Source organism: Thermogemmatispora carboxidivorans (genome assembly GCF_000702505.1).
Lineage (GTDB): Bacteria > Chloroflexota > Ktedonobacteria > Ktedonobacterales > Ktedonobacteraceae > Thermogemmatispora > Thermogemmatispora carboxidivorans.
Map to the genome: position 1 here is coordinate 2,535,730 of NZ_JNIM01000001.1, position 115,343 is coordinate 2,651,072.

97 protein-coding genes, 1 tRNA gene, 1 rRNA gene and 1 pseudogene (2 of these 100 only partly in view) are annotated in these 115,343 nt (G+C 62.3%); 56 read left to right on the top strand and 44 right to left on the bottom strand.

Annotation, left to right across the window (positions count from 1 at the left end):
* Nucleotides 1-325 carry the final stretch of a cation diffusion facilitator family transporter gene (locus N688_RS09805; RefSeq protein ID WP_052889114.1) on the top strand. 1,190 nt of this gene lie to the left of the window's left edge, so the window shows 325 of its 1,515 coding nt (coding positions 1,191-1,515); the start codon falls outside the window, past its left edge; its stop codon occupies nt 323-325.
* A 159-nt stretch (nt 326-484) separates the two neighbouring features.
* On the opposite strand, the gene N688_RS09810 is transcribed toward N688_RS09805, so the two are convergent.
* From N688_RS09810 to N688_RS09825, 4 genes are all read right to left on the bottom strand, one after another.
* Nucleotides 485-1,180: an HAD family hydrolase gene (locus N688_RS09810; protein WP_156025361.1), complete on the bottom strand. Its 696-nt coding sequence runs from the start codon at nt 1,178-1,180 to the stop codon at nt 485-487.
* 283 nt (nt 1,181-1,463) lie between these two features.
* On the bottom strand, nt 1,464-2,348 hold the full coding sequence (locus N688_RS09815; RefSeq protein WP_052889115.1) for an ABC transporter substrate-binding protein: 885 nt from the start codon (nt 2,346-2,348) through the stop codon (nt 1,464-1,466).
* A 249-nt stretch (nt 2,349-2,597) separates the two neighbouring features.
* Nucleotides 2,598-3,491 carry an ABC transporter permease gene (locus N688_RS09820; RefSeq protein ID WP_162179528.1) on the bottom strand — a complete coding sequence of 298 codons (894 nt, stop codon included), beginning with the start codon at nt 3,489-3,491 and terminating at the stop codon, nt 2,598-2,600.
* Between the two features lie 713 nt (nt 3,492-4,204).
* The gene (locus N688_RS09825) at nt 4,205-4,597 is read right to left on the bottom strand and encodes a DoxX family protein (protein ID WP_052889116.1); all 393 of its coding nucleotides are present in this window, start codon (nt 4,595-4,597) and stop codon (nt 4,205-4,207) included.
* A 293-nt stretch (nt 4,598-4,890) separates the two neighbouring features.
* On the opposite strand from N688_RS09825, the gene cofE reads away from it, so the two are divergent.
* From cofE to N688_RS09855, 6 genes are all read left to right on the top strand, one after another.
* The gene (gene cofE, locus N688_RS09830) at nt 4,891-5,685 is read left to right on the top strand and encodes a coenzyme F420-0:L-glutamate ligase (RefSeq protein ID WP_052889117.1); all 795 of its coding nucleotides are present in this window, start codon (nt 4,891-4,893) and stop codon (nt 5,683-5,685) included.
* A 155-nt stretch (nt 5,686-5,840) separates the two neighbouring features.
* Nucleotides 5,841-6,506, top strand: coding sequence for a nitroreductase family protein (locus N688_RS09835; RefSeq protein ID WP_156025363.1), 666 nt, complete (start codon nt 5,841-5,843; stop codon nt 6,504-6,506).
* Nucleotides 6,507-6,615: 109 nt separating this feature from the next.
* Nucleotides 6,616-7,548 (top strand): 2-phospho-L-lactate transferase, encoded by a 933-nt coding sequence (gene cofD / locus N688_RS09840; protein WP_052889118.1) that lies wholly within the window; start codon nt 6,616-6,618, stop codon nt 7,546-7,548.
* Nucleotides 7,549-7,582: 34 nt separating this feature from the next.
* Nucleotides 7,583-8,305, top strand: coding sequence for a 2-phospho-L-lactate guanylyltransferase (gene cofC / locus N688_RS09845; RefSeq protein WP_052889119.1), 723 nt, complete (start codon nt 7,583-7,585; stop codon nt 8,303-8,305).
* Nucleotides 8,275-9,294 carry a TIGR03557 family F420-dependent LLM class oxidoreductase gene (locus tag N688_RS09850; protein WP_052889120.1) on the top strand — a complete coding sequence of 340 codons (1,020 nt, stop codon included), beginning with the start codon at nt 8,275-8,277 and terminating at the stop codon, nt 9,292-9,294. The genes cofC and N688_RS09850 overlap by 31 nt, the downstream gene beginning before the upstream one ends.
* A gap of 50 nt (nt 9,295-9,344) precedes the next feature.
* Entirely contained in the window at nt 9,345-9,746 is a 402-nt protein-coding gene (locus tag N688_RS09855) for a PPOX class F420-dependent oxidoreductase (RefSeq protein ID WP_052889121.1), read from the top strand.
* Between the two features lie 231 nt (nt 9,747-9,977).
* Here the strand turns inward: N688_RS09855 and N688_RS09860 are convergent, their stop codons facing one another.
* Nucleotides 9,978-11,021 (bottom strand): FTR1 family iron permease, encoded by a 1,044-nt coding sequence (locus N688_RS09860; RefSeq protein ID WP_081838698.1) that lies wholly within the window; start codon nt 11,019-11,021, stop codon nt 9,978-9,980.
* Nucleotides 11,022-11,549: 528 nt separating this feature from the next.
* On the opposite strand from N688_RS09860, the gene N688_RS23780 reads away from it, so the two are divergent.
* Nucleotides 11,550-11,684 (top strand): hypothetical protein, encoded by a 135-nt coding sequence (locus tag N688_RS23780; RefSeq protein WP_272945035.1) that lies wholly within the window; start codon nt 11,550-11,552, stop codon nt 11,682-11,684.
* 464 nt (nt 11,685-12,148) lie between these two features.
* Nucleotides 12,149-13,054 carry a class I SAM-dependent methyltransferase gene (locus N688_RS09870; protein ID WP_052889123.1) on the top strand — a complete coding sequence of 302 codons (906 nt, stop codon included), beginning with the start codon at nt 12,149-12,151 and terminating at the stop codon, nt 13,052-13,054.
* 48 nt (nt 13,055-13,102) lie between these two features.
* On the opposite strand, the gene N688_RS09875 is transcribed toward N688_RS09870, so the two are convergent.
* A complete protein-coding gene (locus N688_RS09875; protein WP_052889124.1) occupies nt 13,103-13,969 on the bottom strand; it encodes a hypothetical protein in 867 nt (288 codons plus the stop codon).
* Between the two features lie 426 nt (nt 13,970-14,395).
* Here N688_RS09875 and glnA point away from each other — a divergent pair, with 426 nt between their 5' ends.
* The 3 genes from glnA (at nt 14,396) to thyX (ending at nt 18,299) form a co-directional block, all read left to right on the top strand.
* Nucleotides 14,396-15,826 carry a type I glutamate--ammonia ligase gene (gene glnA / locus N688_RS09880; protein WP_052889125.1) on the top strand — a complete coding sequence of 477 codons (1,431 nt, stop codon included), beginning with the start codon at nt 14,396-14,398 and terminating at the stop codon, nt 15,824-15,826.
* 281 nt (nt 15,827-16,107) lie between these two features.
* On the top strand, nt 16,108-17,100 hold the full coding sequence (moaA, locus tag N688_RS09885) for a GTP 3',8-cyclase MoaA (RefSeq protein ID WP_052889126.1): 993 nt from the start codon (nt 16,108-16,110) through the stop codon (nt 17,098-17,100).
* Nucleotides 17,101-17,378: 278 nt separating this feature from the next.
* On the top strand, nt 17,379-18,299 hold the full coding sequence (gene thyX, locus N688_RS09890; RefSeq protein WP_052889127.1) for an FAD-dependent thymidylate synthase: 921 nt from the start codon (nt 17,379-17,381) through the stop codon (nt 18,297-18,299).
* A gap of 32 nt (nt 18,300-18,331) precedes the next feature.
* Here the strand turns inward: thyX and N688_RS09895 are convergent, their stop codons facing one another.
* Nucleotides 18,332-18,892, bottom strand: a complete 561-nt coding sequence (locus tag N688_RS09895; RefSeq protein ID WP_052889128.1) for a GNAT family N-acetyltransferase — start codon at nt 18,890-18,892, stop codon at nt 18,332-18,334.
* Between the two features lie 345 nt (nt 18,893-19,237).
* On the opposite strand from N688_RS09895, the gene N688_RS09900 reads away from it, so the two are divergent.
* Entirely contained in the window at nt 19,238-20,407 is a 1,170-nt protein-coding gene (locus N688_RS09900) for an aminotransferase class V-fold PLP-dependent enzyme (RefSeq protein WP_162179529.1), read from the top strand.
* 118 nt (nt 20,408-20,525) lie between these two features.
* Here N688_RS09900 and rrf read toward each other — a convergent pair.
* Nucleotides 20,526-20,642: ribosomal RNA gene (rrf, locus tag N688_RS09905) — 5S ribosomal RNA — on the bottom strand.
* A gap of 178 nt (nt 20,643-20,820) precedes the next feature.
* The gene (smc, locus tag N688_RS09910) at nt 20,821-24,711 is read right to left on the bottom strand and encodes a chromosome segregation protein SMC (protein ID WP_052889130.1); all 3,891 of its coding nucleotides are present in this window, start codon (nt 24,709-24,711) and stop codon (nt 20,821-20,823) included.
* A gap of 347 nt (nt 24,712-25,058) precedes the next feature.
* Between smc and N688_RS09915 the strand changes: the two genes are divergently transcribed.
* From N688_RS09915 to N688_RS09930, 4 genes are all read left to right on the top strand, one after another.
* Complete coding sequence (locus tag N688_RS09915; protein ID WP_052889131.1) at nt 25,059-25,742, top strand: hypothetical protein; 684 nt, start codon at nt 25,059-25,061, stop codon at nt 25,740-25,742.
* Between the two features lie 241 nt (nt 25,743-25,983).
* On the top strand, nt 25,984-27,300 hold the full coding sequence (locus N688_RS09920; protein ID WP_052889132.1) for an ArsB/NhaD family transporter: 1,317 nt from the start codon (nt 25,984-25,986) through the stop codon (nt 27,298-27,300).
* Nucleotides 27,301-27,409: 109 nt separating this feature from the next.
* The gene (locus N688_RS09925; RefSeq protein ID WP_052889133.1) at nt 27,410-27,904 is read left to right on the top strand and encodes a universal stress protein; all 495 of its coding nucleotides are present in this window, start codon (nt 27,410-27,412) and stop codon (nt 27,902-27,904) included.
* Between the two features lie 525 nt (nt 27,905-28,429).
* A complete protein-coding gene (locus N688_RS09930; RefSeq protein WP_052889134.1) occupies nt 28,430-28,846 on the top strand; it encodes a response regulator in 417 nt (138 codons plus the stop codon).
* Nucleotides 28,847-28,868: 22 nt separating this feature from the next.
* Here the strand turns inward: N688_RS09930 and N688_RS09935 are convergent, their stop codons facing one another.
* Nucleotides 28,869-29,915 (bottom strand): methionyl-tRNA formyltransferase, encoded by a 1,047-nt coding sequence (locus N688_RS09935; protein ID WP_162179530.1) that lies wholly within the window; start codon nt 29,913-29,915, stop codon nt 28,869-28,871.
* Between the two features lie 64 nt (nt 29,916-29,979).
* On the opposite strand from N688_RS09935, the gene N688_RS09940 reads away from it, so the two are divergent.
* On the top strand, nt 29,980-30,306 hold the full coding sequence (locus tag N688_RS09940) for an oxidative damage protection protein (protein WP_052889136.1): 327 nt from the start codon (nt 29,980-29,982) through the stop codon (nt 30,304-30,306).
* A pseudogene (locus N688_RS09945) lies at nt 30,303-31,718 on the top strand (CUAEP/CCAEP-tail radical SAM (seleno)protein); the annotation flags it as partial. The gene N688_RS09940 and the pseudogene N688_RS09945, both read left to right, overlap by 4 nt.
* Before the next feature lie 194 nt (nt 31,719-31,912).
* On the opposite strand, the gene N688_RS09950 reads toward N688_RS09945, so the two are convergent.
* Nucleotides 31,913-33,196: an ATP-grasp domain-containing protein gene (locus tag N688_RS09950; protein WP_052889137.1), complete on the bottom strand. Its 1,284-nt coding sequence runs from the start codon at nt 33,194-33,196 to the stop codon at nt 31,913-31,915.
* Nucleotides 33,197-33,237: 41 nt separating this feature from the next.
* Here N688_RS09950 and N688_RS22760 point away from each other — a divergent pair, with 41 nt between their 5' ends.
* The 9 genes from N688_RS22760 (at nt 33,238) to N688_RS09995 (ending at nt 41,022) form a co-directional block, all read left to right on the top strand.
* Entirely contained in the window at nt 33,238-33,402 is a 165-nt protein-coding gene (locus tag N688_RS22760; RefSeq protein ID WP_156025366.1) for a hypothetical protein, read from the top strand.
* Nucleotides 33,403-33,617: 215 nt separating this feature from the next.
* The gene (locus N688_RS09955) at nt 33,618-34,307 is read left to right on the top strand and encodes an HAD family hydrolase (protein WP_052889138.1); all 690 of its coding nucleotides are present in this window, start codon (nt 33,618-33,620) and stop codon (nt 34,305-34,307) included.
* A 105-nt stretch (nt 34,308-34,412) separates the two neighbouring features.
* Nucleotides 34,413-35,006: a M67 family metallopeptidase gene (locus N688_RS09960; protein WP_081838701.1), complete on the top strand. Its 594-nt coding sequence runs from the start codon at nt 34,413-34,415 to the stop codon at nt 35,004-35,006.
* 168 nt (nt 35,007-35,174) lie between these two features.
* Nucleotides 35,175-36,518, top strand: a complete 1,344-nt coding sequence (locus N688_RS22765; protein WP_156025367.1) for a zinc-ribbon domain-containing protein — start codon at nt 35,175-35,177, stop codon at nt 36,516-36,518.
* 425 nt (nt 36,519-36,943) lie between these two features.
* The gene (locus N688_RS09975) at nt 36,944-38,230 is read left to right on the top strand and encodes an adenylosuccinate synthase (RefSeq protein ID WP_052889142.1); all 1,287 of its coding nucleotides are present in this window, start codon (nt 36,944-36,946) and stop codon (nt 38,228-38,230) included.
* Nucleotides 38,231-38,306: 76 nt separating this feature from the next.
* A complete protein-coding gene (locus tag N688_RS09980; protein ID WP_052889143.1) occupies nt 38,307-38,807 on the top strand; it encodes a YbaK/EbsC family protein in 501 nt (166 codons plus the stop codon).
* A 64-nt stretch (nt 38,808-38,871) separates the two neighbouring features.
* Nucleotides 38,872-39,348: a flavin reductase family protein gene (locus N688_RS09985; protein WP_052889144.1), complete on the top strand. Its 477-nt coding sequence runs from the start codon at nt 38,872-38,874 to the stop codon at nt 39,346-39,348.
* A gap of 107 nt (nt 39,349-39,455) precedes the next feature.
* On the top strand, nt 39,456-40,157 hold the full coding sequence (locus N688_RS09990; protein ID WP_052889145.1) for an HIT family protein: 702 nt from the start codon (nt 39,456-39,458) through the stop codon (nt 40,155-40,157).
* Nucleotides 40,126-41,022, top strand: a complete 897-nt coding sequence (locus N688_RS09995) for an alpha/beta fold hydrolase (RefSeq protein ID WP_052889146.1) — start codon at nt 40,126-40,128, stop codon at nt 41,020-41,022. The genes N688_RS09990 and N688_RS09995 overlap by 32 nt, the downstream gene beginning before the upstream one ends.
* 250 nt (nt 41,023-41,272) lie before the next feature.
* On the opposite strand, the gene N688_RS10000 is transcribed toward N688_RS09995, so the two are convergent.
* The 5 genes from N688_RS10000 to N688_RS10020 form a co-directional block, all read right to left on the bottom strand.
* A complete protein-coding gene (locus tag N688_RS10000; RefSeq protein WP_081838702.1) occupies nt 41,273-42,649 on the bottom strand; it encodes a cytochrome P450 in 1,377 nt (458 codons plus the stop codon).
* A gap of 104 nt (nt 42,650-42,753) precedes the next feature.
* The gene (locus N688_RS10005) at nt 42,754-43,539 is read right to left on the bottom strand and encodes an alpha/beta fold hydrolase (RefSeq protein WP_052889147.1); all 786 of its coding nucleotides are present in this window, start codon (nt 43,537-43,539) and stop codon (nt 42,754-42,756) included.
* Between the two features lie 112 nt (nt 43,540-43,651).
* Nucleotides 43,652-44,245, bottom strand: coding sequence for a TetR/AcrR family transcriptional regulator (locus N688_RS10010; protein ID WP_052889148.1), 594 nt, complete (start codon nt 44,243-44,245; stop codon nt 43,652-43,654).
* Complete coding sequence (locus N688_RS10015; protein WP_052889149.1) at nt 44,245-45,063, bottom strand: SDR family NAD(P)-dependent oxidoreductase; 819 nt, start codon at nt 45,061-45,063, stop codon at nt 44,245-44,247. Before N688_RS10015 ends, N688_RS10010 begins: the two co-directional genes overlap by 1 nt.
* Nucleotides 45,064-45,096: 33 nt before the next feature.
* Nucleotides 45,097-46,452 (bottom strand): flavin-containing monooxygenase, encoded by a 1,356-nt coding sequence (locus N688_RS10020; protein ID WP_052889150.1) that lies wholly within the window; start codon nt 46,450-46,452, stop codon nt 45,097-45,099.
* Nucleotides 46,453-46,765: 313 nt separating this feature from the next.
* Here N688_RS10020 and N688_RS10025 point away from each other — a divergent pair, with 313 nt between their 5' ends.
* Nucleotides 46,766-47,626 (top strand): 3-hydroxyacyl-CoA dehydrogenase family protein, encoded by an 861-nt coding sequence (locus tag N688_RS10025; protein ID WP_238321076.1) that lies wholly within the window; start codon nt 46,766-46,768, stop codon nt 47,624-47,626.
* Nucleotides 47,627-47,904: 278 nt separating this feature from the next.
* On the opposite strand, the gene N688_RS10030 is transcribed toward N688_RS10025, so the two are convergent.
* Nucleotides 47,905-48,831: a hypothetical protein gene (locus N688_RS10030; RefSeq protein ID WP_052889151.1), complete on the bottom strand. Its 927-nt coding sequence runs from the start codon at nt 48,829-48,831 to the stop codon at nt 47,905-47,907.
* Nucleotides 48,832-49,033: 202 nt separating this feature from the next.
* On the opposite strand from N688_RS10030, the gene N688_RS10035 reads away from it, so the two are divergent.
* Nucleotides 49,034-49,909 (top strand): amidohydrolase family protein, encoded by an 876-nt coding sequence (locus N688_RS10035; RefSeq protein ID WP_052891446.1) that lies wholly within the window; start codon nt 49,034-49,036, stop codon nt 49,907-49,909.
* Between the two features lie 103 nt (nt 49,910-50,012).
* On the top strand, nt 50,013-50,327 hold the full coding sequence (locus N688_RS10040) for a hypothetical protein (protein WP_052889152.1): 315 nt from the start codon (nt 50,013-50,015) through the stop codon (nt 50,325-50,327).
* Nucleotides 50,328-50,369: 42 nt separating this feature from the next.
* Here N688_RS10040 and N688_RS10045 read toward each other — a convergent pair whose 3' ends face one another.
* From N688_RS10045 to N688_RS10055, 3 genes are all read right to left on the bottom strand, one after another.
* Entirely contained in the window at nt 50,370-51,401 is a 1,032-nt protein-coding gene (locus N688_RS10045; RefSeq protein ID WP_052889153.1) for an N-acetylglucosamine kinase, read from the bottom strand.
* A 58-nt stretch (nt 51,402-51,459) separates the two neighbouring features.
* Nucleotides 51,460-52,782 carry a family 4 glycosyl hydrolase gene (locus N688_RS10050; RefSeq protein WP_052889154.1) on the bottom strand — a complete coding sequence of 441 codons (1,323 nt, stop codon included), beginning with the start codon at nt 52,780-52,782 and terminating at the stop codon, nt 51,460-51,462.
* A gap of 91 nt (nt 52,783-52,873) precedes the next feature.
* Nucleotides 52,874-53,701 (bottom strand): SIR2 family NAD-dependent protein deacylase, encoded by an 828-nt coding sequence (locus N688_RS10055; RefSeq protein ID WP_052889155.1) that lies wholly within the window; start codon nt 53,699-53,701, stop codon nt 52,874-52,876.
* A gap of 344 nt (nt 53,702-54,045) precedes the next feature.
* Between N688_RS10055 and N688_RS10060 the strand changes: the two genes are divergently transcribed.
* Nucleotides 54,046-54,939: an NAD(P)-dependent oxidoreductase gene (locus N688_RS10060; RefSeq protein WP_202901886.1), complete on the top strand. Its 894-nt coding sequence runs from the start codon at nt 54,046-54,048 to the stop codon at nt 54,937-54,939.
* 78 nt (nt 54,940-55,017) lie between these two features.
* Here the strand turns inward: N688_RS10060 and N688_RS10065 are convergent, their stop codons facing one another.
* Nucleotides 55,018-56,028, bottom strand: coding sequence for a glycoside hydrolase family 3 protein (locus N688_RS10065; protein ID WP_052889156.1), 1,011 nt, complete (start codon nt 56,026-56,028; stop codon nt 55,018-55,020).
* Nucleotides 56,029-56,705: 677 nt separating this feature from the next.
* Here N688_RS10065 and N688_RS10070 point away from each other — a divergent pair.
* Nucleotides 56,706-58,283: a phytoene desaturase family protein gene (locus N688_RS10070; RefSeq protein ID WP_052889157.1), complete on the top strand. Its 1,578-nt coding sequence runs from the start codon at nt 56,706-56,708 to the stop codon at nt 58,281-58,283.
* Between the two features lie 91 nt (nt 58,284-58,374).
* On the opposite strand, the gene N688_RS10075 is transcribed toward N688_RS10070, so the two are convergent.
* A complete protein-coding gene (locus N688_RS10075; RefSeq protein WP_052889158.1) occupies nt 58,375-59,382 on the bottom strand; it encodes an RluA family pseudouridine synthase in 1,008 nt (335 codons plus the stop codon).
* A 235-nt stretch (nt 59,383-59,617) separates the two neighbouring features.
* On the opposite strand from N688_RS10075, the gene N688_RS10080 reads away from it, so the two are divergent.
* Nucleotides 59,618-60,634: a PAC2 family protein gene (locus tag N688_RS10080; protein WP_052889159.1), complete on the top strand. Its 1,017-nt coding sequence runs from the start codon at nt 59,618-59,620 to the stop codon at nt 60,632-60,634.
* On the top strand, nt 60,635-62,095 hold the full coding sequence (locus N688_RS10085; RefSeq protein ID WP_052889160.1) for an acetate--CoA ligase family protein: 1,461 nt from the start codon (nt 60,635-60,637) through the stop codon (nt 62,093-62,095). It abuts the gene before it with no gap.
* Between the two features lie 132 nt (nt 62,096-62,227).
* On the opposite strand, the gene N688_RS10090 is transcribed toward N688_RS10085, so the two are convergent.
* Nucleotides 62,228-63,223 carry an NAD(P)H-dependent flavin oxidoreductase gene (locus N688_RS10090; RefSeq protein WP_052889161.1) on the bottom strand — a complete coding sequence of 332 codons (996 nt, stop codon included), beginning with the start codon at nt 63,221-63,223 and terminating at the stop codon, nt 62,228-62,230.
* Between the two features lie 419 nt (nt 63,224-63,642).
* On the opposite strand from N688_RS10090, the gene pdxR reads away from it, so the two are divergent.
* The gene (pdxR, locus tag N688_RS10095) at nt 63,643-65,283 is read left to right on the top strand and encodes a MocR-like pyridoxine biosynthesis transcription factor PdxR (RefSeq protein ID WP_052889162.1); all 1,641 of its coding nucleotides are present in this window, start codon (nt 63,643-63,645) and stop codon (nt 65,281-65,283) included.
* A gap of 1,498 nt (nt 65,284-66,781) precedes the next feature.
* On the top strand, nt 66,782-67,693 hold the full coding sequence (locus tag N688_RS10110; RefSeq protein WP_052889165.1) for a class I SAM-dependent methyltransferase: 912 nt from the start codon (nt 66,782-66,784) through the stop codon (nt 67,691-67,693).
* A 7-nt stretch (nt 67,694-67,700) separates the two neighbouring features.
* Here N688_RS10110 and N688_RS10115 read toward each other — a convergent pair whose 3' ends face one another.
* Entirely contained in the window at nt 67,701-68,021 is a 321-nt protein-coding gene (locus N688_RS10115; RefSeq protein ID WP_052889166.1) for a hypothetical protein, read from the bottom strand.
* A 360-nt stretch (nt 68,022-68,381) separates the two neighbouring features.
* Between N688_RS10115 and msrA the strand changes: the two genes are divergently transcribed.
* Nucleotides 68,382-68,945, top strand: coding sequence for a peptide-methionine (S)-S-oxide reductase MsrA (gene msrA, locus N688_RS10120; protein ID WP_052889167.1), 564 nt, complete (start codon nt 68,382-68,384; stop codon nt 68,943-68,945).
* Nucleotides 68,946-69,151: 206 nt separating this feature from the next.
* Here the strand turns inward: msrA and N688_RS10125 are convergent, their stop codons facing one another.
* From N688_RS10125 to N688_RS10150, 6 genes are all read right to left on the bottom strand, one after another.
* Nucleotides 69,152-70,132 (bottom strand): S1C family serine protease, encoded by a 981-nt coding sequence (locus N688_RS10125; RefSeq protein WP_052889168.1) that lies wholly within the window; start codon nt 70,130-70,132, stop codon nt 69,152-69,154.
* 234 nt (nt 70,133-70,366) lie between these two features.
* Nucleotides 70,367-71,356: an LLM class flavin-dependent oxidoreductase gene (locus tag N688_RS10130; RefSeq protein WP_052889169.1), complete on the bottom strand. Its 990-nt coding sequence runs from the start codon at nt 71,354-71,356 to the stop codon at nt 70,367-70,369.
* A 186-nt stretch (nt 71,357-71,542) separates the two neighbouring features.
* The gene (locus N688_RS10135) at nt 71,543-72,334 is read right to left on the bottom strand and encodes an ATP-binding cassette domain-containing protein (RefSeq protein ID WP_052889170.1); all 792 of its coding nucleotides are present in this window, start codon (nt 72,332-72,334) and stop codon (nt 71,543-71,545) included.
* Nucleotides 72,331-73,308 carry an ABC transporter permease gene (locus N688_RS10140; protein WP_052891448.1) on the bottom strand — a complete coding sequence of 326 codons (978 nt, stop codon included), beginning with the start codon at nt 73,306-73,308 and terminating at the stop codon, nt 72,331-72,333. Before N688_RS10140 ends, N688_RS10135 begins: the two co-directional genes overlap by 4 nt.
* A 485-nt stretch (nt 73,309-73,793) precedes the next feature.
* Entirely contained in the window at nt 73,794-74,891 is a 1,098-nt protein-coding gene (locus N688_RS10145; protein ID WP_202901889.1) for a sugar ABC transporter substrate-binding protein, read from the bottom strand.
* 268 nt (nt 74,892-75,159) lie between these two features.
* Nucleotides 75,160-75,957 (bottom strand): FadR/GntR family transcriptional regulator, encoded by a 798-nt coding sequence (locus N688_RS10150; RefSeq protein ID WP_081838709.1) that lies wholly within the window; start codon nt 75,955-75,957, stop codon nt 75,160-75,162.
* A gap of 137 nt (nt 75,958-76,094) precedes the next feature.
* On the opposite strand from N688_RS10150, the gene dgoD reads away from it, so the two are divergent.
* A complete protein-coding gene (gene dgoD / locus N688_RS10155) occupies nt 76,095-77,312 on the top strand; it encodes a galactonate dehydratase (protein ID WP_081838710.1) in 1,218 nt (405 codons plus the stop codon).
* A gap of 59 nt (nt 77,313-77,371) precedes the next feature.
* Here dgoD and N688_RS10160 read toward each other — a convergent pair whose 3' ends face one another.
* Both N688_RS10160 and N688_RS10165 read right to left on the bottom strand, forming a co-directional pair.
* Nucleotides 77,372-78,109, bottom strand: coding sequence for a ZIP family metal transporter (locus tag N688_RS10160; protein WP_052889172.1), 738 nt, complete (start codon nt 78,107-78,109; stop codon nt 77,372-77,374).
* Between the two features lie 411 nt (nt 78,110-78,520).
* On the bottom strand, nt 78,521-78,943 hold the full coding sequence (locus tag N688_RS10165) for a response regulator (protein WP_052889173.1): 423 nt from the start codon (nt 78,941-78,943) through the stop codon (nt 78,521-78,523).
* 443 nt (nt 78,944-79,386) lie between these two features.
* Between N688_RS10165 and N688_RS10170 the strand changes: the two genes are divergently transcribed.
* On the top strand, nt 79,387-79,851 hold the full coding sequence (locus N688_RS10170) for a hypothetical protein (RefSeq protein ID WP_052889174.1): 465 nt from the start codon (nt 79,387-79,389) through the stop codon (nt 79,849-79,851).
* Nucleotides 79,852-79,933: 82 nt separating this feature from the next.
* Here the strand turns inward: N688_RS10170 and N688_RS10175 are convergent, their stop codons facing one another.
* The 6 genes from N688_RS10175 to N688_RS23560 form a co-directional block, all read right to left on the bottom strand.
* On the bottom strand, nt 79,934-81,235 hold the full coding sequence (locus tag N688_RS10175; protein ID WP_156025370.1) for a beta propeller repeat protein: 1,302 nt from the start codon (nt 81,233-81,235) through the stop codon (nt 79,934-79,936).
* Entirely contained in the window at nt 81,207-81,620 is a 414-nt protein-coding gene (locus N688_RS10180) for a zinc ribbon domain-containing protein (RefSeq protein WP_052889176.1), read from the bottom strand. Before N688_RS10180 ends, N688_RS10175 begins: the two co-directional genes overlap by 29 nt.
* Nucleotides 81,621-81,722: 102 nt before the next feature.
* Nucleotides 81,723-82,934: an aminotransferase class V-fold PLP-dependent enzyme gene (locus N688_RS10185; protein WP_052889177.1), complete on the bottom strand. Its 1,212-nt coding sequence runs from the start codon at nt 82,932-82,934 to the stop codon at nt 81,723-81,725.
* Between the two features lie 433 nt (nt 82,935-83,367).
* Nucleotides 83,368-84,552 (bottom strand): cysteine desulfurase family protein, encoded by a 1,185-nt coding sequence (locus tag N688_RS10190; protein ID WP_052889178.1) that lies wholly within the window; start codon nt 84,550-84,552, stop codon nt 83,368-83,370.
* Nucleotides 84,553-84,620: 68 nt separating this feature from the next.
* Entirely contained in the window at nt 84,621-86,120 is a 1,500-nt protein-coding gene (locus N688_RS10195) for a pyridoxal phosphate-dependent decarboxylase family protein (RefSeq protein WP_081838711.1), read from the bottom strand.
* A gap of 408 nt (nt 86,121-86,528) precedes the next feature.
* Entirely contained in the window at nt 86,529-86,804 is a 276-nt protein-coding gene (locus N688_RS23560; protein ID WP_238321077.1) for a mycoredoxin, read from the bottom strand.
* Between the two features lie 468 nt (nt 86,805-87,272).
* On the opposite strand from N688_RS23560, the gene N688_RS10205 reads away from it, so the two are divergent.
* Both N688_RS10205 and N688_RS10210 read left to right on the top strand, forming a co-directional pair.
* Complete coding sequence (locus N688_RS10205; RefSeq protein WP_081838712.1) at nt 87,273-87,896, top strand: RNA polymerase sigma factor; 624 nt, start codon at nt 87,273-87,275, stop codon at nt 87,894-87,896.
* On the top strand, nt 87,889-88,734 hold the full coding sequence (locus N688_RS10210; protein WP_052889180.1) for a methylated-DNA--[protein]-cysteine S-methyltransferase: 846 nt from the start codon (nt 87,889-87,891) through the stop codon (nt 88,732-88,734). The genes N688_RS10205 and N688_RS10210 overlap by 8 nt, the downstream gene beginning before the upstream one ends.
* Before the next feature lie 26 nt (nt 88,735-88,760).
* Here the strand turns inward: N688_RS10210 and N688_RS10215 are convergent, their stop codons facing one another.
* Both N688_RS10215 and N688_RS10220 read right to left on the bottom strand, forming a co-directional pair.
* Complete coding sequence (locus tag N688_RS10215) at nt 88,761-89,999, bottom strand: NAD(P)/FAD-dependent oxidoreductase (protein WP_052889181.1); 1,239 nt, start codon at nt 89,997-89,999, stop codon at nt 88,761-88,763.
* A gap of 72 nt (nt 90,000-90,071) precedes the next feature.
* A complete protein-coding gene (locus N688_RS10220; protein WP_052889182.1) occupies nt 90,072-90,833 on the bottom strand; it encodes a PIG-L deacetylase family protein in 762 nt (253 codons plus the stop codon).
* Between the two features lie 337 nt (nt 90,834-91,170).
* On the opposite strand from N688_RS10220, the gene N688_RS10225 reads away from it, so the two are divergent.
* Both N688_RS10225 and N688_RS10230 read left to right on the top strand, forming a co-directional pair.
* Nucleotides 91,171-94,002 carry a dynamin family protein gene (locus tag N688_RS10225; RefSeq protein WP_081838714.1) on the top strand — a complete coding sequence of 944 codons (2,832 nt, stop codon included), beginning with the start codon at nt 91,171-91,173 and terminating at the stop codon, nt 94,000-94,002.
* A 688-nt stretch (nt 94,003-94,690) separates the two neighbouring features.
* Nucleotides 94,691-95,566, top strand: coding sequence for a heme NO-binding domain-containing protein (locus N688_RS10230; protein WP_052889184.1), 876 nt, complete (start codon nt 94,691-94,693; stop codon nt 95,564-95,566).
* A gap of 84 nt (nt 95,567-95,650) precedes the next feature.
* Here the strand turns inward: N688_RS10230 and N688_RS10235 are convergent, their stop codons facing one another.
* Nucleotides 95,651-96,154 (bottom strand): DinB family protein, encoded by a 504-nt coding sequence (locus N688_RS10235; protein WP_052889185.1) that lies wholly within the window; start codon nt 96,152-96,154, stop codon nt 95,651-95,653.
* Nucleotides 96,155-96,557: 403 nt separating this feature from the next.
* Here N688_RS10235 and N688_RS10240 point away from each other — a divergent pair, with 403 nt between their 5' ends.
* The 7 genes from N688_RS10240 to ndk all read left to right on the top strand — a co-directional run bounded on the left by N688_RS10240 (nt 96,558) and on the right by ndk (nt 105,750).
* Nucleotides 96,558-96,887, top strand: coding sequence for a hypothetical protein (locus tag N688_RS10240; protein ID WP_052889186.1), 330 nt, complete (start codon nt 96,558-96,560; stop codon nt 96,885-96,887).
* A gap of 319 nt (nt 96,888-97,206) precedes the next feature.
* Nucleotides 97,207-98,325: a sigma-70 family RNA polymerase sigma factor gene (locus N688_RS10245; protein ID WP_202901890.1), complete on the top strand. Its 1,119-nt coding sequence runs from the start codon at nt 97,207-97,209 to the stop codon at nt 98,323-98,325.
* A gap of 412 nt (nt 98,326-98,737) precedes the next feature.
* Nucleotides 98,738-99,757 carry a zinc ribbon domain-containing protein gene (locus N688_RS10250; RefSeq protein ID WP_052889187.1) on the top strand — a complete coding sequence of 340 codons (1,020 nt, stop codon included), beginning with the start codon at nt 98,738-98,740 and terminating at the stop codon, nt 99,755-99,757.
* A 319-nt stretch (nt 99,758-100,076) separates the two neighbouring features.
* A complete protein-coding gene (locus N688_RS10255; protein WP_052889188.1) occupies nt 100,077-101,354 on the top strand; it encodes a M16 family metallopeptidase in 1,278 nt (425 codons plus the stop codon).
* Nucleotides 101,355-101,378: 24 nt separating this feature from the next.
* On the top strand, nt 101,379-104,519 hold the full coding sequence (locus N688_RS10260) for a tetratricopeptide repeat protein (RefSeq protein ID WP_052889189.1): 3,141 nt from the start codon (nt 101,379-101,381) through the stop codon (nt 104,517-104,519).
* 338 nt (nt 104,520-104,857) lie between these two features.
* Nucleotides 104,858-105,211: a roadblock/LC7 domain-containing protein gene (locus N688_RS10265; RefSeq protein ID WP_052889190.1), complete on the top strand. Its 354-nt coding sequence runs from the start codon at nt 104,858-104,860 to the stop codon at nt 105,209-105,211.
* A gap of 74 nt (nt 105,212-105,285) precedes the next feature.
* Complete coding sequence (gene ndk, locus N688_RS10270) at nt 105,286-105,750, top strand: nucleoside-diphosphate kinase (protein ID WP_052889191.1); 465 nt, start codon at nt 105,286-105,288, stop codon at nt 105,748-105,750.
* Between the two features lie 426 nt (nt 105,751-106,176).
* Here ndk and N688_RS22775 read toward each other — a convergent pair whose 3' ends face one another.
* A complete protein-coding gene (locus N688_RS22775) occupies nt 106,177-106,455 on the bottom strand; it encodes a hypothetical protein (protein WP_156025372.1) in 279 nt (92 codons plus the stop codon).
* A 533-nt stretch (nt 106,456-106,988) separates the two neighbouring features.
* Here N688_RS22775 and N688_RS10275 point away from each other — a divergent pair.
* Nucleotides 106,989-107,900 (top strand): CPBP family intramembrane glutamic endopeptidase, encoded by a 912-nt coding sequence (locus N688_RS10275; RefSeq protein WP_162179531.1) that lies wholly within the window; start codon nt 106,989-106,991, stop codon nt 107,898-107,900.
* A gap of 178 nt (nt 107,901-108,078) precedes the next feature.
* On the opposite strand, the gene N688_RS10280 is transcribed toward N688_RS10275, so the two are convergent.
* On the bottom strand, nt 108,079-109,434 hold the full coding sequence (locus N688_RS10280; protein WP_156025373.1) for a phenylacetate--CoA ligase family protein: 1,356 nt from the start codon (nt 109,432-109,434) through the stop codon (nt 108,079-108,081).
* Nucleotides 109,435-109,662: 228 nt separating this feature from the next.
* Here N688_RS10280 and N688_RS10285 point away from each other — a divergent pair, with 228 nt between their 5' ends.
* From N688_RS10285 to N688_RS10290, 3 genes are all read left to right on the top strand, one after another.
* Nucleotides 109,663-110,334, top strand: coding sequence for an HAD family hydrolase (locus tag N688_RS10285; RefSeq protein ID WP_052889194.1), 672 nt, complete (start codon nt 109,663-109,665; stop codon nt 110,332-110,334).
* Nucleotides 110,335-110,510: 176 nt separating this feature from the next.
* Nucleotides 110,511-110,606, top strand: a tRNA-Sec gene (locus tag N688_RS22780).
* A gap of 243 nt (nt 110,607-110,849) precedes the next feature.
* Nucleotides 110,850-113,042, top strand: a complete 2,193-nt coding sequence (locus N688_RS10290) for a glycosyltransferase family protein (protein ID WP_052889195.1) — start codon at nt 110,850-110,852, stop codon at nt 113,040-113,042.
* A 127-nt stretch (nt 113,043-113,169) separates the two neighbouring features.
* On the opposite strand, the gene N688_RS10295 is transcribed toward N688_RS10290, so the two are convergent.
* A complete protein-coding gene (locus tag N688_RS10295) occupies nt 113,170-114,024 on the bottom strand; it encodes an SDR family NAD(P)-dependent oxidoreductase (RefSeq protein ID WP_052889196.1) in 855 nt (284 codons plus the stop codon).
* 320 nt (nt 114,025-114,344) lie between these two features.
* On the opposite strand from N688_RS10295, the gene N688_RS10300 reads away from it, so the two are divergent.
* Nucleotides 114,345-115,343, top strand: the 5' portion of a protein-coding gene (locus N688_RS10300; RefSeq protein ID WP_052889197.1) for an MFS transporter. Its footprint extends 360 nt past the window's final position; 999 of the gene's 1,359 nt are visible here — the first part of the coding sequence; the start codon lies at nt 114,345-114,347; its stop codon lies beyond the right edge, outside the window.

Below are 115,343 nucleotides of genomic sequence, written 5' to 3' on the forward strand. Positions count from 1 at the left end.
TGAAATGGTCCAGCACATTCGCCAGCTGGCCGATGCCGTGGCTGGCCTGGGGAGTGCCCATGACATCCATCTCTATCGCTCCTGCCGAGCCGAGGAGCGGGTCGCTGGGGCAGGGCCGCGCAAGGCGGGGAAGCGGCGAGAAGGAGAACGGTTGGCAAGCGCGAACGGGCGCGAGGAGGAGCTAGATCTTGTTCTCCATATTACCTGTGCTCCCGAGATACCCCTGAGCCAGGCCCATCTCAAAGCCGAGGAGGTGCAGCGCGCCCTGCGTCAAGAGTATCCCCGCCTCGGCTCGGTCGCCATCCATACGGAGCCTCCGGAGTGATCGCCGGCTTCGCGCCTCCTTCCTGGCCTGGCCTGGCCAGCCAACCAGCCGCGCTGGCGCGACGCGCTCCGTCTGACTGCGAGCGGGGAGCGAAACGCTGACCGGCCACCGTCTGCGGCAGATCCTGCTCACGCAGGCGAGAAGCAGAGATCGGCGCTGCTAGCTGGCTCGTAAGGCGATGACCCGCTGGAGGAGTTCCTCCAGAGAGAGGGCGCTCAAGGTCTCCAATTGCAGATCGGGCGTGGCGTCTTCGGAAAAGGCCGCCTGGCGTGTGAGCACGCTGGGGACGGCTACGCAGAAGATGCCCGCTCGCCGTGCCGCCCGTACGCCATTGGGCGAATCTTCCAAAGCGATGGCCTCCTCGGCTCTGACGCCCAGGCAGCTCAAGACTGCCAGATAGACTGCCGGGTCTGGCTTGGTTACCTGGACATCGTCGCCGCAGCAGATACACTGGAAACGCGACCGCAGACCAAGGCGTTCTAAATGGCCGACAACCCAGCGCCGCGATGAGGAGGAAGCAACGCCCAGACGCAGACCGAGCCGCTGGGCTGCCTCCAGGTAGTCTAGCACTCCCTCTGCGACCGCCTGTCCCTCTAAGAGCTGGCGACAACGCTCCCGCCGTGCCAACCGCAGTGACTCGCGTTCCTCTAGCGAGAAAGAGCGGCCCAGCCGACGCTCTAGCTCGCGTAAGGGATCGAAGGGGCTAGAGGTGGGGCCAATGCCGATGTAGGGGAGCCAGGCCTCCAGCTCGAAGCGCTGGCCATAGCGCTCGTACAGCTCCTGCCAGGCCAAAAACTCCGGCACCTCTGTTTCGAGAATGAGACCGTCGAAGTCGAAAATCAGGGCGGTAATCATGTCCTCCTTGGGGGCAGTGCCCCCGCTCGGACGCGGCTCTGAGCAGAGCCAGCCGACGCTTCGTCCGTGCGGGGCAACAGGCCCGATCACTGGCAAAATAGGCCGACCTGCCGCCCATCTGAGTTGAGCAGCGCTGGTCGGAAAAGGCTGGTAGCTCTGCCTTAAGCATACCACATCAAGCGGGCGGTCTGCCCGTCAGCGTCAGGTCCTGGCCCAGAGCGAGGCCCCAGAGCCTCTGGCTCTGAGGTCTCGCTCACCACGGCCTGGGTGCGACCCGGCTCGCCTAGGCTACGAACTGGTTCGTGTAGGCAGCACTGACATCGGGCACGGCAGGAATCAGCTTCAGGGCGGTCATAAAGGTGGCCGTCGCCTGCCAGGTGGCGGGATCGTTGTAGCCGAGATGGCCGTTGCCCCGCCAGACGGGAATCGTCGCCTGCAGGACTTCCCTGGCCTTAACCAGATCCAGGCCAGGCACATAGCTCTTGCTGAGCTGCAGGGCCTCCTCGGGATTGGCAATGACCTCGCGTAGTCCCCGCAGGGTCGCCTGCACAAAGGCCCGCACCATCTGCGGCTGCTGACGCAAGGTGGTCTGCAGTGTCACAATGCCATTGGAGATCAGCGGCTGGTAGTCCGAGACCTCAAAGGTGCGCACCGGGAAGCCCTGACGGCGTAGCTGCAGTGGCTCATTGTTCGAATAGCCCATCACGGCATCGACCTTGTGGCCGAGCAGGGCGGCGACCTGGGTGAAGCCGATGGATTGCAGGCGAATGTCGTTGACGCTCAGATGTTCGTGGTAGAGCAGCCCCAGCAGCCCAACGTAGGTCGCCCCGTAGGGACCAGGTACCCCAACGCTGTGCCCCTTCAGGTCGGCCAGCGTGCGAATCGGCGAATCCGCCGGCACGATCAGGCAGACCGGATAGCGCTGAAAAATGGTGGCCACGTTGACGGCCTGCACCCCCTTGCTCCGGGCCGTCAGCTCCTCATCGCCGCTGGCGAAGACAAAGGTATTGCGTCCCGCCACCATCGAACCGACCAGGTCGGTAACGATCCCATGATTGAAGGTCACGTTCAGTCCAGCCTGGCTATAGTAGCCCTTGGCTTGGGCAACATAAAAGGGCGCGAACTGGATGTCCGGAATGTAGCCCAGACCGATGGTGACATCCGTCACCGTCTTTCCCCCATTGGATGCGGGCGAGCCTTGCCCTGCCGACTGGCCGCAGGCGCCGAGCAAGAGGGAAAATACAAGGAGACAACTAACAAACACAAGATGCGTGACTTTCCGCATAAGGCGCACAATTCCCCCATACAGACAACACAACAAAGCTTGCTTGTCGTGAGTGAGCGATAGGGTATAGGAGCGGCACGCTGGCTGGCCAGCGGCGCTGAGCAGTGTGGTAGGGAAGCCGAAGCGGGACCCTCAATAGACAGCTTCAGCCAGTTTGCTCAGCAGCCAGGCAAGACCGTAGTAGACTGCCGCCAGCGCGGCAAGCAACGCCAGTGTTGCGAACATAAACGGTGTATCGTACTGATGCTGTCCTTGCAAGATCAGGCCCCCTAGCCCTTGATTGCCGCCGGCAACGAACTCGCCCACCAGGGCGCCGGTGATCGAGAGCGTCAGCCCGGTGCGCACCGCTGCCAGGATGGCCGGCAGCGCCAGGGGAAACTCGATGGCGGTCAGCATTGACCAGCCGGCGGCCCCGTCGACGCGCGCCGCGTCCACGATGGAGCGATCGATGGTGCGCACACCCAGTGCTGTCGTGATCACCATAGGAAAGAGCACTACCAGCATACACAGAATGACTGTCGGAAGCAAGGTATAGCCCAGCCAGAGCACGAGGAAAGGTGCAATGACAATAGCCGGGATGGCCTGACCGGCAGCCAGGTAGGGCTGAACGGTGGCGGCGATCAGGCGCGACTTGGCCAGGCCATAGCCCAGCGGCAGCCCGATAACAACCGCCAGCAGGAAACCAAGGAGGCTTTCCTCAACAGTAGCCAGGGCATTGATCTCGAAAAGCCCCGAGCTCAAGCCGTCCAGCAGGCGCTGCCAGACGTCGGCAGGCGACGGTAAGAAGAGTGGATTGACGTGCCAGTAGGCGCTGCCGAGATACCACAGGCTCAGCAGCACGACAGCCACCGACAGAGGAGGCAGCACGGTCAAGACAGTCGTCCGCCGACGGTGAGTTCCGTTGACCCTGGTGGCTTGTGTGATCGCGGGACCTATCTGCTCGCCTGCCTCCTTCTGGCGGTCCCGGCGCGGCAGGTCGAGCGAGAGATGCTTTCTGGCGGAGGTGGAAGTGTCGATACCCATCATGGCCCTCGGTGATCTGTTCTCGTGACAGCGCTCGCTGCTGCTGCTCCCGTCTGGCGGCGGCGACAGGCACGGGGTTGCTCCGTCATGTCCAGGCCAGGGAGGCAAGAGCCAGGCCGTCAGTTCAACCGACCCGGGGGGCATGTGAGGGAGATGCAGGAAAGCGCTGACGGAGAGCGTGACCGATTGGCTGCGCTGCTCCAGGCGCCGACTGCTGGTAGCAAGCGGAGGATCACTCGTCCGTTTCGCGAGATACCAAGCCTTCTCCCATCCGGACTGTTACCGTCGGCTTCGGCCTCTCACCGAATCCATCGCTGGGTGCCGTTCACTGGACTGGTTGGAGTGACCCCTCAAGGCTGTCCAGAGCGTCTGGGCGAACGCCGGCCTGTCAGTCGATCGTGACAGCCCGGTCACCCTCAACGGCACGCAACGAGTCGCGGGCTCGGCAGCTCACACATGGCCGTGGCATGGTAGGTAGCGGGTTGCGCTGCTGTCATGCTGACGTGTGGCCGCCATACCGCCGGTCGGGAATTGCACCCTGCCCCGAAGGTCTTGTTTTCGTCTCTGTCGATATTATGACACAGAGCGCAGAAGCAGTGCAAGAGGGCGCGTGTGTGAGGCCAGGAAGCAAGCAGCGCGACCCGCCTGAAGGGCTGCTCTCTTCCTGGCTACGACCAGACGGGCCGCCGGTGCGGCGCGGCGCGCCGCTGCTGTGCCTAGCTTTGGGCGCGGGTCTGCCCCGTCCTCGTCCCGCTTTCTTCGAGCAGCACGAGCAGCAGGCCCCCCATCAGCCCCAGGTTCTTGAAAAACTGCGTCTGCTGAGCCTGACGGGTCTGGGGATCGTGCTCCTGCCAGAACGGGTGGCCGACGATGGTTGTGGGGACCAACGAGGCGAGCAGGACGGCGGCGGCCAGACGTGGCAACCAGCCCAGGGCAAGGGCACTGCCAGCAACCACCATTGTGGCGCCGTTGAGCACGACGGCGCGCTCTGGCTGAGGAATGCCAAAGCGCGCGACCCGCGCCGGGCGCCCTCCCGGATTGAGAAAGGCCTCTGTTCCCCCCTTGATGAAGATCACGGCCAACAGCAAACGTGCCAGTGCTCGGATCATGGGTGCGATATTCGTCTCCTCTCTCTAGCGGTAGCGTGCGCGGTGGGTGTACCCAGGAAGGAGCAGGGGGCGCCAGCGAGGAACTGAGACAGGCTGCTGATCTTCCCTGCCGGTCTCCCTTTCCTCCGCTCACTGGCGCACGCAAGAGATGAGCGAGCCAGTGTCCCACTGGCTCCTCTCTCCTCTTTCATTCTAGTCCGTTGACTCACAGCGCTGCCAGCGCCCGGCAGCCGACAGCGGCGTATTTGCAGGGAGAGCGAGTTGCGAAATATAATACTCACCCAGGAGGATGTATGGGCGCGGAACTACGGATCATCCCCATCACAGGTATTGGCGAAATTACCCCAGGGAGTGACCTGGGGGTTATCATCTCTGCGGCGTTGCAGGCCCAGGGGGTGGCTCTGGCCAACGGCGACATTCTGGTGGTCACCCAAAAGATTGTCTCGAAGGCCGAGGGGCGACTGGTTGACCTGGAGAAGGTCGTGCCTTCGCCTTTCGCCTTGACGATTGCGCGCGAGACTGGCAAGGACCCCCGCCATGTCGAGGTGATTCTGCAGGAGACGCGCCGGCTGGTGCGCATGGACCGCGGCGTCCTGATCTGTGAGACTCATCATGGCTTCGTCTGCGCCAATGCCGGGGTGGATGAATCCAATCTTGCTGATCAGCATCAGGTGAGCCTCTTGCCGCGCGATCCCGACCATTCGGCGCGCCTGCTGCGGGAGCGCTTGCTCTCACTGGCGTCTTCCACGGCCCCTCGCTGGTCGCCGGAATGCGAGCCGCTAGAGGAGCTGGCGGTCATCATCTCCGACACCTGGGGGCGGCCCTGGCGCAATGGCCAGGTCAATATGGCGATTGGCGTGGCCGGGCTGGCCCCCATCAGGGACTATCGTGGCGAGCCTGATGCCTATGGGCGCGAGCTGCGCGTCAGTGCCATTGCTGTAGCCGATGAGCTGGCGGCGGCTGCCGAGCTGGTGATGGAGAAGAGTGCTGGCGTGCCCGTCGCGTTGATCCGTGGCTATGCCTTTCTCCCCGCGGAAGACGGGGTCAGGCCATTACTGCGCGATGCCGTCAGCGATCTGTTTCGTTAGCCATCTGCCGAACCTGGCCGCGAGGGAGACCACTGCCAGATCTGCCAGGCATGACTTGTCCCCTGCTCTTGATGGCGATCGAGCTGTCTGAGATGGACGGGGCCCTGCTGTCGGGTCGGCCTGATGACACCCAGAGAAGGTAGAGCAAACGAGCCGTGACAACTGCCTGCGAACGAGCTGTGACGATCTCCCAACGAACCGGTGACCTGCTGACGCTGCTGCGCAGCCGACGCAGTGTGCGCGCGCTCCAGGAGCGCCCGATTCCCGAGCCTCTGCTAGAGCAGGTCTTAGAGGCTGCTCGCTGGGCGCCCTCACCGCATGGTCGGCAACCCTGGCGCTTTGTCGTCTTCAGCGAGCGGGAGCGCAAGGAGCGGCTGATTGAGCGGATGAGTGCGGCCTGGGAGGCTCAGCTGCGGCTAGACCAGCAGCCAGAGGAGATCATTGCTGTGCGTCTGGAGAAATCGCGCCAGCGCATCCGGCAGGCCCCGGTCCTGATCCTTCCCTGCCTGTACCTGGAGGATCTGGATCGCTATCCCGATGCTGAGCGTCAAGAGAACGAGCGCATTATGGCGATTCAGAGCCTGGGAGCGGCCATACAAAATATGCTCTTGATGGCCTACGAGCTGGGCCTTGATACGGGCTGGATGTGCGCCCCTCTCTTCTGCCCCGCGGTGGTCTGCGAGGCTCTCGATCTGGATCAGCGCCTGCAGCCCCAGGCTCTGATTACGCTGGGCTACGCCGCGGCTGACCCCAAACGGCGGCCACGTCTGCCCCTGGAAGCCCTCGTTATTCGTCTCGATAGTCAGAGCGAGGCCGGGTAGCCAGGACAGTGAGCAAAGCGAGGAGCGTGGAGAGAAGCAGACAACCCGTGCTACAGTGCTCTGTCGGACCAGCCAGAGCAAGAAAAGAGAAGGGAGCAGCAAGAGAGCCATGATCGTTGTGCTCGCCGGTGGCGTAGGGGGAGCACGTTTTCTCCAGGGAGTCGTCCAGGTAGTCTCGCCTGCAGAGGTTACCGCTATCGTCAACACGGGCGACGATCGCGAGTTTTATGGCCTGCACGTCTCGCCCGACATCGACATCGTGATCTATACGTTGGCCGGCATCGTTGACGAGCGCCACGGCTGGGGCATCCGAGACGACACCTATCACGTCATGCAGCAGCTCACCCGCTATGGCCACGAGGACTGGTTTCTCCTGGGGGATCGTGATCTGGCGACGCATATCCATCGTAGCCAGCGCCTGCGCCAGGGACAGAGGCCCAGTGAGGTGACCGATGAACTACGTCGCCTCTTTGGGCTGACGCTGCGTATTCTGCCCATGAGCGATGATCCGGTGGCGACGCATATCCAGACCCCCGTCGGCCTGTTGCACTTCCAAGAATATATGGTGAAGCGCCGCTGTCAGGATGAGGTGCAGGGCGTCGTCTTTGTGGGCGTTGAGCAGGCCAGACCGGCCCCTGGTGTCCTTGAGGCTCTGCATCAGGCCGAGGCTGTGCTGCTTGCTCCAAGCAATCCCATCGTCAGCATCGGCAGCATCCTGGCCCTGCCTGGCGTGCGCGAAGCATTGCAGACGACCGCTGCTACGGTGGCCGCCGTCAGCCCCATTGTGGGCGGCGCCCCGCTCAAGGGGCCAGCAGATAAGCTGATGCGCGGTCTCGGCTACGAGGTCTCTGCCCTGGGCGTGGCCCGCTGCTACGCCGACTTTCTGGATGTCATGGTCATTGACCAGCAGGACGCGGCCCTGGCCCCGGCCATTGAGGCCCTGGGCCCGCATGTGCTGGTCACTGATACCATTATGCGTGATCAGGAGGCCAAAGCCCGCCTGGCGCGCGAGGTGCTGCAGAGCTGTGCACGCGCGGTCTAGTCGGAGAATCTGCAGTTCGGGAGGGGCGACTACTGTGACGGCTCATCCAGAGCACGAGCAAGAGAGCGAGCAGACGGGGGCCTTGCTGTCCAGCTGCAGCGCCCTGATCCCGGTGAAAGCCTTAGCGGCAGCCAAGGGCCGGCTGGCGGGCTATTTGACGCCAGCGGAGCGCGCCCAGCTCGTGCTGACCATGCTCCATCACGTGGTAACGACCCTGCAGGCCACTGGCCGGCTCTCCAGAATCGTGGTGGTGAGCGCCGACGAGCGCGTGCGCGCCTGTGCGGTCAGTTGGGGAGCAGAAGGGTGGCCCGAAGCGCAACCGGGCCACAATGCCGCCCTGGAGGCCGCGGCCCGGCGTCTACAAGCTGAGGGAGTGGCCGCCCTGCTCACTATCTCCGCCGACCTGCCCTGGCTCAAGACTGAGGAGGTCGCAGCCCTGCTGGCGCAAGCCCAGCGCTATCCTGTGGTGTTGGTGCCGGCCCACGACGGCCAGGGCACCAATGCCCTGCTCCTGCGTCCTCCCCTGCTGGTGCCCTATCTGTTCGGAGAGCAGAGCCTGCAGCGCTACTGTGAGGCAGCTCAGCGTCGCCGCCTCGCTTACCGTTGCTATGAGAGTCCGGGGCTGGCTCTCGACATCGATACGCCGGAGGACCTGCAGCGTTCAGGTCTGGCTGAGCGCTGGCTGAGCGCACGGTCCTCCTTGCACTGTCTCAGGGAGAGAACACCATGCCAGTCGTTGGATATTCCGCAGCCTTAGAGCAGTTTCATCCCAGTGACCTCCTGCGCTGGTGCCGGGAGGCCGAGGAAGCTGGTTTTGGCGGCGTCATGGCCGCTGACCACTTTCATCCCTGGACGCCAACCCAGGGGCAGAGTCCCTTTGTCTGGTCCTGGATGGGCGCCCTCGGGTTGGCCACCCAGAAGCTCACCTTTGGCCCGGGCGTCACCTGCGCCTCCTACCGCTACCATCCGGCCATCATAGCCCAGGCCGCAGCCACCCTGGCGGCCATGTACCCAGGGCGCTTCTGGCTGGGGATTGGCACCGGTGAAGCGCTCAACGAACACGTCGTCGGCGGTGAGTGGCCCGAGGCGCCGATTCGCCTGGAGCGCATGATCGAGTCGATCGAGATCATCAAACTGCTCTTCAGCGGCAAGAAGGTCCGCTATAGCGGTAAGCACCTGCGCATGGAGAGCGCCCGCCTCTACACGCGCCCGGAGACACCGCCCCCGATTCTGATAGCGGCCTCCGGCCCCAAGGCGGCGGAGACCGCCGGACGGCTGGGCGATGGGCTGATTACGCCGGCAGCCCCGCCCGAGAAACTCAAGATGCTGCTCGAGCGCTTCGAGAAGGGGGCGCGCGAGGCCGGGAAGGACCCGAGCACGATGCCGCGCCTGCTCCAGCTGCATGTCTCCTGGGCCCCCACCGACGAAGAGGCTGCCAACAACGCCCTCAAGGAGTGGCCCAACGGCGGCATCAAGGCCCCCAAGCAAGATATTCGCTCGCCGGAGGACTTCGAGGCCTTCGCCCAACTGGTGCGCCCCGAGGACTTCCAGGGCCGCGTCTTGATCTCAGCCGATCTAGACGAGCACCGACGCCACATCCAGAGCTTCTTTGATCTCGGTTTCGACGAGGTCCATGTCCATAATGTGGGGCGGGACCAGAGCAGCTTTATCCGGGCTTACGGCGAGGCGGTGATCCCCGCCTTGCATCAGCCGGCGATCCCTTCGTCTCACGCTCCCACCTCCTGAGCAGGTGGGAGCACCTGCCAATACCATCCAGTGAAGGAGGAAGACAACGAATGGCAGCGCTCTCAGAGCGCGCACGCACCTTTCTGCAAGAGCAGCCGCGCTTCGGCGTCCTTGGTACAGTAAACGCCGACGGCTCTCCTCACTTGACCACCATGTGGTTTCTCCTCGACGGGGATGAGATCCTCATGAACACGAAAGTGGGACGAGTCAAGGAATGGAACATGCGCCGTGATCCGCGGGTCTCCCTGTGCGTCGAAGATGGCTATCGCTACATCACCATCAGCGGTCGGGTGCGCTTCATCGAGGACCCGACGGTAGCTCAGGCCGATATCTATCGCCTGGCACGCTACTACGATGGCGAGGAAAAAGCGCGCCAGCAGATGGAGCGCTTCAGCAGGGAGCAACGTGTGACCGTGCGGCTCTCTTGCGAGCAGGTCCTCGAACACTTCTGAGCACCCTGCTCAGGGGCAAGTCTCCAATGAGGCCGCGGCAGTGGCTGGAAGGGAGAGGGAAAGGGATGGCTGCCCGGCGGGGCAGAACGGAGCGGAGACCCAGGAAACAAACGGGGGAAGCCAGAGCAATGGAACGGAACGTGTTCCCACCCTCTGGCCTCCCCCGTGGCATGGTAGGGAGGCTGTGATGTGTGACCTTTCAGACTTCGGTCATCAACGACCCCTTGCGGCTTACGAGGTGACCTCGGTAGCCGGGGCTGACGCCTCGACAGCCGGAGGAGCCTCGGGGCGTATGGCGGGTTGCTCACCGAGCCGGCGCGGACGCCAGACGCGGACATACTCGGCCAGGAAGTAAGACCCGATGACCAGGATCGCCGCCAGAGCCTGGGCCACCAGCCCCTCAACGTTGGGGAAGACCGCGAACCAGAGACCCATCCAGTCAGGAATGGGCAAGGGAAGAGAGGTAGTACTGATCCAGCCAGCAAGCTGCATTTCCTGAACGCTCTCACCCACCATTACGATCAAGACCACCCCCAGCATCACGCCCGTCAGAACCAACATCCTCTTGTAGGGTAGCCGATGGTGAGCCACGAACGTCAGTGCACCAACCGTGGCCGTGAAGGCCAAACCAATCAAGACGCCAATGAGAACGATGCCTGAACCGACCTGCATACGCAGATTCTGCAGGAAGAGCACAACCTCGAAGCCTTCACGATAGACTGAGGTGAAGCCCAGCACAACCATCCCCCAGACAATCCGCGCTTCCTCGTCTTCACCCAGGCTCAGCAGGCTGCGCCGTCGGCGATTATGGAAGGAGATCCACCCGGTCCAGTAGACACGGTGGAAGAACCAGTTCATGATAATGAGGAGAACAATGACCGCCAGCAGACCAGTGGCAGCCTGAATATGCAGCTCAGGAGCGTTCACCTGACTGAGAATGCCAACCACCACGAACCAGGTGATCAGGCTCGCCAGAAGCGCCAACCCGGCCCCAACCGCAATCGGGCGGCGATATTTGTCATGCTTCCCCATCATGCTGGCCGTGATCGCCGCCAGCACGAGGATGGTTTCAAGTCCCTCCCGAAATACCAGTAGACCAGTATCCAAAATAGCTGCGCCCGGACTGAGATGCGGCACAGTGGGGTCGGGATTGCCCTGCGCCGTGACGCCCTGCCAGACAAGCGCTGTGACCACCACTAGCCCTGCCAGCAGGAGTACTGCACGTAAGATGCGCTGTAGAAGACTCCCAGAAAAGTAGGCTTGTAGGTACCTCACTCCAGCAAGTCCTTTCGTCTCTTCCTTCTTCTGTCTACCCGGTGGTGACGTGTCTCGTCATTCCGCTATCCGCTTACTGCCCACCTGCCCCACAATATTAGGGCAGGCTAATATCTTAGTGCTGTACTCGGATATTAGCATGGGCTAATCTACTTTGTCAAGGGGCAGGTTGACTTTCGTGACGCTCCTTCGCACCATTGCCAAAGCGTGCATTAAAAATCCGTTAAAATTGAAGGCCACCCACTATCTCCATATATTCGAATTGACATATCCAGCCCTTCTTTTCTAAACTGAGAAGTGTTGCGGTCCCGAGCCGTCTCTCCCGCAGAGGCACTGGAGGGAGGACCTGGCAGCAGAAACGAGCAAGGGAGGAAAGCATGCCCTGGTGGTTCTTCTTGCTGATCACAGTTTTGGCTTTGTCCATCAGCGGCTGCTGCACTCGGCCTTGCCTCTAGCAGCCTGGCCGGAGGAGATCAAGGAGCTGGTACGGGTGACCGCTCCTGCGATTTCCGCGAAGTGGCTCTGGCCATGTGTGGACCGGTCACTGCTCGCCTGGCACTCCCGCGCGAAGATTATCTAGCGCTGCTTGAGGCTACGATGCAGGAGTGGAACGAGCTGAACGTCTGCCATCACTTCGTTATCGCCTACGGGCGCAAGCCCTGAGTGCCAGGGCAAGAAAGAAAGAAAGAAAGAAGAGGGAAGCGTTGGTAGTTCTCGCAGCAGCGGTCTTGGACCTATCCAACTGCGCTCGCGCAGGGTTTCGTGTCTTCGACTGGCCAGTCGTTGGGCGAGCGATCTGTTTCTCGTAAGAGAGGGCTGTGGATGAGGAGGGTTTTGCCTTCGTGCTAGATGGAGCAGGCAAACGAGCAAGACAGGTCCGCTCTCGTTGGTCTGCCTGCTTTGCGACTTTACAGATCCCAGAGCGCAGTCTATATGCTGGCTGGGGCCGGTCTCTTACCACCGAGGCGGGCCAGAGGTGAGCAGGCCAACGCACTGAACCAGTTGCAGAAGATGTCTCGTCAGAAGGAGGCCCTAGTCATGGCGAACCATCAATCTGGTCCAAGCAACAGACATCAGATGAGACGAATGGTTACGCAAGGCGAGATGCGCGTGAGAAAGGAGGAGCCATGCCCTGGTGGTTCTTCAAGCAGGGAGGAGGGGGCGAACCAGAGCAGCAGAAGGGCGAGTCAACTGCAGGGGCCGGGCAGTTCATGAGCGGTTCCTTCGAATGGGGTTCGACCTACCGGCTGCCCCAGCCCAAAGGTTGGCGCGAGATTGACCGGCTTGATCTCCTGCACTATGCTCTCCAGGCAGTGCTGCGGGCTAACTATGTGGCCCCCATAGGGAGGCCGCGTCACATTCTCGACACTGGGTGCGGGACCGCCCGCTGGGCCTATGAACTGTGTCAGGAATTCCCCCAGGCGACTGTCATTGGCCTCGACCTGGAGCAGGAGCTGATCAGGCCAACCCCCCCCCCACCACCCAACTTCCGCTTTGTGCGGGCCAATCTCCTGGATGGTCTTCCCTTTGCCAGCAACAGTTTTGACTTCGTTCACCAGCGTCTCATGGCTCTCTCCCTACCCATTACCTGCTGGCCGGTCCTGGTCAAAGACCTCGCGCGTGTCACCGCCCCTGGAGGCTGGCTTGAGCTCGTCGAAGGAGGCACACAGATCGCGCCCGCCGGCCCGGCAACTCAAGAGGTCTTCGCTCTCATCGGGCACTATCTGCGGGCCCGCGGCCTGGACGGGGAGGGAAGAGTCGCTCGCACCCTGGCGCGCTACCTCGAAGAGGCGGGCCTGGATGCTATCCAGCAGCGCACGGTTGCCCTGCCGGTAGGCGAGTGGGGAGGCCCAATCGGTCACCTGATCGCCAGGGATTTCCACGAGACATTTCTGGCACTCCGCGAGCGCGTGGCCCAGCGTTTCCAGCTACCCTCTGAGGCCTTCGTCGCCTTGCTCCAGAGTATGCAGCGTGAGTGCCGCGATCTGCAGACCTGCTATTCCTTCACCGTAGCCTATGGGCAGAAACGCTAAAGCAAGCTACCTACCGTCAGGACGGACCGGGCCGGTCCGGCTGGCCTCTCAACCAGAAGGGAGGGAGCGGTGCAGGGCCGTTGGCTGGGCACTATAGCTGATCCAGAGGCCGTTTGGCGTGGTCCAGGTCGCCGTGGCACAGTAGCGAAAACCAGCAGGCAGACCCGTGGGAGCGGGTTGCTGGGCCAGCTGCTGATTCAAGCGCTCTTCGAGCAGGGCCGCCAGCCCGGTCACTGGCAGCCCACCCAGATCGGCACGCAGCACGCGCATCTGCAGATGGCAGGTCTTGATGGTTGGCTGAACCTGCAGGAAGAAGGGGCGCGTCAACGCCATCCCGGCAAGTGTTAGCCTCTCCTCACCCGTGATCTCAATCAGAGCTCCAGCACGGGGCGTAACGCGCACCTTACTCACCTGGCCCGGCAGGCCAGCGCGGGGAAGATTGCGCGTCACGAGGGCCGCCAGATAGGCAGGAGAGAGCTGGAGCACCAGATCGCTTCCGCTGGAGGAAGGGGATGGAGAGGAAAGGGGAGGACGATCCGGGCTCAGGAAGAGCAGCGCCACCAGCCAGAGGGCCAAGGAGCCAGTGAGCAGACCCAGCAAGAACGTTCCCATTGGCAGCCAGCGCCGAAGACGGCGGCGCTCCGGCGCTGAGGGAGGTCGCGGCTCCTGTGCCTCGATGTCGGGCAGCAGGTCGGGGAGATGCCTCGTCGAACGTGTCCCCCGGGCGGCGGACGGCTCTGTCTCAGTCAGTTCCCAGACCGGCGGATCAGCCAACAACTGGCCGGCCTCCACAGGCTCTGCAAAGTCAAGGTCGGAGAGGTCGGCAGTGCTCCCGAAGGCAGGAGAAGGGACGCTCTCAGAGGTTGAGTCAGCCTGATCATCATCGTCAGCGCTGGCCTTGGCAAACCAGGACATGGCTGGTAACACTCCTTTAGTAAGCGAACCTGCACAGTATCATAGCTGTTCGGCCCCAGCTGTGCAAGAGGCTCTCTTTTTGGGCAGATTACACAAAAGAGAGGACCTTGCTTTCAGACAAAGTGCCCGTAGTCTCAGCCGCAAGGGGGACGTATCATAAAAACAAGGAGGGGGGCTGACCTCGATTGAGACTGGGAGGGGAAGGGCAGGCAGGTGAGCAGACAGATAGGCAGGCGGAAGCGAGGGGGCGGAACAGAGAGGCAGCTGCCCTGAGTGGTGTGCTGAGCACCAGCGCGCCAGTTAGCATCAGTTCAGCAGGATAGCGACGAGCAGTCAGCAGTCAAGAGCACGGTGTGGCGACGAGAGCCGAAGGCGTGTCCGGCAAAGAAGCTGGGGAGAGACCAGTAAAGAGGAGAGTTCAACGGCATGACACCTGAAGAAGTTCTGCAATTTGCCAAGGAGCGCGGTGCCAAGATGGTAGACTTCAAATTTGTGGATCTACCAGGCACCTGGCAGCATTTTAGCGTCCCCTTACACGAGCTAGATGAGGAGACGTTTGTCGAGGGGAAGTACTTTGACGGATCAAGCATCCGTGGCTTCCAGACCATCGACGACAGCGACATGCTGGTAATCCCCGATCCAGATACGGCTTTCATGGACCCTTTTACCAGCGTCCCCACCTTGAGCCTCATCTGCACTGTCGCCCACCCAGGGCCGGGCGCGCACAAGCAGCCCTATAGCCGCGACCCGCGCACGATTGCGCGTAAGGCGGAGGAATATCTGCGCTCGTCCGGGATCGCTGATGTGAGCTACTTTGGTCCCGAAGCTGAGTTCTTCGTGTTTGACAACGTGCGCTTCTCCTCGACCCAGAATGTCCAGTACGCCGAGGTCGATTCGGATGAGGCGCACTGGAATAGTGGCCGCAATGGTGGCCCCAATCTGGGCCATCGTCTGCGCCCGAAAGAGGGCTACTTCCCGGTTCCACCCAGCGACACGCTGCAGGATCTGCGCAGCGAGATGGTTCTGACGCTAGAGGAGCTGGGCATTCCGGTCGAGGCCCAGCACCACGAAGTCGGCGGTGCCGGCCAGTGCGAGATCGATATTCGCTATAACACGCTGGTCAAGACCGCCGATAACCTGATGATCTACAAGTATGTGGTGAAGAACACGGCGCGCAGGCATGGGAAGACTGTGACCTTCATGCCAAAGCCGATCTTCGGCGACAACGGCTCTGGTATGCATGTGCACCAGAGCCTGTGGAAGGGTGAGCGTCCGCTCTTCTACGACCCCGAGGGCTACGCTGGCCTCTCCCATACAGCACGCTACTATATCGGCGGCCTGCTGACCCACGCTCGCGCGCTGCTGGCGATCGCTGCCTCGACCACCAATAGTTACAAGCGACTGGTGCCCGGCTTCGAGGCCCCCGTTAACCTGGTCTTCTCGAAGGCTAACCGCAGCGCCGCTGTGCGTATCCCGAATACCGATTGTCCATCGGCCAAGCGCATCGAGTTCCGTCCGCCCGATCCGACGGCCAATCCCTATCTCGCCTTCGCTGCTTTGCTGATGGCTGGCCTCGATGGCATCCGTCGCCAGATCGATCCCAGCGAGCACGGCTTCGGGCCGGTTGACCGCGACCTGTATCACCTCTCCCCGGAGGAGCTGCGCGAGATTGGCTCGGTTCCGGGCTCGCTGGAGGAGGCTCTCAACGCTCTGGAGGATGATCATGCCTTCCTGCTGGAGGGCGGCGTCTTCACGACTGACGTGCTCGAACAGTATGTTGAACTGAAGCGCGCTCAGATCAATGAGGTGCGCATGCGCCCCGTGCCGATTGAATTCGCCCTCTACTACGACGCCTGATCCTTCTGAGCTGATCGTACGCACAAGCGAGCGGACCCCGGGATGCTGCAGCAGAAGCAGGGTCCCGGGGTCCGTTCTTTTTCCCCTTCCTCCTCATCCCATTCCCCTACGGCAAGGCTCCCCCGGTGCTGCCTGCCGGGACGGGCCGGCGGGCATAGGCGCCTGACCAGGTTTGGGTCGCCCGCCCGGCTGACTGGCCTGGCTCTGGCTGTGATATAATTGAGTGTCTACCCTACCCACGCGGTATGATGTCATCCTCGCTCTGTCTGGAGAGGCGCTCTATGGACCCGCTTGTTGATAGCTATGGCCGGCGCATCCGCAATCTGCGCATTTCTATTACCGATAAGTGCAATTTCCGCTGTACGTATTGTATGCCCGCTGAGGGGCTGCCCTGGCTGAAGAAGGCCGAGATTCTCACCTACGAGGAGATTGAGCGGCTGGCCCGCCTGGCGGTCTCTATGGGCATTGAGCAGATTCGCCTGACTGGTGGCGAACCACTGGTGCGCCGTGATGTTCCCGATCTGGTGCGCCGGCTGCGCCAGATCGAGGGCCTGCGCAGCCTCAGCCTGACGACCAACGGGGTGCTCCTCAAGCAACTGGCCCGTCCGTTGGCGGAGGCCGGCCTGACGCGCATCAATGTCAGCCTCGATTCGCTGCTACGCGAGAAGTTCGCCCGTCTGACACGGCGCGATCAGCTCGACCGTGTGCTCGAAGGGCTGGAGGAGCTGGAGAGGTACCCGACGATTCGTCCCATTAAGATTAATGCGGTGGCAATGCGCGGTTTCACTGAGGAGGAGGTGCTCGATTTCGTGCGCCTGGCCCGGCGCAAGGGCTATGTGGTGCGCTGGATCGAGTTTATGCCACTCGATGCCGACCAGATCTGGCGTAAGGAGGATATTCTGACGGGCGCAGAGATTAAGGCGATCATTGAGGCCGAGTACGGCCCGCTGGTACCCCTCCGGGGTGATCCCTCTGAAACCGCCCGCCGCTATACCTTCAGCGATGGCGTCGGCGAGGTAGGCTTTATCAATCCTGTCAGTGAGCCGTTCTGCTCCACCTGCGATCGCATCCGCTTGACCGCCGATGGGCAGCTGCGCACCTGCCTCTTTGCAACCGAGGAAACCGACCTGCGAACGCCGCTGCGCTCGGGTGCTTCCGATGAGGAGCTGATGGCGATTATTCGGAGCGCTGTCTGGCATAAGGAGCTGAAGCACTATATTGGCGATAAGCGTTTCAGGCGCGCGAACCGCACCATGTCTATGATTGGTGGGTAAATCCTTGCTCTGCCTCTGCGCGCCAGTCAGTCGCTGTCTTTGCTCCCTGGTCTGCCCTCGGGGCTGCCCCTGCTTCTTTGGATGTGATAGACTGGTGGCGCAGTGGCGCCTCGTGCCACAGGCGAGCGAAGGAAGGCTGATGGCCTTCCAACGCTGGCACGGGTGGGCGGGCAAAGGCCAAGAGAGGCGCCAGCCAATGGGTGCCACCGAGAGGAAGGCCCAGAGCACAAGGCGACCACCATCCGTCATACATCAGCGAGCAGAGGAGGAGAGAGCACATGGCACAGCGATCCGCCGAAGAGTTATTTCACGAGCTGCAGGGTGAGGAGCACGACGGCTTTGTGGCCATTCATGTTCCGGTCCAGCATTCGCCCGCAGGCGTCCCCTATCTGACCGCCCCAGGGGTAGTGCTGTTGGCTCGTCCGCAGACGAGCCTGCAGGGTCTGGCCACTTTTTTAGAGGGTTTTGAGCCGTCCTATCGCTTTCCGGAGTATGTCACTGATCCGACGGCTTTGCCCGACGGGGCCCAGCTCTGCAAGGTGGCGGGCCAGACCTGCTATCTGAGCTTTGGGCCGAGGCGCACGCCGAACGCCCAGGCTACACAGTATTTCGATCATCTGAAGGCATCGCGCCACGGTTCGGTGCTGGAGCACGCCACCTTTAGCTTTTTTGTCTACGGTATCTCGCGTAGTGTGACCCACGAACTGATCCGCCACCGTGCCGGCTTCAGCTATTCACAGACCAGTCAGCGCTTTGTCGATGGGCGCACGCTCCGCTTTGTTGAGCGCCCCGAGTATCGCCAGGATGAGCATCTGCACCGCCTCTTTGTGCAGCGCATCGAGCGCGCTGCGGCTGAGTATGCCGAGCTGAGCGAGTATCTGCTAGCCCGCCAGCGGGCAGGTGATCCTCTGCTAAGCGCAGAGGCGCGTACGGATCTGCGCAAGCGTGTGCAGCAGTGTTCACGTTCGCTTCTCCCGAATGAGACAGAAGCGCCGTTGGTGGTGACGGCCAATGCTCGGGCCTGGCGCCATGTGATCGAGGAGCGAACCGCCTCGCACGCCGAGATTGAGATCCGCGAGCTGCTGGTCCGCATCTTTGTCTGCCTGGCGCTGGTTGATCCCGTCCTCTTCGGGGACTATGTGCTAGAGCCTCTGCCGGACGGAACCTATAGTGTGCGCACGCCCTACGAGAAGGTGTGAAGGCTCCGCCGAGGCGGTGTGCTGGCTGGAGACTAGAGCAGCGGATGGCGATAGAGACGGAAGCCGTCGTCGGCGGCGCGCTGCCCCGCACAGGTGGCGTCAGCGACGGCCTCCAGCTCACAGCGGGCGGCCAGCCGCTCCGAGGCCGGATCACGGTGTGGGAGCAGGACCTCGAACCAGAGCGGCAGCCCCTGCAGCTGGCTCTCGTCCTCTAGCTCTGTCCCCCAGAGCCGGGCCCGATTGAGGGCGCAAATCAGCAGCGCCCTGCCACCACCGCGGCGGCGATGATCTGGATGGACCGTGCCTTCGCAGCGCAGGTGGTACCCTTCCCCATCGTGCACAAGATGCAGCAGGGTATAGCCAATCAGCTCGCCCTCCACTCCCTCAAGCGTCCCTCCCTGTCCCCACATATTTAGCTCATCGTCGTCGTCAAGCAAGACGAAGAGCGTGGGGCCTGGCTCACTGCCCTCCGTCTTCGCCAGCCAGTCCTCCCAGGCGGCTCGCGAAAAGAGACAGCCGTCGACCATCTGGGCCTCTTGCTGGAGATCTCTGAGCCGCGGCAGGTCGCCTGATCGTGCCTCGCGAACGCGCACGGGCTTTCCCTCCCTTGCTGCCAATGCTGAGTTGGGGTGCGAGGTGTCCGTCTGGCGCAGGCCACGCCCCCTGGGGGCGTCGAGCCGCCAGGCAAGGTCGCCCCTCTCCTATAATAGCGCGTTTCCTCTGCTTCCGGCAATGCTGACCGCGGCCTGCCTTCTCCGTTCGCCGTAACGGTGGAGCCTGTCACCTGATCCTCCTTCTCGCCGGCAGCCTGTCATATAATGTGGATTGCCCGCACCCTCTTCAATAGATACATTTCTATTCATGGGACAAGGGGGGGCAAGAGGGGGCATTACCACAAGCAATAACCACCGCGATTCAGCGAGCAAAGGAGGATGGTCTTGCGCGATTCTGCTGCTGCTCAGAAGCTCCAGGCGATTCGGGAAGCCCTGCCGGCAACGACAGCCCACACCTATTTGAACACCGGCACCTTTGGACCGTTGCCGCGCTGCGTGGTTGAGGCCATGCAAGAGCGGCTTCGGGAGGAGTGGCAGGAGGGGCGTCTTGGGGCGGGGGCGCACGCTTCTCTCTTGAGACACTACCAGGAGGCCAGGCAGCGTTGTGCTGAGCTTCTCAACGCCGGCGTTGACGAGATTGCCCTGACGGATAACACCGGTGAGGGGCTCAACATCATTGCCTTTGGTCTCAACTGGCGGGAAGGTGATGAAGTGATTACGACCAACCACGAGCATATCAGTGCCCTGGCTCCGCTCTACCAGTTGCGCGAGCGTTATGGGGTACGCCTGCGCATCGCTGACCTGGGCGAGCGTGGGGAGCGCTCGGCGGAAGAGGAGATCGCCAGGCTGATCACCCCGCGGACACGCCTGATCGTGCTCTCGCACGTCTCCTTTATGACTGGGGCGCGCTTCGACGTCAGCGCGGTGACAGCGCTGGGGCGGCGCCACGGGCTACCGGTGCTGGTCGATGGAGCCCAGGCCGTGGGAGCGATCGCCGTCGATGTGCAGGAGTTGGAGGTCGATTTCTATGCCTTCCCGATGCACAAGTGGCTCTGCGGTCCCGACGGGACAGGAGGCCTCTATGTCCGGCGCACAGCCCTGGGCCTGGTGCAGTCGACCTATGTTGGTTACTATTCGCTCAAGCACGAACAAAGCGGCGCTTGGGAACTCCACGAAACGGCGCAGCGCTTCGAGCTGGGAGGGAGACAGACAGCGGCCCTGGCGGGGCAGAGTCGTGCCTTGCGCTGGCTAGGCGAGGAGGTTGGCCTGCGCTGGCTGCAGGAGCGCATTGCGTCCCTCAACCGTTCTGCCGCCGAGCTGCTCAGCGAGGTACCGGGGGTCAAGGTGCTCACGCCCCAGCCAGGAGCGAGCGGCCTGCTCTCCTTCACCTTTACGCGGGCCGAGCCAGAGGCAGTCGTCCGTCGCCTGGCGGAGGAGCATAACGTACTGATTCGCAGCATTCATGAGCGTCAGGCATTGCGCCTTTCGACAGGATTCTACAATACCGAAGAAGAGTTAGAACGAGTGGCCGCGATTCTGCGGGCCTGGCCCTAGCGGCCACACAAGCGGGAAAAGGTGCCGCGGTTGGAAGGGAGGAGGACCCGCTCGCTGGTGCTGCCAGATCGAGGGAGCAACGAGGGGCTGATAAAGGAAACGCCCGTGAGCGCGGGTGAAGCGGCGACGTCCTACTTTCCCACGGGACTTCTCCCACAGTATCATCGGGGCTGGAGAGCTTAACTTCCGTGTTCGGGATGGGAACGGGTGTACCCTCTCCGCTACAGTCGCCGATTCACCTGCACTCACAGGCGTCTGCGCTTGACGTCAGGTATAATAGCATAGCCTCGCCGCACCTGTCAAGAGGCAAATATCACTGCGGGGAAAACTGGGAGAGAAGGCTGGGGCCGGAGCGGCTCCGGCCCCTCCTGCTGGCTGCTGAGGTAGAGAGACGAGAAGACTGGTTGGTTTGTTCAGCCTGAGCGCTGGCGGGCGACTACGGCCTCCGCCTCGCTCAGGCGCAGCGAGGCCAGACGAGAGACGCTGTCGCTGCCCATTGAGACGCCGTAGATGGCCTGAGCGGCGGTCATCGTCACCCGGTTATGGGTAATGACGATGAACTGGGTGCGTCCAGCCAGGCGCTTGAGGATATCGCAGAAGCGCGAGACATTGGACTCATCGAGGGCGGCGTCGACCTCGTCCAGGAGGCAGAAGGGTGGGGGATTGATCTCCAGAAGTGAGAAGAGCAGGGCCGCCGAGACCAGGGCGCGCTCACCGCCGGAGAGCAAGGCGAGATCCTGCACCTTTTTGCCGGGAGGCTGGACAATGACCTCGACCCCGAAGGGCAGGCCACTGCGGGCTGTGCTGGCGGCCTCCTCTGAGGAAGGGGCCTCTCCTGCCGCCCCAGCACGATGGCCATTGTGGGCTGTTGTATGGTTGCCTCCCCGGACCGGGGAGCCGTTAGCCGAGGAGGGTTCTGCCTGGCCTTCTGGAGAGCGCTCTCCCCCCTTACTGATGACCAGTTCCAGGCGGGCCTGACCGCCGTTGAAGAGAGTCCGAAAATGCTCACGGAAGCGAGCATTGACGGCCTCGAAGGTGGCCTCAAACTGGCGTGTCATGGTTGCGTCGAGCTGGCTGATGATGGAGTGGAGTTGTTCGGCGGCCTGCTCCATGTCGGCGATCTGGGAGCTGAGAAACTCGAAGCGCTGACGCTCTTCCTCGTACTGGCGTGGGGCATCGGGATCGCAGCCCCCGAGGGCCTTGAGGCGGCTGCGGGTCTGCTCGATCTGGCGACGGAGGCGGCGCAGCGTGGCCTCCTCATCCCGCTCCTGGCCGGTTCCCTCGGCCTCGGCTGGGGCAGGCTGGGGGTGGGGGACAAGCTGGGCTAACTCCTGGGGATGGCTCAGGCCCAGGTCCTCCTGCAGCTGGCTCTGCAACGCTTCGAGAGCATCGCGGGCCCGTTGGCTTTCCAGCAGGCAGCGTCGATAGAGCACCTCGCACTGGCCGTGCTCCTGACGCAGCGTGGTCAGCTCCAGCTCGCTGGTCGTGAGCTGCTGCTCCAGCTCGCGCAGGGCCTGCTCGCGCTGCTGGACGAGTAGACCAGCCTGCCGAGCCTGCTCGCGGGCCTCTTCCAGCTCGCGCTGCTGGCGAGTGATGCTCTCGCGCAGGCGAAGCTGCTGCTCCTCGGCCTGGCGCAGGCGAAGCTGCTGCTGCTCAAGCTGGGTTCTCAGCTCCTGTTGTTGTTCCTGAAGCTCTGCTACCTGGCGCTCCAGCGTCTTGGCCTCCTGGCGTTTGACGGCCATCTGGGTGCGCAGGCGCCCGAGCTCCTCCTGCTGGCGACGATAGGAGGCGGCGCGCTCTTCCACCTGGGCTTGCAGCTCCTCAACCAGACCCTGCAGCTCCTGCTGGGCTCGCTCGTGAGCCTGGACTCGCTCGCGGGTGGCCTGAACCTCTTGCTCCAGACCAGCGATTTCCGCTGCAAGTTGTTGCTCGACCGAGGTAGCCAGCTTCAGCTCGGTCTGGAGCCGCTCCTGCTCACGCTCGCTGTGGGCCAGCGCCCGGCCCAGTTCCTGCAGGCGGGCCGCGTTTTTCTGCATCTCGCGCTCCAGGGCAGCCTGCTCGGCGCGTCGCCCTTCCTGCGCGCGCTGGATCTCACTGATGAGGCCATTGAGGCGATCGATATGGGCCTTCTGGGCCTCAAGCTGAGCTGGCAGCTCGCGGAGCTCGCGCTCATAGTGGAGAAGCCCCCCTTGTTGCTCTCCCTGGGCATCGCCACCGCTCAGCCAACCTGCCTGGAGCGAAAGCACTTCGCCTTTGCGCGTGACCAGGGCGCGTAAGGGCCAGGCGGCTCCGGTGCTGAACGGCTGCGCCTGAGCCAGGAGCTGGGAAGCAGTGGTCAGGTTTTCCACCAGCAGAACACCCGCCAGCAAGCGGTAGCAGAGTAGCTGGTACTGATCTTCACTCTCGACCAGTTGCCAGGCCAGCCCGAGCACGGCCTGGCGTAGGGTGGGCGACTGCTCAAGGAGCTGCTCCAGGGCGGCCTGCTCTTGCTCGGCCTGGAGGGGAAGAGCTGGAGAGGCAGGAAGACTAGGAAGGCTGCCAGAGGGAGGCGACTCCTCGTGGAGCCAGAGGAGCAAGGCGCGCCCGGCGCGGCTGCGCTCCAGATAGGCCAGGCAGCGCTCAGCTTCGGCGCGCGTTGTGACCACAACGCCTTGGAGGGCCTCACCGAGAGCGGCTTCGATGGCGCGCTCCAGTCCGGCGGGCGCCAGGACCAGACGCGGCAGGGGAGCGAGCAGGCCAGGTACCTGCTCGCGTGGGGCGCGGAGCAAGGCGCGAACGCCCTCACTATAGCCGCTGAGATCGCGCTGCCAGGTGCGTAGCATGGCCAGGCGGTCGGCCAGCGAGCGGCGTGTGCGCTCGGCCTCGGCCAGCAGTCCCTTGAGGCGCTCCAGCTCCTGCTGGGCTTCCTGGAAGCTGCGCTGGAGGGCCTGTTTGCGCTGCAGGAGCTGCTGCTCCTCGTCGCGGGCTACCTGCAGTTGTGAGCGTTGCTCTGCCAGGCGCGTCTCCAGGGAGCGCAGCGCCTGTTGGGCCTGGGCCAGTGCCTCGCGGCGCGCTGCCAACGTGCGATTGCGCTCGCCCAGGTGCTTCTGCTGGCGCCCCAGCTCGGTCTGAGTGGCGCCCAGGCGGGCCTGTGTCTGGATGAGGTCGTTCTGGGCGGCCCGCAGCCGGCGTTCATCCAGCTCGTAGTCCTTCTGGGCGCGGGCGACCGTGGCCTCCAGCGAGGCGAGGGCCTGGGCTGCTTCGTCGAGGGCTTCGCGGGCCTGCTCGCGGGCCTCCTCCAGGTCGATCAGGCGCTGCTGAGCAGCAATGAGGCGCTCGCGCAGCTGGCGCTCTTGACGCTGCTGCTCTTCGCGCTGCCGTTGCAGACCGGTGACTCGCTCCTCAGCGACGGCTAGCTCGCGCTCCAGACGCTGGAGCTGGCTATTAGCCTCGCCGGCGGCGCGGCGGGCGGCGCTGATCTGTTGCTGGGCCGCTTGACGCTGGTGGAGCAGGTCCGCGCGCCGGCCTTCGGCCTCAGTCACGCGCTGCTCTAGCTGCTGTAGGCGGGTGGCCTGCTCGCTCTCGGCGGCCTCGGCGCGCGTGGCAGCAGCCTGCAGTCGCCACCATTGGAGGTGATACCAGGAGACCAAAGCCTGGCGTAGCTCTTCCTGCAGCTGAGTATACTCTTGTGCACGTCTGGCCTGCTCCGCCAGCGGCCCAAGGCGCGGCTCGATCTCGTTGACAATATCGTGAAGGCGCTGCAGGTTGCCCTCGGTCTGGCGCAGGCGCTGCTCGGCCTCAGCGCGCTGCACCTGGTAGGGGCGAATACCGGCGGCATCCTCGAAGAGGCTGCGCCGCTCTTCGGGGCGCAGGCTCAGAGCAGCATCGATGAGGCCCTGCCCGATGACGGTATAGGAATCGTGACCGATGCGCGCCTGCGCTAGCAGCAGCAGGACGTCCCTGAGACGCACTTTCTGCTTGTTGATCAGATATTCGTTCTCGCCGGAACGGTAGCTGCGCCGCGTGACGGTGATCTCACTGTATTCGGAGGGCATCCAGCCTGTGCTGTTGTCGATGGTCAGCGAGACCTCGGCCATCCCGAGGGCGGCTTTGCCATGCCCACCGGCAAAGATGATATCTTCGCTCTTCCTGCCCCGGAGCTGGCGCATGCTCTGCTCGCCAAGGACCCAGCGGATGGCATCGGCAATGTTAGACTTGCCAGCGCCATTCGGCCCGACGACGGCGGTGATGCCCGGGCTGAATTCGAGGCAGGTGCGTGTTGCAAAGCTTTTGAAGCCGAGTAGCTCCAGACGCTTCAGATACACCGCTTGTTCCTGGTTTGTGGTACCACGGTTGACTCGTGTGGTGTGTCCCCGATGATACCATAGCCGTGGGTCTGTCGTCGAGAGCGAGCGCCGGTCAGGGGGCCAGTAGATGAGAGCATGGACGCACGAGGAAGGCAGCACGCCAGCAAGTGCAGACAGAGTGAAGGTGGAGGGACCTCCGACGGCGCCGATGGTAGGGGGCTACTCTCCACAACGGGCCTCCATGAGCTATACTTTTCTCTATAGATCTACAACCGCGAGATGGTTTGCACTGGCGGGGGGTGCTCGTGCGCCCGTGGGGCGCGAGCAGCATCACTGCCGCCCGATAAGAAGGAGTACCGGGAGAGATGCTGCGCTGGTTGATCTGTCTGACGGGCCTGCTGGTTGTGGGCCTGGGCCTGGTGGTGGGCTGGCAATCGCACCAGGTTACGTACCGCAGTAGCGGGCGGGCGGCGATTGCCCATTATCTGTCGGACCCGCAGACCCATGAGGGGTATCTGCAGCTGGAAGGCGGTTCTACGCTCTATCTGCTCAGGGAGCAGGATTTTACGCCCCCCATCAAAGGGACAGCCACGCTCAAGGATCTGATGTTGGTGGCCGTGCTCTACCGTCCCGACGAGAGCACAGCGATTGATGTGCGCGCCCGGCTGGGAACCCATCTCGTTGGCTCGGCTTATTCCGTGGTGGCCGTGACGCTCTATGATCTCAATGGGGTGGTGACCCAGCAGTTCACCAGCGGCCTCTACCGCCAGTATCCCCAGGGCTTTTACGAAAACGAGTGGCCGCTAGGAGGGGGGGTGAGCCTGCTGGGGATGGTTCTTGTGCTGGGGGGAGGGGCAAGTCTGTGGAGGTGGCGCAGGGAGCGAGGTGGTGGACAGACCACGTCGGGGCACAGGTCCCGATCAGAGGAGCCAGCGCTGGCGCCGTTGGGGCCAGCGCTGCGTCTGCCGGCCAGGCCAGGGCCGGCGGGGAGTGGTCACTCTGGCTTGAGGCCGCCCTCGGGACCATCCTCGTTGGGGCCGCGGCCCTGAGTGCAGGCCCTGGCTGGCTTGACACGGAACCTGGCTGTCTGCTATCCTGCAGGCAGAGACACTGCCGGGCCGATGGAAAGCAGGAGTCAGCGAGCGGAGGAGGAGAGAGAGGCGAGGGCGACGCCGTGGGCCTTGTTGGTGGTCTCCCAGATCTGAGTGGGGGCAGAGGCGTGCCCGCTGGGGCCGTCGTTCCTCCCTCTCTGTATCCTGCTGTCTCTTGACTCACCCCTGGTAAGCACGCATGTTCTTACTCTTTCCGCTGCCGGCGCTCACCCGGACACTCCTGACGGCGCTGATCGCCTTGTTGACGCTCGTCGGGATCATGACACGGCCCTTCCGCTGGAATGAGGCGCTGATTGCTCTGTCCGGCGCGGCCCTCCTGTTACTGCTCGGGCTGATCAGTCCTTTGGCGGCGCTGCAGACGCTGCTGGGAGACTGGAACGTCTTCCTCTTTTTTCTCGGTATGATGGCCTTATCCGCCTTTGCCGATCAGGCTGGCCTCTTCGACTGGCTGGCGATTGTCGCTGCGCGTCTGGCCCGGCGGAAGGCGCGTCTGCTCCTGCTCAACGTCTTTCTGCTTGGCAGCCTCATTTCGATGGTTCTGTCGAACGATGCGACAGCCCTCATTCTGACTCCGGTGGTCTATACCCTGGTCACGCGCCTGCGGCTGCCGGTGATCCCATTTCTCTTTGCCTGTACCTTCATTGCCGATACGGCCTCCTTTCTCCTGCCGGTGAGCAATCCCATCAATATTCTGGTCCTTTCCCGCTTTCAGCTTGACCTGTGGACCTTTGTGCGTCTGCTCTGGCTGCCGGCCCTGGCGGCGATTGCCATCAACATCGGGGTCTTCTTCTGGCTGTACCGTCGTCAGGTGCGGGGGAGCTTTGACCCGAAGCGTCTCCCTTCGGCCCAGGAAGCCGTCAAGGAGCCGGGCTATTTTCGCTACTGCTGTCTGGTGCTGGGAGCAGTAGGGGTGGCCTATGTGGTGGCCTCGGCCAGTGGCTTCCCCCTCTCCTGCGTTGCCTTGGCGGGGGCAGCGCTCTTGCTGGTGGGGGCGTTGCGCTGGCGGCAGTTCCGACCGCGCGCGCTGGCAGGTCACATCTCCTGGTCGCTCTTCGGCTTTATTGCAGGCATGTTCGTCATTGTCCAGGCCGTTGAAGGAACGGGCTTGACGCGCCTGTTCGGTGAACTGCTGCTACATCTTTCGGGAGGCAGTGCCCTGGGGGCCGTCCTGGTCGGGACGCTTGGGGCAGCGCTGGGGACGAATCTGATCAATAATGTGCCGATGGCGGTGGTGCTGAGCGCCTCGCTGCAGGCGCTTCACGGGCAGCTCTCGCCGACGAGGGAGCTAGCCTTTGTGGCGGCGACCATCTTCGGCTGTGACCTGGGGCCGAATCTGACGACGGTTGGTTCGCTGGCGACGGTGCTCTGGCTTCTGATCCTGCGCCAGCGCCAGCTTGACGTCTCGGGTCTGGACTACTTTAAGGTGGGCATCCTGGTCACGCCCCTGATGCTGCTGGTCGGGGCGGTGCTGATCTGGCTGCTCCTCCCAACGTGATCCTGTTGCGACGGCTGCGTCTCCCTGGGCGCACGAAGAAAGAAGAAGGTGCGCTGGCAGTGGGGACCCGCCGGAGCAGAAGCAACGGAGGTGTCGTGCTGTGTCTGCTATGCGTGTGCTCTGCTGCCTTGATGGGGTAAATGCCGAGGTGCTGGGTCAGGCACTTGCCCGGCTCTGGCCACTTGCTGGCGACCAGTTGCGGGTGGGCCTCCTCTATGTCATTGATACGCGCCCTTTGGGAGAGCTAGAGCGCAGGCGAGAGCGTTTCCTGCGCCCTCCCCATCTGCCGCCGGTGCGTCAGGAGCAGCTGCGACAGGCTGAGCGAGAGGCGGCGCAAGAAATCCTGCAGGAAGGAGCGCGCTATGTGGGCGGGGCGGAGCTGCTTCAACGCGAAGGCAGGGCCGAGGAGGAGATTGTGCGCTGTGCTCGGGAATGGGGTGCCAGCCTGATCATGCTCTGTGCCCGTTCGCCGCGCAACGGGGGGGGACCTGAGCAGGGGCCAGCTTCGGTGGGTCGGGTGGCACGCTTTGTCCTGGATCATGCAGGCTGTCCTGTCTTGTTGCTGCGTGGACGGTTCTCCGTCGAGACCACGGGGGCTTCCTGAACGCGCTTCTCTTCTGCTGCACTGGCTCCTCTCCTCCAGTTGCCGTCTCTCTCTGGTCGGCTCCTCCTGCTTCGTCTTGAGCGGACGGCTGCACGGGCAGCTTTCTGGGCTGCCGGCAACGGTGAGGCAGTGGCTGAGGCTGAAACAGCCTGCGCCCGCCGGGCGTGAAAGACTCTGGCGGCCTCTTCCTGCCAGCCAGATCAGGTCTGCAGCAGCCAGGGAAGTGAGCGCGCTCTCTCCCCCGACGGTACCAGGCGACCAGGAGGGTGGAGTCGCAGCCGGAGGAGGGCCGGGCTGGCTTGCGCAGTGATCTCTGCCAGAGGAAGTGGCTCTAGAAGGATTGTCTGAGCGTGATATAATCGTAAAGCGTTCGGAAATTTCGGTCGCTACCGAAATAGGGCGCACCATTCCGGGCGAGAAGAGCCAGCAGAGATGGCACCACTCCAGCGTCGGCCCCCCAGGGAGTGGCAGGCGATCCGCGCAGCCGTAGGCTCTTGCGCCATGCAGTGATTGTGAGATGAGCCTATGTCACACAAGCATGAGGAGCAGCAGCCGGAGGAGAGAGCCGGGGCAAAAACCATACTGATTGTGGAAGATGACGATGGCATCGGTGCCTTCCTGGTCCAGGCGATTTCCCAAGAGACTCCGCACCGCGTGCTGCTGGTCCACGATGCCTTTCAGGCGCTCAAGGCGGTGCGCTCGATCAGGCCCGGACTGCTGATTCTCGATTATCAGTTGCCGGGGATGAACGGCATTGAACTGTTCGACCAGCTGCAGACGATGGAGGATCTGGCCGCGATCCCGACCATTCTGGTCAGTGCCCGTCTGCCAGAGCAGGAGATTCGCCAGCGCCAGATCGTGGGACTGAGCAAACCCTTAGAGCTGGATGAGCTGCTGGAAGCGATTGAGCGGCTGCTTGGGGGAGACCCTGCCTCGCGCTAAGGACACTGTGTCGGTCTCCTCCTCAGCCCTGGTCTGGCCTGGTCCCCCCGGCCTCGTTGACAGCGAGGCGCAGGTGAACAAGGCCGCTATTGCAGCGAAGCAAGCGCTCGGTTGCTGGCAGTGGAGCGGGCGGAGGGAGGAAAGGGCGCCCTTCCTGGGGGTCCCACCACTGCAGCGCATCGCTCACGAGTAGCACCTCCTGGGGACCCGAGACCAGGAGTGGGCCCGCCCAGGAAGTTACTCCTCGAATAAAGTTATAGACGTGGCGAGCCTGCCAGTGCCAGGCTGGCACGTGCAGATCCTCCGGGGATGGGGCAGGCCGATAGCTACTGCGCTGCTCGTCCTGGGGCAGAGGCGCAACCGCTCCTCGTGCGAGGGCCTGCACAGCCTGCACCAGGAGCCGGGCGCCGTGTTCGGCACAGCGACGTTCTAACTCCGCATAGGTGATCCCGTCGGGCACACTGATCCGTTCCTGAGCCACGATCGGCCCGGCGTCCAGGCGTTCCTCGACCAGGTGCACGCTGACCCCTGTTTCCCTCAGTCCCTCGCGAAAGACCCAGAACAATGGTTCTGGTCCGCGCAGGGCTGGCAGTAGAGACGGATGAAGATTGACAGCACCCAGGCGGGGCAGTGTCAGGAGAGAGGCGGGCAGGCGGCGCGGGAAACAGGCAATGCAGAGCAAATCGGGCTGGTATGAGGCCAGGGTGGACCGAGTCTCCTCGGCTTGCAGACGAGCGACCTCCCACACGGGGAGGCCAGCCCCGAGGGCCAGGGTCACCGGAGAAGCCGTCAGGGAGCTGTTGACAACGGGTAGCAAGGGGCGGGCGCCGCGTTGGAGGGTCGGGGCCAGCAGCGGGCGCAAAGGGGGACGGGGTGGGGCCGGCTGACGCTGGCTCTGGGTCGGGTGCGCGGGGGGGAGCGGCGGAGCGGGCACCACCAACGCGCAGACAGGAATGCCAGCCTGGAGCAGGGCCTGGAGTGGCAGGGCCGAAAAGACCCCCTCCATGCCAAAGAAGAGCACGCGCGGTCCCCCTGGGAGAGGGGCAGCAGAATCAGGCGTATTTGACATTGTTCTCAGCATTGGATACCATGTAGCCAGACAGCATTTTCAGGGAAAGCGTGGGGTATCTACCATGCCACGAATGGTCAACTGTGTCAAGCTGGGTCGTCAGCTCCCCGGGTTAGAGAAGCCGCCGATGCCGGGCGAGCTGGGCCAGCGGATCTATGAACAGGTCTCCGAGCAAGCCTGGCGTATGTGGGAGACCCAGCGCACGCTGCTGATCAATCACTACGGTCTCAACCTAGCTGATCCCGAGGCTCGCAAGTTCCTGCGCGAGCAGATGGAAGAATTCTTCTTTGGCGGCCAGGAAGAGCAGAAGCCAGAGGGCTGGGTGCCCGAGGATGCCGGGGTTGGCGTAGGGCCAGGGCGAAAAGGCGGCGGGCCGGCGCGCAAGAAATGAAAGCTCCTGGTGCTATTCTCTTGCTCTCCTGCTATGAGCTGGGCCACCAGCCCCTGGCTCTGGCCTCCCTGCAGGCCCGTTTGCGCGAGGCTGGCTATCACCCCCGAGTGATCGATAGTGCGGTCGAGCCGCTCGGCGAAGAAGAGATCCGGGCTGCTCGTCTGGTGGCGATCTCTGTGCCCATGCACACTGCCCTACGCCTGGGGGAAGCGCTGGCGCGCCGCATTCGGGCCGTTCAGCCCCAGGCTTATCTCTGCTTCTACGGCCTCTATGCGCTCCTGAACGCGGACTACCTCCTGCGCGAGGTTGCCGACGCGGTGCTAGGAGGTGAATATGAGGAGCCTCTGCTGGCGCTGGTGAGGGCTTTGGAGCGGGGGGAGGAGCAGCCAGAGGTACCAGGGGTAGGCACACGCAAGCGGCCTGCGGGAGCCTGGCTCCAGCGTCCGGTTTTTGTCGTGCCGCAAAGACATGGTCTGCCGGCACTGCAGCGCTATGCCCGGCTAGAGTGGAACGGCCAGTACCGTCTGGCCGGCTATAGTGAGACGACGCGCGGCTGCAAGCATACCTGCCTGCATTGCCCCATCACCCCGGTCTACCGAGGGCGTTTCTTTGCCGTACCCCAGGAGGTGGTCTTAGCCGATATTCGGGCCCAAGTGGAGCAGGGGGCAGAGCACATCACCTTTGGTGATCCAGATTTCTTCAATGGCCCGACCCATGCACTGCGCATCGCGCGGGCACTGCACCGCGAGTTCCCGACGGTGACCTTCGACGCCACCATCAAGATCGAGCACTTACTCAAGCATCGTCACCTGTTGCCGGAGCTGCGCGATCTCGGCTGTCTCTTCGTTGTTTCTGCCGTAGAGTCGCTCAACGATGAGGTGCTGAGCCATCTGCGCAAAGGGCACAGTGCCGCGGATGCGGTGGCGGCCTTTGAACTGTTGGAGGAAGTAGGGCTGACCCTGCGCCCGTCGCTGCTGCCGTTCTCACCCTGGGAGACCCTGGAGAGCTATGTCGCGCTGCTCGACTTCTTTGAGGAGCGCCATCTGGTAGAGCAGGTGGACCCGGTGCATTTCTCCATCCGGCTGCTCATTCCCCCCGGCTCCGCACTGTTGGAAAGCGAGGGCCATCCTGCCTGGCTCGGAGAGCTGGATGAGGCTGCCTATAGCTACCGCTGGCACCATCCTGATCCACGCATGGACCGCCTGTACGAGCGGGTGGCTGCTCTCGCCGAGGAGGCGGCGCAGCAGGAGAGCAATCCCGTGGAGACCTTTTTCCGCATCAAAGCAGCGGCCCTGGCCGCCTGTGGGCGTTCCTTCGACCAAGAGGCAGCGCAGCAGCGCTATGGGGTACCCAGGCGACCGCCGCGCCTGACCGAAAGCTGGTTTTGCTGTGCAGAGCCGACCCGGGACCAGTTCGGTCTCGGCTCCTGTTGTGGGTCCTCTCGTCAGGAAGAGAGCACAGCGGTGGCTTCTAGCGGTTGCTGCAGCGTAGGGCACTGAGCAATATCAGGTCCAGCAGACGAAGCGCGCCGCGCCCCCTCGGCTCACCATCTGTCTCGATCGGGTCGAGGGGGCGCAGGCAGAAGCTGCCGGTGCTGCAGGCGGCCTCAAGTCAGGACGGTATTGAGCACGGGTAGCTCGCGGCGGATATCGAAGCGCAGGCAGCGATGGGCCGCCCGCAGGGCCTCTTCTACTGCGGCAGGCGCTTCTCCCCGGGCGAAGATGAACCCCAGGTAGCTGGCGCCTTCCGGCAGCGGGACCAGCGGGTTGTTCAGGGGTGCAGTGATCTCAACCCCCGTGATGAGCGGGACCTGTTTGGCCTCCTCGATGCCCTGGACGCCCTTGAGGAGGCCGGCCCGAGGAATAGGGATCATCATGACCCCGGCGGCCTCCGGACGGCGCTCCAGCGTGGGCAGTCTTCTTCCCAGGGCGTGCCGTAGGATCAGCTCCTCCAGGCACATGCCCGCACCGAACTCCAGGATCGTCGAGCACAGTCCGCCAATTGAGCGCCCGGCGATCTCCAGCATCCACGGTCCCTGGTCATTGATGCGCAGCTCGGCATGGGCTGGGCCCTCGCGCAGACCAATTGAGGCCGCCGCCCGTTCGACGCAGGCGCGGATGGCCTCCTGGACAGCGGCGGGCAGGCGCGAGGGAGTGACATAGATCGTCTCTTCGAAAAATGGCCCATCGAGCGGATCGGGCTTGTCGAACAAAGCCAGCACCTGCAGGTGTCCAGCCGTCAGCAGTCCTTCCAGGGCCACCTCGAAGCCCGGAATAAAGTCCTCAACCAGGAATCCTGTGGTTGCCTCATCGAAGCCCTCGGCGAGGACGATGCGCTTGAGGCGGTAGAAGGCCCTGACGAACTCCTCGGGAGTATTGGCACGAATCACCCCACGGCTGCCCGAGAGACGCAGGGGTTTGAGTACGCAAGGATAGCTGACGGTGCGCGCCACAGCCGCCGGATCGGCGGTCAGTGGAAAGTGGCGAAAGACCGGGCAAGGAACGCCCCCAGCGGCCATGCGCTGGCGCATCAGATACTTATCACGCGCCGCCTCGGCGGCAGCGGGCGAGTTGCAGGGCAGGCCAAGGGCTGCACAGGCCAGAGAGGCCAGCTCAACGGCGCTATCATCCACCGAGAGCACAGCCTGCAGCGGGCGGGCCCGAGCGAAGGAGACGATGCGTTGCACGGCCTCCTCTGGCGCTTTGAAGTCGAGGGGCAGACTCACCGGCGACTGGCTGGTGGTCAGGCCCGGCGGCGTATCCAGTCCAATGACCACCTCCAGCCCTAAACGACGAGCGGCGCTCATGAACGCGCCTCCCCGATAGGTCGCAGGTGTCATCAAGAGGAGGATACGTTGAGGCTCCTCTCGATGCAATGGCTGAGTATTCATGGCAGACGTCATCTCTTTATCACAGACAGAGCAGGCAGCTCGTGTTATCAGCAGAGACAGCCAGTTCGCTCCCGATCGCCTCGAACGTGTTGCCAACAGACCTGACTGGGCGGTCTGCTGCCAGCGGCCAGGGTGAGTTTGGCACGGCGGAGCGCCATCACCCAGAGCAGGGCGATCAGATCCGCGGTGCTCCTCTGGCATTATAGCCCAATTGGTCCAGCGAGCGACAGGGGGCAGCTGGCTGAGAGGAGCGGGGGCGGGCAGCTGCACCGTCTCTCTGTAACCAGGAGGCCAGTTCGGGCGTACTACTCCTGTCTTCCGGGTGTTCGAGGGAGGAGCAGCCAGGCAGGAGGGAGCCGGAGCGCCGTCGGTACGGGGCCAGGTCTCACGCAAGAGCGACAAGCCAGGCAAGGAGGAAAGCATGTTCACGCTCGTCTTCTGGATCGATGTCGACAATACCCTGCTCGACAATGACCATGTCAAAGCCGAGCTTGAGGGCGAACTGCGGGCCATGCTCGGAGATGCCTTGACGGAACGTTTCTGGAGTCTTTACGAAGCGGTGCGCCATGAGCGAAGCATCGTCGACATTCCCGAGGCACTGAGGCGGCTGCGGGCCGAGACGTCACTGCAGGAGTTGCCGGAAGCGATCTTCCAGCAAGCCTGTGACCTTTTCGCGCAGTACCCATTTGCAACAGCTCTCTATCCCGAGGTCCAGGAGACGCTCGCGCACCTGAGCCAGCTTGGTCTCACCGTCATTGTCTCTGATGGTGACCATCTCTTCCAGGCCGAAAAGATCGTCAACAGCCATCTGGCCGAAGCGGTGGGGGGACGTGTCCTCATCTATGACCACAAGGAGCGGCATCTTGAAGAGACCATGAGGCGCTACCCGGGCGAGCACTATGTCGCCGTCGACGATCGGCTGGACCTGCTAGCCGCTTGCAAGGCCCAGGTAGGGGAGCGGCTGACCACGATCTTCGTGCGGCAGGGAAGGCATGCGGAGGAGGGGCTGCGGCAGCCGGGACATTACCAGGCAGACAGAAGCGTTGAGGCCATTGGCCAGCTCCGCTATTACAAGGCCACGGACTTCCTGCTAGAGGGCTGGCCCCACTAACGAGCGTCGCACTCGTGAGCAGAGGCTTGTCAGCCCCGGCGCAGTGCTTTATCATCTGCAAGCGGGAGGGAACAAGACAGTCAGCAGTTACGGAGGAGGAAAGAGATGCCGCAGGAAGCGAGGGGAAAAGGACAGCCTGGAGCAAGGAAGAGGGAGGGAGGCAGCGTTGTCCTTCCCCGTGCAGTGCAGCGCGCGCTGCTGAGAGACGTCTGGGGAAGGAGAGAGATCGAGGCCTGTGGGTTGCTCCGAGGGGAGATCGATGCTGAGGGAAACTGGCATGTGGTCGCTGTACATCCCCTCCCCAATATTGCCGAGTCGCCCGTCTTTTTCGAATTTGCGCCGGAGGATGTCCTGCAGCTAGAGCTTGCCTATCCGGGACAGATCATCGGTGTCTACCATAGCCATCCGGGAGGGCTGCATGGAGCCAGTCGCACTGACCGAGCGACCATGCGGCGTGTCAACGAGGAGCAGCAGATCCCCTGGGTCTGGCTCATTGTCTGCGGGCCATTCACAGCCGACCTGCCTGTGGTGGAGGCAAGCGCTGGTGAGCGAGCAGCCGAGGAAACCTGTGCCCGTTGGCTCGCAGAGCAGCTGTTGGCCTATTACCACGATCCCAGCGAGGGACTGCAGCAGGTCGTCGCGGTGCTAGAGCCAGGCCCTCAGTCTGCTGAGGCTGGGCAGTCGGTGCGAGCGGAGTAGCAGGCGCCAGGCAGGAGGAGAGGGGAGGGAGGCCATACACTCACTCAAAAGGGGAAGTATCTGGCAAATTCCTGGCAGATCTGCTACACTCAGGGAGAAATCGCGAGAGGCTGGCTCATAAGCAAACAGGCAGCACTAACAGCGTTACCCAGGAGGATTACGGACTCAATGTCTCAATACAGTGTCTGTCCGCAGTGCGGCAGCCAGGTGGGGCCAGATGAGGCATTTTGTGGGCAGTGTGGTGCGGCGCTCGCATCCCCGGGGTCGCCGGCGCAGCCGACGCAGATGACGGGAACGCCGCCCCCACCGGGGTCGAGGAGCGGACTCTTACAGGGCTACAGCCGGGGGGTCTCACCACCGCCCGGGCACTATCCGGCGGGGACTGGAGGAGGATCAGGCGCGGGCAGCGCGACGCCGGGCCCGCCTTCGCCCTGGGCGACCGAACCGATGTCCAGCAGTGCGCTCGGTGGAGGGCCGAGGACGCCGGCGCCGGGCCAGCGAACAGAGTTCTATCAAGATGCGACCGAGGCCATGCCGGCGGCGGGGGCTGGATATGGGCAGCCTGGTCAGCCGCCGCAGGCGGAATTTCCGGCGGCCCCCGGTTACCAGGCAGGTTACCAGGCGCCGGCGGGAGGGCCATATGGCACAGGGATGCAGCAGTCCTACCCAGGGACAGGTGCATCCTATCCGCCGGCCATGCCGACGTATCAGCCAGGGCAGACAGGCTTTGCTCCCCCCGGTACCTACCCGGGGACGGTCATGCCGGGACAGACCTATGGAGGGGGATTCCCGCCGCGTCCGCAGCCAGGTGGTGGCCCGGGGCCGAATCAGCGGAACACCTGGGTCGTCGTCACGGCTGTGGGGGCAGTGGTCGTGCTTTTCCTCTTCATCTTACTCGCTGCCTTTGTCTGGATGCGGGGGGGGTCCCAGACGGGAGCGGTGCCGACGGCGACGGTCACAACGGAGGTGAGTCCGACACCCAGTCCGACGCCTAGCCCAACGCCGACGCCCAGTCCGACGCCCAGTCCGACCCCAACGCCCTCACCGGCGGTGTCACCGACGCCCCCACCCAATCCTGGTTTCGCCTGGTGTGATCAATGCACCAACGAGGGCTTTACCACCCAGTACCCCCTCGGTTGGAGCCAAAGCTCCACACCTGACGGGACAGGTATTCGTTTCATCAGTCCAACCAGTAGCGAAATCACAGCCTCCTTCAAAGTGCCGGGGTCTACCAATCAGACGTCGGATCAGTTGGTGGCCAGCGAGATTTCGCAGCTGCCACAAGCAGCCAACGTCAGCACGACGACCACCACGACGATCGGAGGGACGACCTGGCGTACAGCTTCCGCTGACTATCAGCCGCAGAGCCAGAGCCAGGATCACATTCAGGTCTATGCCACCGTCTATCAAGGCAAGGCCTACCTGATCGAGATTCAGGCGCCGCGGGATCAGTTTGATCAGATGAACACGCAGTATTTTGCGACCATGTTGGCCACCTTCCAGTTTGTCTAAGCGAGGGGCAGACAGGCGAGAGGAGCCACTCAGCCGGCTGAGGTGGTGGAGCTGGCTGAGTGGGCCGGCTTGGAGGGGGGGGGACGGACAGGGCAGGAGAGCGATCTTGTCTCTGCCGAAGCGGAGGCTTGCTGACGGGAGGAAAGGGCAGCATGCCTGTTGGGGACAGGGCAGCCCCATGTCGCGATGAGCCTGGTGCGCATCGTCAGGGGCTTGTCGCTGACTGCAGCGGGTGGGCTGGGGGTGGGTGAGGTGGGAGGGGAGGTGAAGAGGCAGACAGGGAACAGCGCAGGGTTGGTTCGGGGGGCGCTCCGGGCGACTCCGGGCGACCTGCGATGTTGAGAAAGATGGGTTGGGGTGGTATCCTGGATACAGGAGAGCTTACGAGAGCAATCAGGAAGCAGAAGAAGAGGAAGAGCAGCGCTATGGCGGTAGTTGCAGTTATTGGCGCCCAGTGGGGGGATGAGGGGAAAGGGAAAATCGTCGATGAGCTGGCGGCGCGGGCGCACTTCGTTGTTCGCTACCAGGGGGGGAGCAACGCGGGTCACCGTGTTGTCCATGAGAAGGGGGAGTTTGTCTTCCGTCTCATTCCCTCGGGGATTCTCTACCCGCAGGCCTCCTGCATTATCGGGAATGGCGTCGTTGTTGATCCTCGCGGCCTGCTAGAGGAGATGGAAGAGCTAGAGCGGCAGGGAGTTGATATCTCGCGCCTCTACATCAGTGAGCGCGCCCATGTGGTGATGCCCTATCACTTCCTGCTAGATCGGCTGGAGGAGGAGGCGCGCGGTGAAGAGAAGATTGGCAGTACCCAGCGAGGGATCTCTCCGGCCTATGTCGACAAGCATGCCCGCAGCGGCATCCGCATGGCCGACCTGCTGGATGTAGACACCTTTCGGAGCAAGCTGGCCACGATCCTGCAGCAGAAGAACCGCATGATCACCCAAATCTACGGTCAGCCGCCGCTCTCACTGGAGGAGATCCACGGCGAGTACTTCCGTTATGGTCAGCGGTTGCGTCCCTATATTGCCGACATCCAGGCCATGCTTCACGAAGCGCTGTTCGAGCGCAAGACCATCCTGCTGGAAGGGGCCCAGGGGGCACTGCTGGACATCGACTTTGGCACCTATCCCTTTGTGACGGCCTCCTCGACGCTGGCGGCCAACGCGGCCAGTGGGGCGGGGTTGCCCCCGCGTTCGATCGATCGTGTGGTGGGAGTCTACAAGGCCTATATCACGCGCGTAGGCAGCGGGCCGATGCCCACGGAGCTTTTCGACGATGCAGGAGAAGAGATGCGGCGTCGTGGTCACGAGTATGGGACCAACACCGGTCGACCGCGGCGCTGCGGCTGGTTCGATGCGGTGGCTGGACGCTTCGTTGCTCAGCTCAACGGCCTGGATGCGATGGTCATCACCAAGCTTGATGTGCTGGATACCTTTCCCACGATCAAAATCTGCACGGCCTATCGCCTCTATGGCAAGACGATCCACAGTCTGCCGGCCAATCTGAATGATCTGGCAGCCTGTGAGCCAGTCTACGAGGAAGTTGAGGGCTGGCAGTGCAGTACCAGCGGTATCAGCGACTACGACGACCTTCCGCGCGCAGCCAGGCATTACCTGAAGCGTCTAGAGGAGCTGCTGGAGACGCCGATTGCGATGATCTCGGTCAGCCCCCAGCGCGGGCGCACGATCCAGCTGCAGGATGTGCTGGCCTGAGTGAGAGGGAAGAGTTCTTGTGTTGCTTCTGCCCTGTCGGCGGGCAAGGAACGAAAGAAGGACAGACGGAGGGGCGATGTCTACTGAGCAGTTTGCACATCTGAGTCCGGCGGCGCGTCGTGTGCAGGAGGTGCTCACCGCGGGTGGGTTCCGCTGTGAAGTCATCGAGCTGCCGACTTCGACGCGCACGGCCAGCGAAGCAGCGCGGGCTGTGGGCTGTGCTCTGGGGCAGATTGTCAAGTCGCTGGTCTTCCGTGGTCGGGAGAGTGGGCGTCCAATCCTGGTGGAAGCCAGCGGTGCTAACCGTGTTGATGAGGGGCGTCTGGGGGAGTTCGTTGGCGAGCCGATCGAGCGAGCCGATGCTGACTTTGTCAAAGAGCGGACGGGCTTCGCCATTGGTGGGGTGCCGCCCGTGGGGCATAAGGAGCCGCTAGAGACCTTTATCGATGAGGACCTGCTGCGCTATGAACGCATCTGGGCAGCTGCCGGTACGCCCTCGGCGCTCTTTGCGCTGACGCCTGCCGAGCTGCAGGCGATGACAGGGGGACGAGTGGTGACCATCAAGCAGAAGTCGTGATAGAGTAGAGGCAGGACGCCAGGAAGCAAGGAACCCAGAAGAAGAGGAGGAGCGCGCTGGCCTTATGGATCAGGCAGCCAAAAAACAGGTGTTGCGCTTATTTACCTACGGCCTGTATGCCGTGTCCTGTGCCGATGGAGGAGAAGTCAACGCCTTCACGGCCAACTGGCTGACACAAGTCTCCTTTGAGCCGCCGCTGGTCGCCGTCTCGGTAGAGAACGACTCGCGTTCGCTGCCGATGATCCTGCGCAGTCGAACCTTTGTCGTCAACGTGCTGCCGTCTGGGGCGCGCGAGCTGGCGGGCAAGCTTGGCAAATCGGCCCTACGCGATCCGCGCAAGCTAGAGGGAGTGGCCTACCATCCAGGACCAGGGGGCAGCCCAATCCTGGAGGAGGCCCTGGGATGGCTTGCCTGTGAGGTACGGCACACTGTGCCTGCCGGAGATTCGACGGTACTGGTGGCTGAAGTCGTGGAGGCCGGTCTCCAGCGGGAAGGGGTGCCCCTGACGATGGCCGAGACCGGTTTTCGCCATGCCGGCTGAGGTTCCGGTCCTGCCGTGAGCAGCCTGGGCCGGTGTCAGCGGGAGGTTTCCCTCCCGCTCTGCTTGCCAGGGGCTTGCCCGTGACTCGAAAGAGGAGGAGCTCCGTGATGTCGTCACAGGATGCGGACCAGCAGTTCCATGTTCCCGCGTTCAACGGGGGCCGGCCCGACCTTGCCTGTGTCTTTTGTGATCGTGCAGCCCTGACCACGGTTCTCTATGAGACGTCGGCCTTCCTGCTCGTCGCCGATCGCGCTCCGCTGGTTGAGGGGCATCTGCTCATCATTCCAAAAGAACATTATGCCTGCTACGGTGCCGTGCCGGCAGGCCTTGATGAAGAGCTGCAGGCGCTCAAGCGTCTGGTCAGCCATTTTGCCGCTTGCTTCTACGCCCCGTTGCTCTTTTGGGAGCATGGGGTCTTTGGTCAGACCGTCTTTCACGCCCACCTGCACTGCATTCCCTTTGGCGTTGCCAGCTATGGGCCTCGTCTTGAGCAGGTTGCGAAGATGGCCATCCCGGCGCGAGAGCAAGAGGAGATCCGCCGCTGGTACCGTCAGCGGGGCCATTACTTCTATCTTGAAGACAGCCAGCAGGCCCTGCTCTTTCCGCCAGATCCGCGCTGCTACCGGGAGGTTCTCTACGAGGTACTCTGGAAGAGCCTCAGCCCTGAGCAGCAGCAGCAGGGCTGGCAGCGCAAGGAGGTGCGCCTGCGGGAAGGGGCCAGGTGGCCAGCGGCCACCGCGCGCAAGTGGGAGCAATTCTGTCGCGAGGAGAAGAGGCATGCCCACCCTGATCGAACCCGTTCGGGATGAACTCGTTGCTGCGGGAGAGCTACGCCTTCACGTTGTGCAGTGGGGAGAGGCAGGCCCGCCAGTGGTCTGTCTGCACGGGTTGACGGCCAATGCCTTCTGTTTCCAGGCATTGGCTGATGCCCTGGCCACGGACTATCGTGTTCTCGCCTATGACCTGCGCGGGCGAGGCAGGAGTGAGCGCCCGGCTCAGGGCTACAGTGTGCCGATCCATGCGACTGACCTGGACCGGTTGCTGACGGTCCTGGGTCTGGAGCGAGTGGCGTTGCTGGGGCATTCCCTGGGGGCCCTCATTGCCCTCTTCTATGCGGCCTGGCGTCCAGAGCGTGTTAGCAGGCTCATCCTTGTGGATGCAGGGGCGCCCTTGCCCTGGCGTACTCCCGAGGAGCAGCCCGCCTGGCTGAGAGCCTCGATCGCGCGTCTGGGGACGCCAGTAGCGTCCTTCGAGGAATATCGCCGGCGTCTGCAGGGGCTGCCCTTTCTGGGTCCCTGGTGGAATGCCTATCTCGATCGTTATCTGGAGCACGACGTTGAGCGGCTGGCAGACGGGAGCGTGTGCTCGCGCGTCTATCGTGGAAGCGTGCTAGAGGAGGGGCAGCGGCTGGAGGAGGCGCGTCCGGCTGAGCAGTGGGAGCGGGTGCAGGCCCCGACCCTGGTTCTGCGGGCGGGGGCTGGTATGTTTACCGCAGATGACCAGCTGCTTTCCCAGGAGGCGGCTCGTGAGCTGGTGGCACATATGCCAGAGGCGCAGCTGATCGAGTTTCCGGCGCTCAACCACTATACCATCATCTTCGGCGTCGACCCTGGGCCGGCGCAGGCCATCCGAGCCTTTCTGGCTGGGGGCCAGGTAGTCCAGTCCGATCGCTAGGGGCGAGCGAGGGCGTCGGGTCTGGGGTCTGGGGTCTGGGGGGGTCTTGCGGGGTGGGGGCCCCACCCTGGCAGCGCCTGGGCGGGCTGCAGGGTGGGGTGTGTGGAGATAGTGGGGCAAGGTCAGGAGAGCCAAGACAAGCCAGGACAAGCGGATGGAGGACGGAGAAGGGGAAAGAAAGAGAGAGTCCAGCCTGCTTGTGGGCCTTCATCCATCTCCGCCTTCCTGGCGAATCTCAGCGCGGTACAGCTCAGACCGTCACCGTGCTCTGCTGGTGCTGGTGCAGGCGCATGCGGATGCCGTAGCGTGGGCGGAGCGTCACCGCGGCCTCGGGTTCGATGCGCTGTCCTGGTAGCAATTCAGCCTCCCAGGAGCGAACCAGGGTGGCCAGCACCAGCACGCCCTCCATCCAGGCGAACGGCTCCCCAACGCAGAGGCGAGGGCCGCCGCCAAAGGGGAAGTAGGAGAACTTCGGGCGAGCGGCGCGGGCCTCGGGGGTCCAGCGCTCCGGCAAGAAGCGCTCCGGTTCCGGGTAGAAGCGCGGGTCGCGATGGACGACGTACTGACTCATGATGACGCGGGCCCCGGTGGGGATGGTCAAACCGCGGATGTCGCAGTTGCGGATGGCCGTGCGGTCGATCCCCCAGGCAGGAGGGTAAAGGCGCATGGACTCGGCCAGCACCCACTCGGCGTAGGTGAGGCGTGGGAAGTCGTCGGCGGTAGGCAGGCGGTCGCCGAGAACCTGGGTCACCTCCTGGCGCAGGCGGGCGGCCACCTCGGGATGTTGGGCCAGCAGGTACCAGGTCCAGGCCAGAGCGTTAGCTGTTGTCTCGTGGCCAGCCAGCAGCAGCGTTGTCATCTCATCGCGCAGCTGCTCGTCGCTCATGGCACCCTCCTCATCGTGGGCCTCCAGCAGCCAGGAGAGCAAGTCGCCCTGGTCGCGTCCGCTGCGGCGGTGCTCCTCGATAATGCGGTAGATGACGCGGTCCATCTCATCGCGGGCGCGGTAGAAGCGGCGACGGATCGGCAGAGGCAGCAGCTCGAGCTGTTCGGCCCAGGGAGAGAGACCGATCTTAATGAAAGCCTCCATCGCGACCGCCATCGCCTGACTGACGGTACTGGCCTCGCGCTCGACATCGACATTGAAGAGGGTCTTGCCGGCGATGACCAGGGTCAGGCGCATCATCTCGTCGGCCATATCGACGACCGCGCCATCCTGCCAGGAGCGAGCCAGACGTGTAGCCTCCTCAACCATAGTAGTAGCGTAGGAGGCGATGCGCTGGCGGTGGAAGGCGGGCTGGATCAGCTTGCGCTGTCGTTTGTGGAAGTCGCCCTCGCTGGTCAGCAGTCCCTGACCGAGCATGCGGCTGGTCATCCGCACTCCTTGCCCTTTATGGAAACTGGCGTGTTGGACGACCAGCACCTCGCGAATATCTTCCGGGTGGCTCAGTAAAAAGATTTCTAGCGGCCCTCCCTTGACGTGGACAACATCGCCATACTTGCGGGCGAGGCGCAGAAAGGTCATCGGCAGGTTGCGCCGTGAGAGGAGGGCCAGAATTTCCCGCACATTTGGGCTGGCGGGCTGGCGGTGTCTTCGCAGTGTTTCAGGCGCGTGCGCTTGTACCATAGAGAGCGATTCCCCCTTTTCCAGAGACAGACAGACAGACAGACAGACAGACAGACAGACAGACAGACAGCGTGACGACTCAGGCTCAGGTTGACCAGGCAGGGCTAGTGCCTGGTGGCGGGCGCAGGAGCCAGCTCGCCGACCTCCTGGTTCTGAAGAAAGGCCAGGAGGGCCTGATTGAAGAGCTGCGGCTGATCGTACATACAAATGTGATTGGCGCGCTCGATCACGTAAAGGCGCGCCTGTGGAATGGCGGCGTGGAGCTGGCGACCGAAGGCGAGCGGGACCAGGTCATCCTGGGCGCCCCAGATGAGCAGAGTTGGAGTGCGCAGCGTTGGTAGGAGCGGACGGGCATCCAGTGCCACGATCTGGTGGGCGGCGCGCAGGATCATCAAGGTACCGGCCCGGACCCCGTCGTAGAGTAAGGTTGGCCAGAAGGCGGGTGTGGTGCGCGCCAGAGCCAGAGCCGTGGGCCAGAGGAGCTGCGCCACCGAGCGCTCAAAAGGGATGCCGATGGAGGCCACCAGCGCCAGGCGCTTGACCTGTTCGGGGCGTTGGGCGGCCAGAGCCAGAGAGACGTAGCCTCCCATCGAGTGGCCGACCAGAGAGAAGGTTTCCAGACCGAGGGTCTGGCAGAGGCGGTCAAGCCACTGGGGAGCGCGCAACAGATGAAACTGGCGGCGAAAGCGCCGCATGGCGCCGAAGCCGGGCAGGTCGACCAGGTAGACGCGATAGTGCTGGGCGATGGCAGGGATGTTTCTGGCCCACCATTTGGTGGAGCCAGAGAGGCCGTGGACGAAGACCACTGGCTCGCCGTCGCCGGCGTACTCATAGCGCACCGGGATGCCATCGACAGTGACGACCTGGCTGCGTGTCTGAAAGGCGGCCATTGCCCATTTCCCTCCTCTGTGGTTTGCTACAGGCAAGCGAAAAGAGTCGCGCGAGTGCCTGGATGCGAGTAAGCGGCGGCCAGCAGCCCTCGCGCCTGGCCCTGGCCACCCATTAGCGCGAAGAGCTGCCCAGCTCATGCAAGCTATTGATAGTTGCCAGCAGGGTGCGAATAGCCAGCTCGGCGAGCTGCTCCTTGCTCAGCTGCCGTTCCTCCAGCCAGACCAGGCTGAGGGCCTCAACGAAGCCGACCCAGCCGGTGATGGTCAGGCGCAGCGCGGGCAGGTGGCGTTCGCTCTCCGGTAAGCCCTGCAAAACGCGCTCGACGTAGGTTTGGCGCACGTGGTTGAGAATGGCCGCGACCTCGGGATCGACGCCGACGCCGCCGCGCAGCAGGGCGACGTAGGTGCGAGCATGCATCTCTGCGAACGTAAAGTAGGCCAGCAGGCCGACGCGCAGGCGTTCCAGCGGCTCCAGTGAATCATCTGGCTCGGTCAGCTCCAGCAGCTGGCTGGTGCTGTGGCGGAGCACGGCCAGATAGAAGTCGTGCTTGGTCGGGAAGTAGTAGTAGAGCAGGCCCTTAGAGATATTGGCGGAGGCGGCAATGTCGTCGATGACCACCTCGTCGTAGGAGTGCCTGCTAAAGAGATCCAGGCCGACCTCAATGAGTCGCTCGCGGCGTGTTTTGCGTTTGTGCTTATGAAGCATCAGGTCATCCCCCAGCGCTTGATCATGCTCCGGGCCAGCGGCGAGCGGTCGTAGCGGTGGGCGCGGGCCAGGCGGCGCAGGCGGAGCAGAATCACCAGATCGACGAGGGCGGGCAGGTGGCGTGCCAGGCCAATCTCCAGGGCGCCCAGGCGCGTGGTGGCGACGTCGCGGCGTACGCGGCCACTGCAACAGCGCACGATGGTTCGCACGACGGCCTCGAGTGGCTCCTCGCGTACCAGATCGGCCAGGGAGAGGCCGGCGGCCTCAGAGGGGGCGTGGATGGGCGTGCGAACGTAGCCCGGGTAGATGGTGGTGACGCCAATCTGACGGCCATATTCCATGCGCAGGGCGTCCGACCAGGCCGCCAGGGCGCGTTTGCTGGCGGCGTAGGCCGAGGCAAAGGGGACCGTGGCGAAAGCCAGGCCGGAGGCAACGTTGATGACGCGCCCGTGCGAGGTCAAGAGGGCCGGTAAGGCGTAGGCGGTCACCGTCCAGGGGCCAAGCAGATTGACCTCGAGGGTGAGGGCGACATCCTCGCTCGGCGGGGCGCCAGCGTCCTGGGGGAGGCCAATGCCCGCGAGGTTGATGAGGATATCCAGCCCTCCTAGCTCGTTGAGAGCCTGGGCGACAGCGCGCTCTACAGCCTCGCTGCTGGTGACGTCAGCCTGGATGATGTCTTCGCCGCCGCGCCGGTCCAGGCCGATGACACGTGCTCCTCGCCGGCGTAGCTCAGCAGCGGTGGCACTGCCGATGGCCCCAGCGGCACCGGTGACCACTACCCGCTTGCCAGTTAATGGGCCACGCTGGTGGCTTTGCATGGTATTCCTCCCTCCGTGCTGCTTGCCTGGTGGTCAGGACTGACTGGCATGGCCGGCGGCGGGCACGGCGTAGCCAGGCGTGGTCTCAGCTGTGGGCTGCGGCTGGCTCTGGTCGCGGCTGAGGTTCCCAGGCCGGCCACCGCGCGGAGCCAGGCGCTGGAGCCGACGACGCAGGCGCTCGATGGAGCGCATGGTTTCCTGGACGCCGACCAGGTAGTGGGCCGAAGGCGGTTCCCAGCGGGCTATGAGGTTGACAAGGGGTGTATCCAGCCGCTCCTGGCAGTGGATGAGCTCGACCAGCAGGCGGGCCCCACGGCTGATGAGAGGACCAGCTCCTCCGCGAGGCTGCAGCAGGCCGAAGATGTAGAGATTGGCCAGGTCGGGAGCCATCAGGTGCGCTACCAGGCGGGGATAGCCGTGCTCCCAGGTGAAGAGTTTGTGGTCAAGGAAGGGGAAGGAGACGTTGAAGCCGGTGGCCCAGACGATGGTGTCGAACTCCTGGCTGCTGCCATCGACAAAGTGAACCTGCTTGCCGTCCAGACGGGCAATGTCGGGCTTGGGCTGGATCAGGCCGTGGCGGATAAAGTAGAGGAGCTGGGAGTTGACGATCGGGTGGCGGTCGAAGAGGTCGTGATCCGGCTTGGGGAGGCCGTAGCGTGAGTTGGGACCGACAATGAGCGCCAGGGCGGCTTTGATGATGCGTTTCTGGAGCCAGAGCGGCATCCAGGGCATTTCCATTTCGGCCACGGGGATGCCGGCAATGGTCTTGGGCAGGAAGTAGTAGCCACGGCGCATGGAGATGGCGACCTCTTTGATGCGCTTGCTGAGGGCTGCTTCGACGGCGATGTCACAGCCGGAGTTGCCGGCCCCAACGACGAGGACGCGCTCCCCTGCGAAGTCGTCGGCATTTTTGTAGTCCTTGGAGTGTAGGGTCTTGCCGCTGTAGCTCCCTGGATAGTGGGGGATGCGCCGGTCCCAGTGGTGGCCATTGGCGACGATGACACCGCGATACTCCAGGCTGCGCCCATCGTCCAGGGTGACACGCCAGCCGCTGAGGCCGCGGGGGTCGAGCGGCTCGATGCGTTCAACGCGACGTCCAAATTGAATGAAGCGCCGGAGTCCGTAGTGGTCGGCGTAGGATCGCAGGTAGTCGAGCACTTGCTGCCGGCTGGGGAAGTCAGGATAGCTGGCCGGCATGGGGTACTCTTCGTAGCCGGTGCTGTTGCGCGAGGAGATGATGTGCGTTGCGTCGTAGACGCCGTTGAGCCAGTTGCCACCGACGTCGTCGTTCTTCTCGATGATGTCGAAGGCTACGCCGGCCTCCTGGAAGGCGCGGGCGATGCCCAAACCTGAGTAGCCAGCGCCGATGATGCAGTAGCGCGATGCCATGCGTGTTCCTCCTTTGGTGGTGACGGCTTGCTGCGCCGGTCAACCCCTTGACCGGCCCGGGCCGAGCGTCGGGCCGCCCTTCAGGCTGATCGGGACACGGTAGTTGCTTGCTCGGCCCGTCAGTGCCCTGCCCACTATTGAATATAGTTCAAATTTGACCAAAAGTCAAGAAGGGGCGGGCCTTGTCTCGGGACCGGGCCTCAATGCTATAGTAGGTGAGGTGGTGCCGAGTGGGCACGCTGCCGGCCTCGGGAGGATTTTGTTGGCCGGTTGCTCGTTTCCTATTGTCTTGTGTGAAAGGAGGAAAGTGTTCATGGCGATGACGACGATTCGCAGCGTTGGTGTCGTTGGTTGCGGCCTGATGGGCAGTGGTATTGCCCAGACGTGTGTGCAGGCCGGCTATGAGGTCGTGGTGCGTGAGGTCAATGAGGAGTTGTTGCAGAAGGGGCTTGGGCGTATTGGCGAGGCCTGGGAGATGCTGGTGAGTAAGGGCAGGGTTTCCCGTGAGCAGGCTGAGGAGTATCGTGGGCGTTTGCGCGGGACGCTTGCATTGGAGGAGCTAGCTGCTTGCGATGTGGTGATTGAGGCAGTTGTTGAGCGTATGGAGGAGAAGCTGCGTCTCTTTACGGCCTTGGATCGCTTGCTCAAGCCGGAGGCGCTGATTGTGTCGAATACCTCTTCGCTGAGTGTGACGCAGATGGCGGCGGTGACGCGGCGTCCACAGCAGGTCTGTGGGTTACACTTTTTTAATCCGGCTCCGGTGATGAAGCTGGTGGAGATTGTCAGGCCGATTACTGCCTCGGAGGAGACGATTGAGACGGTGCGTCGCTTTGCGGAGTCGCTAGGCAAGACGCCGGTTCTGGCCAGGGATACCGCCGGCTTCATTGTGAATTTCTTGCTCATTCCTTATTTGCTCTCGGCCATCCGGATGCTGGAGAATGGGATGGCTTCGCGCGATGATATCGATACGGCGATGAAGTTGGGGTGTGGCTATCCGATGGGGCCATTTACGCTGTTGGATTATGTGGGCCTTGATACGACCTTGTGGGCGGCGGAGGCGATCTATGAGGAGTATAAGGAGCCGCTCTATGCGCCGCCGCCTCTGCTGCGTCGTATGGTGGCGGCGGGGATGCTAGGCCGTAAGAGTGGTCGGGGCTTCTATGAGTATTCCTGATCCTGCTCCTGGCGCGCTGCTTTGCTTCCTGCTTTCTGGCTGCGTCTTTCTCTTGCTCGTGCCCTTCTGTGCCCAGGCGCGGCGCAGGGGGCCGCTCAGCGCGGCCAGCGAGGGGGTGGGCGGCATGGCGAGGTGTTCGCGGTTGGGTCTGGTCTGATGGTGTGGCTGGGGCTGGGGTCGGTGGCCAGCTGTTTCTCTACAGGCTGGCCACTGTTGCTTGTTGCGGCTGTGGTGGGATAGAGGGGAGGGGGGCGAGCGGGGTGGCCTGGGTGGTCCGTTCAGTCCTCTGCTTCGTCGTGCTCATCCTCTTCGGCCAGGGAGACGTGTGGTTCTGGCCCTGGGGGGGAGGCTGAGTGGTGAGGCTGGCGGCTGCTTGGGTGGGCCCGCTCGAGGGGCAGGTGTTGATGGTGGTAGAGGCGGTTTGAGAGCAGGGCGTGGTTGGCTGTCATGGCGACCTGGAGGGATTCGACGAGCTGCTCCAGTCGTTCGATGCTCTGGAAGACCTGCTGGAAGGCGGCCTGGTTGCCGTGGTAGGGTTCAACGGCGCTGCTGGCGCTGTTGCTGCGCTGGATGGTCAGATGTTGCTCCCAGTTCCTGGCCAGCTCGCGCAGGGCGCTGTAGAGGCGCTCCAGGCGCTCGTCGAGGACCCTGCCAATGGCTTCCATGAGGTCGTCCCAGGAGAGTTCGGTCTGGACTTCGATGGCTTCGGCTTCGGTTTCGGTTTCGGCTGAGGGAGGTGGGGCTGGCTCTTCTCCGCCGCTGGACCCGGGGGCGGGGGAACCGTCAGGTATGCTCTCGCTGGGGCTGGGGGTTGGGGGGTGCTGGTGCTGGTTGAGGAGTTGGTTGAGGAGTTGCTCGATGCCCATCAGTTGAGCGGCCAGCAGACGGTCGAGTGTGCTCTCGATGTGCTGTTGCTGCTGGTGCTGGCGTTGCTCGATTTCGTGGCCCAGGGCTTGCGTCAGTCGGGTCTGCTGGGTGCCGAGCTTTTGGCTGAGGGCAATGTTGAGTTCGTTTTGTTGGTCGTTGAGTTTGTGGGTCAGGCTGCGAAGCAGCTCCTGCTGTAGCTGGTTGAGGCGCTGCTCAAAGTCGCGGCTCAGGGTGCTGAGGCGCTGCTCGATGCTCCGCTCCATCTCCTGGCGGTGGATGGTCAGGCGGCGTTCGAGTATGGTGTTGAAGGATTGCAGTTCATCTTCGGTGAACGACATAGCCACGTCCCTTTTGTTCTTCCTGGGTGAGCCTGCAGACAAGTATAGGGGGAGTGGGGACGATTGTCAATTCGGTGGGTGATGGGCCTGCTCAGCGCTCTCAACTGGACCCGGCTCGGCGGCGACCTCTTGTGTTACAATAGGGGATGGGGTGCGCTGCGTTGCGGCTGTGCAAAGAGTCTTGCGTGATGAGGTGCAGGCCATGCCACGTGCCATTGATTTTCATGTGCATCTGCCGACGACTGAGTTTATCCAGGTGACGCTTGGTCCTTATGCCAGGGCCGCCGAGCGCTTTTTCCGGACGGAGGTCAGGCTGAAGGATATTGAGCAGCTGGCTGCCGATTATGCTGCGGTGGATATGGTCGGGGTGCTGCTGGCCTGGGATGCTGAGACGGCGACCGGTCTGCCTCCTCTGGGCAACGATTATGTGGCGGCGATTGTGCAGCGCTATCCACAGCAGTTCATCGGCTTCGCGAGCGTTGATCCCCATAAGGGAAAGGCGGCTGTGAAGGAGGTCGAGCGGGCCATTAGGGATTTGGGATTGGCTGGGGTGAAGTTCCATCCCGGTGTGCAGGCCTTCTATCCTCATGATCGGGCTTTCTATCCATTGATGGAGAAAATTCAGGAGCTGGGGGTGCCCGCTCTCTTCCATACGGGGACGAATGGCCTGGGCGCCGGGGTGCCGGGGGGGATGGGGATTAAGCTTGATTATACGCGCCCGATTTATTTGGATGCGCTGGCTGCCGATTTCCCGGGCTTGACGATTATCGGAGCCCATCCTTCCTGGCCCTGGCATGAGGAGATGATTGCGATTCTGCAGCATAAGGCCAATGTCTATAACGATCTGTCTGGCTGGTCTCCCAAGTATATCCCTCAGTCATTGCTGCGCGAGGCAGCCACCCGCCTGCAAGACCGTATCCTCTTCGGTTCAGACTACCCTTTTATTACGCCACAGCGCTGGCTGCGCGATTTCGAGGCGCTTGATTATTTCACTCCCGAGGTGCGCGAGAAAATTCTGTGGCGCAATGCTCAGAAGCTGCTCGCTCATACAGCGGTGGCGCATATGCACTTTGGCTGACCGCTGTCACTCTTCTCCGGGGAGGGACATGCTCGTGTAACTTCCTGGGTCTCTCGCCCGTATATCTCTCAGTTTTAGTGCTGGAGAAGGAGGTACCCTTGGGATGATGTCTCGGCAGGAGGGTGAAGCTTTCCGTGATATCCCCTCCGGGCACTATGCAGGGGAGCCGCAGCCTGCTGGTTCTGGTGGTGGGCCTGAGTTGCATCCGGTCGGAGAGCCTTCAAAGGTCTATCCGCCTCGGGCAGAGCAGGTCAATCTTTTTCGCTTCTTGGTCGTTTTGATGGCGATGGTGACGATCCTCGTTCTGGCGGTGATCTGTCTGGTCATTGTGGGGGGCGCCATGCCCTGGCTCAGCTTCGGCGCTGGTTCCTTTACTGTTTTCCTGGTCACGGTAGTGGCCCTGGATAAGATAAAGTAGGGTCATTCCGTCGGCTTTGGCGTTGGTGTGCGTGTCGTGCGGTCAGCCGAGGGTGTCGAAGAAGCTGGCTGGTGGCAGCGTTGGTGGCAGGCGTGAGATCAGCTGCTCGTCGATGCGCTGGCCGGCCAGTTCCAGGGCGCTGAAGAGGACGCCGATCACTGGTTCGAAGCGGGGGCGGATAGGTTGCGCCTGCGGTGAGCGGCTGTGGACGCGGGCAGTGATGGCCTCGGCCAGCAGGGGAGAGGGATGGCGCAGGACGCCGCCGGCCAGTACGAGGGGAAAGGGCTGGCCTTCGAGGCCGACGCGCCGGGCGGCAACGTTGGCAAAGTCGCCCAGTGCGCTGCCGTGCTTGCTGACCAGGTGACGGGCGACGCTATCTCCGGCCTCAGCTTCGTCAAGGAGGGCGGCGGCCAGTCCGCCCAGCGGGCGAGTTTCCTGTGGCAAGCGTGCGCTGAGGCGGTGGAGGACCTCTTCGACGTTGCTGGCGCCGAAGTAGGCCAGGACGCGCTCGCGTAGGGTGGTGGGTGGGCTGATGCCAAGTTCGGCGTGGAGGACGGCGGTTAGGACTTGCTGACCGAGGTGGCTGGCCCCCTGGACGCTGTCCTGCCAGTGGCTGGAGTGCCAGGTGCGTCCGTCGGGCCCTCTGGCTCCGGTGGCGGCTCCGGTGCCGCAGATGATGGAGACGCCGCTGTTGGTTGTGCTTCCCATACAGGCGGCGTGGAGGACCCCGAGGGCATCGTTCTGGATGAGCAGCCGTTGCCCGTAGCCTCTGGTTCTCATGGCGCTCTCCAGGAGGGTGAAGTCTTCTGGCCAGTCGGCCCCGGCCATGTTGAAGATGGCTGCCTCCAGGTCTGTGGGGTGAACTTCGGCCCGTCTCAGGGCAGTTTCGACGGCTCGTTCGATTTCGAGCAGGGCTGCTGGCTCGTGGGCTCTGGCTTGCTCTCCTGGGGAAATGTGGTAAATGTCGCCGCAGCCGGCGCGTCCGTAGCCGCGGATCTGTCCGTCGAGGGTGGCCACTAGGGCCAGGGTTTTGGTGTTGCCGCCGTCTACGGCCAGGACGTAGTTTCTCCTCATTGTTCTTCTCTTCTTTTCCCTCTCTTGTCTTGTGTCTGCCTAGTGGACTTGTGTCTGCCTAGTGGAGCAGTCGCTCGGGCAGATAGGCGCGATGGGCGGCGGCCATTTCGTCGTAGAGTGCTTCGGCCTTGCTTAGGGAGAGGACCAGGGGGTGGCTGGCCAGGGCGCGGATGGCGTCGCGTCGGTTGCCGTGCCAGGCCGCTTCTGCTGTCAGGGCCTGGTATTCGGCCAGCTGACCGATGAGGCCTCGCAGGTGGGTCGGTAGTGGTTCGTGGACCAGTGGGGTGACGCCCTGACGGTCGATGTAGCCGGTGATTTCAACTACACGGTCGTCGGGTAGTCCGGGGAGGGCGCCCCGGTTGGGAACGTTGACGTACCAGAGTTCGCCGCGGTCGTTGTAGATGGCGTCCATGACGTCGATGGCTAGTTCTAGTTCGTGGAGGCCACCGCGTGAGCGTGTTGGGTCGAGGGCCGGGGTCTCGCGCTCGGCTTGCTCTCGGTAGTGGGCCCAGTAGGTGGGGACGCTGGCTATGATGTCCTGTGCGCGCGTTGTTGGCTTGGCCTGCAGCTCGGCCAGGAGTTCGTCTTTGTAGTAATAGTACTGCAGGTAATGGTTGGGAAGGGCCTGCATGCTTACGGCCAGGCGGAGTTGTCGCAGGGTGTAGCGTAGCTCGGGGTCGGGGCTGGTTTCTCCTTCGGGATGCTCGCGCTGTAGGCGCTCGTAGGTCTCTTCTAGCAGTGGGAGAATGTCTTGTCCGTCGTAGCGTGGGTTGATTCCCCAGGAGCCGTGGTTGAGGCCGCGGAAGCGTACGCTGAGCCTGGCCGGGTCCAGGCCGGCGTAGCGTGCAAAGCGGGCGGCGTCCATGATGGGGCCTTCGCAGAAGGAGATGGTGGGAATGGCGCTGTGGTGGGTGACGGCTTCTGAGATGATGTTGATCGGGTTGGTGTAGTTGAAGAGGCGGGCCTGCGGGCAAACGGCTTCCATGTCGGCGATGATCTCTTGCATGATGGCTATGCTGCGCAGGGCCATGAAGAAGCCGCCGGGCCCCTGGGTTTCCTGGCCGATGATGCCATGCTTGAGTGGAATGCTTTCGTCAAGGTGTCGGGCTTCGAAGCCGCCTGGCCGGTAGCTGGTTAGCACGGCGTCGCAGTCGCGCAGCCCGGCTCGCCGGTCCGTGGTGCTGCTGATGGTGAGATCTAGTCCGCGGGCCTGTGCTAGTTTGCGGGCGATGGTTTGTACGATCTTCAGGTGTTCTTTGTTGAGGTCGATCAGGATGATCTCGGAGCCGTTGAAGTTCTCTCCTTGAGCGATGAAGGAGGCGAGGGTGCCGGCTGCGCGTGTGCTGCCTCCTCCGATGTAGGCGAGTTTGATGCGGGCCACGGTTTCCTTTGTTCCTCCCCTGGGCTGAAACTGATCTAGACAACTAGATGATTCCAGTATACACCCTCTTGTCCAGGTCCCTTTGTCTTCTTCAATCAGTTCCTCTGGTTGGGTCGCGGTCGGCTGGCTGGTCAGGGTCGGTGGTGCTGTGCCAGACGGTGCTGACCAGGGTGGGGAGTATTTCGCCTGCCTTGCCGCGCAGGTCGTAGAGTCGGCTTGGTTTGAGGCCGTAGCTGGTTTCTTCTCTCAGCAGTGGTGTTGCTTCGGGGTTGATGACGGCGACTGTTGCTCCTGCTCGTAGGGCGGTGTGGGGGAGTGAGGCTGCTGGCTCGACGATGCCGGAGGTGCCGACGACCAGGAGGACGTCACAGCTGAGGACGGCCTGTAGTGCCTGGTAATAGGTGTGTTCGGGCAGCAGTTCACCGAACCAGACGACGTCTGGCCGCAGGTAGCTGCCGCACTGGGGACAGCGCGGGGGGATCTCTTCTTCGCTGGCTGGGTCTGGGGGGGTGGCTGGGTGACCCTGGGCGAAACATTTGGTGCGGAAGAGGTTCCCGTGCAGTTCAAGGACGCGGCTGCTGCCTGCACGTTGGTGCAGTCCGTCGACGTTTTGGGTGATGATGGTGACTTCTTCTACGTAGTGCTCCATTGCTGCCAGGGCCCGATGGCCGGCGTTGGGGTGGGTGGTGGCGGCTTGCTGGCGCCGCTCGGCGTACCATTCCCAGACGCGACGTGGGTTGCGTTCGAAGGCTTCGCGCGTCGCTAGTTCCTCCGGGTTGAAGCGTGTCCAGAGGCCACTGGTGGCGTCGCGGAAGGTGGGGATGCCGCTCTCGGCTGAGATCCCTGCCCCTGTCAGGACTGTGACCCGTCTGGCCTGGCGCAGGGCCTGGCGGAGTTCTTGAGGGATGTTTTGTTTCATGTCTCTCTCTTTGCTTGCTTGCTTCCGTTTGGCTTGTCTGGGGGTGTGTGGGACCCTTCTCTTTTTTTGGTTTCTGGCTCTTTCCCTTCCCTTACTCTGGTTCCGCCATGTCCATATCATAATGTATGGCGTATGTGGCTTTGTTGCAAGAGTGGTGGCTGTAGGGGTTGGCGAACTTGGGGGGTGCTACCGTTTGCTCGCTTTCGGATTCGATTCTGGGGCTTCTCTCCTGCTGGTAATGGTAAGATGCTCTATGGTGGCAGGTTGCTCTGCTGCCGTTCTGGTTCCAATCTGGTTCCGGGCACTGGTTTACGGACAGCAATGGAAAGGAAGGTTTGCAGAAGGTGACTGAGAGTCTAGACGTGCTTGGCTTCGCTGGTCTGGGGCGAATGGGCTTTCCTATGGCTCGTAATCTGCTTCGTGCTGGCTACCGTTTGCGCGTCTATAATCGTACGCCTGCACGGGCTGGGGAGCTGGTGGCTGAGGGGGCAGAGCGCGTTGAGCGCCCTCGTGATCTGGCCCAACCGGGGGGGGTCGTCTTTTCGATGCTGGCGGATGATGCGGCGCTGGAGGCGGTGACGTTAGGGGACGATGGTCTGCTGGCTGGTCTGGCTCCTGGCGGGGTGCATGTCTCGTTCAGTACCGTTTCGCCTGCCATTGCGCGCCGTATGCAGCGCTGGCATGCAGAGCGGGGCTGTGCCTATGTGGCGGCTCCTGTGGTGGGACGGCCTGATGCTGCGGCTGCCGGGAAGCTTTGGATCTGCCTGGCTGGTGAGCCGGCGGCCAGGCAGCGGGTCTTGCCTTTCTTGCAGTTGCTGGGCCAGGCTGTCTTTCCATTTGGCGATGAGCCGGCTCTGGCGAATGTTGTGAAGCTGGCGGCCAATTTCTTAGTCGGTTCGGCTCTGGAGGCTCTGGCTGAGGCGCTGACTCTGGCTGAGAAGCAGGGGGTTGAGCGGGCTGCGCTGATGGAGATGCTGGCGCAGACGATTTTCGCCTGCTCGGTCTATCAGAACTATGGACGTATGATTGCTGAGCGTCGTTTTGCTCCCGGTTTCTCGCAGCGCCTGGCTCTTAAGGATCTAGGTCTGGTTTTGGATGCTGCCGATGAGGCTCGGGTGCCCATGCCCCTGGCTGGTCTCCTCCATGATCGCTTGCTCAGCGGCGTTGCTCGTGGGCGAGGCGAGGAGGACTGGACAACTCTGGCGCGGGCTGTTGATGAGGCTGCTGGCCTGGCGTAAGGAGTGAGTAGAAGGTTGGGAGAGGGAAAGGAGAGAGCAGGCTCCTGGCTTTCTCTCTCCTTCCTCCCCTTTTTTCTTCTAGTGGATGATCCCGTAATGGAGTTTGAGCAGGAGGATGCGCTCGACTGATTGGTTGATGCGCGCTTCTGTGAGGTGGCCTTGCTGCAGTGCAGCCTTGAGAGCACTGACGACGTCTGCCACCTGGCTTGGTGTGTAGGGACCTTCGATGAGGTCGTTGCCGGCTTCAATGGCCATGACGGATGCTTCGCTCAGTGACCACTGTTCGCTGATGCCTCGCATGTAGAGTCCGTCAGTGATGACCACTCCGTCGTAGCCGAGTTGTTGTCGGAGCACGCCGTCGATGGCCTTTGGCGAGAGCTCCGCTGGCAGCTGCGGGTCGATGGCTGGCATCAGGACGTCGGTGGCCATGATCATGGCTGGTTGGTCTTTGGGAATCATAAGGCGGTAGGGCGCCAGGTCGATCTGCTTCAGGGTGGCCAGGCTGCGGTTGACTACTGGGAGGCCGCTATGGGGGTCCGAGGTGATTGCTCCCAGTCCTGGAAAGTGCTTGAGGCAGCCGGCAACCTGGTGGTCTTGCAGTCCCTGCAGGTAGGCACCAGCATAGGTCGCTACTGTCTGTGGATTGCTTCCGAACATGCGTGTCTCTAGCACGGGCGGGTCCACGGTGTGGACGTCGACGACTGGCGCCAGGTCACTGTTGATGCCAAGCTGTTTCATCCATTCAGCAGCCTGGCTGCCTTGCTGGTAGGCATAAGAGGGCTGTCCCGTGGCGGCCATCTCTTCCGCTGAGGGCAGAGGACCGTGAAATTTGTAGAGCCTGTTGACAAGCCCCCCCTCTTGGTCGGTGGCAATCAGCAGGGGAATCTTGGCGTCCTGCATGGCCTGCTTCGAGAAGGCTGCTACGGCGTCAATGCTGTCATAGGGTGCGTCGAAGTTGTGGTTGCTTTCCTGGTACATGAAGCCGCCAACGTATTGATCGCGGACCATTTCCTGCAGGCCGCTGCCCTGGTAATCATGGCCTAGATACTCGACAATGATGAGCTGGCCAAGCTTCTGGTCAAGGGTCATGCTGGCCAGGATCTGCTGGGCCCTGGCAACTAGCTGCCGGTCGCTCTCCTGGCTCCTCCCTCGCCAGTCGGGTCGGGCCGGTGCAGGGCGCGAGATCGCGGTTGCCGAGGCCGAAGGTTGCTGACTCGCCCCTTCGCTGCTTGGGCCACAGGCCCCCAAAAGAAGCAATAATGCACATATAACGATATAGGGGATACTTTGTTTTTTCTTGGTAACCAAAATCTTTTTCTTCATTATTGTACCTGTCAGCCTTTGGCGTGGCGGGTGGTGAGCATTGTCGATATGCTCTCTGCTGCTTAGCATAACTCTCCCCCGAAGGGTTCGGACGGTACAGGCAGCAACTGGTAACAGGCTGAGAGAAAGAGGCTGTTGTCTATGCTGGGTGCGGTGCTGGTTGCGTCCAGTGCCCGGCTGGGCGTTTGCTGCGCTCTTTGTCGGGTAGGGGGGTGTATTTCATGACTATAAGAATCTCCGAACTGGTAACAATTTCCCTGCTCTGTTAGCTGGACTGGCCCATTCTCTTGGCTATAAGCAAAACTCATCTTAGAGGAGCTGGGTGACTTGACGCGGCGCGAGCCTGACGGCTATCATCCCAAGCAAAGCGAGCGTCTCAAAGGGCGGATCGTTCCCCTGGCGCGTCGCGTCGCCAGCAGAGCAGAGCAGAAAGGAAATCCTCAATGAGCGAGCACTCCCATCGCTACGACGTCATCATCATCGGAGCCGGTCATAACGGCCTTGTTGCTGCCGGCTACCTGGCGCGTGCTGGCAAGCGCGTTCTTGTCCTTGAGCAGCGCGACCGAGTAGGGGGCGCCTGCACACTCGAAGAACCCTTTCCAGGCTTCAGCGTCTCCCCCTGTGCCTACGTTGTCAGTCTCCTGCGACCGGAAATCATCCGCGATCTTGAGTTAGCGCGCTACGGCTTCGAAGCCTACGTCAAAGACCCCCAGATGTTCGTTCCCTTCCTGGACGGCAGCTACCTTTTCATTCGCGCCAGCAGCGAGCAAACAGCCGAAGGAATACGGCGTTTCTCGCCGCGCGATGCCGCCGCCTACCCTCGCTTTCTGCGCTTCTTTGAACGCGCCTCGGAGATCCTCACGCCGCTCCTGCTAGAGGAGCCACCCACCCTGGCTGAGCTGGCGGCGCGCTTTCGCGGCGAAGATGAAGAAATCTTCAGCCGGCTCATGTTCGGCAACCTCTATGATCTGCTCGCCGAGTACTTCGAATCCGACCAAGTGCGAGCCGCTTTTGCCGGTCAAGGCGTCATTGGCAGCTTCATCGGACCCAAAACGCCGGGGTCCGTCTATGTAATGTGGCACCACATGTTTGGCGAGGTGAACGGCCAGCGCGGCCTCTGGGGCTACGTCCGTGGGGGCATGGGCCGCATCAGCTTCGCCCTGGCGGCCTCTGCCACTGCCCACGGCGCCCAGATCCGCACTGGTGCCCCCGTTGCCAACATCCTGATCCACAATGGGCGAGCCGAGGGTGTGCGTCTGGAGAACGGCGAAGAGCTGCGCGCGCGCGCTGTCCTCTCTAACGCCGATCCCAAACGGACCTTCTTGCAGCTGTGTGCCGACGCTGACCTTGATCCCAGCTTCCTGGCGCGCATCAAGCGCTTTAGAACAGAAAGCCCCGTCATCAAGATCAACCTTGCCCTCAAAGAGCTACCGAGCTTTACCTGTCTGCCGGGCAGTGAACCCGGGCTGCAGCACGCGGGTTCATGCGAGATTTCGCCGACCCCCGACTGGGTGCAGCAAGCCTACGAGGACGCTCTGCGCGGTGAGCTGTCGCGCCATCCCTACATCGAGGCCTACATGCAGTCGGCCACCGACCCCTCACTCACACCGCCGGGCAAGCACCTGATCTCGATGTTCTGTCAATACGCTCCCTACCATCTGAAAGACCAATCCTGGAGCGAGGAAGTCAAAGCAGCAATGGTCGAGCGCGTCATCGCCACCATGTGTGAGTTCGCTCCCAACTTCGCCGACGCCATCATCGACCGTCAGATCCTCAGTCCAGTGGACATCGAGCAGCGCTATGGGATGACCGAAGGGCACATCTTCCACGGTGAGATCACCCCCGACCAGCTCTTCGGTCAGCGTCCGGCACCCGAGTGCGCCCGCTATCGCACCCCGATCGCCGGCCTCTACCTCTGCGGGTCAGGCACCCATCCCGGTGGGGGTGTCATGGGAGGACCCGGCCACAACGCAGCACAGGCTCTGCTACGCGACTGGGGAGAAACTTCCAGAATCTCCTAGCCCTGGCAGCCAGCCCTGTCGCTGGCTCTGGCTGCCGCTACAGAGCATTGCATTATGACTATAGGAAACACAAATTTGAGGGGGGAGGCAGTCAGGCTATCCATCCCTGGTCAGCGAGCAGTGCCAGGGCCGCGGGGAAGTGTGCCTTCAGCCAGAGGCGCAGCTCCTCGTCCAACGGTGCCCCCAGGGTCATCGGCGCCTCATCGGGATAGCGGCGCACAGTCAAGCTAGAGGCATGAAGAAACTGGCGCCGCAAAGTCGCCTGGGGTGTTCCTGGCAGTGGAGGAGGAGCGTAGGTCTGGTCGCCGACCAGAGCATAGCCCAGAGATGCCAGATGGACCCGGATCTGATGAATCCGCCCCGTAATCGGGCGGGCCTCCAGCAAGAGAAACGATCCCTGTTGGGTCAGCACACGGACCACCGTCTGAGCCGACAAGCCCTCTGGTCCCACCACACAGCGTCGACGATCCTGGGGGTCGCGCTGAACCGGTCCATCGAGCAGCCAAAGGCTCCCAACGGGTAATGGCAGCGGCTCCTCTCCAGCGATCGCCAGCACAGCCGAGTCGGGCTGCTCTCCTACCTCAGCCAGGCTGGCCATCTCTCGTTTTGCTCCCTGCTCCAGCTCAGCCAATGAGAGGCGGAGCACCCGCAATGGCTGCAGTGGTCGTGTCCAGTCTGGCGCCCCGGCGAAGGCCACCGCCAGATAGCGCTTGAGCACCCGATGCTCATTGAACTGCCGTCCCAGATAGCGTCGGGCGTTCTCCGTTCGTGCCAACAAGACCACCCCCGACGTATCCTTATCTAAGCGATGCAAGAGCACCGGTCTGGGCAACGGTCCCTCCTGCTTTCGCAAGCGTGCTATCCGTCGCTCGCGCAGCATCAAGCGTACCGCCTCGGGTGCCCGCTCCCAGCCTGGTTCATCGGGCAGCTCCGGTGGCTGCCACTCCTCCGGCCCCTGCCGATCCAGATAGGCCAGGATCATATTCCAGAGCGTATCGTCAGCATGCTTATAGGTCGGATGAATCACCACACCCGCCGGCTTATTGACGGCCAGCATATGATGATCCTGATAGAGAATCAGACCAGGGTCTAGCTCCATCACAGAAAACCACCTCCTGCCACCGGCTTCAGAGCGTGCCCGCTCTTTTTCCCGCGCGCTCGGCACAGCGAGTGTCTCCAGGCAGGCTCACATTGTCAGGGTATTATAGACCGCGCCCCTGGGAGGATCAAGAGCCAGCCCCGGGCGAGTCCGTCGAGGAAGAGGGGAGACTGCCCACAATTTCCCCGACATGATAGAATGTGTAGGATACGGTCCAGGGAAGGCAGAGAGAGGTATGAGCATGTCTCTGATCCAGTACTATCGTGAACACCTGCAACTACGCAACCCGGTGCTGATCGCCGCCTTAGCCGGCTGGAACGACGCCGCCGACTCAGCCACTACTGCCATCAAATTCCTGATAGATCGCTGGAAGCCCGTGAAGATTGCCGAAATTGACAGCGAAGACTTCTACGTCTTCACTGAGACGCGGCCTATCGTGCGCATTGTCGACGGCACGCAGCGTTCCCTGATTTGGCCCGTCAACCAGTTCTCCGCCCACGGCCTTCCCGAGCAAGAGCGCGACATCATCCTCTACCTGGGGGTAGAGCCGCAGCTCAAGTGGCGCACCTTCAGCGAGTGCTTTCTCGAGATCTGTCGTCACTTCCACGTCTCGGAGGTCATTCTGCTGGGGGCCATGTTGGCGGACATCCCCCATTCGCTGGCAGTTCCTATTACTGGCACCTCGTCGACGCCCGAGCTTCAGGAGCGGCTACGCGAGCTGGACATTCACAACTCTGGCTACGAGGGCCCCACCGGCATGATCGGCGTGTTGCAGGACGCTTGCCGCCGCGCGAGCATCCCAGCAGCCAGTCTCTGGGCGGCAGCGCCCCACTACCTGGCCGCCACCCCGAACATCAAGGTGACGGCGGCCCTCTTAACCTATGTCAACAGCCTCCTCTCCCTCGACCTCGACCTCAACGAGATCCAGGCGGACGCCGTCCGCTTCGAGGAGCAAATTACCGCGCTGGTAGCCCGTGATCCCGAAGCCAGCGCCTACGTCCGCCGTCTGGAAGAACAGATCCATGCCCTGGCAGACGAGGAGGATGAGGACGACGAGGATGATCCAGAGGACGAGGAGGAGCCACCCACGGTAGAGACATCCCGCGGCCTGGCCACCGACCTCGACCATCCCGCCGGCACTGGCCCCCTGCCGAGCGCGGATGTGCTCATTCGCAGCGTTGAGGAGCTGCTGCGGCGTGAGCGCGAACAGGGGCCACCCACCGATACCGACGATTCCAAGGACGAGGGTTGAATGAGCAACCGGCTGTATACGCTTGAGGAAGTGCTGCACCCGCGCTCTGTCGCCATCATCGGCGCATCGCGCGCCCCCCAGAAGTGGGGACACGTTGCCGCTCGCCAGCTATTGGCGAGCTTTCCGGGCGAGGTCTATCTGGTCACGCCCAGCGCCCCCGAGATCCTTGGCCAGCGCACCTACCCCAGCCTGCGCGCTGTGCCCGAACCTGTCGATCTGGCCATCATTACGACTGCCTTCCAGCATGTGCCTGCCGCCGTCGACGATTGCATCGCTCACGGGGTCAAAGGCATCGTGATCGTCACCGCCGGCTTCAGCGAGACCGGCCCCGAGGGCCGCGCCCTCGAAATGGAGCTGGTCACTCGCTGCCACGAGCACGGCATCCGTATCCTGGGCAGCAACTGTATGGGGGTCTATGTACGGCGCGCCCGGCTCAATGCCCTGGGCATGGCCTTCCCCCTGCCAGAGGGACCGATCGGCCTGGTCTCCCAAAGCGGCAACCTTGGGATGTATCTCTACGCCCAGGCCCAGCTCGACGGCCTGGGCTTCACAACCTTCCTCAGCATGGGGAATGGCGCCGATGTACGCTTCCCCGAGTACCTGCAGTACCTGGCCAACGACCCCGAGACCAGGGTGATCGCTGGCTACGTTGAAGCCATCGACGAAGAGACGCTCCAACAGGTGACCCGCCAGCTCTATCGCCAGGGATGCTATAAACCAGTGGTCATCTTGCTGAGCGGAGCCACCGAGGTCGGGGTGCGCGCCGCTCTGGCTCACACCGGTAGCCTGGCAACGGTGCGCCCCGACCATGATACAGCCTTACTCGGCAGCGGCGTGGTGCGCGTCATTCGCTCGGATGAGCTGTATCCGGTGGCACGCGCCCTGGCACTCCAGCCACCGACGCCCGGCGGCGGACGGCGCATCGCCATCGTGGGCGACGGCGGCGGCAGTGTGGTAGCCTCTGGCGATGCCGCTTTGCGCTGTGGCCTGGAGGTGCCTCTCCTCAAGGAGGAGACGCAGCAGCAGCTGCGCGCCCTGATGCCCGCCCGGGCCACTGCCACCAATCCGATCGATGTCGCCGGCGCCGCCGACGAGGACCCGCTGGCTTTCGCTCGCCTGAGCGAGATCTGCCTGGCTGATCCCGCTGTTGATGGCGTCATTATTACGGGCCTCTTCGGCGGCTACCGCTGGTTGCTCTCAGAGGCTTTCGGGACCCGCGAGGAGGAGGCCGCTCGCGAGCTGGGTCGCCTCGTGCGCCAGTACGCCAAGCCGGTCCTGGTCCAAACGATCTACGCTCGCTACGATAAGGAGATCCCAGCTCTCCAGCTCCTACGCGAGGAGGGCATTCCTTACTACGAGTCGATTGAGATCACCTGTCGCGCTATGGCAGCTCTCGCCGAAATCGGCGAGTTCCTGACGCATATGGCCACCAGTCCCGCCAACCAGCAGCCTGAAAGGTGACGAGGCCGAGGAAGGTCGAGCCAGGCCGATCAGACGACCGCTCCGTCCAGCAGGATCTGACCCCCGCAGACGGCGCGGAGATTGTCCTCGCTCGACCTCCACTCGCCCCCGCCGCTTAGTCAGGCATCTGACTCAGTCAGCGCGCTCGACAAAGAAGCCCGGCAGGCGCTGGCTGATCTCCCAGGCTTCCCGAACAAGGCGCTCGATCAGTTCCTGAGCCGTCGGAATATCATGGATGAGGCCCACCACCTGCCCAGCCCATACAAAGCCTTCATCGAGCACTCCCTCCAGAGCCGCTCGCTTGTTGACAGATCCGCTGATGAGGGGCAGCAATCGGCGCAAGCGCTCATCAGCAGGCACCTGCTCACGCTCCAGCTCTTCTTCAACCCGGCGGATGCGCTCGGCTACCGGCCCTTTGAGCACGCGCGCCGGGCGCCCGATACTGCGCTCGATGATCATGGTATCTGTCTCTTGGGCTTCGAGCAGCGCCTGCTGATAGTGCGGGTGAGCGTTGCTCTCTCGCACAGCTACAAAGCGCGTGCCCAGCTCAATGCCCTCAGCTCCCAGGGCTAACGCCGCAGCAAGACCTCGCCCGTCGGCAACGCCACCACTGGCCAGGACGGGGATCTTGACGGCCTCGACTACGCGCGGCGTCAGGACCAGTGTCCCAATATCGTCGCGCCCGAGGTGCCCCCCACCTTCAAAGCCAACAGCGATGATGGCATCAGCTCCCAGGGCCTCCGCTTTGCGCGCGGCCCGCACACCTGCGACAAGCACCATCGTGTGCACCTTTACACCGCTCGCTTGAATGCGCTTGAGTAGCGGCTCGGGATTACCACCGGTGATGCTGATGACCGCCGGCTCTTCGCTGAGAGCAGCATCGAGAAATGGCTCAAGGGGAATATGCCCGATGGGGAAGTTGACCCCGAATGGTTTGTCGGTCAGCCGCTTCGCTTTTCGGATCTCGGCCTGCAGTTCGTCAGGCGTGGCAAAACAGGCACAGCCGATCTGCCCAAGGCCACCGGCATTGGAGACCGCTGCCGCCAGTTCGGCAAAGGAGAGATGGGACAGCCCTCCCTGGACAATGGGATAGCGAATGCCGACGAGTTCGGTAAAGCGCGTCTGCATGCGCTCAGGTAGCGATGTCAAGTGCGTTCCCGCCTTTCGCCGACCGGGTTCACAATGGATGCGACAGGTTCTTCTTCGCTTCCTGCCTTCGTTGGCCGGCAGACGATATTATACCATCGACGCCGCTCGCTCTCTCCTTCCCTCGCGCCATTCTTCACCGGTCAATCGTTCCAATTGTATGACTGCCACATACAATCACTTGAAGTGGCCTGCTGCTCATCATCTGATGATGGTCATCTGTGTACAATCTCTCCTTTGCGTAAGGGAGAGAGCGGCAAACTGCTGAATTGACAACGATTGTGGATTCGCATATACTAGGCTATACAATCTTTAAAGGCTCCAAATGGCGAAATGAACCCCATCTGTAACCTATAGTATTTCCCATGAGATAGCAGGTAGGACGAAGCCAGGCAGGGACTATGAGTATCACTTTTTCACTGGACAAGAGCACGCGCACTCTGCTCTATCAGCAGCTTGCCGAACAAATCAAAAGCGCTATTGTGAGGGGAGAGTTAACCGAAGGCATGCAGCTGCCGCCGGTACGTCGCCTGGCGGCGGAGCTGGGTGTGAGCACGACGACGGTCGCCCAAGCCTACGACCTACTCGCCGGCGAGGGGGTGATCGGCGGTCACGTTGGACGCGGCACCTATATTCTTTCTTCCCCGCTGACAGCCCTGGCACGGGCACGCGCCCCTTTCGGGGGGGATTTCCAGGCGAGCAGTTCGTCGCTCTCGACCTGCCAACGGCAACGGCTGGACTGGGCCGCAGGCTGGCTCGGGGGATTAGCGCCGCAGGCCAGCCGTGCCGGTCGCTTGCAGTGGCTGACTCAGCGCGCACTGGAGCGCTGGGGCGATCCCTCAACCCTGCTCAATCTGAGCAGTGGCTACCCCGATGTCAGTCTCTTTCCGATCGAGCGCTGGGAGCGCTCAATGGCACGTGCCGGGCAGCTTCTGGCCGAGGAGGCGCGGCGGGCGGCCAGCTTACAGGTTTTGCAATATGGTTCGACCCTGGGCGACGAGGCCCTGCGCAGCTACCTGAGCCACTATTTCGCACGTTTTGGCTTCCAGGCAGAGCCACAGGAGATTTTGCTCACAAGCGGCAATCAGCAAGGCTTGGATCTGGTCGCGCGTGTATTGCTGGCGCCGGGCGATCCGGTCTTCATCGAAGAACCGGCTTATCTGGCAGCTCTGGATATCTTCGAGCAGCAGCGTGCGGTCTGTCATCCGATCGCGGTCGATGAGGAGGGTCTGCGTCTCGATCTGCTGGAGCAGGCGCTGGAGGCGCCCGCGGTCCGTCCTCGTCTGCTGTGCATCGTGCCGACAGCTCATTCGCCCACGGGTGCTACTATGTCATGCCAGCGTCGCCAGCAGCTGGTCGAGCTGGCCTGTCGCTACAATCTCTTGGTCGTCGAAGATGACTACTGCAGCGAGCTGTTCTACGATGAGTCAAGATGCGAGCCACTACCGGCCCTGCGGAGTTTCGACCGCGAGGGGCGCGTGATCTATCTGAAGAGCTTCAACAAGTTGCTGTTTCCAACGCTGCGTCTCGGCTGTATCGTGGCAGCTCCTCCGATCCTGGCGCGCCTGGTCGAGGGCAAGCAGGCGTTCGCGCGTGGCGCTTCGCTGCCTCTGGCTCGTGCTCTTCTGGAGCACCTGAGCGATCCCGCCTTCGAGGAAGAGCTGAACCTCTCTCGTCAGGAGTATCGGCGGCGCCGCGATACATTGCTGAACCTGTTAGAGGAGGAGCTGACCGGGCTTGAGTGCCGCTGGACGGTACCAACGGCAGGCTTCAATCTGCTGCTGGTGCTGCCGTCACAGCTGCAAGAATATGAGGTGATTGAGAAGGCCGCTGATCGTGGCCTGCTGCTGGCTCCTGGTCAGCTTTTTCGCGTCGAGAACAGCCAGCAACAGCCGCCGAGCGTGCGCCTGACTTTTGCCGATAAGTCGCCAGAGCAATTGCGCGAGGGGGTCAAGCGCTTATCGTCGACGCTGCGCGCTTTGTTGCATGGGGGGAGTTGCAGCCAGGGCCAGGCCTCGCCCGATCTCTTCACCGCTGTCTGAGGTCTGGAAACCCCGGAGGTGCGAGGCTCCCTGGCTTGTCTCCTCGTGATCCTCATCTCCCCCCTCACGGGCAGCTATCTCGCCACCAGGTCCGCAATAGAGTAGATCCCACCAGGGGAGGGTAGCACTATCGAGATCGATAGCTTGCTCTTCACCGATCTCTTCAGTGCGCCCTCTCCATGAGCGATAGGCGAGCAGAGGCTCGGGGCTGCGATGCTCGCGTTATTTCTCGGGTTCAGCTGCCTCTGCCTTGGCCACATCCCAGGCTATGAGAGGAGGATAGAAGAAGCTCCAGCAGCCCACTAGCCAGCAAACGAGGGTTAGGCCAGTCAACGGCTCGGAGGTGTGGAGGGGCCAGCCGGGGAAGTACCAGCTGATTAAGCCGAGGCCCAGCAGCAGCCAGGCCAGGAATGCGAGTATAAGCAGACAGAACAGGTCTGCCTTCCTTGGGTCTTTCAGAACGCTCCAGAGATAGAAAAACAGCGCTCCGATCCAATAAGGTAAGCAGATAATCGCCATCCAGAGCACCATCTCGACCTGCCTACTACGCTGCCAGGCCACAGTAAACGGATTGGAATCTTCCCAGCCGGGGCTGAGCGCAGATAGCAGCCACTGCGCTAGCGCGAGGGAGATGAACAGCCACAGAAATAGGGCCATAGTGTGCAGCACCGGCTTACATCCATTCCACAGAGAGGAGAAAAGCCTTTCGAACATTTTGCATCTCTTTTCTGCTCGTGGAAGAGGATCACACTACACTGAGGCCCAAGCAAGGGTGCCCTTGAGCAGGAAACCTGTTTTTCCGCTGCTGGTTCCCATATACAAGAACGCCTTATCTGAGTCTGATTAAAGCCTCTCCGGCAGGTGCAGACTCTCCAAGGACATCCAGGATACCGGGCAAAGGTGAGAGGGTAGTCGTCTGCGGCCAGCTAAAGCGTCTGCGAGAAAGGAGCACGTTGAGAGGTTGCTGCGCTCGTCTGGTCGGACCTCATCCGCTCAGCCAGGCAGAAAGGGGCGAAAGCAACGTACATGGTTCGGTTCGGAGAAGGTTTTAAGAGAATGACCACCATCAGCTCGTGATCCTGCTCCAACTCATCTACCAGTTGACGCAGTTCGTCAAGGACAGCGCGATCAATGGCGTTGAGCTGCTCCGCTCTTCCCCCTGGCTCCGCTTTGACTCCAGTTCCAGTGAGCGCGGTGGTCTATTGCTGGCTTCTACCTTACCACCGCGCTCCTCTCCTCCTTGTTATGGAGACTGCAGCTCTTTGCGTTTCACACCGTTGCTCGGCTTCTGCATGCTCCGACTGCATTTACACCAATTGCTGAGCTTGGCGCAGGTTCTGCAGTAATGCTATCCTGGTAGGGCAGAGTAAGAACGGCGAGCAGGAGGAGCGCTTGCTTCTCAAGGACCAGACAAGCGCCACAGCCTCGCTTTCTCGCTCAGGCTGAAGCTGCAGCACTCCTCTTGCTCTGTCAGGTATTGATGAGGGACCAGCAAATCATGAGCAGTTCAGCGGAGCAATCTGCCGAGCACCAGCCTGAGAGGCCATTTTCTGGGCGTCGGCATACGTATGTGATCGATCCCGAGAATCCAGGCGAGTTGGCTCGCCTGACAATGCAGGAGCGCATCATCACCGAGGGCATGGGCGGCCTCTTTCCCGAAGGGCTGACGCTTCCCCCGACGGCCAAGGTGCTCGACCTGGCCTGCGGCCCAGGTGGCTGGGTCCTGGATCTGGCACGCTCCTATCCCGATGCCGAGGTGATCGGGGTCGATATCAGCCCGGCTGTCGTAGAGTACGCAACGGCCCAGGCTCAGACACGGCATCTGGCAAATGCCAGTTTCCAGGTCATGGATGTCATGGAGCCGCTGGCCTTCCCAGAGGCGACTTTCGACCTGGTGAATGGCCGTCTGCTATCCGGCTTCATGCTGCCCCCAGCCTGGCCGCGTCTGGTGACCGAAGGCTATCGCCTGCTGAAGCCAGGTGCAGAGCTACGCCTGACCGAGGGCGAGCTGTCTCTCACAACCAGCCCGACGCTAAGCGCCTTGCACGAGCTGGGAACGCGCGTTTTGAAGATGGCTGGACGCAGTTTTTCGCCCGACGGGCGCCACATCGGGATCACCCCCGTCCTTCCGCGCTTACTACGCCAGGCCGGTTTCGAACAGGTAGGCCTCCATGCGAGCGCCATCGAGTGGTCGATCGATACCCCCGCCTACTATAGCCTCTTTAAAGATTGCCTGATGGGCTTGGAGCTTATTCAACCGTTCTTGCTGGGCGCCGGTTTAATCGAACGCGAGGAGCTACAGCGTCAGATCCAACAGGCCCTGGCCGAGATGCAACAAGGCGACTTCTGCGCACTCTGGACCTTGGTAACCGTCTGGGGCCAGAAGCCAACAGCGCCTTCGCCAGCCTGACCTTGTGTTAGAGCTGGCCCCCAAGCACCAGCAGGAGCAGAAGGATGCTCAGGAGGAGACCACTGAGCAGCAGGAAGGCGATGAGTCGGGCCTGACGGCTGGTTTCGTCGACAGCAATGTTGATGGCCAGCAGCAGGCTCTCATCGTTTGTGGTCGGCTGCAGCGGCTCTGCTGAATAGCCCCCCCTCCCAGCGCTCGCATCGGGGGACCAGCGCCTGAGATGCGGGAGCCGTGGCCGGCCCAGGCCGCAACGCAGGTAGAGATAGCAGAGAACCACCAGGCCGCCGAGCAATACCATGCAGACGATCAGAATGAGCAAGGGTAGCATAGGGTTTCGCTCCTTCTGTTTTTCACGGCACCTATACTCCTTCTTTTTGTTACCCCAGGAAAAGCGTTGATCACTTGACCCCACCTCTACTTGTAAGGACGCTGACCGCTGGCTTCCGTGAAAAACAAGCGCTCGGGTCTTCACCCATATTCACGAGCTGAGCAGCTTCCACCGAGACAGACCCTTCTCCTCGCTGGCTGGACAGAGAGGCAGGCAGCGAAAGGCAGGCAGAACGGCCAGGTCGGTAGAGGACCACATGGACCACCTCCACCACACACCACGGCTGAGATTGTGGCCGCCCCGCTGGCTGTGATACAGTACAAGGGCGCCGAGAGAACGTGTTTTGAAACGAGGTGTTCTATGAGTGATCACGACCAGTTGGAATCGGCCACGCTCGCCGGCGGCTGCTTCTGGTGTACAGAGGCCGTCTTCAAGCGCGTTAAAGGAGTGGTGAGTGTGACACCAGGCTATGCCGCCTCCCAGGTTCCAAATCCCAGCTATGAACAGGTCTGTTCGGGGAAGACTGGCGCCGCTGAGGCCGTCCAGATCCGCTACGATCCGCACCTGATTTCTTACGAGCAGCTGCTCGACATCTTCTGGCATACCCACGATCCCACAACCCTCAATCGTCAGGGGAACGACGTCGGGACGCAGTACCGCTCGGCCATTTTCTACCACAACGATGAGCAGCGACGCATCGCCCTGGCTTCGAAGGAGGCTCTGGAGCAGGCGCGGACCTACCGCAACCCGATTGTGACAGAGATTGTGCCCTTCAGCAACTTCTATCCAGCAGAAGATTACCACCGCGACTATTACGATCGCCACCCGAATCAACCTTACTGCATGATTGTCATTACTCCCAAGGTACAGAAACTGCTGAAGGAGTACACCCCGGTAGTCAAGGAGGATCAGGCGCGGACCTGATGAGCCAGGCCCACAGCGAAGAACACCGCAGTCAGCGCCAAGACCACGCCTTGAAGCGAACGGGAAGAGCAGCGGGTGACCCCAGGAAGCGAGCAGGCATGAGCTTGAGCACAAAATCAAAGCGCCTGGACTGGGGCCACCTTCTTGGCTGAGAAACGGGAACGGGACAGCCTGCACCAGCAGAGTCCACGACGAGGCGCTTGCCCTTAGAGGACCGCGGTCACGCGGCGCAGCTTGCCATCGCGCAGAAAGTTCACGACAAGGCGATCGCCGGGCACATGGCGCCGTACAATGCGCTGCAGGTCGCGTGGCTCAGTGACTGGCTCACCGTCGGCAGCCACAATGATGTCGAGGCGGCGCAGACCAGCTCGCTCAGCAGGACTGTCGTGGTGGACCTCCAGTAACTCCATAGCGCTGGGCTGGCTCAGTTGGAGGCTCCGCCGCAGGACAGGATCAAGCTGGATGCGCATTCCTCCAACTCCCAAGGCGACGCTACCTGCTCGCACTGTCCCCCCCCGCGTGATGCGGGCAATAGCTCCCTGAAGCGCCTCCAACGGAATCGAGAAACCCAGTCCCTGGGCCAGCGCCACCATCGCGGTCGTCATACCCACAACCCGCCCGGAGCTGTCAACCAGTGGGCCGCCCGAGTTTCCTGGGTTGATGGGGGTATCGGTCTGAATGAGATTGGTGAGGCGGCGCCCCCCGCGCCCCTCCAGGGTGCGCCCGAGGGCGCTGACGACACCTGCCGTCACAGTCCAGTTCAAGCCGTAGGGATTGCCCACGGCAATCACCAGCTGGCCTACCCGCAGCTTCCCCCGCCCAAACTCGGCAACCGGCAGACGGTCGGCGCCAATGCGCAGGAGAGCCACATCGGCATCAGCATCGGTACCGACCAGGCCAGCATCAAAGGAGCGCCCATCGGCCAGCGTCACCCGAATGCGCCGCGCTCCCTCGACAACGTGGGCATTGGTAAGCACCTGCCCATCGGAGGCAAAGAGAAAGCCTGAACCCAGCCCGGTTGCATCGAAACCGGGTCCACCGTAGGCCGGGGAAAGGTAAGGCCAGCGCAGCCCGCCGCGCTCAACGTCAATTCGCACGACCGCCGGCCCCACCCGCTCCGCTGCCGTTGTTACCGCACGCGAATAGGCATCGAGGGCCTGTGCATCTCGTTCTTCTGTTTCCATCATCGCTGCAAGCTTTCTGACGTGGAACCCCATTTTTCGCCAAGCGTGCGAGGCCGCGAAGCAATGAGATTGCTTCCTATTGTATCACATACCAGCATCAAAAGGCAGAGAGCAGAGCGGGGCAGAGCCAACGGGCCAGGCGCCAAGTGAAATGCGCCTGACCCAGAGCGATAGCTCAGCTCCAGCGAGCCAGTAGCCTGCCTGCTGACTGCTCGCGCGCTCTAGTGGACTCTCTTGCTAGAGGTTGCCCAGCAGCTCCATGAGCTGCACCAGCTCGCGCCGGTCATCGGCCAGAGGCACCAGCGCCACGATCAGTTCATCAAGCCCCTGAGCCAGTAGCTCACGCAGGCGGGCGGCCACAGTGGTCTCATCACCCCACACAACCAGATTCCTGATCAATTCTTCTGGCAAGAGGCCATCGGCCCCCAGGGGATAGCCCGCATCCGCGAACATGTTACGATAGAAGGGCGCGCGCCCATAAAAGCCGAGATGGCTGCGCGCTGCCTCCAGGACCACCCGCCAATCCGTTCCCAACACCACCGGCACGTGGGCCAGCAAGGGCGGCACCGGGCGCCCGCGTGCGGTGGCGCCTTCAACCAGCGCCGGCCTGGCCTTCTCCAGGAGATAGGGATGGGGACACATCCAGGAAATGGCCCCATCTGCCACTTCGCCCGCCAGACGGAAGGCCCGGCTGCGCAGCGCAGAGACGAGTATCGGGACGCGCATGGGTCGGGAGAAGGTGGCACGTGCCGTGTAGAAGCGCCCCTGAACGTCCACAGTGCCATCCCACAGCGCCGCTCTCAGGATGCTCACATACTCGCGGAGCTGCTCCAACGGCTCCACCATCGAGAAGCCGTAGACCCCCTCAATCGAGTGGCGATGACTGGTCCCTACTCCAAGGCGCAGGCGGCCTGGCCCCAGCTCCTCCAGCGTGTAAGCCTGCTGGGCCATGACCAGGGGATGCCGCGGGTAGGTCGGCACAATGGCCGTTCCCAGGCGGAGGCGCTCCGTCTGCACCAGAGCCGCGGCAAACAGCGTCAGAGTATCCGGCAAGGTTGGCAGCTGCGTCATCCAGAACTGACAGACCCCAGCCTGCTCGGCCTGACGAAGCCTCTCTAGAAGATGAGGCACAGCAGCGCTTCCAAAGAGTGCCAGCCCAACACGCTCGCGCGCCGGCTGGTTCGCACTTCCCTGCCCGTGAGCCGAAACGGTGCTCTGTTGCTCCATCAATCTTCTCTCTTCCTTCACCTGGCACTGCCTTTGTTCGTGGCAGCTACCAGTTCTCATGCAAGAGGAGAGCAGCCTCAGCAGGCTCTCTCCTGTCGTGTATCATAGCACCCCTCAAGCAGCCATTTCAAACCAGGGAAGTGCTCCCGGCGGACCGAAACCGCTCCCACCGATCGATCACTCAGCCTAGAGACCAGCCGCCGCCCGCCGGTGTTGGTTGGCACCGGCCCGATACTCGCGCATCACCAGCTCCGTCAGCTCCTCCACTGACGTCTCAGCTGCTGGCTTATCCAGGGCAATGCGCCCATGCTGCAGCAGATTCACCCGATCACAGATCTCCAGCACCTGGGCATAATTGTGGGCGATCATCATGATCGAAACCTGACCCTCGCTCTTGAGCGTCCGTATCAGATTCATAATTAAACTGCCTTCCTTGGCCCCCATCGCCGCCAGCGGCTCATCCAGTAGCAAAATGCGCGCCTGCGAGTAGACCGCGCGCGCAATGGCGATCGATTGACGCTGGCCCCCCGAGAGCTGGGCCACCTCGGTATCGACCGAAGGAATATTGACCCCCATATGCCCCAGATACTCACGCGCCAGACGGCGCATCCGCTGATTATTGAGCAGCGGGAAAGGGTTCAGCAGCGACTCACGCTTCAGAAACATATTATGATAGACGCTCAGCTCATTAATGAGAGCCAGATCCTGATAAACAGTCTCGATACCTAGAGAACGAGCATGGGAGACCGAACGCAGACGGACCTCCTTGCCGTCGATAAAGATGCGGCCCTCATCGGGCTGCAGGAAGCCCGTCAGGATCTTGATCAGCGTTGACTTACCGGCCCCATTGTCGCCGACCAGGCCCAGGACCTCGCCCCGACGCAGATAGAGACTGACGCCACTGAGAGCTGTCACCGCGCCAAAGCGCTTGATCAGTCCCTCCGTGCGAATCACCTCTGTCGTTGTGAACTCACTCATTCGCGCCCTGCCTCTCGCCATAGTCGCAGACGAACGTTCAAAACCATCGCCACCAGGATGGCCGCTCCCAGGATAATATCAAACGTGAAGGCGCTGACCCCAAGCAGCGTAAAGCCATCACGGAGGATCGAGAGCACCAGCGTCCCCAGAAAAGCCCCCACGATCGTGCCCAGCCCCCCAGTCAGGGCCGTGCCGCCGATGACCGCGCCGGCGACCGCCATGAACATAATGTCGGTTCCCCCCGCCAGCGGATCGATCGAGGTGATGCGGAACGCCTCCAGGGTGCCAGCGAAGCCACCGAGCACGCTACAGAGTATGAAATTGCCAATCTTGATACGGGCCACATTCACCCCCACCTCGCTGGCCCCCAGCAGGTTGCCACCGGTCGCCACCGTATGAAGGCCCCAGCGCGTCCAGGAGAGCACGATCTGCATGACGACGGCGATGGCCACGGCCCAGATGATCTCAGCGTAGGCAGCGTGCCCCAAAATCTCATTGACCCAACCCTCTGAGGGCGTCAAGACCGGGAAGCCCTGGGAGATGGTAAGGGTCAGGCCATTGATCAGAAAGAGAGTGCCCAGGGTCGTGATGAAGGAGGGCACCTTCAGCATGACAGTAATCAGGCCATTGAAAAGGCCCACGAGCGCGCAGACGATCAGCCCCAGGATGAGCCCCACCAGGAGCGGCAGGCCCGCCTGATTGGCAAAGTACATGATGAACGGCGCCAGAGCATAGACTTGACCCACCGAGAGGTCGATCTCGCCACAGATCAAGAGCATAACCTCGCCGGCGGAAATGATGGCGGTCGCAGCCACAAACTGGGAGAGCGTCCTGAGGTTTTGCGTTGAAAGAAAGGCTTGATTGGAGAACTGGAAGTAAATGATCAGGGCGATGGCCACGACCACAATGCTGGCTTCACGCTGCCGCAGGAAGAGACGGGCCACTCGGAGCCAGGAATTGGGCCGCTTCGGCATCGGTTCCGGCTCCGTCTTCACCGGCGGAGCAAAAAGCACATCTTCGGCCATTGCGATGCTCCTTCTTGTTGCGTGCTATCTACCTTCTGATTGCCCTCCGCCCCCTCAAGCTCCCCCCGGCCTGCTTCCACGCCGCTGCACCACCTCGCCTGCCGGGCCGCTGGTGCTCCTCACATCTTCGCTAAGGAGCGGACAGTAATAGTATGTCCTAAAGGAGAAGAATCTGTAAGCCCTCGCCGCTTTCTTACTCCTCCTCTCGTAGGAGCAGCTATCACCCGCCAGGTAGACTCAGGACAGGAAGCTAGACCAGAGGAGCAGCCAGCGCGCCAGACTTACAGATTCTTCGGCTATCTATCCTCGTGCGCAAGGGCTATCGGGCTGACTGCCTGCTGGCTGAACAGCGGGAGGCCAGTAGACCGTCAGCCCGCACTTGGTGAGCGTCCCGGCTGGGCGGGGCCTCTTCTGTTCGCACGCCTCTCTTCTCTTCACGAGCGTGGCACCAGCTGCTCCTTGGAAGAACTCCCCTCAAAGCGCGTCTGCGTGCGCAGATAAGGGCCGACGTTCTCCTTGGTAACAAAGAGCAGACCGGTGTCGGTGTCGGAAGGCACCATCAGGCCACCCGAGAGCAGGTAGAGGAAGAGCTGAATCACTGGATAGAAGCCCTGGAGGTAGGGCTGCTGGTCGATCGTGAAATCGAGATTGCCAGCCTGGATCTCCTGGAGGGTCTTGGTCAAGAGATCATAGCCGCCGCCATGCACTCCTTTAGACGCCAGGTTGTATTTCTCCATGACCTGGGCGACGCCCTGGGTACTGCCCGCATCGACGGCAAACATCCCTTTGAGGTTGGAATGACCGAGATAGTAGGCTTCGATGCGCGACAGCTCCTCTTCTACCTGGGCCCCCGTCGCGACTTCAACAAAGTTGATCGGCGCCTTGGAGTCTAAAATGGCTTGCTTGGCCCCGTTGATGCGCGGCTGAATATTGAGCGAGCCGGGAGTAGCAATGAAGCCGACAACATCCCCACTGCCGACAAGAGAGACAATGCGCTGCCCCATGCGATAGCCCGATTGATAGAGATCCTGACCAATGTAGGCCAGGCGCCGGTTCTTGCTCCCAGCTGGCGCATCGGCGTTGTAGGCCACCACCGGAATACCCGCATCCAGAGCACGATTGACCGGATCGTCAAAGGCAGTGGGGTCAATGATGGAGACGGCGATGCCATCAGCCTTGGCAGCAATGGCGGCGTTGAAGGCGTCTACCATTTCCCTGACAAGGCTGTTGGCCGAACCTGTCCATTGATAGGTACAACCAACGAGAGCGCAGGCATCCTGAATACCGTATTGGGTGGGAACAAAGAAGGGATTAGTGGTGACATGATTGATAAAGACGAAGTTCCATTTCGGATGGCTGGGGAAGTTGCCCGCCACTCCCGTGGGAGAGCTGCTGCTCGATGGCTGGCCACCACAGGCCGCCAGCGCCGAGGCGAGCGTGGCCCCGGCTCCTCCGGCTAGCGCAGTCTGCAGCAGACGCCGTCGTCTGAGGGGAAGACGCTCGAAATACGCTGAGAAGCTTGATCCTTCCACGGCTGGACCTCCAGTTCCTTCTAGTCGCCTGACAGACAGAGCGATTGCCTGGGAAGGCTCACTCCGAGCGAGCGACGAAACTTGACAAGGAGAGCTTCCTCCTTGCACTTTGCTTGCTTTCCTCGCTTCAGTCGCTGTGCTTGCTGGTTGGCTCGCGCTCTCTTTCTCCCGGTTCCCTACGACCTCGTACGGCTGCCCGCGCTCTCCATTATCAACATCGATATTTGTCTATTTAATGATGAGCAGAGATCGCTGCGTTGGTGCCGGGTCACTCACCTCCTTCCCTGAGAGCAGTGGGCGTCTCGCCCTGACCGGGGCAAGCGCTCAAGGGCAGGTCCGAGCCTGTGCCGCTATAGCCCAGTGCCCGGTGTACATCCTCAGTTGTCAAGACAATGAGTTCGCGCATAGCCTCCTCGGCGGCCAGTTCCTGGCCCTGGCGAATGGCCTCGGCAACGCGCCGATGGAGCGGCATCGTGCGCCGATTGGCTCCTGGCAGGCGCGCAGTCACGAGGCGACTGGCACGCAGAGGAGCTGCCAGTGTGGCCACAATGCGCTGTAACAGCTCGTTGTGAGCTGCGGCACAGATGGCGCTGTGAAAAGCCAGGTCGGCCTCAATATACGGCTCGGCCTCCTCGACCAGCTTCTCCAGCAGGCCACAGGCTCGCTCAATGGTCTCTATCTCTTCGGCAGTCGCCCGCGAGGCTGCCAGTCGTGCCGTCATCGGCTCAAACATGAGGCGTACTTCACAGATCGCCTCCAGAAAGGCTGGATCAGGCCCCACCTCGTACTGCCAGGTCAGCACTTCGGGATCAAGCAGGTTCCAGTCCGCCCGGGGGCGTACCCGGGTCCCCGTCCGTGGGCGCGCTTCAATCAATCCTTTCTCCGCCAGCACTTTGAGCGCTTCGCGCAAGACTGGACGGCTAACGTTGAACTGCTGGCTCAGCTCAGGTTCGCTCAAAAGGGCATCTCCCGGTTGGAATTCCTTGCGCATGATGCTCAACCCGATCTCCCGCACGACCTGCGCGGACAGGTTTTGCCGCCTGAGCGAACGGAAGGTTCTTGCCATCGGCCTCCATAATTGTCATACAATTTAACGATATGATAATATAGGATACGGTCTCTGTCAAGCCATCTGCTCGCTGATGGAGTCCTCTTAGCGCCGTTCACTGTCGATCACCTCGAGAGGAGCTAGCGGGTACCGGTATGAAAATCGTTGATGTCAAGACCCATGTGATGGGCACCGCCTGGCGGAATCTGACCTTTGTGCGTGTGATTACCGATGAGGGACTGGAGGGGGTCGGTGAGGTGCGTATGCTCAATCATACGGATGCCCTGTTGGGCTATCTGGCCGAGGCTGTGCCCAACCATGTGCTCGGCCATGATCCACACCATATCGAGGATCTGGTGCAGCGCATGTACCGCAACGATTATGCCCGCGCCGGCGAGATCGCTATGTCGGCCATCGCGACTATCGAGATCGCTTGCTGGGATATCGTGGGCAAGGCCCTGGGGCGCCCGATCTATGAGCTGCTGGGGGGCCCGGTCCGCGAGCGTATGAAGGCCTATGCCAATGGCTGGTATACGGTCGAGCGCACACCCGAGGAGTTCCACCGGGCAGCGCGGCGGGTGGTTGAGCGCGGCTATCGCGCCTTAAAGCTCGATCCCTTCGGCTCGGGTTTCTACGAGCTGGAAGCGGCAGAGAAGCGCAGGGCAGTGGCGCTGGTGGAGGCAGTGCGCGATGCCGTCGGCCCAGATGTGGAGCTACTGATCGAGATGCATGGGCGCTTTAATCCAGCAACGGCGGTCGAAATGGCCCGGGAGCTGGCCCCGTTTCAGCCTTCCTGGATCGAGGAGCCGGTCCCTCCCGAAAATCTGGCGGCTCTCAAGAAGGTAGCCGAGCAGGTGACGCTTCCGGTTGCAACCGGCGAACGCCTGCATACACGCTACGATTTCCGCCCGCTCTTTGAGCTGCAGGCTGCCGATATTATTCAGCCCGACATTACGCACTGTGGCGGGCTACTGGAGGTACGTAAGCTGGCTGCCTGGGCAGAGTGCTACTATATGCTGGTAGCCCCCCACAACGTCGGCGGCCCGGTCTCGACAGCGGCAGCACTCCATCTGGCTGCCGTGACGCCCAATTTTAAGATTCAGGAGCATTTTAACGATCTCAATGAGGAGTGGGTCAAGCAGGCGGCCCCAGGTAACCCCGAGGTGGTCGACGGCTATTTCTCGCTGCCGCAAGGGCCGGGCCTGGGGGTGACCCTCGATGAGTCCTTTGTCACCGCCCACCCGCGCCAGCGCATTTTCTTTAATCTCTTTGCGGAAAACTGGCATCTGCGCCAGGCGGTACAGCCGCCAGTGACGGGATCTGCCGCCGCCGCTTCTTCTTCTGGCGATCAGCCCCCGTCACCGTCAGCCTAGCAAGCGTTAAGCAAGGAAGGCGGATAGCGCTGCTGTGCGCCTCTGGCCAGACGACCTTCTTAGATGGGCTGGAGCAGGACGGTCATGAGGAGGGCCGTGCCAGCTCCGACCAGGGTCCACAGCAGCGACCACGGCTCGCCAGGGCGCTGACTCGCTGGCAAGAGATGACTGGCCCCTAGATAGAGGAGGAAGCCGCTGAAGAAGCCCAAATAGCGCGGCAGGAGCACGGTCGGCAGGCTGATCCAGATGGTCGCCAGGGTCCCCAGCAGGGGCGTGCAGGCGAAGAAGAGCAGCCAGGCAAACGCTTGTCGGCGGCTGCTACGGTTGGCCAGTAAGAGGACGACTGCGTTGAGGCCCTCAATAAGGTTGTGGAGGATGATGGCCCCGGCCAGGAGCAGCCCTGTAGCCGGGTTGACAACGAACCCCAGGCTGATGGTCGCCCCTTCCAGGAGGCGATGCAGGGAGAAGAAGAGCACGGAGATAACTCCCAGCAGGGGCCGGGGCACACCGTTGGCAGAGGCTTCATGCTGGTCCGCTTGCCAGTGCAGGGCCAGCCTTTCAAGGAGATGAAAGGTGAAGAAACCGCTGGCCAGGGCCGCGAAGGCGGCAAAGCGCTCGCCTGGAAGAAGCGCCAGCACACTGAAGAGGCGCGGCAGCCATTGAAAGGCCGCCAGACCAACGAGGGCGCCGGCTGCGAAGGCTATGACCTGCTGGAGCTGTTCCCGTTGCCTCAAGGCAACGATCCCCCCTGCACAGGTGGAACAGAAGGCAATAATTGAGAGCAGAATGGTGCTCATCCAGGTCCTCACTCCTGAACTGGAAGATGCCGATTGGCCGATTGCGAGGTCTGCCGCGCTGTCAACGCCAGCGCTGGCGCTGCGCTAGCAGGAGGCCACGTCGTCCTGGCCCCTCCGCCTCTCTTCTAACAGTGATACCATATTGTTCCTTTTCAAAGCAATGCATTTCTGATGCTGTGGCTCCTGAAAATAGCTCGCTTGCTTGTTGGAGATTACGGCCAGGAGACCGGCCTACAGGCACTGAGGCGCAACAGCAGGAGCCCACCGTGAGGATAAGGCGGAGCTGGTGAGACATGGGAGCGCATGGGCTGGGGAAGCGCGTGGAGAGGAGGAAGGCCGGCAAGACCGCTGGCACCAGCGCCGCCGTGCCAGGCGCTGGGCCGGTTCGGTCAGGGCTGCTCTCCCTCACTCTCAGACGGCATTGGGGGCGCTCAGCACGGCATCGATGGCCGCAGTTAGCGTCTGAAGCTTAAAGGGCTTTTCGACAACAATAGCCCGGGGCGCGATGCTTTTCGCTTGCTCAATCTCGCTGGCTGGCGCCGCGGTGCAGAGAATGAGCGGGAGGTTGCGCGTATGGGGATGGGCTCGCAGCTGACGGAGTACGTCTTCGCCAGCTATATCGGGCATGTAGAGGTCGAGAATGAGGAGATCGATCGGCAGCGGATGGAGGACTTGCCCTTCGGCTTCCTCCCCGGCTGGCTTCTCCGCAAGGAGCGCCTCCAGGCACTCGCGGGGATGTCGATAATGCACCACGCGATGACCAGCAAAGTCGAGAAAGGTCACGCAGAGCTTTGCAATGCGCGGATTATCTTCTAGCAGGCCAACCTGCGCCATGTTGCTACCTTCTTACTGCTGCAAGCAGAGCTGTTGCCCGCTCTTCGAACAAACAAAGGATACAGACAACACCCTGCAACTTTGGTGATGGTTCTCCTTCGCGTAACACATCCCGTTCAAGATTGTAGTGTTCTTGATAGACGCATGTCAAGATAGTGTTGCACTTGCGAGGGGTGAAGATGGGGCTGGCCTTGCCTCGACGGCTCGGCCCCGATGCTGTACAATGCCTTCAGACGAGGCAGTCCGCCGCTGCACTGCTGCCGTTTTGCCGCCCTGAGGCGCCGTTACCACGCTGGCCCTCGCTGGGTTCTGCTCTCGCTCAGGAGAGCCTGCCCGGCCCCGACTCTCGCTGGTTGAGTGTGGTCTGCCACCATAGGGCTGGGGGAGAGCCAGAACGGCGCCGGGCGAGCCAGCAATCAGGATGCGAGTGTCACAAGGAACCTATGAGCGAGAGCGAACAGGAACAGGGCCAAATGCACCCCCTGAGTGTGGTCCGCTTCGGTCTGGGGAAGGAAATTCAGCTCTACCCAGAGGAGCTAGCGGTGGTGAAACGCGAGGAGGGTGAGGAGACGCGCATTCCACTGGCACAGATCCAGCGTCTGATTCTGATGCCGGGCGATCCGAATCCCGCCAAGTTGATCTTGTTGGCCGATCTTGACGAGCATGAGACCGTGATGCTGGCTGAGGGGATGAGTAATGTGCGCGATTTTCGGGCCATGCTGCCGCGCTTGCGCGAGCTGGCCCCGCATATCCAGTTCGATCCTCCCGATATGGAGGAGCAGCTGCGCCAGGCGCTCAATACGCGCCGCGCCTGGACGTTGACCTGCTATGGCGCCATCCTCCTGGTCTGCATCTTACTTTATCTGATTTATTTACTGGTGGCCTATATCGGTAGTCACCACCCATGAGGGTCTTGTGCCGATAGGAGACGCAGCGCTGCGCTGCAGCAGGGCAGGACAGGGAGAGGCGCCCCCTGCTGCCCTGGCCATGTTATTGCTGGCCAGGAGCAGGCGGGCCGTCCTGCCGACGCGGAGGGAGGGGAGACGGTAGCGGCGGCTCTCGTTCCTCCCGCTGTGCAGAAGACGACTGGGGCTGCTCGTCCTGTCCCGCTGATGAGGTCCGTAGCACGCCGAGGAGCCCGCGCCGATGACGGCGATTGCTGCGCGTGAGCCAGTAGAGGAAGGCGAAGAAGGCAACAGCTAGAAGGAGAGGGACAAAGGCGTTGGTGTTCCAGCCACCGCTGCTGCCTGGGAAGATATAGACGTCATCGACGGCAGCGTAGAGCTGGCTGTAGTCGCTGGCCCCCAAAGCCAGGGCATAGACCTGGCGATTCTTGGGGAGATCGCCACCGATTACCGCGCTCCAGACCTGCCCACTGTCGTTGCTGCGTAAGACTCCGATGCTGGTCCCCAGATAGAGAGTGGTCGGACTGCGAAAGTCGATCAGGATGGCACGCACGCTGACGCGCGCCAGGCCCTCTTTGCTGCGCTGCCAGCTCGCACCGTCGTCGTGCGAGAGGAAGATGCCCTGATCAGTGCCGGCCAAGACCAGGTTTGGTTCTCCTCCGCTGAGGGCCGCGGGACGGACGCGATAGACGGTGATCCCTTCTGGCAGACCTCGGCTCAGCAGACTCCAGCTCTGGCCACCGTTGTCCGAGCGATAGATGCCGTCAACGGTGGCCACCCAGAGTTGACCTCGATCGCTGACATAGACCAGGTCATTGATCGGAAGATTCGCTGGCAGTCCCTGATTGGCCTCCTGCCAGTGCTCTCCACCATCGCTGCTGAGAAAAACGCCGTGGTGGGCCGTCCCGACATAGAGCATACTGGCATGCTCCAGGTCGATGGCCAGGGATGTGCAGCTATCTGCTGGCAGTCCCTGATCGATCGCCTGCCAGTGCCCTCCTCCATCGCTGCTGAGAAAAACGCCGCGGCTGGTGGCCGCATAGAGGCGACGCTCGCTAGCATCAAAGCTGAGGGCATTGACGGCCAGGGGCAGGGGTAACCCCTGGTTGTGAGCCTGCCAGTGCTGGCCGGCATCGCTGCTGGCAAAAATGCCATCCTGAGCATCTCCGGCATAGAGCTGGGCGGGATCAGCTGGATTCACGACCAGCGCCCGAATGTGTTCGCGCTGCAGACCCGTGGATTCCCAGGCGCCGCCGGCGAGAATGCCACTGCTAGGGGCACAGGCCGCCAGAAGCAGCAATAGCCCCAACGTCAGCACTCGCAGGGGGAAGAAGCACAGCGCTCGTCGCCTCTTCCCTCTACGAACGGCGACGAATGACCCGCTCAACGTAGATAACCGTTTCGTGAATCTCATAGCCCCGTGCCAGCTTGGGAGCCTTCCCGGATGCTACCGGCCCCAGCGGCTTTAGCTGGCTCAGCAGTGGCAGGGCCTGGGCCGCCTGGCGCCCCGCCCCGCTAGAGCGCGCCAGTAGTGCAGTCAGGCGACGCCGGAGTAGCTCCAGACCCACTCCTACGGCCAGGGCCCCTACTCCGGCGGCCACTCCCTGGACCGGGCCGCGCAGAACCGCCGGCCACTGCCTCCGCTGCGGCTCCAGGGCTGGTCGCGGCCTGGTTACCAGGCTGCGCGAGACCGGTATGACCAGCTCAGCACCGCAGACCGAACAACGCTGATCCTCCGGCGCGCAGCTGGCATGACATTCAGGACAGACCATCGCTCTCCTCCCTTGCGTCCTTTATACTTGTCGTGCTTGCTTACCTCTTGCATACAGAAATATAACGAGCTGCTGCAAGGCCCGGTTTCGCTCCTCTCTACTCTAGCTCAGGCCGCCGCGGCGTCGTTCCTCCAGAATCTCTTCGAGCGCTGCGATCACAATAGCGTTCTCCTCAATGGTGTTGTAAAAATACGGGGAGATACGCACAAGGCCAGGACGCGAATCGACGATGATATTGCGCTGGATCAGTCCGGCAACAATCTGCTCGGGCTGCTCCATCTCTAGCATGACGATCGAGCTGCGTCGCTCGGGCTCGCGGGGGGCACGCACCTGCCAACCATGCTCGCGCGCCCGCGCAATCAGGTCGTTGGTCAGGTAGCGTGTGCGCTCGCAGATCGTCTCAACGCCAATCTCGCGTACCATCTCCATGCCGGCGTTAGCCGCGTAGACCGACGGGACCGCCGGCGTCCCGAGCTCGATCCGGGCCGCATCGGAGCGAAATTCCAGCTCGCGTGTCTTGAACTGGAATTGCTCGCGATGGCCAAACCAGCCAGCGATTGTCGGCTCTAGCTGCGAGAGCAGCCCCTCGCGGATATAGACGAGGGCCAGGCCCGGGCCTCCCATCAACCATTTCAGGGTGCCGCTGACCAGAATATCGATATCCATTGCGCCGACATCGATGGGAATCTGCCCAGTGCCCTGATAGTCATCGATCAGCAGGTAGGCCCCCTGTTTGTGAGCAATGTCGGCCACCGCCCGTACGTCCTGGATATAGCCGCTGGTATAGAAGACGCGCGAGGTGGCAACCAGGAGGGTACGCTCGTCTACCTTCTCCTCGAACAGCTCGGGGGGCGTGTAGATGCGATCAGGGCTTTCGACAAAGACACATTCGACGCCCAGGCGCCGCTTGGCCAGCCACTGATAGGCCAGGGTTGGAAAATCCATGTCGGCCAGCACCACTTTGTTGCGTTGACGATAGTCAAAGGCACTGGCAATGGCCCCAAGGGCCACGGAGACATTGGGGGCGAGAGCAACCTCGTGTGGCTCCGCGCCGATGATGGCCGCAAACTGACGCCGCGCCCGCTCTAGCTCGCCCAGCCAGATCTCATACCAGGCGTGCGCTCCCCATTCATTCCAGCGCTCCATGAATTCAGCCAGACGCGCCATCCCACGCTGCGAGAGGGCCCCCAGCGAGCAGCTATTGAGATAGGTCTTGCGCTGGAGAATGGGAAATTCCTTTCGGTAAGCCTCTAGCTCAGGATGCTCTACCGCAGGCGGTGCCGGATACGGCACACGCGACGCATCCGTGGTCATAGCTGGTTGCTCCTTGCTTGCTTGCTTGTGTCTATCTCTGCTTGATCTTGTGCGGGTTACCTCTGGGCAACAGTTGGGGAGCTTCAGCAACGAACAGCCTGGCAGCCCCGACTCCTCCAGCCGCCAGCGCGCTGAGCATGGCCGTTGTCGGGCCGCTCTGGCTCTGACTACGGCCAGACTGTGGCTTCGCTCGCACTGCTGTCTTTGCTCTTGCTCTCTTTCTATTCTAGCGATGCTCCTGGCACCCAGGAGTAACCGACGCTGGCAGCGCCCTGTCGGCGTCTCTCAGTCCCGCTATCAGGCCAGTGCAGGCCCTCTCTGCCGCTAGCTCAGAGTATAGCAGATCCGCCTCTGCTTGTCTTCCCACCTCCTGCCAGGCCACGACCAGCAGGGGGGAGAGGGAGACGGCGCCAGAGATCGGCTTTCTCCAGTCCTAGGAGCGCGCCGCGCGGGCCAGTGCACCAATGCTCCGCAGCAGTGAGGCCGCCGCCCGTTCAACTTCGTCGACGCTGCTCCAGCGCCCGAGAGTGAGGCGCAGAGCGCCCAGAGCGCGCCCGCGACTCAGGCCCATTGCCAGGAGAACGGGCGATGGGTCGGTGCTCCCTTCGTGGCAGGCCGAGCCGGTGGACGCGGCCACTTCCGGCGTGGCCGCCAGGATCTCCTCGCCGCTGAGACCACTGATGCTCACGTTAAGCGTGTTGGGCAAGCGCTCCTCGGGGTAGCCATTGAGCTGGATTCGCTCGCCCAGGCTTTCGCGCAGGCGCTGCCAGAGCAGATCACGCAGACGCCGCAGCCGCGCGCTCTCCGACGGCAGACGCTCCGCCGCCAGGCGGCAGGCGGCACCCAGAGCCACACAGGCCGCCACGTTCTCGGTTCCAGCCCGCAGGCCACCCTCCTGTCCCCCGCCATAGAGGACCGGCTCTAAGGCAAAGCCCAGACCACGGCGCACATAGAGCGCGCCGACGCCTTTGGGGGCGTAGAGCTTGTGGCCAGCCACCGTCAGCAAGTCTACCCCCAGGTCGGCCACAGAGGTAGTGATCTTGCCGACGCTCTGCGCAGCATCGCTATGCATGAGCGCGCCGTAGCGGTGCGCAATGGCGGCGATTTCGGCCAGCGGTTGCAGGGTGCCGGTTTCATTGTTGGCGTGCATGACGCTGACCAGCACCGTGCGCCGATCGATCACCCGCTCGACCTGCTCCGGGGAGACCCGTCCATACTCGTCGACCGGCAGATAGGTGACGCGGAAGCCGTAGAGCCGCTCCAATGCACGACAGGTGTTGAGAACAGCTGGATGCTCGGTGACCTGGGTGATGATGTGGTTACCCTGTTCCCTGCGCGCCAGGACCACCCCCCGAATGGCCAGGTTGTCGCTCTCGGAACCGCCCCCAGTGAAGATAATTTCCCCTGGGGTGCAGCCGAGCAGCATGGCAACCTCAGCCCGCGCGCGCTCGAGAGCCTGATGGGCCGCCCAGCCATAGCTGTGGGCACTGGAGGGATTACCAAAATGCTCGCGCAGGTAGGGGAGCATAGCTTCGACAACGACCGGGTCAACCGGAGTGGTGGCATTGTAGTCCAGATAGAGCAGATCGCTACGTAGCCCTGGATGCCGCAAACTCATGCTGGCCGTCCGCCTCCTTCCTTTTCGCCTCTTACTCCTACAGCCTGGCGCTTTCCCCCACCGGCCTTCTACGGGCGCTGGGCCAGCTCGGCTTCCAGTCCCTCCCGCAGCTCATGCCACAATCCACGCACAGTCTCCTCGCTGGTGCGCAGATTGCCGATGGCGGCCCGCAAGCTATATCTGCCGCGCAGCCTGGTATGCGAGAGGAAGTAGTGGCCCGCTCCGTTGATGCGATTGAGCAGGCGCTCGTTGAGGGCTGCCAGCTGCTCCTCGTCGTCGAGGCCACGCGGATGGGCCCGGAAGCAGACGGTGCTGAAGGGCGTGGGCGCCAGGCGTTCAAAATCGGGCGCCTCGTCGATCCACTGGGCCAGGAGCTGCCCGAGGCGAATGTGTTCGCGCAAACGCGCCTGCAGACCCTCCTGCCCAAAGTAGCGCATAATCATCCACAGCTTCAGGGCGCGGAAGCGCCGCCCGAGCGAGATACCATAATCCATGAGATTGGGAGCCTCCTCTTCGGTGCGTAAGATCTCCAGCACCAGACTGAAGGTGGCCTTGACAATCTCAGGCTTGCGGGTGAAGAAGACGCTGCAGTCTAGCGGTGTGAAGAGCCACTTGTGGGGATTGACAATAAAGCTGTCAGCGCGCTCGCAGCCAGCCAGAATATGACGATACTCCGGCAGCAGGGCGGCAGAGCCGGCGTACGAGGCGTCGATGTGCAGCCAGAGGCCGTAGCGCTCACAGAGATCGGCAATAGCCGGAACCGGGTCGACACTGGTGGTCGAGGTCGTTCCCACAGTTGCCACAACAGCGAAGGGCCGCCAGCCCGCCGCCAGGTCCTCCTTGATAGCTCGCTCCAGGGCAGCGACATCCAGGCGATACTCGTCATCGACGGGGATCTTGCGCAGGCCCTCCAGTCCCACACCCAGGACGATACCAGCCTTGTCAACGGCAGAATGGGCCTCCTGGGAGGCATAATAACGCAGGCGCGGTACCTCGGGCCGCCCACTCATGCCCCGCTGACGAATCTGCAGATCGCTGAGGGCTTCGCGGGCCGCCGCTAGGGCATAGAGCGTGCCGGCAGAGGCCGTATCGTTGATGACCCCAAAGAGCGACTCGGGCAGGCCAAGCATCTGGCGCAGCCAGTCGAGCGCCACTTGCTCTAGCTCGGTGGCCGCCGGCGAGGTGCGCCAGAGCATAGCATTCACATTGAGGGCCGCGGTGAGCAGTTCGCCCAGGATGCCCGGGCCAGAGCCGGTAATGCCAAAGAAACCCATGAAGCCAGGCGCATTCCAGTGGGTGATGCCAGGGAGAAGAATGCGCTCAAAGTCGGTCAGGATGGCTTGCATCGATTCGGGCTGCAGCGGCGGTTGAGCCGGCAAAGCCCGCCGGATATCGCCCGGCTGCGTGCGCGCAAGCACGGGATAGTCGTCGACACGCTCCAGATAATCAGCGACCCAGTCGACCACCTGGTGAGCATAGAGGCGAAAGCTGGCCGGGTCCATATCACCGGTCGCTTGCTCCTGTTGGGCGGGATCAAGGGTTGCCCGCTTCTGCTCTCGTTCGTCCATTGCCAGATTTTCTGCTCCTCTCAACATCGATCGGCCCGCCTCTGCAGCCTGACAGGTTCCCCACCTGGAGGGTCGGCTCCGCGGGCGCCGGGGACCTTGCTGGGAAGGCAATAGCAGCAACCTGCTGGCGCATCTCCAGAGCCGGCACCAGACTTCTGGAGACGGGCGAAGACCGGTCGTTTAGATCTTATCACATCTGGCCACCAGGTGGGACAGATTCGCCCCCGTCCAGCGAGCAGGGGATGCAGGCAGCAGGCTAGCTGCCAGCGCCTCCTGTCGTGAAATCCTCGACAGGCCCGGATAAAACACGGAGCAACGAGTAGACTTCAGAAACAGATGGCGCTGAGCGGCCAGCCCTGGCCTGGTTACCTGGCAACGATCAGCAACGATCAACCGCTTGAGCCAGCTTTAGCTGAGGCCGAGCTTCTGCGCCAGCTCACGATTCGAGGGTTCCACGAGGATGGAGCCGTCGGGGAAGACAATGGTGGGAACGCTGCGCAGGCCGCCATTGACCTGGATGACGTAGGCGGCAGCCTGCTCGTCTTTTTCTATATCGATGTAGTCATAGGCGATGTGGTGCTCGTCGAGCCAGCGCTTTGCTCTACGACAATCGCCACACCAGCTTGTCGCATATACCTTGATTTGCTGTTGGGTAATAGTCGAAGCGGTAGCGTGTCTTTCCACTGAGATAGCTCCTTGGGAATAGGGTGATAGTGGAGTGCAAAACCCCGAGTTACATTTTATAAAAACACAGCCGGGGCGCTTCTCTATTCCTGAGACTGCCCTCCAGACCCCAGAGCGACGCGTGGCTGCTCTGGTCTGGTCCTGCTCTCCCAGTTCTGAGACACCAGGGCGACTACTCTCCCAGCCAGAGATCTCCCCAAGCCTCTCCATGTGGAGGCAACGGCAGAGCGAGATCAGCAGACAGGCGCCGCGGTCTGGCCTGCAACCTTTCTCTCCGACCAGGTGTTATAAGGAGCAGAGTCAAGCGAGAAAGCACACCTGCCTGGACAGGAGAGAGGCATAAAAGGAGAGGAGGCCAGTACAAGCAGTGAAGCCGGCTTTCACCTTCATTCCCATAGCTAGCAAATACCTGAGATCGGGCCTGGCGAAGCAGGAGTTCAGAGTAGGCCAGGGGTCTGGAGCAGATCCATGCCCATGAATCACGCTGATGAGGCAGGCTTTCCTCAAGAGCAGGCGTTGTTGAATAGCTTGCTCGTCGACCTCGACCACTGCTTCGAGCAGGTAGTGCTACGCTATGAGCAGCGTCTCTTTACCTTCGCTCTGCGGTTGAGCGGGAGTTACGAGGAGGCGCAGGAAATCACCCAGGATGCCTTTGTGCGCGCTTATCATGCGCTTGGCGGCTATTCCAGCGAGCAGGTGCGCAGTCTGGCTCTGCGTGCCTGGCTCTATCAGATCGTGCTCAATGTGGCACGCAATCGACTGCGCAAGCTCCGTCATCTGCCAACTTGTGTCTCTCTGGAACAGGTCAGCACTGACGCGGATGAGGAGCTAGAGGGTGCCCGCGCTGAAGGGCCCGAGGCCCACCTGGAAGCGCGCGAGCGTCAGCTCCTGCTGCAACAGGCGCTTCTGACGCTACCGCTCGCCTATCGTGAGGTGATTGTGCTGCGCCACATCGAGGGGCTGAGCTATCCAGAGCTGGCGCGCCTGCTCAATCAACCGATTGGCACCGTCAAGGCCAGAGTCCATCGTGGCCTGGCGCAGCTGCGCCAGGTGCTTGCCCAACATCATGCTCGTGAGGTGCTCTATGGCTGAGCAACAGTCTCGCAGCCTGTCACAAGCGCGACAACTGGTCCGCGAGCTGCGCACTTTCCAGCAGGAGGCCTCATCCCCACCAGCCCTGCGCTCCTACGTGTTGTTTCGAGTCGGACTGGCTGACGGCTACCTGCGCTTTTCGTCACCGATCGGACCGGTTTTCGTGGCACTGAATGCGCGCGGGATCTCCGCTGTGGATCATGCTGCAGATGCCTCCAGATTCGAGGCTCGCTTCTGCGCGGAGTTTGGACGGGCCATCTTTCCACTCGATCCCGCCGAGGCTCCAGCCTGGGTCGGGCAGATCGAGTCAGCCCTACAGACCGGTCAGACGGCCCATCTGCCTTTTGATCTGCGCGGTTGCAGCCCCTTTGAACAGGCCGTCCTCTGCCGGACGCTGCTGATCCCCTGCGGCGAGGTGCGCCCCTACGCCTGGGTAGCACGCGAGATCGGGCAGCCACACGCCGTACGGGCGGTGGGCAACGCCCTGGCACGCAACCCCATCCCGCTGCTGATCCCCTGCCACCGGGTGGTGCGCAGCGATTGCCAGATCGGCAACTACAGTCTGGGCGGCCCGCTCAATAAACGGGCCTTGTTGGAAGCCGAAGGAATCGACCTGGCCTTGCTAAAGCAGCTCTCTGCCAGGGGGGTGCGCTATATCGGCAGTACGACAACCCATGTCTACTGCTTCCCGACCTGTCGCTACGCACGCCGGATCGCCCCAGAACACCGCCAGCCCCTGCGCTCGCCCGAGGAGGCGGCACGCCTTGGCTATCGCCCCTGCCAGCACTGCCGTCCTGCCCCCCCGGGGAGTCCAGACATCAGTCTTGCCAGCGAGTAGTCAGGGGAAAACCAGCCAGCGCTCACTCAGCTCGCGCTGGCCCCCTGACCCAGACGCTCTAGCAGACGCTCCAGCAGACGCCGGCCACCGCTGGCGACGAGACGCGGGCTGCGCGCCATAATTCCCATGAGCAGGCCCGCGGTGAACTCGCCACGCATAGCCTGGGCCCACTGGGCCGGTGTCAGGCGCCGGAGCAGGACTAAGGCATCGTCCCACTGCTCATCGCGGTAGGCCGCAATGTGACGATTGATCAGATAGGCAAGCTCCATCTCGCGCCCAAAGCGCGCCCTCCAGCGACGGTCAAAGCGCTCCAGGAAGGCCGCCGAGGTATTGCCCTCCGCGATCGCCTCCGCCGCCACCTCTCCAGCCAGACGCCCGGCGTAGATGGCAAAGCGAATGCCCTCGCCTACCAGCGTCGACCCCTGCCCCCCAGCATCGCCCGCCAGCAAGAGGCCCGCGGTGGAGAAACGTTCCGCCGGCCCTTCCGCCGGGAAGAGACCCGTGTGATACTCCACAGGACTGGCACCGCGCAACTTTTCCCGCAGGCGCGGCTCCTCGCGGAGCAAATACTCTAGATAGAGACGCGCATCGTCTTCGCTATCTGGATGGATCACCCCCACCCCGACACGAACCCGCCCCTGCCCACGTGGAAAGATCCAGGCGTAGCCACTGGGCGCGACCTCACTCCCCATTAGCAAATACAGCTCCTCCTGGGGATAGTGCGGCGCGTAGAGATCGTACTCGGCTCCGTAACCATAGCGGCGGAAGGCCCCGCCGAGTCCCGCTCGTACGGCTATATGACGAGCCATGCCGCTGGCATCGATGGTCACCTTGGCTCTGACCATTAGACGACGTCCACGCTCGTCGCGCACCGTTACGCCACGTACCTCCCCCTCCTCAAGCAGCACTTGATCGACCGCATGGCGCAAGCGCAGCTCCGCGCCTGCGCTGATGGCGCGTGCCGCCAGGTACTGATAGAGGCCGCGCACGTCGAGGACACAGGCTACCGGCGGATCGTAGCGCAGCGCTACCTGCTGCCGGGGCGAGAGGAAAAACACCTGCGGGATCGGATGATAGAGCTGGGCAGGTATGCCCAGCTCTCGCATATCCTTGATCCAGCTTCCGCCACTGGTATGGACCGGATAGCCGATCTCACTCTGCCGTTCCAAGACCAGCACATCCACCCCCTGACGCGCCACCGCCTCCGCGGCGGCCAGCCCCGCCGGCCCTCCCCCCACAACAAGAACGTCCCTGGACTCCTGCATAGGCACCGTTCTCTTCCTTTCTGATCAGCTTCACTGCTCCACCGCGCCGGCCCGCTCAGCCAGCCGGAAGCGCTAGCGAGCATTCTCCGTGCGGTGAAACTCCTCGGCATAGGCCAGCTGATGACGCGCCCCACACTCCTGAGCCCCACGACGCACGCGCTCCGCCACCTGCTCGAAACGATCGCCAACCTGGCTGGCATGAGCCTGCAGTGCCCGCAGCTTCAGCTCAATGGTCTCGGAGATATCTTCGGCATGATTAAGCACGGGCGCCCCCGCAATATAGACCTCGCGCACCCGATGCGGCTGCAGTCCCTCGGCCAATAGCTCGGGGAAGTCCCAGGCATTCTGCGAAGCGGGATAGATCGCCTCCAGCGCCATGCGCCCGGCAGTCAAATGATCGGGATGATAGCGCCCCAACATAAGAACCGGCGACCACGAGCGCTCAGGCGATTGACAGACCACGCGCGTGGGACGATACGTACGCAGGAGACGCACTAGCTCGCGCTTCAATTCGCGCGTCGGCTGGAGCTGTCCATCAGGATAGCCAAGGAAAATTACCTCTTTGACTCCCAGAATCTGACAGGCGGCCCGCTGTTCGGCCTTGCGCGTCTCGATCGTACGCTGCCGCGCCTCCACACTGACATCCTGAGCCTCATCCGGCCCGCCACCTCCCCCATCGGTACAGATAACATAATAGACCTCCCACCCCTCACGCACCCAACGCGCCACGCTCCCACCACAGCCGAATTCCGCATCATCGGGATGGGCCACAATCACCATTGCACGCCTGGCTTGCTCTCTCGATGTCTCAACTACTTCTTGTTGTCCCTGCATCAGAAGACACGCTCCTCTCAGACCTTAAAAGGCATTGGAGAAACCGGCCCTATTGTACCACGCCCGCCTCTTTCTGCCTATTGCTGAGCCGCCTCAAGGCTCTTCTCGCCGGCAACGAGCACCCCCTTCTTAGAGACCCTACAGTGAGTGGGACCTCCGTCAAAAAAAGCTCTCTTCCTATCCCCCAAGAGGGCAGCGAGCTTCACAGGCCAAGTGGTACTTTCCTGCTAGAGAGGGCCGGGGGCCACAAAAATCTATTAACATGAAAGCATCCTATTTCAATGCTATCTCACCTTAACGGTCAAAATCTGTGGAAGGGAAGTACACAAAAAGACGTATGCAGTTTACTAGACAGGCTCAACAGCAACCACAACAATTAATGACCTGTCCCCAGTGCGATAACGTCGTGCCCATTGGTGCACCCTTCTGCAATATCTGCGGGACACGTCTCTATCCGCCGCCCACGACCACGCAGGCTTCAGCAGCAGCTGCTGCCACCGGCGCCGCGGCCCCCGCCAGCGCCACCCCTGCTCAGCCTGGCGCGGCCCCAACCGCTCCAGTACCGCCCAATACCTACGACGAGGAGGAAGACGAAGAGGAAGAAGACTACGACTATGAAGAGGAAGGGGAGGAGGGAGAGGAGGAAGGGGAGAGCGGCAAGGCTTCCCAGACCGCGGCCCCCCCTCCCGCTCCCGGAGAGATCCATAGTCTGCTCCAGCGCCTGGAGGAGCAGGTCGGGCAGATCGACATTTATTTTCCGGCCAGCCTCCCCGATAAAGCGCAAAAAATCAATGCCTGGAAAAAGCAGCTCCAGCGCGCTTCGGCCTGCGCTCGCCTGCTGGAACGCCCCCAGATCCAGCAGATTGAGTCGCAGCAGGCCCTGCGTCTGCGACACCACATCGCCGAGGCAGCTCGCGCCCTGGATTATACACGCGAGTATACTGTCAAGCTGGTCGGGCACGCCGGCGCCGGGAAGAGCACGCTGCTGGCGGCGCTGATCGGGCGGGATATCTTCCCTCGCCTGGCCGGTGGCGCCGTTACCGGGGTACGCACCCGCGTGCGCCTCTGCCGCGATGACGAGCCAGAGGAGATGCACGTCCATTTTCTGACCCGGGCCGCCTTCGGCCACCTGCTCAGCCAGACGCAGCAGGCCATCAAGACAGCCCCAACGCAGAAGATGCGCGAGGCCCTGGCCGCCGAGCTCACTATCCTGCTCAAAGCCAGCGAAGCCTTCGGCGATACCTATCTGAAGGATGATCAGCCCCACGTAGAGGTCGTGCCACGCGAGCGCTGGAAAACGGAAAGCCGCCGCTATATCGAGGAGCCAGCCCGCGACAGCGAAGAACCACGCCTGACACGCATCATCGACTATGTCGAGTACCGCGTCCACGCCGGACCACGCTCGGTGCTCCCACCTAACAGCGTGCTGGTCGATTTGCCCGGCGGCGCCGCCGGCCAGATCTATCATGACCTGATGCTGCGCGAGGAGCTAAAGCAGGTCGACGCCTTGCTGCTGGTGATCGGCAATAACCGCTTCGGCGACGACGAGCGCATCCAGCGCATCTTCGAGGAGGTGCGCCAGGCCGTCCTGCAAAACCGCGCCTTCGACGTGGCAAGCCGCATGCTCTTCCTGGTGGTGACACATTGGGATGAGATCAATTCTCCTGCCAGCCAGGAGAAAGCCCTCGGCAGCCTGCGCCCCTTCCTGCGCGAGTTGCCCCCCGGCTACGCCAGCTACCACCGCCACGGCCCACGCAATACTTATTTCTTCTACCCACTGCGCGCCCTCGACGCCCTGCTGGCTACCCTGGGCCTGGCCGGCACCTCCCTGGATGAGGAACGCCTGCAGGAGGGCCGCGAGTACGCCGGTCGCCTCTTGGGCATCTACCCCGAGCTGCTGAAGGTCGCGCCCTCGCTGCCACCAACCACCAGCGCTCAGGAGTTCGAGCAGGTGACGCGCGAGCAGCATGAGGCTATGCTGCAGTATAGCGGCCTGCCCGAGCTGACGCATGACCTGCAGGTCTTTTTGACAGAGAACCGCTATGAGGTGCAACTGCGCCACGCGGAGACGCAGCTGGCTATGGCATTGCAGCTGACGGAAGATCTGTGTTGGGAGCAGATGAGCCAGCTCGGCGTCGAAAGCCATGATCTGCAGGAGCTGCAGCAGGAGATGCGTTCGCGCCACGCCCGCCGCAGCGCCGCTCGCTTCGAGCACCTGCAGCGCCGCACTAACGCCATGCAGGATGCCTGGAATGACGCCCTGCGCCAGTTCGATTCAGCTATCAGCAGCGAGAAGAGCGTCTTCCAGCGCGTGCTGCAAACGGCCCACGAGCGCGCCGCTCAGCGCGTGAAGATCCGCATCACTCAGGGCCACTTCGATCATTATATTAAGGTCGGCAATCGCCGCCCCGAGGATTCGCCGGCGATGGAGATCGGCAATCGCTGGACGGATATCGACGGCTGGGGCTTGATTAAGGCCCTGCGCCAAAGCCTGTGCATGGCCCTGGAGCGCGAGCTGAATGACCCCGCCCGCACGCTGGCCGAAGCCTTCTTGATGCCAATTGCTTACAAGGAGGAAGTCGACGGCTCGCTCGATATCAATCGGGTAGCTCTCGGTGAGTTCGGCGGCGAGCTGGATGAGATCCAAAAGGCTTACAATAAGCTGAAGCGCAGCATCCGCGAGAAGGCCCGCGATATCTGTCTCTACGTGACGCTCGGCGAACTGCTTAATGAGGAGAAATACGCTCCCACTCGCGAGAATCCTGCCGTGGGCGCGCTCTATCGCTTGACGAACGCTCAAGGAAAGGCCGAGGAGATCATTCAGCAGGCACGCCGGCTGATGGCACCAATTCTTGATACGATCTGTAATGGCCTGGCCCGCAGCACCGAGCAGCGTATCGCGCGCCTCTTCCGCTACGAGCTGGATAAGCTTCAGGAGCGCCAGGTCTACGATAGCGATCGCCTGGAGGCCCAACCAGTGTCACAGAATGGAACCTTCTCGGATATCGTGACACGCCTCTATAGCCACCTGACCGAGCGCGTGCATACTTCGGAAGCCCTGCGCCAGCAGCTCGATAATCTGCAGGCCCAGCGCGAGGCCGCGCTGGATCAGTGGGTTGATCTGATTCAGGAGGTGGAGGCCCTTAAGACGATCCATCGCCAGGAGTAAGTCACCTGGCCACAATGGCGACGCCCCGCGCCAAGGCTGGCCCGACAGCAGACCCACCTTCGTCCTGGGACGGGGCGTCTCCGCTCCAGCTAGAAAGGAGCCGTTCCCATCCCTCACCGCTAAAGAGCCAAAAACAGAGGGAGGGAGAGCGCTCAGGGCCGCGTCTCTCCCTCCCTTTTCCCTGTTCCCCACGACAAACCCGCCTACAGGATCACGTCACATCTCAGTCCCCCCAGGGCTCGCCTCCCATTGTCAACCCCCCAGGCATTACGATAGCGACGACTGGCTCCGATCCCGGTAAATATCCTGTTGAGATGTAATGGAGATCTAGCGGAAGTCGCGCTTCGAAGTTGAGAAATATTCATATGAAGTTCCCAGATCCGCAGCCCCTCCCTCTCATCTGGCCCGCCAGACTCCCCGGCTGCCTCCTTTCCCCACAATAAGGCAGAGTTAGGAGCATAGCTTCATTTCCGATGACGCTTCTACTATCTGTCAATCATCGATCGCACAAAAAATATTAGTACTAGTGGCCTATCTATTCATCCAGATAGCAAGCATCCTACGTATCAGGCTTACAGAGTCCAGCCCCTGTCAGTGCCCACCAGTTGAGGGGATCGAACAGACCCCTCGATTGTGCCGAGGAAGGTGGCGGGGCTGGACCTGCGACTGGAGAGAGAAGGAGCCAGATATGCACGGTCTCATTTTTACCACCTGGGAAAAGTATCTGGGTGAGCGTTTCGGTGGCGGTCTGTTGAGTGCCTACCGCGAAACCATCGGTGAGTCGCCGAGCGCCACCCCCCTGGTTAGCCACTTTTACGAGGACGAAGTGCTCTTAGAGGGCGTGGCGGCGGCCAGCCGTCTCAGTGGCCTGTCTCCTGAGCAGCTGCTGCGCGAATATGGGCACTACTTCATTCTGAACAGTCTTACTGGCCATCTTTGCAAGTATATCCTCTCGAGCGTCAGTAGTGCCTATGATCTGCTGCTGACGATGCGGGATGTCCATAGTCGTCTGCGCAAGACTGCCGCGGGACTGACCCCGCCGCTTTTCAACTATGAGTTCGTTCCCTATGAGCGCAGCGTTGTCCTGATCTACGACAGTCCAAGACAGCTATGCCCGGTCCTGCTGGGAGCCATTGAGGGCGCTGCCGAGCGCTATGGCGAGGAAGTGGTGATCTACGAGCAGAGCTGCATGAAGCGCGGTGATCCTGTCTGCCGCATTGGGGCCACCTTTGCCCACGGGACGCGCAGCGCAGAGCAGCTTTCGGAACAGGCGCGCGCGAACGCCTTCGAGCAGCAGGCCCACCAGAATGCGATGCGCGAGCTGGGCCAGCGCATTCTGATGGTCCTGCCCACGGAGCAGGCCCAGGCGCTGACCCTACGCGAGATTCGTCAGGCGCTGGCCCAGCACTACCGCCTGAGTCCCACCTATCAGCGCCCAGCAGTGCTACTACAGGCCCTGCGCCATCTACAGTTTGCCGGCTATGTGGCTGCGACAAGGGGGGAGCCAGATGACAACCTGACGACCCGCCGCTACTGGCGCGTCAGTACTTACTGGGAGCACTAAGATAGACTGGCTCCCCACCCTGGCTTGCTTGCCAGCGCCAAGCGAGGTGACCAGCGCTCCCGGTCGCAGCCTCAGCCACCTCACCTAGAGGTCAGGCGCTGGCAGGCCGTGAGCTCCCAGAATGAAGAAAAGCTCTCCCCCATGATGGAGATCATGCTCGATGAGGTGCCAGATGATTTCCTGACACACGTAGCTGTAGGGTTCGTCGCGCCAGATACCCGAGAAGGTGGTCTCCAGGTCGGCGAGCGTCCACTGCCCAAGTTGCTCATCGATGATCCGCCAGGTGGTCTCTAAGCCCTCGATAAGCACGGTCACCGCTCCACCGGGAGCCTGCCTGCTCCAGCTCATGTAAGGCAGCAGCTGCTCCGGCTTTATTTCCATGACTCCCCCAAACCAGCCAGCTCGCGCCGCGGCAATATGGGCGGCAAGCTGGCGGATGCTGCGCAGGTGAGGAGCGATACGTAGCTCCAGCTGCTCCTCGCTGAGGGGAGTCAGTGCCTCGACCAGGAGCTGCTGATAGCGGCCCCAGCCACGATAGATCTCTGTCAGCGTTCTTCCTCGGGGTCGGGTTTGCTCGGCCTCTGTCATGCTTTGCTCCTTCTCTCTGATGATTCATCCTTTGTTTGTGAAGATCGGTCCCTTTCAGTGGGGTGAAGGGGAAGGGTACACCCCCTAGATTAGCAGGAATAGCGGACACGATCGGTCCTACAATCTTCCAATTTCAGGCGAGCAACGCGCTCACCAAACGGCGAGAAGGCGAAGGGGCGAAGCTGCGGGGTAGCGGTCTTTCCCCTATTGAACCTTCTTTCAGGCCCGGCGCTTCGCCCTGCTCCCACACACTGCCGGGCTGAAACGCTTCCCTGGCAGCAGGGCGTGATAGGGATGGACAGGATCAGGCAGGTTACGAGGAAGGGACTGAGAAACACCTCAAGCCATCCTCGGGTCGTGCCTTATCTCATCAGCTGTTGCCTGGAGAGGAGCAGAGTGTTTCATGGCAACCTGGAGCGCCGCCAATATTGAGAAAGGCCTGAGCGTCTACAGCGCTGACCAGCACCGCCTGGGCCGGGTGGTCGCCGTCTACCCTGAGAGTGTGCGAGTGCGTCGTGGGCCCTTGTTCTTCTGGACAGACCGTTTTTACCCTTATACCGCGATCGCCGAACGCCAGGGCCAGCGCCTGACTCTGACGATGCGGGCCTCGGAAGCCGAGGATCAGCAGTGGCGCAAACGCCCAGACTATGAGAAACATCCGGGCGATGTCCTGCAGACCTTCTACGATCGCGGCCACGGCGTCGAGGACCCCCTTGATCCCGACGAGGGCTGAGCCAGCGCGCTCAACTGATCGCTCGCGCGTCCGCTACCTGCTTTGGCCCCGCCGGGCGTCTTTAGAGGGTACACCCGCAGGACTGGCGAGGTCGCCAGGCTGGCAAAGGAAGCAAGCGGCCAAGAGGAAGATACGGTTAGAACCTGAGAGAATTTAAGGTAAACACCTGATGTAGGCTAACCTGGGTCCCGGGTAGAATAGAAGCCGCTGGATGGATGCCAGGAATGGGCCTACCCGGCACCAAATGCCGACCACGAGGCCGTACGGAGGCCGGCAAGCTGGTTTTTGTCGGTGAGTTTCCCGAAGGGAGCGTGGAATCATGGCTATAGCTGCAGCAGATCCTGTACGCGATGGCCGCAGGATGCGACCGGCCAGCCAGTCAGCGAGGCGGCGCGCAGGCCGGAAGGCGGCCACGCTGGAGATAGAAGGCGAGGCCGCTCTGCTGGCCACGGGCGAGGACGAAGCAGCCCTCCCCACGAGCGCGACTGTTGCCGACCTGGCCCTTGACCCGTTGCTGGAGAGCAGCGATGAGCTAGAAGAGATGGAGAGCGCTGAGGCCGACCTGACGGATGAGGTTCCTGAGCGCCGACCTTCGAATGTGCGCCAGGCTCTCGGCTCTGAAGATGCTTTTCAGAGCTACCTGCGCGATATCCGTGGCCTGGGGCTGCTGACCCATGAGGAGGAGCTTGAGCTGGCACGACGTGCCGCCGAAGGCGATGAGCTGGCACGTCGCAAGCTGATTGAGTCAAATCTGCGCCTGGTCATTGCTATTGCCCGTCGTTATACCAGCACCGGTGTTCCTCTGGTCGATCTGATTCAGGAGGGTAACCTGGGGCTGATGCGCGCCGCCGAGAAGTTCGATTACCGTCGCGGCTGCCACTTTGGTACATATGCGACCTGGTGGATTCGCCAGGCCGTCAGCCGCGCCGCCGGCGAGCAGTCTCGCCTGATCCATTTGCCTGAACATGTCGCCACCCGCTTACGCAAAGTACGCCGCGTTGCCGCTCAGCTCTCTCAGGAGAATGGGCTGGACCCCGAGCCTGAGCAGATCGCTGCAGCCTGCAATATTGACGTCAATGAAGTCATCGATCTCCTCAGTGTGATTGAGCAACCCGTCTCTCTGGATGCCCCCGTTGACGATGAGGCTCGCCACTCGCTGGCCGATACGCTGGAGGATAGTACTGCCCCCGCTCCCGCTGAGACCGCCTCACAGCACTTGCTCGGCGAGGAGTTGCACCGCGCTCTTTCAACGCTCACCCCGCGCGAGCGCGCTGTGATTACGCTCCGTTACGGCATTGGCGATGGACGGAGCCGCACACTGCTGGAAGTCGGTAAGGAATTGGGCATTTCACGCGAGCGTGTTCGCCAGCTCGAGGTGGTGGCCCTGATGAAGCTGCGCAATTTCAGCGGCAATACCTCTTTGCGCGAATGCGTGTGACCGCCTGTCTGCCTGGGCAACCCGACAGGAACGGAACAGCTGGGCCTGTCCAGTAACGATGGCTGTAGAATGAGCTTGACGCGCTGCAAAGCGAGCAGATAGATCCTTCCCTTTGCCCGCTCACGGGGGCATGGGCCGGCTCGCTGGCTGACCCATGCCCTTCGCGGTCGCTCTTCTTCCTTCCGTTTCGTTTTCTGTCTCTCTCCTCCTGCTGCCGACTTGCTTGCTGCTCAGGCAGCCTGGCTTTCCTGCCCTCCCCGCTTTCAGGCCATCTGCCCCTCATGAAGGCCGTGACTTCTCCTCCCACTCTCGACGAAAAGACTGGCCCTGTGGTAGACTGCGGAAGAGTGACATCAAGAGATGAGAGTTTGCTACAAAGCGCTTGCTTCTGTCTGAGAGGAGATTTCGGCACATGCAACTTTGTGCAACCTGTGGTACTGATGTGAGCGGTAAGCGTTTCTGCCCGCAGTGTGGCGCACCCGTGCCACAGGCCCAGCCTCTGCAGCCGCAGCCGCCGACCGTAGCTCCAGGCGGAGCAGCGGCGGCCAACGGGGAATGGTGCCCACGCTGCGGCGGCCAGGTGCGAGCTGGGGCGGCTTTTTGCTCCCATTGCGGGCAGGCACTGCGCCCAGCGCCATCCACCGCCTCGACAGGGCCGACCCTGCGGCTCTGTCCCCAATGCCACGCGCAGGTGGCCGCTCATTATGCCTTCTGCACGCACTGCGGCGTTGCTCTGGCCGAGCCAGCCACGCCACGCTTCTGCCCACAGTGTGGCCAGCCCCAGCAGAGCGGAGCCCGCTTCTGCAGCTCCTGCGGCACGGATCTGAACGCCGTGGCGGCGGCTTCCGCTCCAGCAGCAACCACGGCAGGCCCCTACCCTGTGCCACCGCCACCAGCTACCAGCAGCGCGCCCGGAGCCGGCCCCTACCCAGTACCCGCTCCTAGCTCGCCCGCCTCTGCCCCCCCCGTGGCTCAGATGCCCGTTCAGTATGGAGGGGCTTACTCCACAGCCGGGCAGCCAGCCCCCGGGCCCGGCAGCGCGGTTCCCGCTGGCTCCTATCCCCCACAGACACCACTGGTGCTGCGTTGTCCGGTCTGCTGGGCGGTCTCTCCCACCGGGACCAGCAATTGCCCAGGCTGCCGCACGAGCCTGGTCGGCGTCGCTCCTATCCCCGCCACCGCTGCGCAGCAGTCACCTAACCAGCAGGGCGGCGGCCTCGGTGGCCTGTTCCAGGGAGACGGCGGCAAACTGGCTATGGGGGCCCTGGGCGGAGCCGCAGCCGTCATCGGCGGCGAGATGCTCTTGCATGGCCTGGAGCGCTCCCTGGAGGGCAATGACTACGGCTACCCACACCACCGCCATCATCACGAAGATGAGGGCGGGGTCTTGGGTGATCTGGGTCGCCTGGCAGACGACGTGGGCTTGATCTGAATGAACTGCCCACCCTGCCTCTCCAGCCAGCATGTCCCTTTCTTTGCCAACGAGCACGAGCACCGGCCAAGATCAAGGGCCGGGCGGCCTTTCTTCGGCCCTGCCCGGCCCGCCCGCCGATACCCCACTTCCGACTGTACCCAGATGGGCTAGTCCGCCTAACTTCTTCTATTGCCTTGTTGCGACACACCCATAAAGGGTCTATAATGTCTGGCAACAGGGGGTATCATTCTCAAGAGAAGCCGCGCGGGCGTGCCTCACCTGCCTGTTCTCTGACTGGCTCATTAGCGGCTTAATTCATGAAGAAACGCTTGCATCGATGCAATACGAGCACACTACGCTGCCAAATGGCTTGCGCCTGCTGACGATGTGCGTGCCGGGCATCCGCTCGGCCAGCATCGCTTTTTTCTTCGCCGCCGGCTCACGCTACGAACCGGATCACCTGGCCGGCATATCCCATTTTATTGAGCATATGTTGTTTAAAGGCTCAAAAAATTATCCAAGTGCACGTATTCTCTCGGAAACAATCGAGGGGGTAGGGGGGGTCTTCAACGGCAGTACGGGGAAGGAGCTGACCAGTTATACTGCGCGCGTCCCCTGCGAGCACCTCCCCACAGTGATCAAGGTGCTCGCCGATATGATCCGTTATCCACTCTTCGATCCCTATGAGATTGAAAAGGAGCGGCAGGTGATCATCGAGGAGCTGAGCGCGACGCGCGATGATCCACAGGAGTGGTCGGGCCTTTTGCTGGATCAGACTATGTGGCCCAATTTGCCGCTGGGGCGCGACGATGCGGGACGCGATGAAACAGTGGCCGCGATTGGCCGCCAGGATATGTTGACGTACCTGGAGCAATCCTATTGCCCCAATGCCCTGGTGGTGGGCGTCGTGGGCAATATTCATCACGCCCAGGTGCGGGAGCTGATCGAGTGGCTCTTCCACGACTGGGAACCGCGTCCGCTACGAACCTGGACGCCCTGCCCGCCACCGCGAGATGTGCCGCCCGTGGCCGTGGTCTATAAGGAGACGGAGCAGACGAATCTTTCGCTCGGTACCCTGGGGGTTGCTCATTCTTCTCCTGATTATTATGCACTGATGCTCTTGAATGCCATCCTGGGCGAGGGGATGAGTTCGCGCCTCTTCCAGAGTATTCGTGAGGAGCGCGGGCTGGCTTACGATATCGGCAGTTACACAAGCAGTTACTATGAAACAGGCAATCTGGTGGTAAGCGCGGGGGTTGATCCTTCCCAGACGGAGGCCGCTGTACGGGCCATCGTGCAGGAGCTGAATACGCTCCGCGAAGTACCTGTCTCTGAGGCAGAGCTGGAGCGCTTTAAGGCCTATGTATGCGGTGGCCTGATCCTTGGTCTGGAAAGCACCCAGCAGGTCGCCAGTTGGCTCGCCAGTCAGGAATGCCTGCTTGGCCAGGTGGTCGATGTGGATGAGATGATCCGCCAGATTCAGGCTGTTACTCCCCAGGATCTCCAACGCGTGGCGCGCACTTGCTTCGCCCCCGAATGGCGCCGCCTGGCGTTGATTGGCCCCGAAAACCCTCGACAGATCAATCTTTTTCAGAAGTTGCTCACAGCTGCCTAACGCGGGAAGAGGAGACCAGGTTCTATGCTGAAAACGATGTCTACGCTGCGTGAGTATTTGCAGTATACGGAGGATGCCCTGAGCGCCGGGCGCATCGAGGAGGCTCTTGAACACTGCCAGTATGTGCTCTCGCATTTCCCTCACTCTCTAGAGGCTCATCGCCTCCTCGGGGAGATCTATCTGGCTCAGAACCGTTTGGCTGAGGCCCAGCAGACCTTCGATTGGGTCTTGACCAACGATCCCGAAAATGTGCTCGCTTACTGCAACCGCGCGCTGACAAGCGAACGCCTGGGGGATGTGGAAACCGCACTCGACTGCTATCAGCAGGCGTATGAGCTGAGCCGGGGCAATAGCCAGATCCGTCAGGAGTTTAATAAGCTGAGTGCTCGCAGCGGCCAGCCCGGCTTTATGCTCTCGCGCGCCGGCCTGGCCCGCCTCTATATGCGCGGCGACCTGCTCTTTCAGGCCATTCAGGAATGGGAGGCAGTGCTGACCACTACCCCCGATCGCCTGGATGCCCGCACGGGCCTGCTCGAAGCCTGCTGGCACGATGGCGATTATGAGCGCGCTGAGCAGATCGCAACCAGCTTGCTGGAGGAGATCCCCGGCTGCCTGAAGGCTTTGCTGCTCCTGGCCCATATGACCTTTCCCCACAATCCGGCTCGCGCCCGCGAGCTGCTCCAGCGAGCCGAGGCGCTTGACCCCGAGATGACAATGGCTCGCGAGCTGTTCAGCGACCTGCTGACGGCTTCCTCTAATGACCCTTTCCTGACACTTGTGCGCAAGGATGCCGTCTTGATGCCACCTCCTGGACGGCCCACGGCTCCTGCTGCTGAGTCAACCCTATCCCGACCCAGCTCGACTTCAGCAGAGGAGCAGGAAGCAGCCAGCAATGAGAGCGAGCCGATCTTCGGCTGGACCACGCCCGACCCGTATCCGCTGGCTCTGACGACAACCCCTGCTCCCTCCCCCACGCCTGCACCGCCTTCGATGCCTTCGCAGCCGCTAGAGGCACCTGGGTCCAGTGGCAGCGAGGCTTATCATGCCAGCTCCCTTTCCTGGTCTCTCTCCGGTAGTGATTTCTCTTCTGGAGAGCAGGGACCCTCTTGGGAGGAGCAGCCGGTCTGGCCGCCTACCCCAGCGGCTGACTCCGAGGAAGACCTGGGCCTGCCTGTCAGCCAGTCTTCTACCCATCCCGCCTGGCTAGACGCCCTCGATTCAACGCTCTATCGCCAGCCATCCGGTCCCCTCGCTACGCCTGCTTCCTCGCCTGAGCCAGCGGCAGAGGCCGCTGAAGGGGCCGAGGCTGCCGCAACGCCCGAGCCCGAGCTGGAGTCGGTGGACCTTTCCCATAAGGAGATGACTGCAGAGGCCGCCTGGTCCCAGCCTGCTGCTCAGGCGGAGTCGCTCGCCGAGCGGCCGGGAGCAGAGGAAGAGATCTTTCCGTTTATGCAGGAGGGCGCCGACCCAGAGGAGGGCTGGCCAGAGTGGCTGAAGTCCCTGGGAGCGGAGACGATGGAGGAGTCCGAGGAGCCCGCCGAGGTGTCACCAGCCTCTTCACCAGCCAGCTCCGGCTCACATGGAGCAGTCTGGGGCGAACCAGAGGAGGAGCAAGAACCAAAGCAGGAACGAGAGGCGGCCTGGCCGGCAGACCAGGGAGGACAGGGACCCTCGGTAACGTCCGTTTCAGCAGAGGCCGATGGCTATGCACGCCTGGAACAGGGTTGGCGCGGCGAGCCAGCCGCTCACCGCACGGAGGACTACGCCGCCTCGGAGCTGGCTTACTCTGCCCCGACAACCTGGGATGAGTTGACGGGCGAGGAGTTCTCTGCCCCCCCGGAAAAGCCAGCCTGGTTGGAACAGCTGCAAGCCAGTCATAGCGCGTTCGAGGAACCGGAGGCGGCGGCTGGTCCGCTCTGGCCACCCTCTGCTCCGACAGCCTCCTCTAACACCGGCGTGCCTGCCACCCCGCCAGCAGCTTCAATCTGGGGCGAGGAGTCTCCCGCTCCCACTCCTACGACGCCCGCCGCTTCTCCACAGAGTTCCTCTCACCCGGAGGCAGGAATTCCCTGGCTTGAGCAACTGGCCGGTTGGTCGACAGGCTCCGAGGTATCCGCAGGCTCATCGATGAGTAGCCCGTCTCCGTCCGCCTACGAGACTCAGAGCATGCGCCCTGAGCCTGAGCCATCCCCCGCCCCTTCGGCACAATCTCAGGAGCTGCCTGCTTCGTCATGGCTGGCCGAGCTGGCCGCCGGGGCTGGGCAGCGTCCCGCCGCCGAGCAGAGTGGGCCGCCAGCAGCCGCTGAGCAACGACTGCTGACAACTTTGGAGGACCTTGAACAGCAGCTGTATGCCCAGGGCTTCGTGCCGCTGCAACCAGGCGAGCTGGCAGCCTTTGCGCAGCAAGGGCCAGGAACATCTCCCCTGCCCGCGGCGCCTGAACAGCCACCACGGACCACCTATACCCCCCAGCAGCCAACGATTCCTCCAGCTCCGCCCCCCCCCTCCGAGCTGGAGGAAACGGTCCGCGCCCCGCTGGGACAGCCCCCACTTCAGCCTCCTCGCTACGAGGAGCCAAGACACATGCCTGAGCCGCTCTGGCCCGCTACGCCCGGCCCAGGACTCAACTCGCCCTCAGCACAAGGCTCTCCTCAGGGGCCTTCGCTACCCAGCTATCGGCCCGATGCCCTGCTGGAGGACGAGCTGGAGACAACTATGAAGCGCCCGGTCTTCCGCCTCCAGCCAGCACAGAACCGCCCTTCGGCCTCGGGCGGACGCCCCTCCTCTCCAGCTCCTCGCCCCGCCAGCCGCGAGACCCCCAGCGCTGGCCCAAGTGGCCCCAGCGCCGGCGCAGGCAGAAGCTCAGAAGGGGGCGAGGCGAATTACAAGGAGCACCTGATCCGCGGTTATCAGTATCAGCTCGCCGGTGCTTACGACGAGGCAATGCAAGAGTATCGCATTGTGATCCGCAATCAGCCGGAACTGCTGGGCGAGGTGATCAGCAATACGCGCGCTCTGCTAAAGCTGGCGCCGAAATATGCACCAGGTTACCGCGTACTTGGTGACGCCTACATGCGCCAGGGCGAGTATCTCCAGGCTATGGAGGCTTACAATAAGGCACTGACCATGACGCGCCGCGCCAGAGGTCAGGGCGCTTCTTCCTAGCCACTCGCTGACCAGGAGTAGCGACCGGCTCGCTCGCGGGCCGCCGACAGGGAGTAAGCGGACTGGCACGGTCCAGGGTCAACAGCAGACGGCCCGCCCGACGATCGGGAAGAGAGGCAGACAGGTGAAGGAAGACGTCAGGAGAGCAAGCCGGCGCATGCCTGGCCGACCTCAGCTGGCCCGGGCTCCCAGCCACCAGATTTTTCGACCAGGCCAGGTCAGGCTGGGCCGGGCGGAACTGAGACCGGGCTGGCCCAGCCGCCTGGCTGCGCTCTGGCGTTGAGATGAGCATCGCTCATCTCAGAGAAGAATCTAGCTACCATCCAAAGGAGTCATCAGTGGAGACGATTCTACAGCGGTTGACCGAGCTTGATGAGGTCACAGGCGTCATCCTGGTGGGTAAGGACGGGCTGATCGTCAGTGGAACGTTGCATAGCGAGGATGAGGAAATGATCGGTGCCCTGTCCGCTACCGCCTTTGGCTCCCTCAGTACCTATACTAAGCAAGTGAACCAGGGCGAGATTCGCCATGCTATAATTGAAACGCAACAGGGGACGATCCAGATGGCGGAGGTGGGCGACCTGATCCTCGTCGTGACTACTCAGCAGACCCGCTCTCCCAATCTCGGACGTGTACGCCTGGAGATGAAGAAAGCCTGTCGCCAGATTCTCCCTCTGGTGACGAGCCAGTAGGAGCCTCTCCCTCCTTCGCTTTGACCAAAGCGTTGGTCTGTAATTTGGTGGAAAGGAAGTTTTAGCTGCAAGCGATGGAACGAACACTGATTATTATTAAGCCCGAGGGGGTCCAGCGCGGCCTCATCGGGCAGATTCTTGCCCGCTTCGAGCAGCGGGGATTGAAGTTTGTTGGCCTGAAGATGCTGCAGATGTCTCCCGCACTGGCAGAGGAGCACTACGCTGTCCATAAAGGGAAGCCCTTCTATGCCGGCCTGGTGAAGCATATTACTTCTGGCCCCGTGGTGGTCGGCGTGGTCGAGGGCCGCGGCGCGATCAAAATGGTGCGGACAATGATGGGGGCAACGAACGCGGCTGAGGCCGCTCCTGGTACGATCCGCGGCGACTTCGCTCTGGAGATTGGCTACAATATCATTCACGGCTCCGATGGGCCTGAGACGGCGGCTCGGGAGATCAGCCTCTTCTTTAAGCCAGAGGAGCTGCTCGATTACCGCCTGGCCAGCGAGTCCTGGCTCTATGAGGAGGAAGCGCACCAGTAAGCACGCCTTTGCTCCTGAGTAGCGCCTACCCTTTCGCTGAGTCGGCTGGCAAGGTCCAGGTCTACGGCCCGGCCTTCTCCGCTTGCTGAAGTCGCAGCGCCACCGCTCTCCTTCCTCACCTGGCTCTCATGCGCGCCTCGCGCTTTCTCTCTACCTGTCCTGTTCTGCATGGCCGGGCGGCTGCTCGCTTAGCACCGCCCGCCGGCTGGGCCATCCGCCAGATCTTCCGCTCAGCTGTACGCCTGGCTCCCGCTTATACGGCTCATGCAACACGCCAGAGGGGAAGGGACAGCAAGCAGGCAGGTAGAGAGGAAGACAAGACAAGTGGCAGGGGCAGGCCGCTGCACCCGGCCTGGATGGAACCGGCGCGGGCCACCCGCTGAGGGAGCAAGGTGCCAGGATAGCTCTCAGCTCGCAACTGGCTGATCAGTCAGGACTGCTCCTCTGGCCCCCTTTTCCTTTGACAGCTTCTTTCTTCTCCGCCTTTTCCGCAAGGCGCCAGCAGCATGTTTTGCTACGCAAGCAACGGTTCTGCTCTTCCAGCGTCAGCGGGGGCGTGCCTTTCATGCAGAATACCTGATACAGCGGCTCCCCCGCTTCTATGTCGCTGTCAGAAAACCAGCGCTCGCGATAGAATGGGCAGCCATTACGGTGCTTTCGCCAGTTTGGACTGGTCGCCGGGTTACTTTCAAGTGTACCTGCCAAGAATCCCTTCCTTCCTCTCAACAAACGCGCTTTCGTTTCTTCTACTCGCTCACTGCACAGGAAAGATGCGCGACAAGCGTTCTGCTCACTGAGGCCGACAAGGGACTGGTACCTTTCCCCGCTCATCTGCTTCTGAGTTGCCTCTCAAGGCACAGTACAGATGAGGTGGCTGCTTCCTTCTGACAAGCTTTTCCCTCGCCGGTCTGGTGGTCTCATCCTACTGCGCAAAGGGCTGCTATGTCAAGGTGATGATGCCTCAAAGATCAACCAAAGATAATAAGAATGGCTTTTTATATGAATAGTCATTCAGAGAAGTTATTGTTGTTTTTCACGTGTAAGGACCGGGGCGAGCCGCGCTTGCAAAGCAGGACTGGCATCCGCTATACTGGCGCAAGAGGCCGGGAGGCTCCTCCCTTGGCGGGCGTCAGGTGTCCGCCCAGCTCTTGGGCGGGTGGACGGGGGCCGGTCCTCGCCCTCTTGGCTTCTCGATAGATAAGATTGGCGATATCGCCCCGACCTGGTTGGAGGATCTAGTGAGTTCATTGTCACATCCCGACAGGGGTCCGCAGCCAGACCGTCCATCCCAGAGAACAGCGGAGGCGTCTGTTCCCTGGTCATTTCGCGAGACCTGGCTGGCGATCTTCATTCCCCTGGTACCCTGGCTGCTGCTCTCGCTGCTGCTCTCGCTCGGGGCCCAGCTCCAGGGAAATCGCTCGCCTGGGCTGAAGGCGCCGCTCTCGCTCCAGCAAGATCTGGAGGGGGCGCTGGCGGCGGCGCTCTCGACGCTAGTGGTGGAGGGAGCTTTCTTGTTAGTGGCGCTGTTCTTTGCTCGCCGCGCTTTACGTCGCCAGGCTGCGTCTAGGGCTGCTGAGTCAGCAAAGGCCAGCGCCGGTGACGAGATCAGGTCGTCCTCTGCGCTGGCGGCGGCCAAAGCAGAGCGTGTTTCTCTGGGGAACGTGCTGCAGGCCCTTGGCCTGCGCCGCTTCCGACCGCGCTTTCTCTGGCTGGTAGTAGCCTTCCTGACGCTGCTCTATGTGGTCAACAGCCTCTACTCGGCACTGCTGGAGGGCCTGCACCTGCCGCTACAGACCAATGATCAGGTCATCCTGGAAAGTAGTCGTCTGGAGCCGATCACAACCGCGACCCTGCTGGTGCTGGCCGTGATCGTAGCTCCACTGTGTGAGGAGATCTTCTTTCGCGGCTTTGTCTTTCCCGGCTTGCGTCGCGGCCTGGCTACCGGCTGGGCCGTGCTGGCGAGTGCCCTGGTCTTCGGCCTGGCCCATGCCGACCTCGGCTCGTTCCCTGTGCTGATCGTCATTGGCCTGCTCCTGGCCTTGCTGCGCTGGTGGAGCGGCTCCATTTACCCCGGTTTGCTGCTGCACATGCTCAATAACGGGATCAGCGCTACGGTGATTCTGCTCTATATGCTGGGCCGACTGCACTAACTTCTCAGTCAGCGAGCGGCAGGTACGCCAGCGGCCTGACCGGCAACGGAACGCTGAGGAGAAGGGCTTTCCCGTTTCCTGCCTCAGAGCGTTCTCAGCCAGAGGAAAACACAAGAAGGGACCCCGCAGACCGCAAGCGTAGCGCATGCCGCTCCGATGACCGGCCTGGCTAGCCCGGCTAGGCGCCAGCACGCAGCTTCCGCCGATCCTCTACCCGTGCGCTGGCCGTCTTCGACTCGCCGCCGGTAGCGCGCGGCAGGCTATCGGGTGGCACCAACTCTACCTTGGGTGTATTGCCCGTGATCGATTTGACCGCCTCCGCCATCGCGCGGGCCAGTTCCTGGCAGCGCTCGCTCTGCTCTAACAGTTGCTGCTCCTTGACTTCGACTTTGAGCAAGAAGGTGTCCAGCTCATCGCGACGATCAACAATGATGCGGAAGTTCGTGCCGGTCTCTGGAAAGCGCAGCAGGGCCGCCTCTACCTGGCTGGGGAAGACCAGCAGGCCGCGGATGGAGACCGCGTCATCGGTTCGCCCTTTGATGGCTCCGATTTTCGGATGGGTGCGCCCGCAAGGGCAACGCTCTTCCCACCAGAGACGCGAGAGATCGCGACTGCGGTAGCGAATCATGGCTGTCCCATCGCCCGTGAGCCAGGTCCAGACAAGCTCTCCCTCCTGGCCTTCTTCGACCCATTCGCCGGTTTCGGGATCAATGCACTCGACCAGGAAGGTATCGGCCCAGGCATGCATACCGTTGCGTTCCTCACATTCGCAGGTCATGCCTGGCCCAAGAAACTCGGTCATGCCAAATTCGTCGTAGGCCGTAATATGAAAGTATTCTTCCAGCTTCAGGCGAGTCTCCCAGGGCCAGGGCTCAGCTCCGAAGAGGCCGATGCGTAACCTGGTACGAGAGAAGTCGATGTCTAACTCTCGCGCCTTGCGACCCAGATAGAGGCCGACGGAAGGGGTCATACACATGGCACTGACCCCGAAATCCGTGATGAATTCAAAGATGCGTTCGTATTGGCGCGCGTCCGAACCCATCGGGATGACCATGACGCCCATTTCCAGGGCCCCGTAGTGGAAGCCAAAGCCCCCCGTTGGGAGTCCATAGCCATAGCAGTTCAGGAGGATATCACCAGGCCGTAAACCGACCATCCATAGCTCGCGGGCGTTCAGCTCGGCCCAGTTCTGCAGATCGCGCCGGGTGGCAAAAACAGGTACGCTCTTACCAGTGGTGCCGCTGGTGGCGTGCACCTCTAAGGCCCCTTGCTCGCCTCCGGGCGGCACCATCGCCATACCATAGGGGTAAGCAGTGCGTACGCTCTTTTTTTCAAGAAATGGCAGCTTCTGAATATCTTCCAGGCTTTTAATATCTTCTGGCTTGATGCCAGCTTGATCATAGAGTTGGCGATAGAACGGATTCTGTCTATAGGCCCGAGCGACAAGCGCCTGCAGGCGTTCCAGTTGGAGCGCGCGCAGGCGTTCGCGGGGCAGAGTTTCGATCTCTTCGTTGAAATATTTCCGATCGCTCATGGGCAGCACCTCCGCCACTATTCTACCATTGCTCTCTGCAGGCGTCTATGCGAGCGAGAGCGCTGGCCTACCTGGCCCGGCAAGCCGGGTAGCCGATATGGTATCATGTCTGGCGGAACGCTAACGCTACCGGGGAAGGGGTCAAGCCAAGCACACAGCACCAGGTTTGGTGCACTCTTCCCCTTTTTATTCCACCTGTTTTTGTGAGGAAGGAGCAGGGGTCATTCTATGGCTGAACAGGGCCTTCGGGCCGTGATCTGGGACCTGGATGGGGTGATTATCGATAGCGCGCAGGCTCATTTCCGGGCCTGGCAGCGCCTGGCTCAAGAGGAGGGGTGGACGCTGAGTGAGGAGGATTTCCGCACAACCTTTGGGATGCGCAATGACCATATTATCCCACTGCTGTGGGGAGAGAAGCTTCCCGAGCGGGTTCGCGCGCTCTCGGAGCGCAAGGAAGCCTATTTTCGTGAGCTGGTGCGCCAGAATCCCCAAAGTTTGGCGCTGCCGGGAGCACTAGAGCTACTCCAGGCCGTGCATGAGGCCGGCACCGCCCAGGCTCTGGCCTCGTCCACGCCACCTGAGAATATCGCGCTGATCAGCGAGCTGTTGGGCCTGCAGCGCTATCTGCAGGTCCTGATTTCGGGAGAAATGGTGGAGCGTGGCAAGCCCGCCCCAGATATCTTTTTGAAGGCCGCCGAAGCGCTGCAGGTGCCACCCTCCGCTTGTGTGGTGATTGAAGATGCGATAGCCGGCATCGAGGCGGCCCACGCCGCGGGCATGCGCTGCCTGGCGGTCGCGACCACGCGCGAGCCAGAGGCTTTGTACGAGGCCGACCTGGTAGTGCGCTCGCTCTCCGAGCTGAACGTAGAGCGCCTGCGCGCTTTGATTCCTGCCTCTTGAGAGCCCAGCTCCTTGGAGGCTCTGGGCCCGCTCGCCCGATCCGCTGGCGGGCCTTCAAGCTCAAGACGGGCTTGCGGCTCATTGCGCAATCGGCTATACTCTCACTCAGGGTGAGGCGAGGTTTCTTCCTCGTCTCTCCTGGCTTTTCTGTAGCCAGTACCTGGACTGGCGACGATGGAGGTGTAGGGGTCCCGGTGGGCCTCGCCGTCTTCAAAACGGTTGGGGGGTCGCTGCGCGCGGTCCCTGGTGGGTTCGACTCCCATACACCTCTGCCTCCCTGTTCCTCTTGTTCCGCAGCCTCATGTCACTCTGCGTCTGCCCTGATGGGAGAGCCTTTCAACTGAATGCTCTACTGATCTGGCCTGCTCTGCTCGTTCCCTTTCCTAGCTATCTTTACCATCTTCTGATGCCATTCTCCCTATAAGTCGTTCTGAATCCTACGGAGGAACATTTACCCCTTTCCAAGCGTCACTCTATCTACGGGAATGCTTGCAAGAAGAAAGGCGCAGAAAGCAATGGACTATCCCCAGCTAGCTTTACGGTATCTGCAGCAAGCATCGAGGAGAGTTAGCAAACTCGGGCCGAGGCTAAAGCGCTGGCTGGCTGGCGCTGGTCAGGTGGCGTTACTGCTGCTGGTGGCGCTGTTGATCCAGTGGCCCGCCCCGGTGAGTGACGACCAACTGGTGGCCGCCTGGCCTGGCAGCGATCTCGTGGTGAGTCACTGGCCGATGGTTCTGGAGCTACAGCGTACAGTTGCTCAGGCGCACCGCCTTCCACTGTGGAATCCCTATTTCGGCGGTGGCCTGCCTCTGGGGGCCGATCCCCTGGCAGCTCTTTTCTATCCACCCACACAACTGGTGCACTTCTTCTCACTGCGCAATTACTTTTTTGTATTGATGACTCTTCATTTCTTCTGGGCGGGGTTGGGAACACTGCTGCTGGCGCGCCGCGTCCTCGCGTTGCCGCGCTGGCCGGCGCTGGTGGCGGCGGTCAGCTATATGGCCACGCCACGCCTGATCAGCCATCTGGGGGCCGGCCATGTGACCATCATGCAGACGGTCTGCTGGTATCCCTGGCTGGCGCTGGCTGCCTGGGCCACCATCCGTCAGCCCCTACGTTGGGGGCCGGCCCTGGCCCTCTGTGTGGCCATGACCTTGCTGGCCGGCCATCCTCAGATGGCCTATTATGGCCTGCTGATGCTGGTCGCTGTCGCGGCCTGGTTCCTGCTGCAGCAGGCCAGGCAGGAGGGTCGGCGTCCAGCTCTGTTCTCTGCCACCGGCCTGCTCGTGGCCTGCACTTTGGGCGTAGCCCTGGCTGGCATCCATCTCCTGCCACTGCTGGAGCTGATGCGCTACTCGACGAGGGCTTACGCTCTGCATCCCAAGGATCAGATTACGCTGACGCAGTTTCTTCACTCACTGGTGAACGAGCCCCCACCGGGCTGGCTAACCTGGGAGGGCATGATTGCCCCAGGCCTGAGCGTGCTCTGCCTGGCGGCCTTCGGCACGGCCAGCCGTACGCGCAAAGCCTGGCTGCTGGCGCTGGCCGTGATGCTGGTCGCCAGTCTGGCAATGGGGCAGTCCTCGAAGGTCTACCATGTGGTCCAGCATCTTCTGCCAGACTTCGACCGCTTCCGCGGCCTGGCCCGCATCTGGTTCCTGGGTCTGTTGGGGATCGCGCTGCTGGCCGGTCTGGGCGCCAGTACCGTGACAGAAGCTCTGCGGCGACTGAGCCGAGCCGCGAGTCTGGGCGCAGGAGCACTCTTGTTGACTCTGGTGGTCACGAACCTGGTGCTGCTCGATCAACACTACTCGCAGGTTGGCTCCGTGAGCCTCATCACGAGACCCTCGCGCCTCGCTCTGGCCGCGCAGCAGCTGGCCGGAGATGGACGCATCTACAGCCTGCAGGAAAATATTCCACAGCTGACCGCTGCTGAGCTGGAGTTACGCCTGGCCGATGGAGCTGATCCGCTGCTAGTCGGCGCTTACGTCCAGTATATGGACCGCGCCGGTGGGTACTACGGGACTGGCTATCAGCAGCGGATTCCCTACGATGCCCCCTGGGTCCACCCTGACCCGCGTCTACTCGGCCTGCTCCACGTTACGGTACTGGTCTCCAAGCGCCCGCTTCACGATAGTCATCTGCTTCTCGTCGGCGAGATTGACGGGACCTTCCTCTACCGCAATAGTCTTGACGCCGGGTCGGCTTACCTGCTGCGCCCCGGACCAGATGGTCAGCCGCCAAGCCTGGCCCATTACCGGCCTCTACCGGCAACGGTCCAGCTGCTGCGCCAGCAGGACGATGAACAGAGCTTTCGCGTGACCAGCGCCACAGGCGGCTACCTGGTGATGGCTACGACAGCCTACCCGGGCTGGATTGCCATCCTCGACGGGCAGCGTGTGCCAGTGCAGAGCTTCGCTGGCCTGATGCCGGCCATCCGCGTCGGACCGGGGACCCATACGCTCAGCTACCGCTACCAGCCCGCGTCAGTGGCGCGCGGCGCAGTTCTCTCGGTACTCGCTCTGCTGGTGCTGCTGCTCTGGCTGGCCGGCTGGCAACTCTATCGACGGGGGCGCCTCCCGCGTATTTTCTCGCACTGGCCACACAGATCGCGCGCTGCTCTGGTCGGTTCAGCATCCAGCACAGCTTCGCCCGAGCAGGCTCCTTCGTCAGAAGGCAAGATCGCCGCACCGCTCGGCCAGGAGTAGCGTAGTGCAAAGGAAGAGCGACAGGGCAAGCTCCAGCGGCCCCCACAGCGCAGCGCAGCGCAGTCGCGCTCTTCCTTTGCCTTTCCCAGGATCGGATAGGGCCAGGGAAGTTCCACTTCCAGCCAGCTTAGCGGGGTTGCGGCTCGGGCGCCGAGGGAAGCGGGCGATCGCTGCCAGCAGCACTGCCAGGCTGCGTGCGACGGGGCAGGAAACTGCCAGCGACGCGCGCCCCCAGCGTCCGTGGCACCAGATGCGTGCTGAAGGCCATGAGCTTGTTGAGCAGGCCCGGGACAACTTGGCTACGTCCCCGTTCCAGAGCGCGGAGACTGGCGGTTACCACCTGTTCAGGGGAGAGAATCCCGCCAGGCATGTCTTCCTGGGAGGTGCCTATGACCGCAAAGAAGTTGGTGGCGACAGGACCGGGACAGACAGCCAGAACCCGCAGTCCCCGGCGCCGATATTCAACCCATAACGCCTGGCTGAAAGAGAGCACGAAAGCTTTGGTGGCGGCATAGACAGCCATATGGGGAATGGGCAAGAAGGCCGCCAGCGAGGCCAGATTGATGATAGCCCCCCCACCACGGGCTAGCATCGAGGGGAGCAGTGCATGGGTGAGATCAACAAGCGCCGCCACATTGAGCATGATCTCCTCATGCTCACGCTCGGCAGACTGCTCAGTAAAGGGACCATAGGTGCCGAAGCCGGCATTGTTAATGAGCAGGTCGACGGTGAGACCACGCTCTCGCACAACGCTGGCCAGCTGGATCGCCGCCCCCTCACGGCTGAGGTCGCTGGCGATGACTTCAGCCTGGATACGATGCCGCTCCTGCAGCTCACTGGCGAGCTGCCGCAGGCGCTCCTCCGAGCGCGCCACGAGGATGAGATGCATGCCACGCGCCGCCAGGGCCTGGGCAAACGCGCGACCAATACCCGATGAGGCCCCCGTAATCAGGGCTGTCTTGCCACGATAGTGGTATGTCAAGAGAATTCTCCTCCTCTTCACCTTTCACAAGATCATAGCCGCTTTCCCATCTCGCCCCACTCCCCTGGCCATCCGCTCGCTATCTGAGCGCCGCTCACCTTGACAGTACTCCTCTCGCTGTGACAGGCTGTAGAGAAGAGACCCGCAAGCAGACGGGAGGCAGAAGCAAAGGCGCCCAAGTTGAGCCAGGGGCCAGTACCATAAGGCCCCTGCGCCCTCTCGCTTTCTTTACTGCAAGAGAATAGTAGCACTGGCGTGCGGGGTTAATTCAAGAGCATCGTTCTCCCCCAGCACGACTAGCTTGATTATCATGACTGTCGATGAGAGTCCTGATCAATCGCAATTTCGCGCTGCTCTGGCTCGGCCAGGCCATCTCTAACCTGGGCGACGTGATTCTCGGAGCAGCGCTTGTACTTTGGATCGCTAACGACTTGGGGCGGGGTCGCTCGTGGGCGCCAGTGGGGGTCAGTGGGGTCTTCATCGCTGAGTACGCGCCGGTGGCGCTCATCGGCCCACCGGCTGGCGTCTTCGTCGATCGCTGGTCACGACGGTTGACCATGCTGCGCACCGACGGCTTGCGCATGGCACTCACCGGCTGCCTGGCCTGGGTTCTTTCTCCGACTGTGCCATTCTTCGGAGCGCTGGAGCTGCCGCTTGGCTGGCAGCTCGGCGCAGTCTATACCGTAGTGTTGCTCGACCAAAGCTGCGGCCAGTTTTTTAATCCCGCACGCCTGGCTCTGATCGGCGACATCGTTGAACCAGAGGACCTGGCACGGGCCACGAGCCTGAGTCAGGCCACGATGGGACTCTCCGTCATCGTTGGACCTGCCATCGGCTCACTGCTGGTCTTCAACGTCGGCATCCAGTGGGCCGTGATCACCGATGCCCTCTCCTTCGGCATCTCCTTTCTGACTATCGCCCTGATCCGCGCTCCGGTCGAGAAGCGTCTGGAGAGCGATCCTATTAGCTTCAGCCAGGACTTCCGTGCCGGTCTGGGTGTTTTGTTCGGCAGTCGTGGGCTATTGGCGATTCTGTTGGCCAGCTTGCTGAGCATGAGCGCCTTCGGAGCGCTCAATGCTCTGGCCATCTTTTTTGTGACCGATAATCTGCATGCTCAGCCGAATCTCTATGGCCCGCTGGGCACAGTGCTTGGTCTGGGAGCTATCGCCGGCGCCTTGATTGCCGGTCTGGTCGCCAATCGTCTGGGACTGCCGCGCCTGCTGTGGGGAGCAACCTTTGCGCTGGGGCTGACCACACTGCTGTTGGCGCGCATGACCAGCGTCGGCCCGGCTTTCGGGCTGATCTTTCTGGTGGGAGCA

Coding starts and splice junctions, on each gene's coding strand:
- N688_RS10135 (WP_052889170.1), bottom strand. CDS start 72,334: ATGAGTGAGTTCACAACGACAGAGGTGATTCGCACGGAGGGACTGATC.
- cofD (WP_052889118.1), top strand. CDS start 6,616: ATGATCGTTGTGCTCGCCGGTGGCGTAGGGGGAGCACGTTTTCTCCAG.
- N688_RS10035 (WP_052891446.1), top strand. CDS start 49,034: ATGCCACGTGCCATTGATTTTCATGTGCATCTGCCGACGACTGAGTTT.
- N688_RS10210 (WP_052889180.1), top strand. CDS start 87,889: ATGGCTGAGCAACAGTCTCGCAGCCTGTCACAAGCGCGACAACTGGTC.
- N688_RS10110 (WP_052889165.1), top strand. CDS start 66,782: ATGAGCAGTTCAGCGGAGCAATCTGCCGAGCACCAGCCTGAGAGGCCA.
- N688_RS10025 (WP_238321076.1), top strand. CDS start 46,766: ATGGCGATGACGACGATTCGCAGCGTTGGTGTCGTTGGTTGCGGCCTG.
- N688_RS09875 (WP_052889124.1), bottom strand. CDS start 13,969: ATGTCCTGGTTTGCCAAGGCCAGCGCTGACGATGATGATCAGGCTGAC.
- N688_RS09850 (WP_052889120.1), top strand. CDS start 8,275: ATGCCAGTCGTTGGATATTCCGCAGCCTTAGAGCAGTTTCATCCCAGT.
- N688_RS10160 (WP_052889172.1), bottom strand. CDS start 78,109: ATGAGCACCATTCTGCTCTCAATTATTGCCTTCTGTTCCACCTGTGCA.
- N688_RS10285 (WP_052889194.1), top strand. CDS start 109,663: ATGGCTGAACAGGGCCTTCGGGCCGTGATCTGGGACCTGGATGGGGTG.
- N688_RS23780 (WP_272945035.1), top strand. CDS start 11,550: ATGTGTGGACCGGTCACTGCTCGCCTGGCACTCCCGCGCGAAGATTAT.
- ndk (WP_052889191.1), top strand. CDS start 105,286: ATGGAACGAACACTGATTATTATTAAGCCCGAGGGGGTCCAGCGCGGC.
- N688_RS10240 (WP_052889186.1), top strand. CDS start 96,558: ATGGCAACCTGGAGCGCCGCCAATATTGAGAAAGGCCTGAGCGTCTAC.
- N688_RS10170 (WP_052889174.1), top strand. CDS start 79,387: ATGAGCGAGAGCGAACAGGAACAGGGCCAAATGCACCCCCTGAGTGTG.
- N688_RS10225 (WP_081838714.1), top strand. CDS start 91,171: ATGCAGTTTACTAGACAGGCTCAACAGCAACCACAACAATTAATGACC.
- N688_RS22765 (WP_156025367.1), top strand. CDS start 35,175: ATGTCTCAATACAGTGTCTGTCCGCAGTGCGGCAGCCAGGTGGGGCCA.
- N688_RS10180 (WP_052889176.1), bottom strand. CDS start 81,620: ATGGTCTGTCCTGAATGTCATGCCAGCTGCGCGCCGGAGGATCAGCGT.
- N688_RS10260 (WP_052889189.1), top strand. CDS start 101,379: ATGCTGAAAACGATGTCTACGCTGCGTGAGTATTTGCAGTATACGGAG.
- N688_RS09870 (WP_052889123.1), top strand. CDS start 12,149: ATGCCCTGGTGGTTCTTCAAGCAGGGAGGAGGGGGCGAACCAGAGCAG.
- N688_RS10040 (WP_052889152.1), top strand. CDS start 50,013: ATGATGTCTCGGCAGGAGGGTGAAGCTTTCCGTGATATCCCCTCCGGG.
- N688_RS10130 (WP_052889169.1), bottom strand. CDS start 71,356: ATGGAGCAACAGAGCACCGTTTCGGCTCACGGGCAGGGAAGTGCGAAC.
- N688_RS10115 (WP_052889166.1), bottom strand. CDS start 68,021: ATGCTACCCTTGCTCATTCTGATCGTCTGCATGGTATTGCTCGGCGGC.
- N688_RS09980 (WP_052889143.1), top strand. CDS start 38,307: ATGTCTACTGAGCAGTTTGCACATCTGAGTCCGGCGGCGCGTCGTGTG.
- N688_RS10010 (WP_052889148.1), bottom strand. CDS start 44,245: ATGCTTCATAAGCACAAACGCAAAACACGCCGCGAGCGACTCATTGAG.
- N688_RS10220 (WP_052889182.1), bottom strand. CDS start 90,833: ATGCAGGGACAACAAGAAGTAGTTGAGACATCGAGAGAGCAAGCCAGG.
- N688_RS10065 (WP_052889156.1), bottom strand. CDS start 56,028: ATGACCCTTGACCAGAAGCTTGGCCAGCTCATCATTGTCGAGTATCTA.
- N688_RS09920 (WP_052889132.1), top strand. CDS start 25,984: ATGTTCTTACTCTTTCCGCTGCCGGCGCTCACCCGGACACTCCTGACG.
- moaA (WP_052889126.1), top strand. CDS start 16,108: ATGGACCCGCTTGTTGATAGCTATGGCCGGCGCATCCGCAATCTGCGC.
- N688_RS09995 (WP_052889146.1), top strand. CDS start 40,126: ATGCCCACCCTGATCGAACCCGTTCGGGATGAACTCGTTGCTGCGGGA.
- N688_RS10125 (WP_052889168.1), bottom strand. CDS start 70,132: ATGATGGAAACAGAAGAACGAGATGCACAGGCCCTCGATGCCTATTCG.
- N688_RS10140 (WP_052891448.1), bottom strand. CDS start 73,308: ATGCCGAAGCGGCCCAATTCCTGGCTCCGAGTGGCCCGTCTCTTCCTG.
- thyX (WP_052889127.1), top strand. CDS start 17,379: ATGGCACAGCGATCCGCCGAAGAGTTATTTCACGAGCTGCAGGGTGAG.
- N688_RS10290 (WP_052889195.1), top strand. CDS start 110,850: ATGGACTATCCCCAGCTAGCTTTACGGTATCTGCAGCAAGCATCGAGG.
- dgoD (WP_081838710.1), top strand. CDS start 76,095: ATGAAAATCGTTGATGTCAAGACCCATGTGATGGGCACCGCCTGGCGG.
- N688_RS10045 (WP_052889153.1), bottom strand. CDS start 51,401: ATGAGGAGAAACTACGTCCTGGCCGTAGACGGCGGCAACACCAAAACC.
- N688_RS09855 (WP_052889121.1), top strand. CDS start 9,345: ATGGCAGCGCTCTCAGAGCGCGCACGCACCTTTCTGCAAGAGCAGCCG.
- N688_RS10085 (WP_052889160.1), top strand. CDS start 60,635: ATGAGCAACCGGCTGTATACGCTTGAGGAAGTGCTGCACCCGCGCTCT.
- N688_RS09960 (WP_081838701.1), top strand. CDS start 34,413: ATGCCGCAGGAAGCGAGGGGAAAAGGACAGCCTGGAGCAAGGAAGAGG.
- N688_RS10215 (WP_052889181.1), bottom strand. CDS start 89,999: ATGCAGGAGTCCAGGGACGTTCTTGTTGTGGGGGGAGGGCCGGCGGGG.
- N688_RS10150 (WP_081838709.1), bottom strand. CDS start 75,957: ATGGCAAGAACCTTCCGTTCGCTCAGGCGGCAAAACCTGTCCGCGCAG.
- N688_RS10185 (WP_052889177.1), bottom strand. CDS start 82,934: ATGACCACGGATGCGTCGCGTGTGCCGTATCCGGCACCGCCTGCGGTA.
- N688_RS09915 (WP_052889131.1), top strand. CDS start 25,059: ATGCTGCGCTGGTTGATCTGTCTGACGGGCCTGCTGGTTGTGGGCCTG.
- N688_RS09810 (WP_156025361.1), bottom strand. CDS start 1,180: ATGATTACCGCCCTGATTTTCGACTTCGACGGTCTCATTCTCGAAACA.
- N688_RS09985 (WP_052889144.1), top strand. CDS start 38,872: ATGGATCAGGCAGCCAAAAAACAGGTGTTGCGCTTATTTACCTACGGC.
- N688_RS10205 (WP_081838712.1), top strand. CDS start 87,273: ATGCCCATGAATCACGCTGATGAGGCAGGCTTTCCTCAAGAGCAGGCG.
- N688_RS10235 (WP_052889185.1), bottom strand. CDS start 96,154: ATGACAGAGGCCGAGCAAACCCGACCCCGAGGAAGAACGCTGACAGAG.
- N688_RS09990 (WP_052889145.1), top strand. CDS start 39,456: ATGTCGTCACAGGATGCGGACCAGCAGTTCCATGTTCCCGCGTTCAAC.
- N688_RS10195 (WP_081838711.1), bottom strand. CDS start 86,120: ATGGACGAACGAGAGCAGAAGCGGGCAACCCTTGATCCCGCCCAACAG.
- N688_RS10230 (WP_052889184.1), top strand. CDS start 94,691: ATGCACGGTCTCATTTTTACCACCTGGGAAAAGTATCTGGGTGAGCGT.
- N688_RS10255 (WP_052889188.1), top strand. CDS start 100,077: ATGCAATACGAGCACACTACGCTGCCAAATGGCTTGCGCCTGCTGACG.
- glnA (WP_052889125.1), top strand. CDS start 14,396: ATGACACCTGAAGAAGTTCTGCAATTTGCCAAGGAGCGCGGTGCCAAG.
- N688_RS10020 (WP_052889150.1), bottom strand. CDS start 46,452: ATGGCATCGCGCTACTGCATCATCGGCGCTGGCTACTCAGGTTTGGGC.
- N688_RS09950 (WP_052889137.1), bottom strand. CDS start 33,196: ATGAATACTCAGCCATTGCATCGAGAGGAGCCTCAACGTATCCTCCTC.
- N688_RS10250 (WP_052889187.1), top strand. CDS start 98,738: ATGCAACTTTGTGCAACCTGTGGTACTGATGTGAGCGGTAAGCGTTTC.
- N688_RS10080 (WP_052889159.1), top strand. CDS start 59,618: ATGAGCATGTCTCTGATCCAGTACTATCGTGAACACCTGCAACTACGC.
- N688_RS10165 (WP_052889173.1), bottom strand. CDS start 78,943: ATGGCGCAGGTTGGCCTGCTAGAAGATAATCCGCGCATTGCAAAGCTC.
- N688_RS09935 (WP_162179530.1), bottom strand. CDS start 29,915: ATGTCAAATACGCCTGATTCTGCTGCCCCTCTCCCAGGGGGACCGCGC.
- N688_RS09930 (WP_052889134.1), top strand. CDS start 28,430: ATGTCACACAAGCATGAGGAGCAGCAGCCGGAGGAGAGAGCCGGGGCA.
- msrA (WP_052889167.1), top strand. CDS start 68,382: ATGAGTGATCACGACCAGTTGGAATCGGCCACGCTCGCCGGCGGCTGC.
- N688_RS10090 (WP_052889161.1), bottom strand. CDS start 63,223: ATGCAGACGCGCTTTACCGAACTCGTCGGCATTCGCTATCCCATTGTC.
- N688_RS10055 (WP_052889155.1), bottom strand. CDS start 53,701: ATGAAACAAAACATCCCTCAAGAACTCCGCCAGGCCCTGCGCCAGGCC.
- cofE (WP_052889117.1), top strand. CDS start 4,891: ATGGGCGCGGAACTACGGATCATCCCCATCACAGGTATTGGCGAAATT.
- N688_RS10245 (WP_202901890.1), top strand. CDS start 97,207: ATGGCTATAGCTGCAGCAGATCCTGTACGCGATGGCCGCAGGATGCGA.
- N688_RS09820 (WP_162179528.1), bottom strand. CDS start 3,491: ATGATGGGTATCGACACTTCCACCTCCGCCAGAAAGCATCTCTCGCTC.
- N688_RS10280 (WP_156025373.1), bottom strand. CDS start 109,434: ATGAGCGATCGGAAATATTTCAACGAAGAGATCGAAACTCTGCCCCGC.
- pdxR (WP_052889162.1), top strand. CDS start 63,643: ATGAGTATCACTTTTTCACTGGACAAGAGCACGCGCACTCTGCTCTAT.
- N688_RS09925 (WP_052889133.1), top strand. CDS start 27,410: ATGCGTGTGCTCTGCTGCCTTGATGGGGTAAATGCCGAGGTGCTGGGT.
- N688_RS09975 (WP_052889142.1), top strand. CDS start 36,944: ATGGCGGTAGTTGCAGTTATTGGCGCCCAGTGGGGGGATGAGGGGAAA.
- N688_RS09940 (WP_052889136.1), top strand. CDS start 29,980: ATGCCACGAATGGTCAACTGTGTCAAGCTGGGTCGTCAGCTCCCCGGG.
- N688_RS10005 (WP_052889147.1), bottom strand. CDS start 43,539: ATGGCCGCCTTTCAGACACGCAGCCAGGTCGTCACTGTCGATGGCATC.
- N688_RS09825 (WP_052889116.1), bottom strand. CDS start 4,597: ATGATCCGAGCACTGGCACGTTTGCTGTTGGCCGTGATCTTCATCAAG.
- N688_RS10070 (WP_052889157.1), top strand. CDS start 56,706: ATGAGCGAGCACTCCCATCGCTACGACGTCATCATCATCGGAGCCGGT.
- N688_RS10015 (WP_052889149.1), bottom strand. CDS start 45,063: ATGCAAAGCCACCAGCGTGGCCCATTAACTGGCAAGCGGGTAGTGGTC.
- N688_RS10000 (WP_081838702.1), bottom strand. CDS start 42,649: ATGGTACAAGCGCACGCGCCTGAAACACTGCGAAGACACCGCCAGCCC.
- N688_RS09955 (WP_052889138.1), top strand. CDS start 33,618: ATGTTCACGCTCGTCTTCTGGATCGATGTCGACAATACCCTGCTCGAC.
- N688_RS10075 (WP_052889158.1), bottom strand. CDS start 59,382: ATGGAGCTAGACCCTGGTCTGATTCTCTATCAGGATCATCATATGCTG.
- N688_RS10190 (WP_052889178.1), bottom strand. CDS start 84,552: ATGAGTTTGCGGCATCCAGGGCTACGTAGCGATCTGCTCTATCTGGAC.
- N688_RS10030 (WP_052889151.1), bottom strand. CDS start 48,831: ATGTCGTTCACCGAAGATGAACTGCAATCCTTCAACACCATACTCGAA.